Annotated in this window: 103 protein-coding genes, 2 tRNA genes and 2 riboswitches (2 of these 107 only partly in view); of the genes, 46 read left to right on the top strand and 59 right to left on the bottom strand. The window is 63.1% G+C overall.

Annotation, left to right across the window (positions count from 1 at the left end):
- The 8 genes from QMG25_RS01620 to QMG25_RS01585 all read left to right on the top strand — a co-directional run.
- Positions 1-510 carry the final stretch of an ABC transporter ATP-binding protein gene (locus QMG25_RS01620; RefSeq protein ID WP_283456624.1) on the top strand. 1,371 nt of this gene lie to the left of the window's left edge, so only the last 510 of its 1,881 coding nucleotides appear in the window; the start codon falls outside the window, past its left edge; the stop codon is at positions 508-510.
- Positions 511-606: 96 nt separating this feature from the next.
- The gene (locus tag QMG25_RS01615) at positions 607-1,386 is read left to right on the top strand and encodes an SGNH/GDSL hydrolase family protein (protein ID WP_283456621.1); all 780 of its coding nucleotides are present in this window, start codon (positions 607-609) and stop codon (positions 1,384-1,386) included.
- 699 nt (positions 1,387-2,085) lie between these two features.
- On the top strand, positions 2,086-2,322 hold the full coding sequence (gene rpmB, locus QMG25_RS01610; RefSeq protein WP_044574618.1) for a 50S ribosomal protein L28: 237 nt from the start codon (positions 2,086-2,088) through the stop codon (positions 2,320-2,322).
- Positions 2,322-2,489, top strand: coding sequence for a 50S ribosomal protein L33 (gene rpmG, locus QMG25_RS01605; protein WP_044574616.1), 168 nt, complete (start codon positions 2,322-2,324; stop codon positions 2,487-2,489). The genes rpmB and rpmG overlap by 1 nt, the downstream gene beginning before the upstream one ends.
- A 4-nt stretch (positions 2,490-2,493) precedes the next feature.
- Positions 2,494-2,799, top strand: coding sequence for a 30S ribosomal protein S14 (rpsN, locus tag QMG25_RS01600; protein WP_283456612.1), 306 nt, complete (start codon positions 2,494-2,496; stop codon positions 2,797-2,799).
- A 270-nt stretch (positions 2,800-3,069) separates the two neighbouring features.
- A complete protein-coding gene (locus QMG25_RS01595; protein ID WP_283456610.1) occupies positions 3,070-3,351 on the top strand; it encodes an HU family DNA-binding protein in 282 nt (93 codons plus the stop codon).
- Between the two features lie 253 nt (positions 3,352-3,604).
- Entirely contained in the window at positions 3,605-5,842 is a 2,238-nt protein-coding gene (locus tag QMG25_RS01590; protein WP_502866333.1) for a bifunctional copper resistance protein CopD/cytochrome c oxidase assembly protein, read from the top strand.
- Entirely contained in the window at positions 5,842-7,767 is a 1,926-nt protein-coding gene (locus QMG25_RS01585) for an NHL domain-containing thioredoxin family protein (protein WP_283456608.1), read from the top strand. Before QMG25_RS01590 ends, QMG25_RS01585 begins: the two co-directional genes overlap by 1 nt.
- 6 nt (positions 7,768-7,773) lie before the next feature.
- Here QMG25_RS01585 and QMG25_RS01580 read toward each other — a convergent pair whose 3' ends face one another.
- From QMG25_RS01580 to QMG25_RS01570, 3 genes are all read right to left on the bottom strand, one after another.
- Entirely contained in the window at positions 7,774-8,760 is a 987-nt protein-coding gene (locus QMG25_RS01580) for a hypothetical protein (RefSeq protein ID WP_283456606.1), read from the bottom strand.
- Between the two features lie 99 nt (positions 8,761-8,859).
- Positions 8,860-10,443, bottom strand: coding sequence for a helicase HerA-like domain-containing protein (locus QMG25_RS01575; RefSeq protein WP_283456604.1), 1,584 nt, complete (start codon positions 10,441-10,443; stop codon positions 8,860-8,862).
- 19 nt (positions 10,444-10,462) lie between these two features.
- Positions 10,463-11,389, bottom strand: a complete 927-nt coding sequence (locus QMG25_RS01570) for an AEC family transporter (RefSeq protein WP_283456601.1) — start codon at positions 11,387-11,389, stop codon at positions 10,463-10,465.
- A 143-nt stretch (positions 11,390-11,532) separates the two neighbouring features.
- Between QMG25_RS01570 and QMG25_RS01565 the strand changes: the two genes are divergently transcribed.
- Positions 11,533-12,405 carry an NAD-dependent epimerase/dehydratase family protein gene (locus QMG25_RS01565; protein WP_283456599.1) on the top strand — a complete coding sequence of 291 codons (873 nt, stop codon included), beginning with the start codon at positions 11,533-11,535 and terminating at the stop codon, positions 12,403-12,405.
- 72 nt (positions 12,406-12,477) lie between these two features.
- Here QMG25_RS01565 and panD read toward each other — a convergent pair whose 3' ends face one another.
- Together panD and QMG25_RS01555 are read right to left on the bottom strand one after the other, a co-directional pair.
- On the bottom strand, positions 12,478-12,888 hold the full coding sequence (panD, locus tag QMG25_RS01560) for an aspartate 1-decarboxylase (protein ID WP_283456598.1): 411 nt from the start codon (positions 12,886-12,888) through the stop codon (positions 12,478-12,480).
- 48 nt (positions 12,889-12,936) lie between these two features.
- A complete protein-coding gene (locus tag QMG25_RS01555; protein ID WP_283456596.1) occupies positions 12,937-13,812 on the bottom strand; it encodes a LysR substrate-binding domain-containing protein in 876 nt (291 codons plus the stop codon).
- A 129-nt stretch (positions 13,813-13,941) separates the two neighbouring features.
- Here QMG25_RS01555 and QMG25_RS01550 point away from each other — a divergent pair, with 129 nt between their 5' ends.
- Positions 13,942-15,366 (top strand): MFS transporter, encoded by a 1,425-nt coding sequence (locus QMG25_RS01550; protein ID WP_283456594.1) that lies wholly within the window; start codon positions 13,942-13,944, stop codon positions 15,364-15,366.
- Here QMG25_RS01550 and QMG25_RS01545 read toward each other — a convergent pair.
- On the bottom strand, positions 15,251-15,703 hold the full coding sequence (locus QMG25_RS01545) for a very short patch repair endonuclease (protein ID WP_283456592.1): 453 nt from the start codon (positions 15,701-15,703) through the stop codon (positions 15,251-15,253). The two genes, QMG25_RS01550 and QMG25_RS01545, sit on opposite strands and share 116 nt — an antisense overlap.
- Before the next feature lie 137 nt (positions 15,704-15,840).
- Between QMG25_RS01545 and QMG25_RS01540 the strand changes: the two genes are divergently transcribed.
- Positions 15,841-16,890, top strand: a complete 1,050-nt coding sequence (locus QMG25_RS01540; protein ID WP_283456589.1) for a fatty acid desaturase family protein — start codon at positions 15,841-15,843, stop codon at positions 16,888-16,890.
- A gap of 72 nt (positions 16,891-16,962) precedes the next feature.
- On the opposite strand, the gene QMG25_RS01535 is transcribed toward QMG25_RS01540, so the two are convergent.
- From QMG25_RS01535 to QMG25_RS01520, 4 genes are all read right to left on the bottom strand, one after another.
- Positions 16,963-18,126 (bottom strand): N(5)-(carboxyethyl)ornithine synthase, encoded by a 1,164-nt coding sequence (locus tag QMG25_RS01535; RefSeq protein WP_283457353.1) that lies wholly within the window; start codon positions 18,124-18,126, stop codon positions 16,963-16,965.
- Positions 18,127-18,350: 224 nt separating this feature from the next.
- A tRNA-Gly gene (locus tag QMG25_RS01530) sits at positions 18,351-18,421 on the bottom strand.
- A 106-nt stretch (positions 18,422-18,527) separates the two neighbouring features.
- Positions 18,528-19,706, bottom strand: coding sequence for a cation:proton antiporter (locus tag QMG25_RS01525; protein ID WP_283456587.1), 1,179 nt, complete (start codon positions 19,704-19,706; stop codon positions 18,528-18,530).
- A 6-nt stretch (positions 19,707-19,712) separates the two neighbouring features.
- Positions 19,713-20,198 (bottom strand): cation:proton antiporter regulatory subunit, encoded by a 486-nt coding sequence (locus tag QMG25_RS01520; RefSeq protein WP_283456585.1) that lies wholly within the window; start codon positions 20,196-20,198, stop codon positions 19,713-19,715.
- Positions 20,199-20,362: 164 nt separating this feature from the next.
- Between QMG25_RS01520 and dcd the strand changes: the two genes are divergently transcribed.
- The gene (gene dcd, locus QMG25_RS01515; RefSeq protein ID WP_283456583.1) at positions 20,363-20,938 is read left to right on the top strand and encodes a dCTP deaminase; all 576 of its coding nucleotides are present in this window, start codon (positions 20,363-20,365) and stop codon (positions 20,936-20,938) included.
- 148 nt (positions 20,939-21,086) lie between these two features.
- Here dcd and QMG25_RS01510 read toward each other — a convergent pair whose 3' ends face one another.
- Complete coding sequence (locus QMG25_RS01510) at positions 21,087-22,415, bottom strand: MFS transporter (RefSeq protein WP_283456581.1); 1,329 nt, start codon at positions 22,413-22,415, stop codon at positions 21,087-21,089.
- A gap of 181 nt (positions 22,416-22,596) precedes the next feature.
- On the opposite strand from QMG25_RS01510, the gene QMG25_RS01505 reads away from it, so the two are divergent.
- Genes QMG25_RS01505 through mnhG form a run of 6 tightly spaced genes read left to right on the top strand, consistent with a single transcriptional unit; the run spans position 22,597 to position 29,062 of the window.
- A complete protein-coding gene (locus QMG25_RS01505; protein ID WP_283457352.1) occupies positions 22,597-25,572 on the top strand; it encodes a Na+/H+ antiporter subunit A in 2,976 nt (991 codons plus the stop codon).
- Positions 25,569-26,126 carry a Na(+)/H(+) antiporter subunit C gene (locus QMG25_RS01500; RefSeq protein ID WP_283456578.1) on the top strand — a complete coding sequence of 186 codons (558 nt, stop codon included), beginning with the start codon at positions 25,569-25,571 and terminating at the stop codon, positions 26,124-26,126. The genes QMG25_RS01505 and QMG25_RS01500 overlap by 4 nt, the downstream gene beginning before the upstream one ends.
- Complete coding sequence (locus QMG25_RS01495; RefSeq protein WP_283456576.1) at positions 26,123-27,751, top strand: Na+/H+ antiporter subunit D; 1,629 nt, start codon at positions 26,123-26,125, stop codon at positions 27,749-27,751. The genes QMG25_RS01500 and QMG25_RS01495 overlap by 4 nt, the downstream gene beginning before the upstream one ends.
- A complete protein-coding gene (locus QMG25_RS01490) occupies positions 27,748-28,437 on the top strand; it encodes a Na+/H+ antiporter subunit E (RefSeq protein ID WP_502866321.1) in 690 nt (229 codons plus the stop codon). Before QMG25_RS01495 ends, QMG25_RS01490 begins: the two co-directional genes overlap by 4 nt.
- Complete coding sequence (locus tag QMG25_RS01485) at positions 28,434-28,700, top strand: monovalent cation/H+ antiporter complex subunit F (protein ID WP_283456575.1); 267 nt, start codon at positions 28,434-28,436, stop codon at positions 28,698-28,700. The genes QMG25_RS01490 and QMG25_RS01485 overlap by 4 nt, the downstream gene beginning before the upstream one ends.
- Entirely contained in the window at positions 28,697-29,062 is a 366-nt protein-coding gene (gene mnhG, locus QMG25_RS01480) for a monovalent cation/H(+) antiporter subunit G (RefSeq protein ID WP_283456572.1), read from the top strand. Before QMG25_RS01485 ends, mnhG begins: the two co-directional genes overlap by 4 nt.
- Positions 29,063-29,179: 117 nt before the next feature.
- Here mnhG and QMG25_RS01475 read toward each other — a convergent pair whose 3' ends face one another.
- Positions 29,180-29,440 carry a DUF4235 domain-containing protein gene (locus QMG25_RS01475; RefSeq protein ID WP_283456570.1) on the bottom strand — a complete coding sequence of 87 codons (261 nt, stop codon included), beginning with the start codon at positions 29,438-29,440 and terminating at the stop codon, positions 29,180-29,182.
- A 426-nt stretch (positions 29,441-29,866) separates the two neighbouring features.
- On the opposite strand from QMG25_RS01475, the gene QMG25_RS01470 reads away from it, so the two are divergent.
- From QMG25_RS01470 to QMG25_RS01445, 6 genes are all read left to right on the top strand, one after another.
- Positions 29,867-32,956, top strand: a complete 3,090-nt coding sequence (locus QMG25_RS01470; protein ID WP_283456568.1) for a glycoside hydrolase family 84 protein — start codon at positions 29,867-29,869, stop codon at positions 32,954-32,956.
- Between the two features lie 230 nt (positions 32,957-33,186).
- Positions 33,187-33,305, top strand: a riboswitch (TPP riboswitch).
- A 59-nt stretch (positions 33,306-33,364) separates the two neighbouring features.
- Positions 33,365-34,000 carry an ECF transporter S component gene (locus tag QMG25_RS01465; protein WP_502866332.1) on the top strand — a complete coding sequence of 212 codons (636 nt, stop codon included), beginning with the start codon at positions 33,365-33,367 and terminating at the stop codon, positions 33,998-34,000.
- Positions 34,001-34,002: 2 nt separating this feature from the next.
- The gene (locus QMG25_RS01460) at positions 34,003-35,640 is read left to right on the top strand and encodes an ABC transporter ATP-binding protein (protein ID WP_283456564.1); all 1,638 of its coding nucleotides are present in this window, start codon (positions 34,003-34,005) and stop codon (positions 35,638-35,640) included.
- On the top strand, positions 35,637-36,434 hold the full coding sequence (locus QMG25_RS01455) for an energy-coupling factor transporter transmembrane component T family protein (RefSeq protein WP_283456562.1): 798 nt from the start codon (positions 35,637-35,639) through the stop codon (positions 36,432-36,434). Before QMG25_RS01460 ends, QMG25_RS01455 begins: the two co-directional genes overlap by 4 nt.
- A 238-nt stretch (positions 36,435-36,672) precedes the next feature.
- A complete protein-coding gene (locus QMG25_RS01450; protein ID WP_283456560.1) occupies positions 36,673-38,205 on the top strand; it encodes a UDP-N-acetylglucosamine 1-carboxyvinyltransferase in 1,533 nt (510 codons plus the stop codon).
- A gap of 47 nt (positions 38,206-38,252) precedes the next feature.
- Entirely contained in the window at positions 38,253-38,807 is a 555-nt protein-coding gene (locus QMG25_RS01445; protein WP_283456559.1) for a hypothetical protein, read from the top strand.
- Positions 38,808-38,882: 75 nt separating this feature from the next.
- On the opposite strand, the gene QMG25_RS01440 is transcribed toward QMG25_RS01445, so the two are convergent.
- The 3 genes from QMG25_RS01440 to QMG25_RS01430 all read right to left on the bottom strand — a co-directional run bounded on the left by QMG25_RS01440 (position 38,883) and on the right by QMG25_RS01430 (position 40,808).
- Positions 38,883-40,094, bottom strand: a complete 1,212-nt coding sequence (locus QMG25_RS01440) for an O-succinylhomoserine sulfhydrylase (RefSeq protein ID WP_283456557.1) — start codon at positions 40,092-40,094, stop codon at positions 38,883-38,885.
- Between the two features lie 64 nt (positions 40,095-40,158).
- Positions 40,159-40,551 (bottom strand): rhodanese-like domain-containing protein, encoded by a 393-nt coding sequence (locus QMG25_RS01435; protein ID WP_283456555.1) that lies wholly within the window; start codon positions 40,549-40,551, stop codon positions 40,159-40,161.
- Positions 40,548-40,808: a DUF1737 domain-containing protein gene (locus QMG25_RS01430; RefSeq protein ID WP_283456553.1), complete on the bottom strand. Its 261-nt coding sequence runs from the start codon at positions 40,806-40,808 to the stop codon at positions 40,548-40,550. The genes QMG25_RS01435 and QMG25_RS01430 overlap by 4 nt, the downstream gene beginning before the upstream one ends.
- A gap of 89 nt (positions 40,809-40,897) precedes the next feature.
- Positions 40,898-41,018: riboswitch (SAM riboswitch) on the bottom strand.
- A 112-nt stretch (positions 41,019-41,130) separates the two neighbouring features.
- Between QMG25_RS01430 and QMG25_RS01425 the strand changes: the two genes are divergently transcribed.
- Entirely contained in the window at positions 41,131-41,772 is a 642-nt protein-coding gene (locus tag QMG25_RS01425) for a Pr6Pr family membrane protein (protein WP_283456551.1), read from the top strand.
- Here QMG25_RS01425 and QMG25_RS01420 read toward each other — a convergent pair.
- Together QMG25_RS01420 and QMG25_RS01415 are read right to left on the bottom strand one after the other, a co-directional pair.
- Complete coding sequence (locus tag QMG25_RS01420; protein ID WP_283456549.1) at positions 41,744-42,673, bottom strand: aminodeoxychorismate lyase; 930 nt, start codon at positions 42,671-42,673, stop codon at positions 41,744-41,746. The genes QMG25_RS01425 and QMG25_RS01420 overlap by 29 nt on opposite strands.
- Before the next feature lie 28 nt (positions 42,674-42,701).
- A complete protein-coding gene (locus QMG25_RS01415) occupies positions 42,702-43,295 on the bottom strand; it encodes an HdeD family acid-resistance protein (protein WP_283456547.1) in 594 nt (197 codons plus the stop codon).
- Between the two features lie 164 nt (positions 43,296-43,459).
- Between QMG25_RS01415 and cls the strand changes: the two genes are divergently transcribed.
- Entirely contained in the window at positions 43,460-44,938 is a 1,479-nt protein-coding gene (gene cls / locus QMG25_RS01410) for a cardiolipin synthase (protein WP_283456545.1), read from the top strand.
- 114 nt (positions 44,939-45,052) lie between these two features.
- Here cls and pabB read toward each other — a convergent pair whose 3' ends face one another.
- The 4 genes from pabB to QMG25_RS01390 all read right to left on the bottom strand — a co-directional run bounded on the left by pabB (position 45,053) and on the right by QMG25_RS01390 (position 49,092).
- Positions 45,053-47,377 carry an aminodeoxychorismate synthase component I gene (pabB, locus tag QMG25_RS01405; RefSeq protein WP_283456543.1) on the bottom strand — a complete coding sequence of 775 codons (2,325 nt, stop codon included), beginning with the start codon at positions 47,375-47,377 and terminating at the stop codon, positions 45,053-45,055.
- 127 nt (positions 47,378-47,504) lie between these two features.
- Entirely contained in the window at positions 47,505-47,990 is a 486-nt protein-coding gene (locus QMG25_RS01400) for a low molecular weight protein-tyrosine-phosphatase (protein WP_283456541.1), read from the bottom strand.
- 52 nt (positions 47,991-48,042) lie between these two features.
- Positions 48,043-48,663: a LysE family transporter gene (locus tag QMG25_RS01395; RefSeq protein WP_283456539.1), complete on the bottom strand. Its 621-nt coding sequence runs from the start codon at positions 48,661-48,663 to the stop codon at positions 48,043-48,045.
- Between the two features lie 9 nt (positions 48,664-48,672).
- On the bottom strand, positions 48,673-49,092 hold the full coding sequence (locus QMG25_RS01390) for an ArsR/SmtB family transcription factor (protein WP_283456537.1): 420 nt from the start codon (positions 49,090-49,092) through the stop codon (positions 48,673-48,675).
- 136 nt (positions 49,093-49,228) lie between these two features.
- Here QMG25_RS01390 and arsB point away from each other — a divergent pair, with 136 nt between their 5' ends.
- On the top strand, positions 49,229-50,281 hold the full coding sequence (gene arsB, locus QMG25_RS01385) for an ACR3 family arsenite efflux transporter (RefSeq protein ID WP_283457350.1): 1,053 nt from the start codon (positions 49,229-49,231) through the stop codon (positions 50,279-50,281).
- The gene (locus QMG25_RS01380) at positions 50,278-50,685 is read left to right on the top strand and encodes an arsenate reductase ArsC (RefSeq protein WP_283456534.1); all 408 of its coding nucleotides are present in this window, start codon (positions 50,278-50,280) and stop codon (positions 50,683-50,685) included. Before arsB ends, QMG25_RS01380 begins: the two co-directional genes overlap by 4 nt.
- Positions 50,686-50,715: 30 nt before the next feature.
- On the opposite strand, the gene QMG25_RS01375 is transcribed toward QMG25_RS01380, so the two are convergent.
- Together QMG25_RS01375 and QMG25_RS01370 are read right to left on the bottom strand one after the other, a co-directional pair.
- Positions 50,716-51,186: an SRPBCC domain-containing protein gene (locus QMG25_RS01375; RefSeq protein ID WP_283456532.1), complete on the bottom strand. Its 471-nt coding sequence runs from the start codon at positions 51,184-51,186 to the stop codon at positions 50,716-50,718.
- A 56-nt stretch (positions 51,187-51,242) separates the two neighbouring features.
- Complete coding sequence (locus QMG25_RS01370; protein WP_283456530.1) at positions 51,243-52,085, bottom strand: methyltransferase domain-containing protein; 843 nt, start codon at positions 52,083-52,085, stop codon at positions 51,243-51,245.
- Between the two features lie 347 nt (positions 52,086-52,432).
- On the opposite strand from QMG25_RS01370, the gene dnaK reads away from it, so the two are divergent.
- The 4 genes from dnaK to QMG25_RS01350 all read left to right on the top strand — a co-directional run bounded on the left by dnaK (position 52,433) and on the right by QMG25_RS01350 (position 56,535).
- Positions 52,433-54,304 carry a molecular chaperone DnaK gene (dnaK, locus tag QMG25_RS01365; protein ID WP_283456528.1) on the top strand — a complete coding sequence of 624 codons (1,872 nt, stop codon included), beginning with the start codon at positions 52,433-52,435 and terminating at the stop codon, positions 54,302-54,304.
- A gap of 2 nt (positions 54,305-54,306) precedes the next feature.
- Entirely contained in the window at positions 54,307-54,885 is a 579-nt protein-coding gene (locus QMG25_RS01360) for a nucleotide exchange factor GrpE (RefSeq protein ID WP_283456526.1), read from the top strand.
- 121 nt (positions 54,886-55,006) lie between these two features.
- Positions 55,007-56,005, top strand: coding sequence for a DnaJ C-terminal domain-containing protein (locus QMG25_RS01355; RefSeq protein ID WP_283456524.1), 999 nt, complete (start codon positions 55,007-55,009; stop codon positions 56,003-56,005).
- Positions 56,006-56,094: 89 nt separating this feature from the next.
- Positions 56,095-56,535: a heat shock protein transcriptional repressor HspR gene (locus QMG25_RS01350; RefSeq protein WP_283456522.1), complete on the top strand. Its 441-nt coding sequence runs from the start codon at positions 56,095-56,097 to the stop codon at positions 56,533-56,535.
- A gap of 90 nt (positions 56,536-56,625) precedes the next feature.
- On the opposite strand, the gene QMG25_RS01345 is transcribed toward QMG25_RS01350, so the two are convergent.
- The 7 genes from QMG25_RS01345 to trmB all read right to left on the bottom strand — a co-directional run bounded on the left by QMG25_RS01345 (position 56,626) and on the right by trmB (position 69,722).
- Entirely contained in the window at positions 56,626-60,249 is a 3,624-nt protein-coding gene (locus tag QMG25_RS01345; RefSeq protein WP_283456520.1) for a DEAD/DEAH box helicase, read from the bottom strand.
- A 171-nt stretch (positions 60,250-60,420) separates the two neighbouring features.
- Positions 60,421-61,674 (bottom strand): MFS transporter, encoded by a 1,254-nt coding sequence (locus tag QMG25_RS01340; RefSeq protein ID WP_283456518.1) that lies wholly within the window; start codon positions 61,672-61,674, stop codon positions 60,421-60,423.
- A gap of 12 nt (positions 61,675-61,686) precedes the next feature.
- Positions 61,687-62,433, bottom strand: a complete 747-nt coding sequence (gene narI / locus QMG25_RS01335; RefSeq protein WP_283456516.1) for a respiratory nitrate reductase subunit gamma — start codon at positions 62,431-62,433, stop codon at positions 61,687-61,689.
- 3 nt (positions 62,434-62,436) lie between these two features.
- Positions 62,437-63,057 (bottom strand): nitrate reductase molybdenum cofactor assembly chaperone, encoded by a 621-nt coding sequence (narJ, locus tag QMG25_RS01330; RefSeq protein ID WP_283456514.1) that lies wholly within the window; start codon positions 63,055-63,057, stop codon positions 62,437-62,439.
- The gene (narH, locus tag QMG25_RS01325; RefSeq protein WP_283456512.1) at positions 63,054-64,775 is read right to left on the bottom strand and encodes a nitrate reductase subunit beta; all 1,722 of its coding nucleotides are present in this window, start codon (positions 64,773-64,775) and stop codon (positions 63,054-63,056) included. Before narH ends, narJ begins: the two co-directional genes overlap by 4 nt.
- A complete protein-coding gene (locus QMG25_RS01320; RefSeq protein ID WP_283456510.1) occupies positions 64,775-68,488 on the bottom strand; it encodes a nitrate reductase subunit alpha in 3,714 nt (1,237 codons plus the stop codon). The genes narH and QMG25_RS01320 overlap by 1 nt, the downstream gene beginning before the upstream one ends.
- A gap of 253 nt (positions 68,489-68,741) precedes the next feature.
- The gene (gene trmB / locus QMG25_RS01315; protein ID WP_283456508.1) at positions 68,742-69,722 is read right to left on the bottom strand and encodes a tRNA (guanosine(46)-N7)-methyltransferase TrmB; all 981 of its coding nucleotides are present in this window, start codon (positions 69,720-69,722) and stop codon (positions 68,742-68,744) included.
- Between the two features lie 630 nt (positions 69,723-70,352).
- Between trmB and QMG25_RS01310 the strand changes: the two genes are divergently transcribed.
- Complete coding sequence (locus tag QMG25_RS01310; protein WP_283456506.1) at positions 70,353-72,017, top strand: DEAD/DEAH box helicase; 1,665 nt, start codon at positions 70,353-70,355, stop codon at positions 72,015-72,017.
- A gap of 322 nt (positions 72,018-72,339) precedes the next feature.
- Here the strand turns inward: QMG25_RS01310 and QMG25_RS01305 are convergent, their stop codons facing one another.
- The 4 genes from QMG25_RS01305 to QMG25_RS01290 form a co-directional block, all read right to left on the bottom strand.
- A complete protein-coding gene (locus tag QMG25_RS01305; protein ID WP_283456504.1) occupies positions 72,340-73,125 on the bottom strand; it encodes a hypothetical protein in 786 nt (261 codons plus the stop codon).
- Positions 73,126-73,291: 166 nt separating this feature from the next.
- Positions 73,292-73,918, bottom strand: coding sequence for a HutD/Ves family protein (locus tag QMG25_RS01300; RefSeq protein ID WP_283456502.1), 627 nt, complete (start codon positions 73,916-73,918; stop codon positions 73,292-73,294).
- Entirely contained in the window at positions 73,918-74,151 is a 234-nt protein-coding gene (locus tag QMG25_RS01295; protein WP_283456500.1) for a hypothetical protein, read from the bottom strand. Before QMG25_RS01295 ends, QMG25_RS01300 begins: the two co-directional genes overlap by 1 nt.
- A 93-nt stretch (positions 74,152-74,244) precedes the next feature.
- Complete coding sequence (locus tag QMG25_RS01290; RefSeq protein WP_283456498.1) at positions 74,245-74,646, bottom strand: YccF domain-containing protein; 402 nt, start codon at positions 74,644-74,646, stop codon at positions 74,245-74,247.
- Positions 74,647-74,814: 168 nt separating this feature from the next.
- Here QMG25_RS01290 and QMG25_RS01285 point away from each other — a divergent pair, with 168 nt between their 5' ends.
- The gene (locus QMG25_RS01285) at positions 74,815-75,402 is read left to right on the top strand and encodes a hypothetical protein (RefSeq protein ID WP_283456497.1); all 588 of its coding nucleotides are present in this window, start codon (positions 74,815-74,817) and stop codon (positions 75,400-75,402) included.
- Complete coding sequence (locus tag QMG25_RS01280; protein ID WP_283456495.1) at positions 75,399-75,923, top strand: PspA/IM30 family protein; 525 nt, start codon at positions 75,399-75,401, stop codon at positions 75,921-75,923. Before QMG25_RS01285 ends, QMG25_RS01280 begins: the two co-directional genes overlap by 4 nt.
- Positions 75,924-75,961: 38 nt before the next feature.
- Here QMG25_RS01280 and QMG25_RS01275 read toward each other — a convergent pair whose 3' ends face one another.
- From QMG25_RS01275 to QMG25_RS01260, 4 genes are all read right to left on the bottom strand, one after another.
- Positions 75,962-77,674, bottom strand: a complete 1,713-nt coding sequence (locus QMG25_RS01275; RefSeq protein ID WP_283456493.1) for a sialidase family protein — start codon at positions 77,672-77,674, stop codon at positions 75,962-75,964.
- Between the two features lie 90 nt (positions 77,675-77,764).
- Entirely contained in the window at positions 77,765-78,748 is a 984-nt protein-coding gene (locus tag QMG25_RS01270; protein WP_283456491.1) for an aldo/keto reductase, read from the bottom strand.
- A gap of 508 nt (positions 78,749-79,256) precedes the next feature.
- Entirely contained in the window at positions 79,257-79,883 is a 627-nt protein-coding gene (locus QMG25_RS01265; protein ID WP_283456489.1) for a response regulator transcription factor, read from the bottom strand.
- Complete coding sequence (locus QMG25_RS01260; protein WP_283456488.1) at positions 79,880-81,169, bottom strand: sensor histidine kinase; 1,290 nt, start codon at positions 81,167-81,169, stop codon at positions 79,880-79,882. The genes QMG25_RS01265 and QMG25_RS01260 overlap by 4 nt, the downstream gene beginning before the upstream one ends.
- 186 nt (positions 81,170-81,355) lie before the next feature.
- On the opposite strand from QMG25_RS01260, the gene QMG25_RS01255 reads away from it, so the two are divergent.
- A complete protein-coding gene (locus QMG25_RS01255; protein WP_349307098.1) occupies positions 81,356-81,787 on the top strand; it encodes a hypothetical protein in 432 nt (143 codons plus the stop codon).
- 59 nt (positions 81,788-81,846) lie between these two features.
- On the opposite strand, the gene QMG25_RS01250 is transcribed toward QMG25_RS01255, so the two are convergent.
- The 3 genes from QMG25_RS01250 to QMG25_RS01240 are packed head-to-tail and all read right to left on the bottom strand — an operon-like array spanning position 81,847 to position 83,892.
- Positions 81,847-82,506: a pentapeptide repeat-containing protein gene (locus QMG25_RS01250; RefSeq protein ID WP_283456486.1), complete on the bottom strand. Its 660-nt coding sequence runs from the start codon at positions 82,504-82,506 to the stop codon at positions 81,847-81,849.
- 52 nt (positions 82,507-82,558) lie between these two features.
- Complete coding sequence (locus QMG25_RS01245) at positions 82,559-83,002, bottom strand: ASCH domain-containing protein (RefSeq protein WP_283456484.1); 444 nt, start codon at positions 83,000-83,002, stop codon at positions 82,559-82,561.
- Complete coding sequence (locus QMG25_RS01240) at positions 82,999-83,892, bottom strand: DUF4031 domain-containing protein (protein ID WP_283456482.1); 894 nt, start codon at positions 83,890-83,892, stop codon at positions 82,999-83,001. Before QMG25_RS01240 ends, QMG25_RS01245 begins: the two co-directional genes overlap by 4 nt.
- Positions 83,893-84,006: 114 nt before the next feature.
- On the opposite strand from QMG25_RS01240, the gene QMG25_RS01235 reads away from it, so the two are divergent.
- Positions 84,007-84,696, top strand: coding sequence for a ubiquinone/menaquinone biosynthesis methyltransferase (locus tag QMG25_RS01235; protein WP_283456481.1), 690 nt, complete (start codon positions 84,007-84,009; stop codon positions 84,694-84,696).
- A gap of 52 nt (positions 84,697-84,748) precedes the next feature.
- Here QMG25_RS01235 and QMG25_RS01230 read toward each other — a convergent pair whose 3' ends face one another.
- Complete coding sequence (locus QMG25_RS01230) at positions 84,749-85,507, bottom strand: MerR family transcriptional regulator (RefSeq protein WP_283456479.1); 759 nt, start codon at positions 85,505-85,507, stop codon at positions 84,749-84,751.
- A 161-nt stretch (positions 85,508-85,668) separates the two neighbouring features.
- On the opposite strand from QMG25_RS01230, the gene clpB reads away from it, so the two are divergent.
- Positions 85,669-88,284: an ATP-dependent chaperone ClpB gene (gene clpB / locus QMG25_RS01225; protein WP_283456477.1), complete on the top strand. Its 2,616-nt coding sequence runs from the start codon at positions 85,669-85,671 to the stop codon at positions 88,282-88,284.
- Positions 88,285-88,382: 98 nt separating this feature from the next.
- Here the strand turns inward: clpB and QMG25_RS01220 are convergent, their stop codons facing one another.
- Positions 88,383-90,242: a hypothetical protein gene (locus tag QMG25_RS01220; RefSeq protein WP_283456475.1), complete on the bottom strand. Its 1,860-nt coding sequence runs from the start codon at positions 90,240-90,242 to the stop codon at positions 88,383-88,385.
- Between the two features lie 327 nt (positions 90,243-90,569).
- On the opposite strand from QMG25_RS01220, the gene QMG25_RS01215 reads away from it, so the two are divergent.
- Positions 90,570-90,800 (top strand): DUF3073 domain-containing protein, encoded by a 231-nt coding sequence (locus QMG25_RS01215; RefSeq protein ID WP_283456473.1) that lies wholly within the window; start codon positions 90,570-90,572, stop codon positions 90,798-90,800.
- A 348-nt stretch (positions 90,801-91,148) separates the two neighbouring features.
- On the opposite strand, the gene purM is transcribed toward QMG25_RS01215, so the two are convergent.
- From purM to QMG25_RS01180, 7 genes are all read right to left on the bottom strand, one after another.
- Complete coding sequence (gene purM, locus QMG25_RS01210; protein WP_283456471.1) at positions 91,149-92,297, bottom strand: phosphoribosylformylglycinamidine cyclo-ligase; 1,149 nt, start codon at positions 92,295-92,297, stop codon at positions 91,149-91,151.
- A gap of 24 nt (positions 92,298-92,321) precedes the next feature.
- Positions 92,322-93,887: an amidophosphoribosyltransferase gene (gene purF, locus QMG25_RS01205; protein ID WP_283456469.1), complete on the bottom strand. Its 1,566-nt coding sequence runs from the start codon at positions 93,885-93,887 to the stop codon at positions 92,322-92,324.
- A 78-nt stretch (positions 93,888-93,965) separates the two neighbouring features.
- Positions 93,966-94,289: a hypothetical protein gene (locus QMG25_RS01200; RefSeq protein ID WP_283456467.1), complete on the bottom strand. Its 324-nt coding sequence runs from the start codon at positions 94,287-94,289 to the stop codon at positions 93,966-93,968.
- Between the two features lie 54 nt (positions 94,290-94,343).
- Positions 94,344-94,697 (bottom strand): sterol carrier family protein, encoded by a 354-nt coding sequence (locus QMG25_RS01195; RefSeq protein ID WP_283456465.1) that lies wholly within the window; start codon positions 94,695-94,697, stop codon positions 94,344-94,346.
- A gap of 34 nt (positions 94,698-94,731) precedes the next feature.
- Positions 94,732-95,736, bottom strand: a complete 1,005-nt coding sequence (locus QMG25_RS01190) for an asparaginase (protein WP_283456463.1) — start codon at positions 95,734-95,736, stop codon at positions 94,732-94,734.
- Positions 95,737-95,752: 16 nt separating this feature from the next.
- Entirely contained in the window at positions 95,753-96,292 is a 540-nt protein-coding gene (locus QMG25_RS01185) for a hypothetical protein (protein WP_283456461.1), read from the bottom strand.
- A gap of 123 nt (positions 96,293-96,415) precedes the next feature.
- Complete coding sequence (locus tag QMG25_RS01180; RefSeq protein WP_283456460.1) at positions 96,416-98,911, bottom strand: LPXTG cell wall anchor domain-containing protein; 2,496 nt, start codon at positions 98,909-98,911, stop codon at positions 96,416-96,418.
- Between the two features lie 351 nt (positions 98,912-99,262).
- Here QMG25_RS01180 and purD point away from each other — a divergent pair, with 351 nt between their 5' ends.
- The gene (gene purD / locus QMG25_RS01175) at positions 99,263-100,555 is read left to right on the top strand and encodes a phosphoribosylamine--glycine ligase (protein WP_283456455.1); all 1,293 of its coding nucleotides are present in this window, start codon (positions 99,263-99,265) and stop codon (positions 100,553-100,555) included.
- A gap of 14 nt (positions 100,556-100,569) precedes the next feature.
- A complete protein-coding gene (locus QMG25_RS01170) occupies positions 100,570-101,562 on the top strand; it encodes a phosphoribosylaminoimidazolesuccinocarboxamide synthase (protein WP_283456453.1) in 993 nt (330 codons plus the stop codon).
- A 76-nt stretch (positions 101,563-101,638) separates the two neighbouring features.
- Here the strand turns inward: QMG25_RS01170 and QMG25_RS01165 are convergent, their stop codons facing one another.
- The 3 genes from QMG25_RS01165 to QMG25_RS01155 form a co-directional block, all read right to left on the bottom strand.
- On the bottom strand, positions 101,639-102,880 hold the full coding sequence (locus QMG25_RS01165; protein ID WP_283456451.1) for a helix-turn-helix domain-containing protein: 1,242 nt from the start codon (positions 102,878-102,880) through the stop codon (positions 101,639-101,641).
- Between the two features lie 124 nt (positions 102,881-103,004).
- Positions 103,005-105,002, bottom strand: a complete 1,998-nt coding sequence (locus QMG25_RS01160) for a DUF6541 family protein (protein WP_283456449.1) — start codon at positions 105,000-105,002, stop codon at positions 103,005-103,007.
- A 34-nt stretch (positions 105,003-105,036) separates the two neighbouring features.
- Positions 105,037-105,387: a zinc ribbon domain-containing protein YjdM gene (locus tag QMG25_RS01155; RefSeq protein WP_283456446.1), complete on the bottom strand. Its 351-nt coding sequence runs from the start codon at positions 105,385-105,387 to the stop codon at positions 105,037-105,039.
- Between the two features lie 58 nt (positions 105,388-105,445).
- On the opposite strand from QMG25_RS01155, the gene QMG25_RS01150 reads away from it, so the two are divergent.
- Positions 105,446-106,099, top strand: coding sequence for a class I SAM-dependent methyltransferase (locus QMG25_RS01150; RefSeq protein WP_283456445.1), 654 nt, complete (start codon positions 105,446-105,448; stop codon positions 106,097-106,099).
- A gap of 80 nt (positions 106,100-106,179) precedes the next feature.
- Here the strand turns inward: QMG25_RS01150 and QMG25_RS01145 are convergent.
- From QMG25_RS01145 to QMG25_RS01130, 4 genes are all read right to left on the bottom strand, one after another.
- Positions 106,180-106,256, bottom strand: a tRNA-Pro gene (locus tag QMG25_RS01145).
- 114 nt (positions 106,257-106,370) lie between these two features.
- Positions 106,371-106,913, bottom strand: coding sequence for an META domain-containing protein (locus tag QMG25_RS01140; RefSeq protein ID WP_283456443.1), 543 nt, complete (start codon positions 106,911-106,913; stop codon positions 106,371-106,373).
- Between the two features lie 100 nt (positions 106,914-107,013).
- On the bottom strand, positions 107,014-107,964 hold the full coding sequence (locus tag QMG25_RS01135) for a metallophosphoesterase (protein WP_283456441.1): 951 nt from the start codon (positions 107,962-107,964) through the stop codon (positions 107,014-107,016).
- A gap of 12 nt (positions 107,965-107,976) precedes the next feature.
- The gene (locus tag QMG25_RS01130; protein ID WP_283456439.1) at positions 107,977-110,226 is read right to left on the bottom strand and encodes a transglycosylase domain-containing protein; all 2,250 of its coding nucleotides are present in this window, start codon (positions 110,224-110,226) and stop codon (positions 107,977-107,979) included.
- A 36-nt stretch (positions 110,227-110,262) separates the two neighbouring features.
- Here QMG25_RS01130 and sp36 point away from each other — a divergent pair, with 36 nt between their 5' ends.
- The 3 genes from sp36 to QMG25_RS01115 are packed head-to-tail and all read left to right on the top strand — an operon-like array spanning position 110,263 to position 111,834.
- Positions 110,263-110,418: a Sp36 family protein gene (sp36, locus tag QMG25_RS01125; protein ID WP_283456438.1), complete on the top strand. Its 156-nt coding sequence runs from the start codon at positions 110,263-110,265 to the stop codon at positions 110,416-110,418.
- A gap of 2 nt (positions 110,419-110,420) precedes the next feature.
- Positions 110,421-110,906, top strand: coding sequence for a RidA family protein (locus QMG25_RS01120; protein ID WP_283456437.1), 486 nt, complete (start codon positions 110,421-110,423; stop codon positions 110,904-110,906).
- A 13-nt stretch (positions 110,907-110,919) separates the two neighbouring features.
- On the top strand, positions 110,920-111,834 hold the full coding sequence (locus tag QMG25_RS01115) for an NUDIX hydrolase (protein ID WP_283456436.1): 915 nt from the start codon (positions 110,920-110,922) through the stop codon (positions 111,832-111,834).
- A 330-nt stretch (positions 111,835-112,164) separates the two neighbouring features.
- Here QMG25_RS01115 and QMG25_RS01110 read toward each other — a convergent pair whose 3' ends face one another.
- On the bottom strand, positions 112,165-112,842 hold the full coding sequence (locus QMG25_RS01110) for a Crp/Fnr family transcriptional regulator (RefSeq protein ID WP_038465875.1): 678 nt from the start codon (positions 112,840-112,842) through the stop codon (positions 112,165-112,167).
- Positions 112,843-113,095: 253 nt separating this feature from the next.
- Here QMG25_RS01110 and QMG25_RS01105 point away from each other — a divergent pair, with 253 nt between their 5' ends.
- Complete coding sequence (locus tag QMG25_RS01105) at positions 113,096-114,280, top strand: MarP family serine protease (protein ID WP_283456435.1); 1,185 nt, start codon at positions 113,096-113,098, stop codon at positions 114,278-114,280.
- 29 nt (positions 114,281-114,309) lie between these two features.
- Here QMG25_RS01105 and aroQ read toward each other — a convergent pair whose 3' ends face one another.
- On the bottom strand, positions 114,310-114,329 hold the end of the coding sequence (gene aroQ / locus QMG25_RS01100) for a type II 3-dehydroquinate dehydratase (protein WP_283456434.1). Its footprint extends 451 nt past the window's final position; the window shows 20 of its 471 coding nt (coding positions 452-471); its start codon lies beyond the right edge, outside the window; its stop codon occupies positions 114,310-114,312.

The following is a 114,329-nucleotide window of genomic DNA, read 5'->3' as shown; positions in this document are numbered from 1 at the left end:
CAAATTGTGGGCGTCGTGTCCCAAGAGAGCTACCTGGTGCACGCCTCCATCCGCGAAAATCTGCGCTTGGCAGCCCCGGATGCCGACGATGCAACATTGTGGATGGCGCTCGCGTCGGCCCAGATTGCCGACCAAGTGGCCGGACTGCCCGAACGGCTCGACACGCTCGTGGGCGCACGCGGACACCGCTTCTCCGGCGGCGAGCAGCAGCGGCTGGCCATTGCCCGAACCATCTTGCGCAACCCGCGCGTGCTGGTCCTTGATGAGGCCACCTCGGCGCTGGACAACACCACCGAAGCTGCCGTCCAGCTGGCCTTGGACCATCTGGCAGCGGGCCGCACCACGTTGACCATCGCGCACCGGCTCTCCACCGTCGAGGATGCCGAACAGCTGGCTGTGCTCGCCGCAGGGGTGCTGGTGGAAGTTGGGGTGCCGGCGGAACTGCGTGATGCAGGCGGCGCCTATGCGGGATTGATCGCCGCCGGCGAGGAGCTGGAACTGGCCACCTAGACGTCGGGCCATAGGATGGGCGTAGTCAATCCAACATGGCAGCAGCAGCCGTGCCGCCCGCCGCCTGCCCCGAAAGCCTGAAATTGAGGAGCGCCCATGGAATTTTCGGCACGGTACGTGGCAGTGGGGGACTCTTTTACGGAAGGCCTCGGCGACACGGACCCCACGCTACCCAATCAGGTTCGCGGTTGGGCAGACAGGGCCGCCGAGCAGCTGGCGCTGGCACACCCGGACGGCGCGGAGGCGTTCGGCTACGCCAACCTTGCGGTCAGGGGCAAAAAAATGCACCAGATCCTCAACGAACAAATAGATGTCGCAGTGGGCATGAATCCCACGCTTGTCACCATCTATGCAGGCATCAACGACATCCTGCGCCCCAAGGTGGACATCGACGCCATGGTGGCCGGCTACGCCGCGGGCATCGCCAAACTGGCCGGAACCGGAGCCCGCATCCTCATCTTCACCGGCTTCGACGCCAGCACGTCAAAGGTTTTCGCCGCCATTCGCGGACGCACCGCCATCTACAACGAATTGGTGCGCGAAGTGGCCCTGGACCAAGGCGCCGAAATCGTCGACTACTGGCGCTTTCGCGAGTACAACGACTGGCGGCTGTGGGGCATCGACCGCATGCACATGTCCGCCGTCGGCCACATCAACATGGCCAACCGCGTGCTGGGGCAGCTGGACGAAACTGCCCGCATCCCCATGCCCGAGCTGCCACCGGTCATTGCCAAAACCGGCACCGAAACGTTCAGGGACAATGCCGCCTGGACCAAGGAGTACGTGGGCCCGTGGGTGAGCCGACGCTTGCGCGGCGTCTCCTCCGGCGATGCCCTCAGCGCCCGCTGGCCGGTCCTGCGCCCGCTGCGTGGCTAAACCCAAATAGAGTACGACGCCGGACCCCTCGGTCCGCCGTCGTGGAACCTCCCGCTGGGCCCAGGTGCCGTTGCCAGTGCCGAAAGATACGCAGTGATTACCGATGTGCCGGCCAGGGTCGCGTCCGCAATGTCGGATTCAGCTGACACCACGGACGGCAGGAAAGCGCTGAAGCAGACGGACCACGATGACCGTTTCAGGGGGATGGGGGCCGTACCCGACAGCCATGGCAGAACGTGGAGCCGGCACCGGCGGGCAGGGGCCGCAGCTGCGGCAGCCGAACCGTAAGACACAATTTCCGCCGCCACCCTTGGGGGAGTGGCTGGCGGCGTGCTTCAAGGAGGCGCTGATTCGCTGTGGGCAGACAGGCAGGGCACGAAAACACCTTTCATGCCCTGCCTGTCTGTTTAACCACGAACGTGATATGAACCAATTAGGGATAAGTGGCCAACGGGACCTAGACTGGGTAAGCGCTAGGTGGCGCGGAGCGTGTGCAATTGCTCCGGTTTGCGGTGATTATCCTCCCGTCGGCCGGTAGTTAGGGGCTCAAGTTGCGTGCATTCGGGTATTCGCCGGACGGGCACCTTCCTATTCATCATGAAAAATGACGGTGGGGAATCATGCTGTCCAAGGGCGGACGCTGCCTCAGCGCACGGTTTGCACCAGTGAACCGTTTCCATTCATTTTTTAGGAGTGATCATGGCAGCACATTGCCAGGTGACCGGAGCCGAGCCGGGCTTTGGACATAGCATTTCGCACTCGCACCGCCGCAACAAGCGTCGGTTCGATCCGAATATCCAGAAGAAGCGCTACTGGGTACCGTCCTTGCGCCGCAACGTCACGTTGCAGCTTTCCGTCAAGGGCATCAAGACCATCGACGTGCGCGGTATTGACTCCGTCGTCGCCGACATTCTCGCTCGTGGGGTGAAGCTCTAGTGGCAAAAGACAAGGACGTACGTCCGATCATCAAGCTCAAGAGCACGGCAGGAACTGGTTTCACATATGTGACTCGCAAGAACCGTCGTAACACTCCGGACCGTTTGGTCCTGAAAAAGTACGATCCCAAGATCCGTCAGCACGTCGAATTCCGAGAGGAGCGCTAAGACTATGGCTAAGAAGTCCATGATCGCGAAGAACGAGAAGCGCAAGGTCATCGTAGAGCGTTACGCCGAGCAGCGTCTCGCCCTGAAGAAGGCCCTCGTCAACCCGGCCTCCACCGACGAAGAGCGCGAAGCGGCCCGCCTGGGCCTGCAGAAGCTCCCCCGCAATGCATCGCCGGTACGTGTTCGTAACCGCGACGCCATTGACGGCCGTCCCCGTGGCACGCTCCAGAAGTTCGGCATCTCCCGTGTACGCTTCCGCAAGATGGCGCACGCTGGCGAACTGCCCGGCATCAAGAAGTCCAGCTGGTAAATTCCAGTTGCAAATAGGGCGGCGACCTTCGGGTTGCCGCCCTATTTGCTGCCCGTTTGCCGCTCCCGCGGCGACTTTGGCGCCTGTTGCCGGAGTGAAAGTTGTTGGCTGTGAGCGAAATATCCCTGGAATCCAAGGGAATTTGCCGCGAAAATCATCCGAAAAGCCTGAAATTTGCCGGAATCTCGCGGAATAACTGGTAAGTTCGCTAGCAGTGGTTGACACGCAACCGCGTGGAATTGGAAATACTTGACGTCCAGGAGGACAAACATGGCTAAGAATCGTAGCGAACTGGTTGCAGAAGTTGCCGCAAAGGCTGAGACCAGCCAGACGGCAGTAAACGGCGTTTTGGATGCACTCTTCTCCGTCTTCGAGAGCTCCGTTGCAGCCGGCGAAAAGATCACCATCCCGGGCTGGCTCTCCGTTGAGCGCACCGACCGTGCAGCACGCACCGGCCGCAACCCGCAGACCGGCGAGACCATTGAGATCGCAGCAGGACACAGCGTCAAGCTCTCCGCCGGCTCCAAGCTGAAGGCTGCTGTCAAGAAGTAACTACTTCTGTGCACAAGATGAAGACGGCCGGCAGCAGCTGGCCGTCTTCACGCATTTAAGGGGTTGCCGCTTAACGCGTCCCGCTGGTACCGGGGGCGTTCCGCGGGCTCCCGGCAAGGACGCTGGACGGCCATTGGCCGTCGGGACAGTTTCCTGAGAGCTCCCTGATTCGCGCTAATCTCACCGAGTGCAGGACAATGGAGGGGTGCCCCCCGTAAATACTTCCCCCGCAACCCCGCTCCGAGCTGCGCGCATGCCGCGCGGAGGCACTTTTGCCGACGGGATTCGCAGCCGGTGGTGGTGGCTTGGGCTGGTGGCTGCCATGGCCGCCGTCGTGATTTCCCTTGTATACACAGGCGCCACAGCCGTGGAGCAGCTGGCCGATCCGGGGGCTTTCACTCGGTGGGGGCTGCCGCTGGCCACCACCATTCACAACTTGGCCCTGTCCGCAGTGATAGGTGCTTTGCTGTTTGCCGTCGTCATCCTGCCCAAGGACCTGAAGGCGCATCGGCCCCACACCGGCAAAGCGAAAGTGGATTCCGCGAAGCGACACAACGTTCCGGAGCATCCAGCCTTTGCCCGGGCCATGACACTGGCCATGGTGGCCGGCGGGGTATGGACACTCTCGGCGATCGCCGTCCTGGTCCTGACGTACTCCAACATTTCCGGCTTGGCGCTGGCCGGCAGCTCCGAGTACACCAACATGTTGGTGTTCTTTATGACAGAGCTCGCCGTCGGGCAGGCCTGGCTGATGGTCATCATCATCGCCGCCGTCGTCACCACCTTGGTGATCGGCCTGCGCAACGTCAGCGGTCTGGCTGTACCGCTGGTCCTGGCGTTGATTTCCTTTGTTCCGCAGGCCCTTATTGGCCACTCCGCCTCCAGCGCCGACCACATCGGTGCCGTCAATTCACTGTTCCTGCACATCACCGGCGCGTCCCTGTGGGTGGGCGGCATTATTGTTCTCGTGGTGGTTTCCGGTGTCTTGGGCGGCATCACCGCCCAAGTGCTTAAACGCTTTTCCGCCCTGGCCATTTTTGCCTTTGCCGTCGTTGCGGCCTCGGGTGTCATCAATGCGGCTATTCGCATCACGAACTGGCATGACCTTTTCTACTCTTCTTACGGGCAACTCATCCTCGCGAAGAGCGCTGCCACGATCGTGCTGGGCGTTATTGGGTACATGCACCGCGAGTGGATCATTCCACGGTTGTCGGGCGGGGAAAAACACCAGGGTACGAGAAATACCCGCAGCCTTTTGTGGCAGCTGATCTTTGTTGAGCTTTTGATCATGGGCATTGTCAGCGGCATAGCGGTGGGCCTGAGCCGCTCTGCACCTCCGCAGTCGCTTGAACTGGCCCAGGACGCTCTGTCCCCGGCCCAGATTCTCACCGGTTACCCGCTGCCGCCGGAGCTGGAATTTGGGCGCTGGTTCAGCGAATGGCGCATGGACTGGCTGTGGGTGGCGTTTGCGGTCCTCGCCGGCGCGGCCTACATCGCTGGATTGTGGAAGCTGCACAAGCGTGGCGACAAATGGCCCGTGCTGCGCAGTGTTTCCTGGTTCATCGGTCTGCTGTCCATGGTCTACATCACTTCCGGCGGCCCTGCCGTCTATGGTGCGGTGCTGTTCAGCGCCCACATGGTGGAGCACATGGCCTTGATGGCCATTGCCCCGCTGTTCCTGGCGCTTGGCTCCCCCGTCTCGCTGGCGTTGCAGGCTCTCACGCCGCGCAGGGACGGCTCCCGCGGCATCCGCGAGTGGATCCTGGTTCTGGTGCACTCGAAGTACTCCAAAGTGGTTACGCACCCGCTCTTTGCCGCCGCGAACTTCTCCGGCAGCCTGATCCTTTTCTACTACTCCCCGGCCTTCAAGTTCGCCATGGTTTACCATGTGGGGCACGAGCTGATGATCATCCACTTCACCCTTGCCGGCTACATCTTCATCCAAAGCATGATCGGCGCCGACCCGCTCCCCACCCGCGCACCCTACCCGCTGCGCCTGCTGCTGCTGTTGGCGACCATGGCCTTCCACGCCTTCTTTGGCGTTTCGCTCATGATGGCCACAGGACTCCTCTCCGGGGAATACTTTGGCAACATGGGGAGACCATGGGGCGACGGGGCGCTGCTCGACCAGCAGACCGCCGGCGGCATTGCCTGGGGCATCGGGGAAATACCCACGCTGGCCATCGCCATGGGCGTCGCTTATATGTGGTCCAAGTCCGACGCGCGGGAAACGAAGCGCAGCGACAGGGCCGCGGACAGGAATAAGGACGCCGAGCTGGGTGCTTACAATGACATGTTTGCCCAATTGGCGGCGCGCGACGCGACCATGACCGAATCGAGCCGCGGGCCCAACTTGCCGCACCTTCACCATCGCCCGGATCACCCCGCAGGCGACTACAGCACCGGCAGCAGCACCGAAAGCACCACCGAAAACGCCCTCGAAAACAGTGCACCGGGATTCCCGGCCGGCACGCAAGGAGAAAAGCACTAGTGGATTCCGCAACGAAAGCCAGCACTGTCCGCGTCAGGGCATCGGAACTTGTGGGCCGCGGCTGGTTGAACACCGGTGGCGCCGAACTGAACCTTGAAATGCTGCGCGGCAAGATCGTGATCCTGGATTTTTGGACGTTTTGCTGCATCAACTGCCTGCACGTCATTGATGAGCTGCGCCCCCTCGAGGAGAAGTACAAGGACGTCCTTGTCACGGTGGGCGTGCACTCGCCGAAGTTTGAGCATGAAGCCGACCCGGTCGCCTTGGCCGCAGCCGTGGAGCGCTACGACATCCACCACCCCGTCTTGGACGACCCGGAGCTTGTGACGTGGCAGGCGTACTCGGCCCGCGCCTGGCCCACCCTTGTCGTGGTGGACCCCGAGGGTTACATTGTGGCGCACCTTTCAGGCGAAGGGCACGCTGCCGGCCTGGAATCGTTCATTCCCGAGCTTGTTGCCGAGCACGAGGCCAAGGGCACGCTGCACCGCGGCGACGGTCCCTATGTTGCCCCCGAGCCTGTCTCCCGCGACCTGCGCTTCCCCGGAAAGGTGTTGGCGCTGGAGGACGGAAACTTCCTGGTTTCCGACACCGGCCACCACCGTCTCGTCGAGACCGGCCCGGACCTGACCGCGGTGGTCCGCACCATCGGCTCCGGCGCCAAGGGCCACGCCGACGGCTCCGCCGCCACGGCACAGTTCAACGAGCCGCAGGGACTGGCCCTGCTCCCGGGGGCGCTGGCCGCGGCAGTCGGGTACGACGTCGTCGTGGCCGACTCGGTCAACCACCGCCTGCGCGGCATCACGCTGGCCACCGGCGAAGTGCGCACGGTGGCCGGCAACGGCGTGCAGCGCCTGCTGGATGCCGGTCCCGCCCGGGTCAGCGACGACGGCTCCAGCACTACCGAGGCGAACCTCGGCACCGCGCCCCTTGACGTTGCCTTGTCCTCGCCGTGGGACGTGGCCTATTCCTCCACCTTGAACGCCATTGTCATTGCCATGGCGGGAACCCACCAGATCTTCAGCTTCGACCCCGCCAGTGGCGCTGTCGCCATCGTGGCCGGCAACGGCTTGGAAGGACTGCTTGACGGGCCGGCCGAGCAGGCGTGGTTCGCCCAGCCCTCGGGCATTACCGAGGACGCCAAGGGCAGCATTTGGGTGGCGGACTCGGAAACTTCGGCCCTGCGCGTGCTGACGTTTGCCGACGACGGGGCCGTGGCCGTGGAAACCATCATTGGCGAGGGCCTCTTTGACTTTGGCTTCCGCGACGGCGAAGCTGCCCAGGCCAGGCTGCAGCACCCGCTCGGCGTCGCAGTGCTGCCGGACGGATCCGTGGCCGTGGCCGACACCTACAACGGGGCAGTGCGCCGCTACGATCCGGCCACGAAAACCGTCAGCACGCTGGCTCGCGGCTTGGCCGAGCCCAGCGATGTGCTGTTGGATGGAAGCGGTGACGTGCCGCTGCTCATTGTGGTTGAGGCGAACAAGCACCAACTCATCCGCCTGCCGCTGCCCAAGAATGCGCTGCAGGTTGATGAGGGCGCGGCGCAGACCCATCGCCCGAAGACCCCAGTTGCCCCGGGAGAGCTGGCACTGACCGTGCGCTTCTCGGCTCCCACCGGGCAAAAGCTCGATGACAGGTGGGGGGATCCCACCCAGCTGAAGGTCTCCTCGACCCCGCCGGAGCTGCTGCTCAGCGGCGAGGGAACCTCGGTGGGGCTGTCACGGACGCTGGTGTTGAATGCCGACGTGCCCGACGGCGTGCTGCACTTCACTGCCCGGGCGGCGGCCTGCGACGGTCCCGAGGATGCCAATGGGGAGATCCCGGACCATGCAGCGTGCCACCTGTACCAGCAGGACTGGGGCATCCCCGTGCTCCTGCAGGCCGACGGCGCCTCCGAGCTTGCGCTGGACCTGCGCGGCCTGTAGCCGAGGCTAGTAGTCCACCACGGGGGTCACGCCAACTGTGGTTCCGTCGACGGACAGCTTCGCTGAGAAGTCGAAGGTGTTGGCCTTCTTGAATTCCGAGACAAGCCCTGTGAAGAGGTCCTGTTCCTTGTAGGAAACCTGAGCCTTGACGGTCAGTGGTGCCATGATCCAGGTCCCTCCATAAGGGGAGATGGTGATGGCAGGGTACTCCGCAATGGACCAAGCCACGGGTGAGAGCACCCGGTTGCCGGTCTCGGCGCTCATGGGGCATCCGGTGGGCAGCAGGACCGCCTGCTTGGCGCAGGCATCCAAGTATTTTCGAATGGTCCCGTCCACTTGGGACAGGAGGTCGCTGGTGGGCCCCGTCGCCAGTGCCACCGCCGGTGCGGACTGTCCCGGGCCTTCCACGGTCCGGGAGACGGGAGGAGCGGCAAACAGATCCGAACGGTATTCGAATTCATAGTTCCCGGGGTAAAAAACGGCAAAGGAATTCTTGCCGGCGGGCATGTTGGCATTTGCGCCGTTGATGCTTGCTTGATTGGCATTGACAACGGAGACATCGATGACGGGCAGCGTGGTGGGCACCATCTCCCAGCTGTCAAAGAAGATCCAGTGCTTTGGACCCTTTTCCAAGATGAATTGGCTGCTGAACGCCGTTTCGCCAACGGTGTAGCTGACGTCCACGCTTTCCTTGCCGTCCGGGACCGCAACGGCGTCGGCGATGCTGAGGTTCTTCAGCGCTTTTTGGGACTGTGCCAGCGACTCCCCGTCAAGGGCCGCGGCGTTGGCGCCGGGAACCTTGGCGTTCAGCAGGCCCATGGCCTTGGCGCCGTTGCCGTCCTTGAGCGCGGCCATGTAGGTCGCGACCGTTCTCTCCGGACCAAAACTCGTGGTGTTGACGATGGCAATGGTCACGATGGAAGCTGCCAAGGCAAGCATCAGGACCAGCAGCCACGTGGTGGCAATTTTACTCAGCGGGGTCCCATTCTTCACGCCGTCCACTGTACCGTCAACGGGCGCAGGGGATTGAATCAGGGTCTCCTCCGCAGGACTTGCAAGATCCGCATTCTCGGCATGCTCGTGCTGACAGGGCTAGCGGCGGCGTTTTCGCGGGGCAGTGCCAAACATGTCCCGCATGAGGTTCCGGCCCAGCGAGCTGCCCATGGACCGGACCATGCTTTTCAGTCCGCCGCCCAGCGCCCCGCCCAAGGCGCCGAGGACCGCGGTGGCCATGCCGCCGTCGACCGCGGAGCCGGGTAAATCCGCCGGCGGGGGAGGGGGCAGCGGAGAACTGGCCGCCGGACCGGTGCTCGGGGCAGGCGCGGCAGGGGCTTGCAACTTTTCGTACGCGGAGACGGGGTCCACGGCGGTGCCATAGGTGGGCAGCAGGGCGGACGCCGCAATGACCGCCTTCACGGCGTCTTCCGTGCTGGGCCCCATGATCGAGCCTGGGGCGCGCATGCGTGTCAGGACCACGGGCGTCGGGGCGCCGTTTTCGTTCATGACGGTGACAACGGCCTCGCCGATGCCGGCGCTTGTGAGCACCTCGGCCAAGTCGTAGTCGTTGAGAGGGAAGGTTGAAACGGTGGCCTTGAGTGCCTTGGCATCCTCAGGGGTGAAGGCGCGCAGGGCGTGCTGGACGCGGTTGGCCAGCTGTGCCAGGACATCGGAGGGCACGTCCTTGGGGGTCTGGGTGACAAAGAAAATCCCCACGCCCTTGGAACGGATGAGCCGCACGGTCGCGGTGATGGCGTTCAGGAAGGCCTTGCTGGCACCGTTGAACAGCAGGTGGGCCTCGTCAAAGAAGAACACCAGTTTTGGCTTGTCGGCGTCGCCCACCTCGGGCAGTTCCCTGAACAGGTCGGCGAGCATCCACATGAGGAAGGTGGAAAACAGCAGCGGCTTGTCCTGGATGCTGGGCAGTTCCAGGCAGGAGATGACGCCGCGGCCGTCGGGGGCCGTGCGCAGCAGCTCTGCCGTGTCGAATTCCGGCATGCCAAAGAAATCGCTCATGCCTTGGGCGTCGAGGGTGATCAGGCTGCGTAAAATGACGCCGGCGGTGGCCTTGGACAGTCCGCCCAGCTCCTTGAGGTCCTCCTTGCCCTCGTCTGAAATGAGGAATTGGATGACGGCGCGCAGGTCCAACAGGTCATACAGTTCCAGGCCCTTGGTGTCGGCATAGTGGAACACCAATTGCAGGCTGGATTCCTGCGTCTCGTTCAAGTCCAGCACGCGGGCCAACAGGATCGGGCCGAAGGAGGTGATGGTGGCCCTGACGGGGATGCCGTTGCCGTTGCCGCCCAGCGCCAGGAACTCGACGGGGAACGCCTTTGACTCCCATTGCTGGCCCAGCGCCTCGGTGCGGGCCGTGAGCTTCTCGCTGCCGGTTGCCGCGGTGGCCAGGCCGGTGAGGTCGCCCTTGATGTCGGCCATGAACACGGGCACGCCGGCGGTGGAGAGCTGTTCGGCGAGCATGTGCAGCGTGACGGTTTTGCCCGTGCCGGTGGCACCGGCCACGAGTCCGTGCCGGTTCATCATGGCCAAGGGCAGGGCGACTTGGGCTTCGGGGCGGATTTCCCCCTCCACCATGGCCGCACCGAGTGCAATGGTGGAGCCGCTGAATGTGTAGCCGGCCTGAAACTCTGCGATCAACTCTGCGGGGGTCTTGGTAGCCATGGCAACAGCGTACCGCGCGTCACCCCAGGAGGAAGGCAATAACGAACATTGCCGGGATGGCCAGCACGGTTGTTGCCAGCACGGTGTCCTTGGCCACCGTGACACCCACCCGGTAGCGCTGGGCTGCCACGAACACGTTCTGGGCCGTGGGCAGGGCGGCGGCAACGACGACGGCGAACAGTGCGGCCCCGCCCATGCCGAGAACAAAGTGGCCCAACAAGAAGGCGACGAGCGGGTGGAGGACAAGCTTGAATCCCGTGGCCAGCAAAATGTCGCTGCGCCGTCCGTCAGCTCCCGAGAGCGGTTTGCTGGTGCCCAGCGACATTCCAAACGCGATCAGGATGGCCGGGATGGCCGCCCCGGCAATGAGGTGCAGGGGTTCGGCCAGGAGCGCGGGCAGCTGCCACCGCGTGGCGGCGAGAACAAGGCCCACCGCGGTGCCCAAAATCATGGGGTTGGTCATGATTTGCAGCAGGATGCGTCCGGGGGTGGGGCGGTGGCCGCTCGTGAGGCTGTCAAGGAGCATCAGATAGATGGGGGTGTAAAACGCCAATTGAAAAACCAGCACGGGGGCAATCAAGGCCGCATCGCCCAACACGTAGGCCGCAATGGGAATGCCCAGGTTTGCCGCGTTGGCTGTTGAAGAGGACATGGCGGACAACACCGCTTCGCTGAGCGAACGGTTCAGCACGAATTTCACCAGCAGGAAGAAGCTGCCGCCGGTGACGACGGCACTGACCGCAGCGACAAGGAGCGGCTCGGCCAGAACGGTTCGCAGCTCAGCTTTGGCCAGAGTTTCCAGCAATAGGGCGGGGCTGGCCACAAAGAAGGAGAGCCGGCTGAGCACCATGGGGGCGTTGTCGCCCAGCACGTTCTTCCTGCCGACAAACCAGCCCACCAAAATAATGAGCCACACCACGCTGAAGCCTTCAAGCACCGCTAGCATGGCACCACGCGGAGGAAGCCGTGGCGGGAGGGGCTCTTTTTAGGCGACACCCCACCAGCCTAAGCTGGGAAAGCGCCGCGCCTGTGCATTCAGCTTGCGCATTCACTTATTGCATTGACCCACCATGAAGGAGCGTACTCACCATGACCGAGCCCCGTATCAGGACTGTTGCCGTCACCGGAGCCCACGGCAAGGCGGGGCGGGCGGCGGTGGCGGAGTTCCTGGCCCACGGCTACGACGTCCTGGCGTGCGACCTTGCCGGGCCCGTGGGCCGCAACTCGGACCTTGGCACCCCCACCATGCGCGTGGACCTGACCGACTACGGGCAGGCACTGCAAGCGCTCGCCGGGGCGGACGCCGTGGTGCACATGGCCAACATCCCGGAGCCGGGCATGTTCCCGCCGGCCGAAACGCTCAACCGCAACACCGCCATGAACCACAACGTTTTTCTGGCAGCGCAGGCGCTGGGGCTGGCCCGCGTGGTGTGGGCGTCCAGCGAGACCACGCTGGGCCTGCCGTTTGCGGCCGACGGCGGAACCTTGCGTTATGCGCCGGTCGACGAGGAGCATTTCCCCCACCCTTCCTCAACGTACGCGTTGTCCAAGGTGTTGGGGGAGGCTGCCGCGGCCCAGTTTGCGGCGTGGAGCGGAATCCCGTTTGTGGGGTTGCGGCTGACCAACATCTTCACAGAGGCCGAGTACGCGAAGGTGCCCGAATTTTGGGCCGAGCCCATGTCCCGGGCATGGAACCTGTGGGGCTACGTTGATTCCCGCGACGTCGGCGCGGCGTGCCGAAACGCCGTGGAGGCGCTCAGCACGGGCAGTGAGAACCTGATCATCGCGGCCGCAGACACCATCATGGACACGCCGTCGCCGGAGCTGCTGGCGAAGCATTTCCCGGAACTGGAGCTGCGCAGGACCGTGCGCGGGCACGAGACGCTGCTGTCGATCGATGCGGCACGCAGGGTCATCGGCTACGAGCCGTCCCACTCGTGGAGGGACAGCGTGGCCCGGTGAAAAGGGTGGCTGGCGAAAGTGGCAGGTGAAGTGTGGCTGGCTGGCGGAGGTGCCGGCTAAGGGACGCGCAGTTTAAAGGGCGAAAGCCGGGCGCAGCAGGCCCTCGGTCACGGCCTCGGCCGGGTCGGCGCCCAGATGCACTATCGCATTGCCGGCGTCGACATGAACCACTCTGGGCGCAAAGTCCAAGGCCTCGGCCGTGGTCATTTGGGCGTAGGTCATCAAAATGACAAGGTCGCCAACATTCACCAGGTGGGCGGCAGCGCCGTTGATGCCGATGACACCCGAGCCGCGAACGCCCGCAATAGTGTAGGTTTCCAGCCGGGAGCCGTTGGTGATATCCACAATGGACACCATCTCGCCGGGCAGAATGTCGGCAGCATCGAGCAGGTCCGCATCAACTGTTACGGAGCCCACGTAGTGCAAATCGGCGTGGGTGACGGTGGCGCGATGGATTTTGGACTTGAATATTGTTCGCATCATAACGGGACAAGTCTACCGTGCACGGCCCCAAGCTGGCTGTGAGCTGGGTTACCGCCTGCCTACCGGGGTGAGTTTGCGGCCCATGATGGCCTGGGTCAGGGCGTCCACAACCTCGATGTTGGCCAGCGGATTGCGGATCAGCGTGAAGTCCACATCGCCCACCGGCGGCAGGTCAAAGCGCCGCGTAATAATCTTCAAGTCTTCCGGAACCAGCGACGTTGGCATGACGGCAATCCCGATCCCTGCCCGCAGCGCTGCAAGAACGCCGCTGATTTGTTTCGTGGTGCAGGTGACGCGCCACGTGCGTCCGGCATCCTCCAGCGCGTCAAGGGCCAGTTTGCGGCTCAGGCTCGGCGCTGGATAGACAATCACGGGCACCGGGGCGCCGGGTTCCAGCACCGTCTGCTCCAAGCCCACCCAGGCGAAGGTGTCCTGCTTGACCACCTCGCCCTCCTGGGCGCCCGACACCCACTTCACAAACACCAGATCCAGTGCACCTGCCTTGAGTCGGCGGTGGAGCTGGTCGCTCTGGCTGACTGTCAGCTCAAGGTTGATCTGCGGGTACAGCTGGCGGAATTCACGCAGAATCCGCGGCAGGCCCGTGATGGCCAAGTCGTCGGCCGTGCCAAAGCGCAGCCGGCCACGCATTGCGGCACCGGAGAAGTACCGGGTGGCCACGTCGTTGGCGGCCAGGATGGCGCGGGCAAAACCGGCCATGGCATCCCCGTTGTCCGTCAAACGCACGTCACGGGTGTCGCGGGTGACAAGCACCCGACCGGCCGCATGCTCCAGCTTGCGCACATGCTGGCTGACGGTGGGCTGGCTGACGCCCAGCCGCTCGGCGGCCCGGGTGAAATTGCGTGTTTCAGCCAGGGCAAGGAAGCTCTTGAGCTGGATGGGGTCAAAAACCGGGGCGTCGGACACCGCTGGGCTCCTTGTCACTATTACGATCCTCAATAGTATTTATAGGCATCATACTCTTTCGGCATAGATCACCACAGTTTAGGGTTGAAGAGGTACACCCATTCACCCCCAAGTTCCAGGACCAAAGTTTTGACGCCCCCACCAGCACATCAGAATGCTGCCCTGACCGCCCCCATCAATCTAGTGACAACACGCCCGCCGTGGAGTCAAACATTTTCCTCGCTGAAGATCCGGAACTACCGCATCTTCGCCTCCGCCAACCTCCTGGCCGTTATCGCCATCTGGATGCAGCGGGTGGCCCAGGACTGGATGGTGCTTGAACTCTCAGGTTCCGTCACCGCCGTCGGAATTACCGTCTTTATGCAGTTTGCACCCTCCCTGCTGCTGATGCCGCTGGGCGGAATTCTGGCCGACAGGTATTCCAAGCGGCTGATTCTCATGATCACCCAAGGTGCCGCCGGTGTGCTGGCTGCCCTCCTGGCCGTCCTGGCGCTGACGGGGCACCTCGAGGTGTGGCACATCTACATCATTGCTTTCGTGCTGGGCCTGGTGGTGGTGGCCGACCAGCCCGCCCGCCAAGTCTTTGTCAATGAACTGGTGGGACCGGCGCAGCTACGCAATGCCATCAGCCTGAATTCCTCCATCTTCCAAATGGGCGGCATGATCGGCCCGGCCGTCAGCGGCGTGCTGATCAGCGCCGTTGGCGGCGGGTGGGCCTTTGCCGGCAACGCCCTGGCATGCACCATCACGGTGATTTCGCTGTGCCTGATTCGCAGCGGCGAATTGGTGAAAATGCCGCCGGTGAAACGCGCCAAGGGACAACTCATGGAAGGCGTCCGCTACGCACTGCGCAAGCCCACCATCTTCTGGCCGGCCGTCATGGCCGCCGTCTTCGCGGTGTTTGGCCTGAGCATGCCGGTGTTGATGGCCGCCTATGCCAATAACGTGTTCGACGCCGGTGCCAGCGGCTACGGACTGCTCAACACCCTCCTTGCACTTGGCGCACTGGGCGGGGCGTTGGCTTCCACCCGCGTCGCAAGACTGCGCCTGCGCGGGGTCATGGCGGCGGCCGGTTCCTATGGGGTGGTGCTGATCATCGCCTCACTGGCACCGAACATGGTCACCTTTGGCGCGGTGATGGTGGTGGCCGGATTCGCTTCGCTGCTGTTCCTCACCAGCGCCAACCAGCTGGTGCAAATGTCCACCAACGTCATGATTCGTGGACGTGTCATGAGCCTGTACATCATGGTTCTCATTGGCGGCCAGGCGCTGGGCGGCCCACTCATGGGCTCATTGGCCGAGAACTGGGGCGTGCAGTGGGCCACCGTGGTGGCCGGCGGCATGCCGGCCCTTGCCGCAGTGGTGATTGGACTGGTGTTGGCCAAGCGCGGCCAGCTGACGATGCGGTTGAATTTGCGCAGCGTCCGCAGCCCTGTCTTCATTGTGCCGAAGGATGGCCCCGCCGTTTCGCTCCACCCGGCGGAGGACCCAGAAAGTGTTGAAGTGAAGTCGCCACTGAGCCCAGCTCCCGCAGCTCGCATTCCCACACTGTGAACGTGCTCCAGCCGAGATCGGCCAACCCGGCCAGTGCCTGGCCATCCCGTTCGATCGTCCGCTGCCGCTTGGCCTGCCAAAACTCGGCGTTCGTCGTCGGGTTGTGGCTGCCATTGGGGCAGTTGTGGGAGTGCCAGAAGCAGCCGTTCACAAAAATGGCAAGATGCCGACCGCGGAAGATGAGATCGGGCGTGCCGGGCAGGTCCGCTGCGTGCAGGCGGTACCTGTAGCCCTCCGCAAACAGCAGCCGCCGAACAAGCATTTCCGGTTTCGTGTCCTTGCTGCGGATGCGTGACATGAGCCGATGTCGCTGTTCGGTGGTCAGTGAATCAACCATGTGCCCATGCTACGCGCGGCGAGCTGTTGCTGCGGATGCAGGTTCAGGGTCTTTTTGCCGAGTCCGGGAGTAGAATGAATGGACTAAATTGTCCTTGCCGGCTTGGGGGTCGACGCTGACCGGACCCACTGGTGAACATGATGCAAAAGCTCGGCAATCCCATCGTTGAAAGCTATGCCACGCTGCTGAAAACTGCACGCTCCGCCGGACTGATGCGCCGCCGTCGAACGTTCTATGCGTTGGTGTTTGCCGTTCTATTGCTGCTCCTCGGGGCTGCCGCCACTGGTTTTGTGCTGTTGGGCCAAACGTGGTTTCAGCTGCTGATCGCCGCTGTCCTGGGTTTGTTGTTTACCCAGTTCGCGTTCCTCGCCCACGAAGCCGCCCACCATCAAGTGTTTGCTTCGGGCTGGGCCAACGACTGGACGGCGAGGATACTGGGGCCGCTGCTGGTGGGCATGAGCTACGCCATGTGGGTCAAAAAGCATACGGCCCACCACCAAAACCCCAACGTGAAGGACAAGGACCCGGACATCCACACGGGGATCGTGGCGTTCCATGAGGAAGGCGCCGCCACGAAGCGCGGATTTGCCGCAGCCATTACGCGCCACCAAGGCACGCTGTTGTTCCCGTTGATCCTGTTTCTGGGCTTCAGCCTGATTCTCGACTCGGCCAAAACCTTGTTTGGCCACCGCGGGGTTCGGTACAGGTACGTGGAGATTGGACTGCTGGTCATGCGTTTTGGCGTGTACCTGACAGTGCTGTTCCTGCTGCTCCCTTGGGGCATGGCACTGGCATTTGTGGGAGTGCAGATGGGAGTTTTCGGTTTCTACATGGGTGCTTCATTTGCGCCGAACCACAAGGGCATGCCTGTTCTTGAATCCGGCAGCAGGGTGGATTTCCTCACCCGTCAAGTCGTGACAAGCCGCAATATCCGCGGCGGGTTTTTCATGGACACGCTCATGGGTGGTTTGAACCACCAGGTGGAGCACCACCTGTTCCCCGACATGGCACGGCCCGAGCTCCGCCGGGCCAACGCCCTTGTTCGCCGCAGCTGTGAACGCAACGGGATCGCGTTCACCGAGACGGGGCTCATCCAGTCCTACGCCATTGTGGTGAGCTACTTGAACAGGGTGGGCCTGTCGGCCGTGGACCCGTTTGAATGTCCGCTGGTGCGCAGCTATCGGTGATGCCACGTGGTGCGCCGTGGTTGTGGCCCCCCCGGGGGGGGGGGGGCCCCCCACCACGGTGCATCAGGCGTTTTAGACCTCGCCCAGCGGCAGGTGCGGGTAGCTTTCCTGGCGCTGCTGGAACTCGAGGATTGCAGGGTTGACGATGACGCCGTCGGATATTTCAATGGCGCGAGCGATGGTCTCATGCTCGGCCCACGCCTCACGGCCGGTCAGCACAGGCTCGATGAACGGCATCAAGGCCTCGCTGATTTCCCAGGTTGCGGAGTTCCACAGGTAGCTGGGGCTGTGGTCCACGGCATAGTAGTTGACGTTGTTTCCCACCGTGAACATGGGCTCGACGAAGGTGGTGTTGCGGGCCCAGCTGAAGCCCATTCCCTCGTCGCAGGAAACGTCGACGATCAGGCTGCCGGGGCGGAACGCGTCAAGGTCGGCTTCGGCGAGGTAAGTCATGGGCGCGTTGGGATCCTGCAGAGTGCAGTTCACCACGATGTCCGCCTCGGCCAGGAAACCGGCCAGCGGGACGTCGCCGTCGTCGAGCATGACAAATCCGGTGTGCGGAGGAGCAGGATCGAAATCGAATTGCACCATTTCGACGTAGTGAATTGGAGATGCAACGGCAGCCACGTTGCGGCTTGTCAGAACCTGCACGTCGCCGATGCCCAGGGCCTTCAAGGCGGTGACCGCCCCGCGGGCGGTGGCGCCAAAACCAATAACCACCGCCGTCAAGCGGCGCCCGTAGTCCCCCGTTCTACCAGTCAGCGCCATCGAGTGCAGGACCGAGGAGTAGCCGGCAAGTTCATTGTTCATGTGGAATACGTGCAGCGAATACCAGCCGTCGGACGTCCAATGGTTCATGGCCTCAAAGGCGATCAACGTCAGCTTCTTGTCAATGGCGAGCTGGGTGATGGCCCGGTCCTGGACGCAGTGCGGCCAGCCCCACAGGATTTGCCCGTCCTTCAGCTCTGCAAGATCTTCGGCCTGCGGCTTGGGCAAAAGCACGACGTCGGCCTGCGCTATGACCTGCTCTCGGGAGGCCACCGCGCCCACCAGGGTGGCCAGCACGTCGTCGGACATGCCAAAACGGGTCCCATATCCGGCTTCAACCACCATCCGGGCGCGGATTTCGGGTTCAATCCGGGAAAAGTGCTCGGGGTGGATGGGGGCCCGGCGCTCATCGGGCTTGCGGGATGCCCCCAAGACGCCGAGTCGCAGCGTCGGTGCTGCCCCGCTCATTTCCGGGGTTGATGCTTCTTGCTGTGGTGATGTGTGTTCCATGTCAGCTCCCTCATGTGGGGACCCAATGCCCCACTTTGGCTGACCTTACACGCCTTGGCGGGGTTGGCGGCAATGCTTTGCGTCTAAAGGCTGGCATTTAAAAAGCCGCCTTTAAAAGGCTGTTGCCCCCGGGGAAATTCCGGAGGCAACAGCCTTGGTCCGCATGGAGCAGATACTTACAGAGCGGGCGACGGGAATCGAACCCGCGTATCGAGCTTGGGAAGCTAGCGCTCTACCATTGAGCTACGCCCGCATTGAAACATCGGCAGTCCTGTACTGGCTTGCTGCGTTTGTTCCGTATCGAGTCTAGCCCGTGCAAGGGTGTGCTCGGGACCAGTGACACGCCCACTGCACACCCGCTACAAGATTGGTTCCGGCTTCTTCCCGCTGAACAGCGCCATGAACGGTTCCACGACGCGGGCGGCGATGGGCCCGCCGACCGCCATGATGAGGACGTAGGTGGTGGCCAGTGCGGCCAGCTCCACCGGGACTGCGCCGGACGCCACGGCCAGCCCGGCAATGACAATGGAGAATTCTCCGCGGGCAATCAAGGCAACCCCGGCGCGGGCACGTCCTGGAATGCCTATCCCTTGTTGTTGCGCCGCCCACCAGCCTGTAGCCACCTTTGTCAGCGCCGTAACGATGGCCAACAGCAGTGCCACAACCAACACCGGCGGGATGGTTCGGGGGTCGGTGTTGAGGCCGAAAAGCACGAAGAACATGGCGGCAAACAAGTCGCGCAAGGGTTCCAGCACGCGGGCCGCGTTCTCTGCGGTGCCGCCGGAAATGGCTATGCCGAGCAGGAACGCACCCACAGCGGCAGAGACCTGCATCGCCGAGGCAACGCCGGCCACCAGCAGTGCGGCACCGAGCAATTTCAACAAAAATGATTCACGGTCCGGGCTGTCCAGGACGCTGGAAACCATGTGCCCGTAACGCAGGGCACCCAGCAGGACCATGGTGACCACGGCCAGCGAAATGCCCACGGCGGTGAAGCCACCCAGCAACGACACCCCGGACAGGACGGCTGTCAGGATGGGCAAGTACGCGGCCATCGCGAGGTCCTCAATGACCAAAATGGCCAAAACGACAGGTGTCTCGCGGTTGCCGAGTCGGCCGAGGTCGCCAAGAACCTTGGCGATAATACCGGAGGAGGAGCTGTAGGTGATCCCTGCCATGACGAGGGCACCCACAGGACCCCAGCCTAGGATCAAGGCCACGGCAACACCCGGCAGCATGTTCAACACCAGGTCCAGCACCCCGGCCATCCACGATTGCTTCAGCCCTGTGACAAGCTCCGTGGCCGAATATTCCAAACCAAGCATAAGCAGCAGCAGGATGACGCCAATTTCACTGGCAATGTGGGCAAAACCGTCAATACCGGCGAGATTGACGAATCCCCCTTCACCAAAGGCCAGACCACCCAGCAGGTAGAGCGGAACCGGTGACATGCCGATGCGACCCGCCAGACGACCCAAAAACCCGAGCCCGAAAAAGACTATTCCGAGCTGGATGATGGTGAGCGTCGTCGGATCCATCCGGTTCTACAATCGTGACTGCAAAATGCGTGCTGCTTCAGCCAAGCCGTCGTCGGTGCCGACTATGACCACCATGTCGCCGGCGCGCAGGATTTCGCTGGGACGCGGCGAGCCCACCACGTCACCGTCACGCAGCAACGCCACAATGGAGGCGCCGGTGAGTGTACGCATCTGGGTGTCGCCCAAGGGGCGGCCGGAGTAGGCGCTGCCAGGGCGGACCATGATTTGGTGCGTACTGACGCCGGAGACATCTTCTTGTTCGGTGCTGAGCTGGGAAATGAGCTGGGCGGAGCCCAGCAGCTGGCCCAGCGCGGCTGCTTCCTCGGCGCTGAGCGGTATGGATGCGGCACAGGCATCCGGATCATCCACGCGGGAGAGGATCAGCTCGGTATGGCCGTCACGGTGGGTCACGACCCCTACGCGTCGTCCGGTGGCGAGGCGCAGTTCCCTGCGCACCCCGATGCCCGGAAGAGGGGTCTCATCAATATTCATGGTTACAACCTTAGTGCGCAATGGCTGGATTGCGCTTTGTTCCGGCGCTTTGGCACAACGTTCGGGTCGACAAAAATAGTCCGGTCCGGAGCGGCTGCCCCCGCACATGCCCTCCGGGGCGTACTTTCTGCAGTTCCGGGCCGCAAATGCGCTAGTTTTAATGGGTGCTGATCTCTGACCGCGACATACGTGCCGAAATTGACGCCAAGCGCATTGTCTTGGACCCCTACGACCCTGCCATGGTGCAGCCATCAAGCGTCGATGTGCGCATTGACAGGTACTTCCGGCTCTTCGACAACCACCGCTATGCCCACATCGACCCGGCGGAGGAACAGCCTGAGCTGACCCGCATGATCGAAGTGGATCCCGATGAGCCCTTTATTCTGCACCCGAGCGAATTTGCATTGGCTTCGACCTACGAAACCGTCACGCTGCCCGACAACGTCGCCGCCCGATTGGAGGGCAAATCCTCCCTGGGACGGCTTGGGCTGGTCACGCACTCCACGGCTGGTTTCATCGACCCGGGATTCTCCGGCCACATCACCTTGGAGCTGTCCAACGCGGCAACCCTGCCCATCAAGCTGTGGCCCGGAATGAAGATTGGCCAGCTGTGCTTCTTCCAGCTGACCTCGCCTGCCGAAAATCCTTACGGGACCGGCCCGCACCAGAATCGCTACCAAGGCCAGCGCGGCCCCACTGCGTCGCGATCCTTCCTGAACTTCCACCGCACCCGGATCTAATCGCGACGATTCAAGCACGACGATTCAAGCACGACGGCGGCCGGCGCCCTGCCGGCGGGACGTCACCGACCGCCGTCGTGCCCGGCCGTTCCCATCTGCTCACAAGCTCGCAGCTGGTGCCTCGAGAGCGCTGGCCCACCTGCCTATTTCAGCTGGCCGCCGCGTGCAGCATTGGTTTCTTGACAGGCAGCAGCAGGGCCAGGCCAAGCACCAGCACCACGACGATTCCCAAAATGCCCCAACGCTGGCTGCCGAACACGGTGATGAACAAGGTGAACAGGGCCGGGGCCAGGAATGACACGGCCCTGCCGGTGGTGGCGTAGAGGCCGAACAGTTCACCTTCCTGCCCTTCCGGTGCCAGGCGGCCAATGAATGTGCGGGCCGATGACTGCGCCGGGCCGACGAACAGGGTCAGCAGCAGCCCAAAAATCCAGAACGCCGTCTTCCCTTCCAGGAAGAACAAGGCAGTGGCGCTGATGATCAGACCGCACAGCGACGTGACAATGACGGCTTTGGGGCCGACTTTGTCGTCAAAGAACCCCGCTGAAAGCGCTCCGATGGCCGCCACCACATTGCCGGCGATCGCAAAGATCAGCACGTCCCCGGACTTGAAGCCAAAGGATCCCACGGCGATGATCGCGCCGAACGTGAAGATGGCGGCCAGGCCGTCACGGAACACGGCACTGGCAATAAGGAAAAACAGGGTGTGGCGGGAGGTGTGGAACAGCCTGACGATGGTGTGCCACAGCTCCAGGTAGGCCTGGAAGAAGCCGACCTTGGGCATGTTCAGATTGCGTGGAGCTTCGGGAATGGCAAACATGACAGGAATGGCGAAGATGATGATCCACAGTGCAGAGAACACAGCCACGGCCCGGTAGGTCATGCCGTCGGCACTGGTGATGCCAAAGATGCCCACATCGGGCTTGACCAAGGCAAAGTACACAAACAACAGCGCCACAATCCCGCCCAAGTACCCGGCCGCCCAGCCAAACCCGCTGATCTTGCCAATGGTGGACTTGGTGGAAATTTGCAGCAGCATGGCGTTGTAGTTCACGCCGGCGATTTCAAAGAACACATGCCCGGCCGCGATGAGCAGGGCGCCGAGCAGCAGATACGACTCGTGGGGCTGGACAAAAAAGCAGGCGCCGGTCAGCAGCGCCACGATGAGGGTGTTGATGCCCAGCCACAGCTTGCGCCGCCCACTGTGATCCGTGCGCTGCCCAGTGACTGGAGCAAACAACGCGATCGCCAGGCCACCAAAGGCGGTGGTTGCCCCGAGCACTGCGGATGCCCTGTCCGGGCCGCCAAAGGCATCACCTGTTAGATACAGCGCCGTGAAGATGAAGGTGGTCATGACGGCGTTGAAGGCCGCGCCGCCCCAGTCCCATAGCGCCCAAGCGACGATCTGCCGCTTGGTTCCGGGTGTCCTGGGCTTCGCTGCGGCGGGGAAGGCCGCAGCTGGAGGGGGGTTCGTCATACGCCACATGCTATCGGGCGCACTGTTCGAGGTTGGGCAGACGGCCCAACATTAAGCGCGTGCGGCTGCGCCGGGGCACATCGGCCAGTTCCACAACCACGGCTTGATAGAGTTGAGGGGGGCGCCTGCCACCTTTCCCCTTGATTCGCTCATCTCCAGCCCGAAACATGTGGAGCCTCCAGTGCTGTTTGTCCTCTGCGCACACTTCCTTGTGGCTATTTTTGCGCCCATTTTATTTGCCCAATGGGGCCGGTCGGCTTTCTATTTCCTTGCGGCAGTCCCTGGAATCAGTTTTATCTGGCTCATTGCACAATACAAAAGTGTGTATTCTGACACCCTTCCAAGCCCCACGTTGGACATTGACTGGGTCCCTGTTCTGGATCTCCACCTTTCCTTCAGGATGGACCAGCTGTCGTGGCTGCTGTGCCTGCTGGTGCTGGGGGTCGGGGCGCTGGTGCTGGCCTATTGCGCAAGATATTTCAAGAGCAACGACGGCGGGTTGAACGGGTTTGGCGCCCAGCTGCTGGCTTTTGCCGGGGCCATGTTCGGACTCGTCACCGCAGACAACCTGATCCTGCTCTTTGTTTTTTGGGAATTGACAACAGTTCTCTCGTATTTGTTGATCGGCTATGCCCGCACCCGCATTGCAGCCAGGCGTGCAGCCCTGCAGGCGCTGATTGTGACAACTTTTGGCGGCCTCGCCATGCTGGTGGGCTTGATCATGCTGGGCGAAAGCGCCGGCACTTACAGCCTTTCCGCCATCATGGCGAAGGCCCCGGAGCTGGTGGCCGCAACTGGCAGTGCCCAGACAATGCTGGACATTGGGATTGCCTTGATTTTGGTGGGAGCAGTCACGAAGTCGGCGCTCTTGCCCTTCCACTTCTGGCTGCCCGGGGCCATGGCAGCGCCCACCCCCGTCAGCGCCTATTTGCACGCGGCCGCCATGGTCAAGGCAGGTATTTACCTTATTGCCCGCCTGGCACCCGGATTTTCAGAGACAGGCTATTGGCAGCTCATGATCGTGGTGCTGGGACTGGGCACCATGCTGCTGGGCGGTTGGCGGGCCTTGCGCCAACACGACCTGAAACTCATCCTGGCCTATGGAACCGTCAGCCAGCTCGGGTTCATGGCCTTGGTTGTTGGGCTGGGCGGCCGGGAGGCGGCCATGGCCGGCATTGCCCTGGTCCTTGCCCACGGCCTGTTCAAGGCGTCCTTGTTCCTTGTGGTGGGCATCATCGACCATCAAAGCGGCACCCGTGACATCCGCCAACTGTCCGGGGTCTTCTCCTCCGCCCCGAAGTTGGGTGTTGTGGCCCTCATCGGGGTCGCGTCCATGGCCGGGTTGCCTCCCATGGCGGGATTCATCGCCAAGGAAGGCGTGTTCCAGGCCTTCATCGCCTCTGCCGCCCACGGCCCGGCCGGCCCCGCCGTTGGCTGGACGGTCCTGGCGGGCATGGTGGTTGGCTCGGTGCTGACGTTTGCCTACAGTGCCCGTTTCTTCTGGGGCGGGTTTGCCAAAAAGTCCAAGGGCATGGCCACCGTGTTCAAACCCGTTGGCTGGTTGTTCCTGGCCGCACCGGCGCTGCTTGCACTGTTGACACTGCTGTATGGACTCTTCCCGCGGGTCGTTGAAAAGTGGATCAAGCACTACAGTGATCAGTTCCCTGCCTACGACCCCGCCGGGCTGCAGCTGGCTCTCTGGCACGGCTTCACGCCGGCCCTGGGGCTAAGTGCGATTGTGGTGGCTGCCGGTATTGGCTTGTTCCTGCTGCGCAACAAGTTTGAGGCTGTGCAAAGGAAGATTCCGGTTGTGATTGATTTTGAACGCGCCTACCGGCAGGCCATTGTGGTGTTGGACAGGGTGGCCATTTGGGTTACCGGCCACACTCAGCGCGGTTCCTTGTTCTTTTACCTTGTTGTCATTTTGGGTACGGCCATTGCCTCCGTGCTCGCTGTGCTGCTTTTCACTGAACAACAATGGCCCGCGGAAATTTACCTCCTTGATGTGCAGTCCCCGTTCCAAGTGATTGCCGGCGTCGTGATTGTTATTGGTGCCATAGCTGCCGCGAGAGCCACCAAGCGTTTCACGGCCGTGCTGCTGGTCTCCGTCACAGGCTATGGTCTGGCCATGATCTTCGCCCTCCAGGGTGCGCCGGATCTGGCCTTGACCCAAATGCTCGTCGAAACCATCATCCTGGTGGCCTTCGTGTTGGGCATGCGTTCACTGCCGCGCAGCATGCTCCAGCGGCGGGCAGGCAGCCACCGTGCGCTGCGTGCGGCCTTGGGCGTCTCGTTTGGGGCCACCATGGTAGTGGTGGCAGTTGTTGCCATGGGAGCGCGCATCCACGAACCTGTCAGCCTGAGCATGCCGAAACTGGCATATGAGGACGGCGGCGGCCTCAACGTTGTCAATGTGACGCTTGTGGACATTCGTGCTTGGGACACATTTGGCGAAATTTCCGTTCTCGCGATCGCCGCCACCGGCGTGGCCAGCATGATCTTCGTGCGTGGCCGCGGACGGCGCCTGCCCCGGGCGGAGACTGTGGAAACGGGCAGCATTGGCAAGCTCCCTTCGGCGACTTTTGAGGCGACAATTCACTTGGCCAAGCGTTTTGCCGCCTCGCCTGCAAACCCTTGGCTGGTGGCTGGGCGCACCCTGGCACCGGAGCGGCGATCGATCATTATCGAGGTGGTCACCAGGCTGCTCTTCCACAGCATGATTGTCATCTCCATCTACCTCCTGCTCGCAGGCCACAATGACACCGGCGGTGGCTTTGCCGGCGGACTGGTGGCGGGGCTGGCGCTGACCATCAGATACCTGGCCGGGGGGCGTTTCGAGCTGGCAGAAGCTACCCGGATCTCCGCGGGCATGTTGTTGGGCCTGGGCTTGGCCATGGCTGCCCTGACGGCCCTCGTGCCTCTGTTCTTCGGCGGAGTGATCTTCCAAAGCGCCATCCTGTCCTTTGAGCTGCCCATCTTCGGGCAAGTGAAGTTTGTGACCTCCACACTCTTTGACATTGGCGTGTACTTGGTGGTGGTGGGCTTGGTGATGGATGTGCTGCGCAGCTTGGGCTCCGAGATTGACCAGCATGAAGAGGACGGTTTGGGTGGCATCGAGTTAATCGAGGACGACGAACCGATGGAGGTTGGTCGATGAGCGTGAACCTGACGCTACTCTTTGTCATGGGGGTGCTCTATGCCGTGGGAATTTACCTGCTCCTTGAACGCAGCCTCACCCGTGTCCTGTTTGGCCTGATGCTGTTGGCCAATGGCACCAACCTGCTTCTGCTGACAACCGGTGGTTACGCCGGGCTGGCCCCCATCTTCGACAAAGACATACCTGCTGCCACATACAACGATCCCTTGCCGCAAGCTTTCATACTGACCTCCATTGTGATCTCTTTCGCCGTCACGGCCTTCATGATCAGCCTGATATACCGTGCTTGGCTGCTCAGCCGGGCGGACCACATCCAAGTGGACAGGGAAGACCTTCGTGTCGCCAAACGGGATTTGTACGACGACGAGGAAGATTCCGAGATTGCCATTGAGGTCTCGGACTTCCATGAAAACGTTCAGCCGCTGGGGAAACGCGAGACCATTCCGGGGATCGGCAGTAGAAGGCTCCCGCGGGTGCAGGGCAAGGCAAGCAACGGGAACGCTGGCAAGAGGAGAGACGGACAAGCTGTGACGCCCGGGAAGGAGCACGAATGAACGTCGCCCACTTGGCCCCGCTCGCCGTCGTCCTGCCGTTCCTGGGTGCGGCGCTGGCCTTCGTGTTGATCAAGCGTCCGCGCGCCCAGCGCCGGGTCAGCCTGGGCACCCTCACCATCACGCTTGGCCTCGAGGCGTGGATCCTTGCCAGTGTTTGGACCTCCGGGCCCGTCGCGGTCAAGCTTGGCGGCTGGGAACCGCCGTTTGGCATTGTCATGGTGGTGGACCAGTTCTCCTCGTTGCTGCTGGTGATCTCCTCGGCCGTGAGCCTCGCCGTCCTCGCCTACGCCACCGGACAAGGTGCCGCGGACGGCGAAGAGGGTGGACCGGTTTCGATTTTCCACCCCACATACTTGATCCTGGTGGCAGGGGTGTCCAATGCCTTCCTGGCAGGGGACCTTTTCAATTTGTATGTGGGTTTTGAGATCCTGCTGACGGCCAGCTATGTCTTGATGACGCTGGGTGGAACGGGTTCGCGCGTCCGCGCAGGCATCACCTATGTGGTGGTGAGCGTGGTGTCTTCGCTGCTTTTCCTTATCGCGATAGCCATGATTTACGGCGCCACGGGGACTGTCACGTTGGCCGACTTGGCCGTAAAACTTGGTGAACTTGACCCCGGCACACAGGATCTTTTGCACGTGATGCTGCTGGTGGCCTTTGGGATCAAGGCGGCCGTCTTTCCGCTGTCCTTCTGGCTGCCCGACTCCTACCCCACCGCACCGGCACCCGTGACGGCAGTGTTTGCCGGGCTCCTGACAAAGGTCGGCGTCTATGCCATCATTCGCACGGAAACGTTGTTGTTTCCCTCGGACCGTTTCAACACCGTGCTGCTTGTGGTGGCCCTGCTGACCATGATTGTGGGCATTCTCGGCGCGGTGGCCCAGACCGACATCAAGCGCATGCTCTCCTTCACCTTGGTGAGCCACATCGGGTACATGATTTTCGGCGTCGCACTTGCTTCGGTGCTTGGCTTGGCGGCGACCATCTTTTACGTCATCCACCACATCACCATCCAAACGAGCCTCTTCATGGTGACCGGACTGGTCGAACGCCGCGGAGGCACCTCCTCGATCGCGCGCTTGGGCGGGCTGGCGAAACTGTCCCCCGTCCTGGCCGTGCTGTACTTCATCCCGGCCATGAACCTGGCCGGGATCCCACCGTTCTCCGGGTTCTTGGGCAAGTTGGGATTGTTGCAGGCCGGGGTGGCCGACGGTTCTGCGATGGCGTATGTGCTGGTGGTGGGAGCCGTGGCGGCAAGCCTGCTGACCTTGTTGGTCGTGGCGCGGGTGTGGAACCGCGTGTTTTGGCGCAGCACGTTCGACGCCGAGGATCCAGACCCGGTGCTGCTGGCCACTGCACCGGATGCCTCGGGTATACCGAGCATGCGCGCGCTGCGCACCAGCAAGCATGTGGATGCCACGGAGGGTCGTTTCTCGGGTGACAATGAGATCCATATCTTGCCAAGAATGATGTTGTATTCAACTGCGGGGCTTGTAGTGCTGGGCTTGGCCATGACGGTGTTTGCCGGGCCGCTCTTTGAGCTGAGCCAGGATGCGGCGGCCAGCATGCTTGACCGCACGCCATACATCGAAGCGGTCCTTGGCGAAGGGGCGGCGACGCCATGAACCGGGCGGTGAACAAGAAGGCAGTGGAGACCAAGCACCCGCTGAAGGCCATGCAAAAGCTTCCCCTGCTCATTTGGCTGGTCCTCGTATGGGGCGCCCTGTGGCGGGATTTTAGCGCCGGAAACCTGCTCTTTGGTGCGCTGATTGCCGTCGCCGTGGCGCAGGCGTTTTACCTTCCGCCCGTTGAGCTCAGCGGGCGCTTCAGCTTGCTGCGTGCACTGGCATTCTTGCTGTGGTTCATCAAGCAGGTCACAGTTGCCAGTTTCCAGGTGTTGTACTGGGCCCTTGCCAAGGGGCCGCGGATCCGCAACGCCGTCATTGCAGTGCCGCTGCGCAGTCCGTCCGATTTGCTCATGACAGCTGTTGGGCACGTGCTTTCCCTTATTCCCGGATCCCTTGTGGTGGAGGTGGACAGGGGTGCTGCAACCTTGTATGTCCATGCCATGAACGCGCCCACGCCGGAGAGCGTGGCCGTGGTGCGGCGGGGGATTCAGGACATTGAAGCCAGACTGATCCAAGTCATGGGCACCAAGGGGGAGCTGGCTGCAGTGCAGGCGGAACAGACAGGGTCGCCCGTGCGCACCTATGCGCAGTCAGTCTTCGAATCATTGCCCGAGCCTGCTGCCGGGCCTGAGCCTGACGCCGGCGCGCCCGGTCACACCGAGGCGGGGGAGAAGCAGCCATGAACATAGTAGTCATAGCGGTTGCCGTGATGCTCTCACTGGCAGCCTTGGGCACCATTTACCGCATCGCCAAGGGACCCTCGCTCCTTGACCGCGTCATTGCCGCCGACGTTTTGCTGGCCATTTTTGGGGCTGGACTGGCCACGGAGATGGCCCTCAATGAGCACACGGGCAACTTGGCGCTGCTGGTGGTGCTGAGCGTCATTGGCTTTGTTGGCTCCGTCACCGTTGCCCGCTTCGTTGCGCACAAAAGGGAGGAAGGATGAACACGCTGATCGATGTGCTGACGGGAGTCTGCTTGGTGGTGGGCGCCTTGATGAGCTTGGCGGCAGCCATTGGAATATTACGCTTCCCGGACTTGATGAGCCGCATGCACGCAGCCACGAAGCCCCAAGTTCTGGGCCTGCTCCTCATGCTTGTGGCCATGGGCCTGCAACTGCGTGCATGGGCTTTGGTGCCGCTGCTGCTGGTGGCGTGGATGTTTCAGCTGCTCACAGTGCCGGTCTCCGCCCACATGGTGGGCCGGGCCGGGTACCGCACCAAGCACCGCCGCCCCGAAATGCTCAGCGTTGACGAGCTCGACGAAGTCGTAGCGGCGGTCGTCGAAGACGAGTCCACGAACTCCTGAGTCGCCTGGAGAAATTACCGCGCGAGATGCCAGTTGTGGCGCCCTAACCTGCGTTTTGGGCACCACAACTGGCATCTCGCGGCGGTCTGCAGCCGTAGCGGTTGGTGCACCGTGCGTTTAGACCTCTTCGGGGTGCTTGTTGAAGCGCGCGATGGCTTTTTGCGTGGTGCGCCCCACCAAGGTCTGAATGATGGCGGCAACGATCGAAGAAACCAAGGCAAACGTCAGGGCCGAACGGAGGCTGTTCTCCAAGTCCGCCCCGTCCTTCGGGGGCTCGTTTCCCGTGCTCTTTTCCCAGACCGTGTCCACGAGCTTGCTGGCGACGAATCCTGCGCCCAGGCTCACTCCGGTTGCAAGCAATTTGAAGACGATGTTCATAGGGACTCCTCAGTGGTTGGCGGGCCCGTCGGGGCAAAAAACCTTAGGGTCAGCCTAGCTGTTCCCGCTCGGCCTGCAAGCATTTCCGCCCTGGGAACACGCCCGACGCCGGATTGTCTGGAGAAGGGTTCGTGGTGGCTTCGTTGGTGACATTCCTCCTGCGGAAGAGAAGGGCACAAACGCATTCCTGAAGGGGAGGACTGCATTCAGGCGCCCGCCGGGATTGCCGCCCAGGGTCTCTACCCCCTCAGCCCCGTGGAATTGGGAACTTCAACCCGGCAAGGCGTGCGAAATAAAAGCGATGTCCACAGTTATTCCTTGACGTGATCTGTCCCACATCAGTAGAGTTCGACAAGTCGGCGCAAAAATGTGATCCATATCATCGCGAGGATTTCCGCCTACTTGCACAATACTGAGGGGAAAAGTGTGAACCGTACTTTCAAGCACGTTGCCACCGGGGCGCTGGCCTTGGCGATCATGACCGGAGGAGGAATGGCGGCACTGTCGCCAGGATCCCTGCCGAGCGCCCAAGCGGAGACAACGCCGGCGGAGATCCTGCCCACGCCCCAGGAATCAAGCGACACGGGAGTTGCGGTGCCGCTGACCGGCAACGTAACGGTTTCCGTCGGTGCCGCCACGGATCCTGCGGCCAAGAACCTGCTGGACCAAGTCATTGGCAAGGCCGGCGGAACCGCCACGTTCGTGGACGGCGCCGCCGCCGCGGATGCCACTGTGGTCATGGGCACCACGGCCGGGAATGCCGCACTGCCTGCCGCGCTCACTGCCGTAGGCGCCACGAGCGCCGACGCCTTGGCAGCAGACGGCTACGTGATTGCCACGGGCAGCATCGAAGGAAAGCCCAAACTTGTCCTCAATGGCAAGGACGCCACGGGCACTTTCTATGCGGTGCAGAGCTTGAGTCAGGTGGTGGCCGACGGTGCAGCCCCGGCCATGCAGGTCAAGGACTGGCCGTTGATGTCCATCCGCGGCGCCATCGAAGGTTTCTATGGCATTCCGTGGTCGCACCAGGCGCGCCTGGACCAGCTTGATTTCTACGGCGAACACAAAATGAACACCTACATTTACACGCCCAAGGACGACAATTACCTCCGTTCAAAGTGGCGTGATCTTTACCCGGCAGCGGAATTGGCAAATCTGAAGGAACTGGTCGACGAGGCCAATGCCAACCACGTGAACTTCACCTTTGCCCTGTCCCCAGGCAACGATGTTTGCTACTCGGACGACGGCGACTTCGCCGCAACCGTGGCCAAGTTTGACCAGCTGCGCAACATTGGGGTCAGCAGCTTCTACATTGCCTTGGATGACATCAACCCGCAGTTGAATTGTGCTGCCGACAAGGCCAAGTTCACCAGTGCCGGTTTCCGCAAGCTGGCCGACGGGCAGGCCTTCTACCTGAACCGCATTGTCAATGACTACGTCAAGGTCCACAATCTGCAGCCGCTGCAGACAGTGCCGACCAACTACGCCGGCTCCGGCCCCGACCCGTACAAGGACCAATTTGGTCTGATGACGGATGAGTCCATCCTGATCCAGTGGACAGGCGAGGGCGTTTTCTCGGACGCCATCACCGAGGACTCAGTGATCCGGGCCGTGGACACCTACAACGCCGAGCACTTCTACATCTGGGACAATCTGCCGGTCAACGACGGCCAACGCGGACGACTGTTCCTGAACCCGCTGGAAGGTCGCGACCCCAACCTGTACAAACACATCGACGGCATCACCTCCAACCCGATGATCGAGGCCTATGCCTCCATGATCGCCTTGGCTGGTTTTGGCGACTACTCGTGGAACAGTCCGGCCTACGATGCGGCAACCACGCAGTCAGCCATCATTACCGAGCTTGCCGGCAACGATGCAGCCATCCGCAAGTCACTTGTTACTTTCGTAGACCTGAACCAGAGCTGGAAGCCCTACCGCCCAAGCTCGCAGACTGCTCCTGCCCTGAGCGCAGACGTCGCTGCCTTCTGGACCGCCCTTGACGCTGACGACGCTGCAGGAATGCAGCCGTTGAAGGACCGGCTGGCCATCATCAAGGCAGGCCCGGCAACTCTTGAAAACATGGCCATGGCAGGCTTCTACGACGATTCCAAGCCGTGGATTGACGCCGCCGCCCACTGGGCCACCGCCATGGAAGAACAAATTTCCATGCTGGAGGCCATCAAGGCCGGCAATGGCGTTCTCGCCACCGACACGGCCCTGGAAGCCGCAACGGAGATGGCTTTGGCCAAGCGCGCCACTGTTTCCGATGTTGGACCGAACAACGTCGGCACCGTCCCCAATGTCATTGTTCCCTCCGTCGGCGACGGCGTTTTTGAAATCTTCACAACAGCGGCACAGGAGCGCTACAACACGTGGCTGAACCTGACTCCTGTGGCATCGGCCAACAGCTACACGGCCACCGCGTCCTCGTCCCTGCCCACCTACCAGGACAACAACGTCGAACGGATGGTCGACGGCGATGACAGCACCCTTTGGTGGTCAAGCGCCCCACCCGTGGTCGGCTCCACCGTCACCATTGACTTGGGTGAGGTGAAGGAGGTGGGCAAGGTTTTGATCCAGCAGTCCGACTCCGACACCAACACCGGTGATATGTTCTACAACGCGCGCATTGAATATTCAGCTGACAATGCAACGTGGACTCCCGCCGGAACATTTGAGAGCAAGCCACGCATCGAGCAGAGCTTCGACACACCCGTCAGCGCCCGCTATATCCGCATGGTTGCAACTGCCCCGAACCCTGGTGGCCAGTGGGTGAAGGTCCGTGGGTTCCAAGCCTTCGATGCGAGCAAGAAGTTGAGCACGGACCTTGCAGGCGCGAACGGCACAGGCGCTGCAAGTGCTTTCGACGCCAACATTGACACGGCATTTGAATCAGCCGATGTGCCCGTTGCGGGTTCGCATCTGACACACACCCTTGATGCGCCGGAGGCCATGAAGTCGGTGGCCGTTGTTGGCCACATCAACGGCGACCTGCAAGTGAAGGTCGACGGCGAATGGGTCACCCTGGGTGCCCTGGATCCGGAGGTGAGCTTCCAGGAAGCAGTCCTGACCCAGGCGGGGATCTCCGGTGTGCGCATCTTGTTCACGCCCGGAACCGTGGCGAACCCGGCTGCCAAGCCTGTCGTCTACGAATTGGGCCTGCGCGCCACCGGGCCCGTTGGCGACGGGCCGTACATTGGTGAAGCAGTTGAGCCGACCCCGACAAGCACGGCAACCGCCACGGGTGCCCCGACGCCGACAAGCACGGCAACCGCCACGGGTGCCCCGACGCCGACAGCAACCGGGACGTCCAGCGCAACACCCATTGACACTGGCGCACCGACTGCGACGGCAACAAAAGCCCCCACCAGCGGGACCGGTACGCCAAGCGACAACACTGGCGACGATCTGGCCCATACAGGGTTCGCCATGGGATCAGCGGGTGGAATCGCCTTGGTGCTTCTGCTCGGGGGACTGCTGTTGGCCCGTCGCCGCAAGCCCGCCCGGCACTAACCGGCACGGGTAGGCACTCGGCACGACCGGAGCCTGGGCGCTGCGGGAACTCCTTCACGGGGTTCCCGCAGCGCCCTTGGTTCATCCAGTCGCCGCCAGGGCGCAACGCAACATGGCAATCCCGGGCAGCGAATTGGACTTGCCCGCAGGGCGCCAACGCGGCTAAGTTACTGATTGTGAGTGCGGGTATTACCGCCAGGCCTTGGTCGGGGGTAAACTGATACCGCAATTCAACACGACAGGGGAGCGTCCACCCGACTTGGGTGAGAGCGCTGAGAGTGCGGTTTAACCGCAGACCCTCGAACCTGCTCCGGCTAGTACCGGCGAAGGGAGTCGAGCTTCTCTTCGGCTGCGCGGAAATACCGCGGCAGCCGCCCCTCCTGAAAAGGAGGAAACATGAGCAAGTCAATGGCGGGCGAAAACACCGCTGCCAACCATCAATCACCGCGCAATCAAGCCACACCCAAAAGTAGCTGGCGGGTGGTGGACATCGTGGTGGTGTCCGTTCTCGGCGTTGCCGTGGGCGTCATTTTCTGGCTTTGGTCCGCTGGCTACGGTTTTATCGCCGCCTTCACGGTCGCCTTCCCGCCCGTCGCTGCCCTGTATGGCGGCGGCTGGCTGATCGCCGGCGTGCTGGGCGGCCTGGTGATCCGCAAGCCCGGCGCAGCACTTTATTGCGAGCTGATTGCCGCAACTGTCGAGGGGTTTTTGGGCACGCACTTTGGCTTCACCGTGCTGCTTTCCGGCTTGGTGCAGGGGCTGGGTGCCGAGCTGGTCTTTGCGGCCTTCCGTTACCGCAAGTTCACCCTGCCGGTGGCCTTGCTGGCTGGCGCCTTCTCCGGTTTGGCGCTGGGCTTGAATGACAGCCTTGTCTACAACGTCGCGTGGGCACTGCAGTGGAAACTCGTTTACATTGTGCTGGCCATGGTCTCCGGTGCCGTCATCGCCGGGCTGGTTTCATGGCTCGCCGTGCGCGGCCTGGCACGGACAGGGGCGCTTGCCAACCTGGCCTCGCGCCGTGCCGCCACCGAACGAGCGGTCTAGCCATGGCAACCGCGCAAAACCGGTGCTCCCCGGTGCGGATACAAGCGAAGGGCTGGGGGTGGCAGCATTCAGGCCGGCGCAACCGTGCCGTGCAAGGGCTTGACCTGGTGGTTGAGCCCGGGGAACGGGTGCTGTTGTTGGGTCCCTCCGGAGCCGGAAAATCCACGCTTCTGCACGCCTTGGCCGGTGTCCTGGGTGCCGATGAGGACGCCAGCGAGAGCGGCGACCTGCTCGTTGACGGCAGGCCGGTGGCGGAATCACGCGGCCGTGCCGGACTCATGCAGCAGGACCCCGACGCCCAGGTGGTGCTCTCACGCATTGGCGACGACGTTGCTTTCGGAGCGGAGAACTTGGCGGTTCCCCGGGAGGAAATCTGGCGCCGGGTGCCGGAGGCCCTTGAAGCCGTGGGCCTGAACTTGCCTCTTGACCATTCCAGCTCGACCCTGTCGGGCGGGCAGAAACAACGTCTCGGCCTGGCCGGCATCCTGGCCATGCGCCCCGGCCTGCTGCTGCTGGATGAGCCCACCGCCAACCTCGACCCGGCCGGCGTGGTGGAGGTCCGCGACGCGGTGCGCCGCACCCTTGATGAAACCGGAGCCACGCTGGTCGTTGTGGAACACCGCGTCTCGGTGTGGCTGGAAGTGGTGGACAGGATCGTGGTGCTGGCCCCCGCTGCTCTGGGAGAGCCCGGCGGCGTGCTGTTCGACGGCCCACCTGCCACCGTGCTGGCACAGAGCCGGGAGTTGCTGGCGGCCGCCGGGATCTGGATCCCCGGCCATATCCCCGCAGTGCGGCCGCGCACCCCTGCTATCCCCAAGGTGGGGACAGCGGGGCCGGGGAAGCTCGACGCCGGAGCGCAGCTCTTGCTCGAAGCGCAAGCCCTTGCCGTCTCCCGCACGAAGGGACGGCGACGGCACCCGGTGGTTCCGGCCGCCGTCGTGCCCGATGTGCACATCAACGCTGGCCAGGCGCTGAGCGTGACAGGTCCCAACGGGTCGGGAAAATCGACGCTGGCACTGACGCTGGCCGGACTGCTGGCCCCTGTGGGCGGGCTGTTGGAGGCGACCCCGGCGTTGGCCCGCGGGGGGTCAACTTCGCCGCTGAAGTGGCGCGGCCGCGAGCTGATCAGCCGGATTGGCACGGTGTTCCAGGAACCTGAACACCAATTTGTGGCGGGCACGGTGCGCGATGAGCTGCTTTTTGCCCCGCGACTGCTGGGCCAGGGCGAGGACTCCGTGGAGGACTTGTTGGTGCGACTGCGGCTGGAACATCTGGCGCAGGCAAACCCGTTTACCCTCTCCGGAGGTGAAAAGCGGAGGTTGTCGGTGGCCACTGTGCTGGCTGCGAGTCCGCAGGTGCTGATCCTGGACGAGCCCACGTTTGGCCAAGACGCCAATACGTGGGCGGAGCTCGCATCCTTGCTCACGGAGCTTTTGGACGCCGGCACGGCCGTCGTTTCGGTGACACACGACGCTGCCTTCAACGCTGTTTTGGGAGGGGACCGGCTTGTGCTCGGCGGCACCTCGCACCCCGTCGGGCTTGGAGACCATGACGTCTCCGCGCGGATCTCGGGCTCGCAGGGGGCACCGCTGGCGGACGCGGCGAAGACGTCGACAAACGGAGGGGCGGTGCGGCGATGAGCGTTGACATCATGGCCGCCCCGCGCTCCCGCGCCTGGCTGGCCCGCACAAATCCATTGGCCAAGCTGGGCGCCGGCATGGCCATCACGATCGTGCTCCTGACAAGCGTCGACTGGGTGTCGTCAACGGTGGCCTTGGTGCTTGAATGCGCCTTGCTGCCGCTGGCCGGGCTCAGCGTGCGGATGCTTTTGCTGCGCGGCTGGCCGATCCTCATGGCAGCCGTCGTGGGAGGTTACGGCACGGCCTTGTTGGCGCCCAAAACCGGGGAGATGTTGCTCTCGCTGGGTCCAGTGACGTTTACCAGCGGGTCACTTGAGGCCGGTGTTGCGATTGCCTTGCGCGGGCTGGCCATCGCCCTTCCCGCCATCATCGTCTTGGCCTCCACCGACCCCACCGACCTGGCCGATGCCCTTGCGCAAAAGCTGCGGCTGCCACACCGCTTTGTGCTCGGGGCGCTGGCTGCCATGCGTCTGGTGGGACTGCTCGTCGCCGAATGGCAGACGTTGGGCATGGCACGCCGCGCCCGCGGAGTGGGCGCGGAACCTGGACTGTTCCGCGGGCTGAGGGCCCAACTGGGCCAGGCCATGGCACTGCTCGTGCAAGCCGTGCGCCGCGCCTCGAGGCTGGCCGTCACCATGGAGGCCAAGGGCTTTGGGGCCGGCCCGCGCACCTGGGCCCGGGAATCGAGGTTCGCCCCGCACGACGCGTGGGTGGTTGCCGGAGGATTGGTGATCGCAGCCGTGTCGGTGGTGTCCGCCGTCGTGCTCGGCAGCTGGAACCCGATATTCGGCTAAGGCTGTTCGGCCACAGACGCTTGGGTTTGCTGTTTGGTCAAGCCGAGGGCGAAATGTTCGGCGTGGTTCGTTTTGCACTGCCGGGGCCGGGGTAGCGTTGGGGTGGACCCGCCCTCGGCAGTGCTGGCGGAGTGCCGTTTATCGCATGGGGCGGTTAATTCGCTTCAATTTCGGTACAAATTGTCCAAAAGATCACATTATTCCAGAAGAATATGCGTCCTGTGATATAAAAGTCCTTATGACACAAGTGGCTGCAGAATCCGTTGGCGTATTGGTGCGCGATGCACGCAATGAAAAGGGCTGGACCCAAGGCGAATTGGCAACCCAGTTGGGCACAAGCCAAAGCGCGGTCGCCAGGATGGAACAGGGCAAGCAAAACCTCAGCCTGAAAATGATCCAACGCATGGAGGCCTTGCTGGAAGCACATCTTTTCAATGTGGGTGCCGTCTCAAAGAACGCCGTCACCCACCTGCGCGTCCACGGCGGCCGACAACTCTCCGGCAGCGTCGACGTCAACACCAGCAAGAACGCCGGAGTGGCACTTTTGTGCGCCAGCCTGCTGAACCGCGGCACCACCACTTTGCGCCGCTTGGCCCGCATCGAAGAGGTCAACCGCATTGTTGAACTGCTGACATCCATTGGTGTCGAGTGCAGCTGGCTGGAAGACAATGACCTGCAGATCCGCCGCCCGGCCGTGCTGGACTTGGCAGCCATGGACATCGCCGCAGCCAAGCGCACCCGCAGCGTCATCATGCTGCTGGGCCCACTGCTGGACGAGGTAAATACCTACCGCATCCCCTATGCCGGCGGCTGCGACCTCGGCACCCGTACAGTGGAACCGCACATGCAGGCCCTGCGGGAGTTTGGGCTGAACGTCAATGCCCACGACGGTTTCTATCAGGTGCACAACCCTGTCAGCGACACGCTGGACAGGACGTTTGTGCTGACCGAGCGCGGTGACACCGTCACGGAAAACGCCATCATGGCCGCCGCGCACCGCGAAGGCACCACCGTGATCCGCAACGCCAGCCCCAACTACATGGTGCAGGACCTGTGCTTTTACCTGCAGGGTCTGGGCGTCGGCGTGGAGGGCGTCGGCTCAACCACGTTGACCATCACCGGGAAGTCCCGGATCGACGTGGACATTGAATACGCGCCTTCCGAAGACCCCATCGAGGCCATGAGCCTCATCACTGCCGGCATTGTGACAAAATCCGAGGTCACGGTGCGCCGGGTGCCCATCGAGTTCATGGAGATTGAGCTCAAGGTCCTGGAACAGATGGGCCTGCGCTACCTCAAATCCGCCGAGTACACAGCCCGCAATGGAAAAACCCGCCTCGTGGACATCACCACGCTGCCGTCCGAGCTCAAGGCTCCACAGGACAAAATCCATCCCATGCCCTTCCCGGGGTTGAACATTGACAACCTGCCGTTCTTCGCCGTCATAGCCTCCTGCGCCGAGGGCACCACGCTGATCCACGACTGGGTGTACGAGAACCGCGCCGTCTACCTGACGGAGCTGAACCGTCTTGGCGGCAGCGTCCGCCTGCTGGATCCGCACCGCATCGACATCACCGGCCCCGCCGCATGGCGCGCGGCGGAAATTGGCTGCCCGCCTGCGCTGCGCCCCGCCGCCTGCATCCTGCTGGCCATGCTTGCCGCCAAGGGCACGTCCGAGCTGCGCAACATCTATGTCATCGAACGCGGCTACGAGGATTTGGCCGAGCGGCTGAACACCGTAGGGGCAGAGATCGAGTACTTCCAGGACTAGCAGCGCCGCCACACATGGTGATCGGCAGACCTGGACGGAGGAACGGCTTGAATTATTTGCGATTCACCTTTGACAAGCTGCTGTGGTTTATAGCTCTCGTAATCTTCATTCCCCTGTGGAATGTCGGCAACTCGGTCATCCACTGGATCTTGTCCTGGGTCCCCGGCCTGCTTTGGGCCACGGGGTTTAAAACCGACGTGCCGTTGCTGTCCATCCCGCTGTACGTGGTGCTCGTTGCCGCATGCTCCTTCGCGGCCGTCGTCATGAATCTGGAATTTTTGCGTTTCTATGCCGCGCTCAGCACCGAAGGGGACGGAAAGCCGCCACGGCGCAGGGATCTGCGCAAGTGGGTGTGGCCGGTTGCGGGGGTGTTCACCCTGCTGGTGGTGGGGCACGGCTTCCTCTTCATGGACCGGCTCAACGCCGTCACGTTTGGTGCATTCGTGGCTAGCGGCGTGCTGCTGCTGGTCACTTTTGCCATTACAGTGACGTTCCACGCCAAGGACTTTCATCGGCGAAAGACGGCACATTTCCAGAGTGCCTGCGTGGCCGGCGGGCTCGCGGCAGGCTGCATTGGCGGCGCTTGGTGGGTTCTAGCCTGACCGGGTTCTCACCCGACAATGACCTGAAACTCCGGGGCAGCATTGTCGATCGGCAGCATCGGGCCCCGGGGAGGCTCAGATCGCGGCCAGGGCCCGCGCCAAGTCCGCGCGCAGGTCTCCCACGTCCTCCAAGCCCACGGACAGGCGCAGGAAGCCGTCGGCCAGGCCGATGGCTGCACGGCCTTCCGGGCCCATGGCGCGGTGCGTGGTGGTGGCCGGGTGGGTGATGAGGGACTTTGCATCGCCGAGGTTGTTGGAGATGTCAATAATCTCCAGCGCATTGAGCAGCTTGAAGGCGGCATCCTTGGTGGTGCCGCCGGCCGGTTTGGCCAGTTCGAAGGTCAGCACGGTGCCGCCGGCCTTCATCTGCTTTTTGGCCAGCTCATGCTGCGGGTGGGACGGCAGGTGCGGGTACAGCACGCGGCTGATCTGCGGCTGTGCCTCCAAGAACTCGCCGAGAGCCAGTGCGTTGTTGCAGGAATGGCTCACGCGCAGGCTCATGGTTTCCAGCCCCTTTGTCAGCACCCAGGCGTTGAAGGCTGACAAGGCCGGCCCGGTGTGGCGCATGAGGTTCTTGACGGGGCCGTCGATGAACTCCTTGGTGCCCAGGATGGCGCCTCCCAGCACGCGGCCCTGACCGTCAATGTGCTTGGTGCCGGAATACACAATGATGTCCGCGCCAAAGTCGCCGCAGCGCTGCAACAGCGGGGTGGCAAAGACGTTGTCGGCCACCACTTGGGCGCCCGCAGCATGGGCCAAGTCGCACACGGCCTGCACATCAATGATTTCCTGCATGGGGTTGGAAGGGGACTCAAAAAAGACAGCCGTGGTGGGAACCGAGAGCGCCTCGCGCCACTGCGCAATATCGGGGCCGTCCACAAACACCGTCTCCACGCCCCAACGCGGCAGCAGTTCGTTCAGGATTACAAAGCACGAACCAAACAGTGAACGTGAGGCCACAACTCTGTCGCCGGCACCCAACAGGGCGCCGAGGGCGGTGAAGACCGCGGACATCCCTGAAGCCGTGGCAAAGCATGCTTCCTTGCCTTCGAGCAGGCGCAACCGCTCTTGGAAGGTGGCCACCGACGGGTTTCCATAGCGGGAGTATACAAACCTGTCGACTTCTCCGGTAAACGCCTGCTCGGCAGCCTCGGCCGATTCAAAGACAAATCCGGAGTTCAGGTAGATGGCTTCCGAGGTTTCCGCGAAGTGGCTGCGGTCAAGACCGCCGCGCACGGCCTGCGTGTCCTCGGCCCATGTGGCCGCGTGCTCGTTAAAGTTGCTCAATTGCGTATCCTTGGCTTTCGCTGGGGGCTTGCGCCGGGGTGGCGGGTGCGGGGCGGGTGCGTGGCTAGTGCCAGGGCAGCTGGCTGTTTCTCCAGCCGTTCACAACCCTGTCGCCATAGCGGTCGGGCACACCTTCGAAGCCCTCCAGCACGTTGTAGGCCGTGTAGCCTGCGGCTGTTGCTGCCTCTGCGGCTGCGATGGAGCGGGCGCCGGAACGGCACAAAACCACGAGGGGCTTGTTGGTGGGCACTGCAGCCTGCAGGTCGGCCAGGAACTGCGGGTTGTTGGTACCGCTGCCCAAGTTCCACTGGATGAAGACAGGCTCGACGTCGAGAGTGGAGACGTCGGGGACGCCAATGTGGTCCCACTCGCCCTCGGTGCGCACGTCCACCAGGACAGCTCCGGCAGCAATCTGTTCCCAAGCTGCGGTGGGGGAAAGGTCTCCTGCGTAGTTCATGCGATGCCCTCTCCGGCGAACTCCAGGTCGGCGTCCAGGTCGTCCACGGCCGTGGCCACGGCTGCGTCGCTGGTGGCCACTGCCTGCGGGAGGATGACGGCCTGTGCGCAGATGACGGTGGCGCCGTTGAAGGTCACGGCAGGTGCGCCGTGCAGCACATACCCTTCGGCGAGTGCTGTGGAAATACGCTCACAAAATGAGCGGTCGTCGGGGCCGGTGATCAGCCGGTAGGCCAAGGGGGATTCGTCCGCGGACATGGGTACTCCTCGTTGCAAGTCGCTGTTGGTTGCAAGCGGGAGCTGGTGGCGGTGCCCAAGAGTCGGCACTCGAAGCCCACCGCAAAAAATGTTCACGCTTGCATTGCCCAGCCATTGATAGCCGGGTTTGCCGAGTATTCACCTGAGGCACCCCGCCGGAAAGAGGGTTGCCGTCCAGCAAGTCAGGGCTTGGCGCTGGAACTCATTACTCCTTTTGAAACTAACACATCCAACCGTGGCGGGACCCATCGCCGGGCCTGTATGGCGCAACATGACGGGCGTCCGCCTATCCGGTCGCAGCGTGCGCTGGCATGATGTACCCATGACATTCCGCCGCGCATTTGCCGCCGTACGGTTCGCCTTTGGAGCGGCAACGCTCACGGCCGTTGCCATCCAGCTGGGCATTCACGTTGGCCACGGCTTCAGCGTGCTGAACTTCTTCAGCTACTTCACAAACCTGTCCAACATTTTTGCCGCCGTCGTACTCGTGGTGGAAGCCGTGCTGACATGGCGCGGGAAGGACACCGGCCCGCTCTGGGATTTGCTGCGCTGCATTTCAGTGGTGTGCATGGCCCTGGTGGGACTGGTGTTTAGTGCGTTGTTGCGCGATGTTGACTTGGGTTCGCTGTTGCCTTGGATCAACACGTGGCTGCACTATGTCATGCCGGTCGTCGTGGTGGCAGACTGGTTCATCCAGCCGCCGCGCCACCACATCGCGCTGAAACGGGTGGGCATTGCTGTGGCATTTCCGCTGGTCTACCTGGCATACTCGCTCATCCGCGGGGCAGCCATCAACTGGTATGCCTACCCGTTCCTGAACCCGGCCGACGGCGGCTACGGAGCAGTGCTTGTGACCTGCCTCGTCATTGCGGTGGGCTTTGTCCTGGTGACCCTGTTGCTCATGGTGCTGGGAAACAAAATGCGTGGGGGGACGGCTACAACGCCTGTGCCAGCAGCGAGCTGAGCTCCTTGGTGAGCTGTGCCCGGACCTCCGGGATGCCAACGCCCTGTCCGTCGATCGTGTTGACGGGGGCCAGCAGGCGGAGGCTGGAAATGAGCCAGACAGCGTCGGCATCCTGCAGATCCGCCGGGGTGACCGGACCGTAGCCCAACTCCCACCCGGCCGCCTTGGCTGCTGCGAAGAGCGCGCCCTGCGTGGTGCCGGGCAGAATCCCGGTGTCCAAGTGCGGGGTGATGAGCCGCTTGACGGGGACACCGGAGTCGTCCGAAACATGCGCCAACAGCACCGACGACGTCGCACCCTCCAACACCAGGGAGTCGGCGCTGGTGAAGATCACGTCATCCGCGCCCAAGCTGCGGGCATGGCGCAGTGCTGCCATATTTATGGCGTAGGAGAGGGTTTTTGCCCCCAGCAGCAGCCACGGGGCCCGGGCTGCCACTTGGCTGTCATAGCCGCGGTCGAGTAAAACTACATCGAGGCCCTTGGCCCGCTGCTGTGCCAAGGCTGGCGAGATGGCCGAAACCTGCACCCATGCAGTGGCTGCATTGGCCCCTTCCGGCCCGCGGGTGGCAATGAGCCTCACGACAGCCTGTTCTTCGGCAGCCTGGTTTTCCGCGGTTTGGCTCTTTGCGCCGACGCCTGCCGAGTAGGCAGTGAGTGCGGTCGCCATGGCTGCGTGCCAAGCCTCTTCGGGCGGTATCTGCAAATCCATGATGCGGGCGGAGTCGGCCAGCCGGGCAAGGTGCGCTTGGACTTTGCGCGGCACGTCGTTGACAGCCAGCATGGACTCAAAAATTCCGTCCCCCCGCGTGACACCCTGGTCCGTGGCCAGAATGGCGGGGGACGAGGCGTCGACCAGACGGCCTGCGGGGTGGACGGGATCCAGGAACACCAAAACTGTCATGCTCTAGAGCTTAGCTGGCTTGCAAAACTTACTTGCCAAAGGTGAAAGCCCGAACCAGGCCAACTATGCCCAAGAGAATGAGCATGATGGCGGTCACCAGCAGCAGCCACTGCGCCGTCCATACGGGGACCACCAAAACGACGATGCCTGCCAGGACACTGAGTACCCCGAACACAATGGCCCAGGTGCGGGTGGACGCCTTTCCTGCTTCAGCGATGGCGATGATGCCTTCAATGATCCAGCCCATACCGATAAAGATGACGGTGAAAATCAACAGCGCTTCCCCGGTGGCGGCGGCATTGCGCAGCGTGATGACTCCCGCCACCAGAATCAACAGACCCAAGAACACGTCAAGGATACGCAAGCCCGCGGAGAGGCCGTGGCTGAAGACGCCCAACCCCACCCTGACTGCGCCTGCGATAAGGAAATTAATACCAAGGAAAACAGCCACCACGGCGAGTGTTTTTGTTGGCCACAGCAACAGGACAATACCCAAAATCAATGCTGCCGCACCACTAATGGCGAATGCCACACGCAATCCCTTAATGGCCTTGCCGGCAAGTTTTTGGGGATCAAGGGCAAAAATATCGGCTGTGAATTCGGGGTTTTCGGTGCTGCTCATGACGAGTTTTCCTTCCGTGGGGTGAGCTGAAAGTCAAGCTCATCCTAGACCGAGCGACGTGCGCTTTTGCGGAGGCTCCATGGAAGCAGCAATTACGCATAGAATATTCTCACCTGCAATGGCGAAATGTCTGAGATTTAGGACTTTTATTAGGGGAGGCTTGCGTGTTTTGGACGGCATTCAGCCTGCCAATTGGAAGTGCCTGGCTCTCGGTGTTCCTCTTGTTGGCGGACCTTGCCATTCGAATAGTGGTTCTTGGTGTCATCCCTGGCAACCGACGCCCCACCACAGCCATGGCGTGGCTTTTGTGCATTTTCTTCCTGCCTTATGTTGGCCTGCTTTTATTTCTTATGTTTGGCAATTTTCGGCTTTCAAGAAGACGGCGGGAGGCGCAGGACGCGGTCAACCTGCGCATTCTTGAAGGCACCAGGGACGTTGCTGCCCTGGTGCCGGTGTACAACGGTCCCGCCTGGGTGAAATCCGCCATCGAACTGAACCAAAACTTGGGCTATTTTCCGGCTTTGGGAGGCAACTCGGTTCAGCTGATTGAGGGCTATCGGGAATCGCTGGATGCCATGGCCGATGAAGTTGGCCGGGCCACCAACTTCGTGAATGCCGAGTTTTACATCATGAGCTCGGATGACTACACCGACCGGCTGTTCACCGAACTGGAGGCGGCCGCCGAGCGCGGGGTGCGGGTTCGGGTGCTCTTTGACCATATTGGGTCATTGCGGGTGGCTGGGTTCCGGAAGATGATCCGCCGGCTCAACGCAAGCCAGATCGAGTGGCGGCGCATGCTGCCCCTGCTGCCCGTCAAAGGCCAGTGGCGCAGGCCCGACCTGCGCAACCACCGCAAGATTCTTGTGGTTGATGGAAGGGTCGGCTTCACTGGTTCCCAGAACATCATTGAGCCTTCCTACCGCAAAAAACGGAACCACAAGGTAGGGCGTCAATGGGTTGAATTGATGTCCCGTTTGGAGGGCCCCATCGTGGGTACCTTGAACGTCATGTTTGCCACTGATTGGTCCGCGGAGACGGAAGAATCCCTTGAATCACAGTTGGCAACGTACCACTGGGACTCCTTCGCCAGTGGTCCGCTGTGCCAGGTGGTGCCCAGCGGCCCCGGGTTCATCACCGAAAACAACCTGCGCTTGTTCAACACCCTGTTGTACTCGGCGGAGGAATGCATCACCATCTCCAGCCCCTATTTCGTCCCCGACGACTCACTGCTCTACGCGATCACCACTGCTGCCCAACGCGGGGTTGTTGTGGAGCTTTTCGTTTCAGAGGTGGGAGACCAGTTCCTTGTTCACCACGCCCAGCGCTCATATTACGAAGCGTTGCTGAGGGCCGGGGTCCGGATCTACTTGTATCCCAAGCCGTTGGTCCTGCATGCCAAGCACTTCACGGTGGATTCCGATGTGGCCGTGATTGGCTCTTCCAACATGGACATGCGCAGTTTTTCGCTCAACCTTGAAGTCACCGTCATGATGATCGATCCCGATGTGGTGCGGCAAATGCACGCCGTGGAGGACCACTACCGTTCCATTTCACGTGAACTGCACTTGGACGAGTGGGTCAAACGGCCCATGCTGGCCCGCTATGTAGACAATGTGGCACGCCTGACAGCCACGTTGCAATAGTGCCGTTGGCGCAAATACGCAGCTTTGGCGCTCAAAAGGGCAGTGAATACGCCCCATAAGCACTCAACGTACGAACGTGCGGGGAATGTGCGGGTGTGCAGTGGGATGTGGGCGTCAAAGGGGAAAATCGGCCCCAAGGGTGGACAGGACGCCGTAGGCCTTGGCTTGGATCTCCTGCCATTCGGCTTCGTCGTCGGAATCGGCCGTGATGGCTCCGCCGATTCCCAGCGACAGCTGCGTGCCGCCGTCGTGGGTGTCTTGGAGAACCAGCGTGCGGATCACCACCGACAAATCCATGGCGGCATTGAGTGAAAAATAGCCGATGGCACCCGAGTAGATGCCGCGGGGCCCGGCCTCGAGAGTGTCGAGAATGGCCATGGTGCTTATTTTCGGCGCGCCCGTCATGGATCCGGCCGGGAAAGCTGCGGCGACGGCTTGGGCGCGCGAGCTGCCCGGCGCCAGTTGCGCTTCGATGGTGCTGACCATCTGGTGCACTGTGGTGTAGCTTTCGATGGCGCACAGCCGGGGGACCGTCAACGATTCGGGCAGGGCGAAACGGGAGAGGTCGTTGCGCAACAGATCCACGATCATGATGTTCTCGGCACGGTCCTTCAGCGACGTGGCAAGATCCCGCTTGAGCGCAGCGTCTGCTTCCGAGTTGGCGTCGCGGCGGCGGGTGCCCTTGATGGGTTCGGCCCGCATGAGACCCTCCGGGGCGATGCACAGGAAACGTTCGGGCGACGTGCTGCAAACACTCGTCGAATCGAGCTTCATGAACGCCGCAAACGGTGCAGGGCTGCGCTTCCGCAGCGCCTGGTAGGCCGCCCACGCGTCCACCTTCGCGGCAGTGCGCGCTTCCAATTGGGTTGTCAGGCAGACTTCGTAGGTGTTGCCGTCGTGGATCTGCTCTTGCGCCGCGGCGATCATCGCCTTGTAGCGCTGTTGACCGTCACGGGCGGTGAAGCGGGGAGCGGGAGTGCCGGCCGGCGGCAGGATTGGCTGGCTGGCTGGCGGCAGGGCTGACTGGCAGGTGGCAGGAGCTGTGGTCCGGGTGGAAGCGGTTTGTGCGCCAGCATGTTTCGCGGCGTGAAAGGCAGCCGTGACCCTGGCCAGGAATTCTTCTGCTTCGACAGTTGAGGCGGGAAGGTGGGCGCTTGTCAGGGACAGGACGTAGAGACAGTTTTCCTGGTGGTCGAGCACCACCGCCAAGCCGGCAAAGAGCAGTGCGGCAGCTGGCAGCGGAGCCGGGGTCAGTGCCGGTGCAGGTGCGAAAAGTGTCGGCGCGGACGGTGCAAGTGCGGACAGTGTAGGCGCAGGCAGTGGCGCGGCGGGAGGGGCTGCGCCGCCCACGATACCGGATGCGGGCACCGAGCTTGCCTCACGGGCGGCGCCGCCCGTTTCGGCCTTGAGCTCGTAGCCCAAATAACCCAGCCAGCCGAGGGTGAAATCGCCGGGATAATGCTCAGGGGCACGCACGGCCTTGCGGCCCCACACCGAATCCAGCCAACTGAAAAATGGGCCGCCGATGCGTGTTGTCACCTGCCCGGCCGAAACAGTTGTCACAGCCGACTCATGCCGGGCCAGCTGGCCGAAACTGCCGGAGGGATCGGCCATGATGGAAAATCGTGCCCGGCCGGCGGCGATTGGTGCCGTTCCCGGGGCAGTCCTTGCGGTTTCTTCCGTTATGGAGCTGTCCAGCCACACGGCATTGTCGGCAGCGCCGTACAAGGCATGAAAAAGTTGTGCGGCATCAGGCAGCCCGGCAATGCGGTCGGCAGAAAACTCCAAGCCGCGGCGCCGTGCCAGCTCCGGGCCCAGCACGTGTTCGAGGGCAGGGAGCTGGGTGAGTGCGTCGAGAATTGAATTCGGGGCCTGCGCCACGCCATGGGTGCCGTCCACAACAATGTCTGCCCAGGCGGCTCCGGTGGCGTCTTCTCCGAGGCCACCGCCCAGGCTGTTTTTGCCTGCCTTGCCATCCTTGCCTGCTTTGCTTTCCCCGCCGAGCAGGCGTTCTTCCTGCTCCGCCCAGGCGTCCCAAAAAGGTGCATAGGTCTCGCCGTCGCGCTCAAGGGCGCGTTGCTTGCGGGCCTGCCGGGGGGCATCGACCCAAATCACGGCGTCGAGGTAGTCGATGGCACGGCCGTGTGAGGACCCAACTCCTTCCACGAGCACCACTGGGGCAACAGCGGTGGTGCGGGAGGCGCCGTCGTTCCTGGCTTCCCAATCCCATGCGGTCCAGGTGGCAGGCAGGCCTTGGTGCAGGGGTTCCAGAACGGATCCGATGTACCGCTCCACGCCGCCTGCCAGTCCGTCCCAGCCCGGGTAAATGTCTTCAAGGTGGAAGAGCGAAACCGTGCGATGGCGGCGGAGCAGGGCCGCCAGTTCCACGGCTACAGTGGTTTTTCCGGCGCCGGAACGGCCGTCGACGGCGATGATCACCGGGCGTTGGGTGGGGCCACTGCTCCGAGGGTCCCGCTGTGAGCTTGCGAGCGGTGGGAGGTGCTGGGTGGGGCCACTGCTCCGAGGGTCCCGCTGTGAGCTTGCGAGCGGTGGGAGGTGCTGGGGACTAGCCACGCGCGTGCGCCAGGATGCCGGGAATGGCCGCGGAGATCAAGTCCCAGCTGACATCGAAGTCCTTCGCACTCCCGAACCAGGGGTCGTAAATGCCTTGCTGCCGTGGCTGGGCAAGGGCCACCTCGGGGTCGAAGGAGCGCAGCATGCGTACCTTGTCGGCTGCTTCGGCGTTGGGGGCGAGGGCCCGGAGGGCGTCGAAGTGGTCGGTGTCCAGGGCCAGGATCAGTTCCCGTTGACCAAACCACGCCGGGTTGAATTTACGTGCCGCATGCTCCGAGGTGGCAATGCCGTGTCGCGCCAGAACGGCCTTGGCTCGCGGGTCAATCGGGTTCCCGGTCTCCCAAGCCGACGTTCCGGCAGAGTCGACAACCATGTCCAGCCCGGCCTCCGCGGCCGCATCCGCCAGCATGAACTCGGCCATGGGGGAGCGGCAAATATTGCCGGTGCAGACGGTAATGATCCGGTAGGGGGTGGTCATTGAACCAGTCTATCGGCGCCGCCGACGGCTCCGTGCGGGACGGCTGCTGCAGCTACACGAGGGCCAACAAGATGCCAACGCCAATGAACAGCGCGCCAAAGACCCTGTTGAGCATCAGTTGCCCGCGCTCGCTGGTGGTCAGGCGCTTGAGCTGCTTGGCACCGGCGGCAAAAATGAACCACATGACGACGACGTCAATGAAGACCACGGTGGCGGTCAGGATGAGGTACTGGGGCAGCAACGGATCCTGCGGGCGGATGAACTGCGGCATGAATGCCAAAAAGAAGACAATCGCCTTGGGGTTGAGCAGGTTGACCCAGAGCCCGCGGCGGAACATCGAGAAGCCGGACTCGACGGAGGTGGGTGCGTTGCCGCCGTCGTTCTTCTCCGCCTTGGCCAGCAGCTTCCTGACGCCCAGGTACACCAGATAAGCGGCACCGATGTAGCGGATCATGGCGAACAGGAACGGTGAGCTGGAGACCAGGATACCCACCCCGGCTGCCACGATGACCACGTGGATAACAAGGGCCAGCTGTTGGCCCAGGATGCCCCAAAAGGAGCGGCGGAAACCCGAAGCAAGGGCGTTGGACATGGTGTTGATGGCGCCTGCGCCCGGGGTCAGGCTGATCATGGCGCCGGCGCCGGCAAGGGCCAGCCAAAGGGAAAATTGCACCAGCCAAGCCTACAGCGCGAGAATGCTCTGCGAAGCAGCCTCCAAAGCGCCGGGAACCAACGAGTAGTACGCCCAGGTGCCACGCTTTTCGCGGGTGAGGAGCCCGGCATCCACAAGGATTTTCAGGTGGTGGGAAACGGTGGGCTGGCCCAACCCCAGCGGCCCGGTGAGCTCGCAGACGCAGGCCTCGGCGCGGCTTCCCGAATTGACGACCCCGGACTCGACGGTGCCGGACTTGTTAGCACCGGACTTGACGATGGAGAGTAGACGCAGGCGGTTGGGGTCGGCCAGGGCCTTGAGCAAGCTGGCCTTCGCCTGGGCATCAACGGCACTGAGCGCGTTCCTGGCGGTTGGCTCGCAGCCGGTGGGCTCGGGGCCCGGCCCAGCCTCCGGATGGGTGCTCGGTTCAAGCGACGACGTAATGTCCATGTACCCATTATGTCTTGTATTGACAGTTGTCGATGTATCGGTCAATACTTTCTATCGATGGATGTCGATCGATGACTGTTGTGCCTTGAGGAGTAGCGTGAGCACGAAAAGCAGCACCATAGCTGCGGCCGGGAACATGGCCGCAGCCCGAAAGCTGTCCACCTTGGACAGATACCTTGCGCTCTGGATCATCGCGGCAATGGCCGGGGGACTGTTGCTGGGCAAGTTCATACCGGGCCTGAACGCAGCCCTCGACACAGTGAAGATCGGCTCCATTTCACTGCCGATAGCGGTTGGTTTGTTGGTCATGATGTATCCGGTACTGGCCAAGGTGCGTTACAGCGAGACGTCCCGCGTGGTCGCGGACCGGAAACTGTTGATCACGTCCTTGGTGCTGAACTGGCTGCTGGCGCCGGCCTTCATGTTCGCGCTCGCATGGATATTCCTCCCGGACCTGCCCGAATACAGGACAGGACTGATTATTGTGGGCCTGGCCCGCTGCATCGCCATGGTCATGATTTGGAACGACCTTGCCTGTGGCGACCGCGAAGCCGCTGCCGTGCTGGTTCTGCTCAACTCCGTCTTCCAGGTGGTAGCTTTTGGCGCCCTCGGCTGGTTCTACCTTCAGGTGCTGCCTGGATGGCTGGGGCTTCCCACCACCACGGCAGACTTTTCCTTCTGGGCCGTCACGGTCTCGGTGCTGGTGTTCTTGGGCATCCCGCTGCTGGCTGGCTTTCTGACCCGGACCTTGGGGGAAAAGGCCAAAGGGCGCCAATGGTACGAAGACACGTTCCTGCCCAAACTGGGACCGTGGGCCCTCTACGGACTGCTGTTCACGATCGTGCTGCTCTTCGCACTGCAAGGGGACACCATCACGTCCCGGCCGCTCGACGTTGCCCGGATCGCCCTTCCGCTGCTGGTGTATTTCACAGTTGTGTTCGCTGCGGGAATGCTGATCGGGCGTTTTCTGGGGCTTGGCTATGCCAAAACCACCACCCTGGCATTTACCGCGTCGGGGAACAATTTTGAACTGGCCATCGCCGTGGCGATTGGCACCTACGGCGTGACAAGCGGGCAGGCGCTTGCCGGCGTGGTGGGTCCGCTGATTGAAGTTCCCGTCCTCGTTGCCCTGGTCTATGCGGCACTGTGGGCACGTAAACGCTACTTCACCAATAAGGAATCGCCATGACTGTGCAAAAACCCTCCGTCCTGTTCGTGTGTGTGCACAATGCCGGACGCTCCCAAATGGCGGCCGCCTACCTGGCCGAGCTGGCCGGCGGGGCCATCGACGTCCGCTCGGCCGGCTCGGCCCCGGCGCCGTCGGTAAACCCGGCCGCGGTGGCGGCAATGGCCGAGGAAGGCATCGACATCTCCGCGGAGGCCCCGAACATCCTCACCACGCAGGCGGTGCAGGAGTCCGACGTCGTCATCACCATGGGCTGCGGCGACAGCTGCCCCGTCTTTGCCGGCAAGCGCTACGAAGACTGGGCGCTTGAGGACCCGGCTGGCCAGGGTGTGGACGCCGTCCGGCCCATCCGTGACGACATCAAGGCACGGGTCCTGGCCCTGATCGCGGAGCTGCTGCCCGCCTGAAGGAAAGTTGGCGCGGGGGCCGGGGATGCACTAGCTCCCGGCGAGGCCCGATCCGGTTTCCAGTACGGACTTCAGCCCGCTGAGCACCATCATCCAACCGACTCCTGCAACGTTGGCGGCGGTTCCGGGCGAATTTTCGAGTTGGTCGTGGGTGAGAGTCACCAGAGCGAACCCTCCGTCCTGCGGCTCGATCTCCCACGAGACCCGGCTTGATGGTTCATCAACGAGGTCCGGGTCGTAGAGGGAGCGCCATCCTGTGACGAGCCGCCGCGGCCGTTTGGATTCGACCACGCTCTCATCGGCCCACAGGGATGCGCCGTCCGGGGAGTGGTAGCGGAAGGGAGCCCCGACTTCGCCCGTGGTCTCAACCCGAGATCCGAAGAAGTAGAGCTCGGAGTATTCGGGTTTGGTGACAGCGTCCCAGATCGCCTCAGGTGCCGCCTTGATGAAGATCTGATACAACTGCGCAGTGGTCGGCTCGGGTGCCGCGGTGGTGTTCATGGGATTCCTCCAGTGGTGGGTTCGGGGTGGCTGTGACTTCAGATGGGCAGCGGAAACTAAGCCAGGGCGATGATCTCCGCGTTCGGCATCACAAACCAGCCGTCCTGCGCAGCGCCCCAGGCGCGCCACCCCTCGGCGATGTGCGCGAGCTGCGCCTCGTCCGCCAAGCCGTACGTTAACGCCTGTTCGGCAAGCGAGGACTTCTCCACGCGGTCGGCCCAGTCGGCGGAAAGCCAGCGGCACTGTTCGGGCGTTGCATACAGCCAGTTGCTGCTGGACGGCGTGACATTGGTGAATCCTGCCGCCCGCGCCCAGTGCAGCAGGCGCCGCCCGGCGTCAGGTTCGGCGTGGTTGTGCCTGGCCACCAGCTGGTAGAGGTCCATCCACTCATCCAGTTCAGGCTGTGCCGGGTACCAGGACATGCCGTGGAAGTCGGCCTCGCGCAGGGCCACGATGCCGCCGGGCTTTGCCACGCGGCGCAGTTCCTTCAGGGCCGCGACAGGGTCGCTCAGGTGTTGCAGGACCTGATGGGCGTGGACCACGTCAAAGCTGCCATCGGGGAAGTCCAGCCGGTAAATGTCCCCCACGGCAAAACTGAGGTTGTTCAGGTGCTGTTTCCCTGCCAGCCGGCGCGCAGCCGCAACAACGTCCGGCGACCGGTCCAGGCCCAGCACCCTGCCGGGAGCCACCAGCCGGGCGAAATCGGCGGTGATGGTGCCCGGCCCGGAACCCACGTCCAGGATGTGTTGCCCGGGTTGCAGATGCGGAACCAGATGGCCTGCGGAATTCCCTGCCGTCCGCGCCGCGTGTGAGCGCAATACACTTTCCTGGTGTCCGTGCGTGTAGACATCTGCGTGTTGCACGCTGGAATGCTGCGATGGGGGCGTTTGCTCGCTCATGGAAAGCAGCGTACGCCAGCGGCAGTGCCACGACCAGAGCCAATCAAATTCTGGACGGAGGCAGGAAAAGTTGTAGTGGCGCACCGTTGTCCGCCAACCTTGCGCCATTCCTGTTCCTGCGCATCGTTACCAGACAACGGAACGCGGCTGCAGTACGAAAGCCGACCGTCCGGCGTCGCACTTGTTCGCCCAAAGTGAAAGTTGAGCCAACTACGCTCAACTCCATTTGACATGAAGGCGAGGCTGAGTAAAGTTGAGTGCAGAACGCTCAACACCGCTGGTTGGGCGACCCGCCGCCACCGTTGGCGGACTTGTTCACTCAGCGGTCCATGAAAGGAACCACACTTATGTCACGTGCCGTAGGTATTGACCTCGGAACCACCAACTCAGTTGTCTCCGTCCTTGAAGGTGGCGAGCCCACCGTCATCGCCAACGCCGAGGGTGGCCGCACCACCCCTTCGGTTGTTGCCTTCTCCAAGACCGGCGAAGTCCTGGTTGGCGAGATCGCCAAGCGCCAGGCCGTCAACAACATCGACCGCACCATCGCCTCCGTCAAGCGCCACATGGGCACCGACTGGAGCATCGGGATCGACGAGAAGAAGTACACGGCGCAGGAAATCTCCGCCCGCATCCTGATGAAGCTCAAGAACGACGCCGAAGCGTACCTGGGCGAGAAGGTCACCGATGCAGTTGTCACCGTCCCGGCCTACTTCAACGACGCCGAGCGCCAGGCCACGAAGGAAGCCGGTGAAATTGCCGGCCTGAACGTGCTGCGCATTGTCAACGAGCCCACGGCTGCAGCTCTCGCCTACGGCCTGGACAAGGGCAAGGAAGACGAGCTCATCCTCGTCTTCGACCTCGGTGGCGGAACGTTCGACGTTTCCCTGCTGGAAGTTGGCAAGGACGAAGACGACTTCTCCACCATCCAGGTTCGCGCCACCTACGGCGACAACCGCCTCGGCGGCGACGACTGGGACCAGCGCATCGTTGAGTACCTGCTGAACCAGCTCAAGGTCAAGGGCATCGACCTGTCCAAGGACAAGATCGCCCTGCAGCGCCTGAAGGAATCAGCCGAGCAGGCCAAGAAGGAACTCTCCTCGGCCACCAGCACCAACATCTCCCTGCAGTACCTCTCCGTCACCCCCGACGGTCCGGTGCACTTGGACGAGCAGCTGACCCGCGCCAAGCTCCAGGACCTGACCAAGGACCTGCTCGAGCGCACCAAGAAGCCGTTCAACGACGTCATCAAGGAAGCCGGCATCAAGGTTTCCGACATTGACCACATCGTGCTCGTCGGCGGCTCCACCCGCATGCCCGCCGTCGTCGACCTGGTCAAGGAATTGGCTGGCGGCAAGGAGCCCAACAAGGGCGTCAACCCGGATGAAGTTGTGGCCGTCGGTGCCGCACTGCAGGCCGGTGTCCTGAAGGGCGAGCGCAAGGACGTGCTGCTCATCGACGTCACCCCGCTGTCCCTGGGCATCGAAACCAAGGGCGGAGTGATGACCAACCTGATCGAGCGGAACACGGCCATCCCCACCAAGCGTTCCGAGACCTTCACCACCGCTGATGACAACCAGCCCTCGGTAGCTATCCAGGTCTTCCAGGGCGAGCGCCAGTTCACCCGCGACAACAAGCCGCTGGGCACGTTCGAGCTGACCGGCATCGCGCCGGCTCCGCGAGGCGTCCCGCAGGTTGAGGTCACCTTCGACATCGACGCCAACGGCATCGTGCACGTGTCCGCCAAGGACAAGGGCACCGGCGTCGAGCAGTCAATGACCATCACGGGCGGCTCCTCGCTGTCCAAGGAAGACATTGAGCGCATGGTCCAGGAAGCTGAGGAGCACGCAGCCGAGGACAAGGAGCGTCGCGAGGCAGCCGACCTGCGCAACTCCGCGGAGCAGCTGCAGTATTCGGTGGACAAGGTCCTGGCCGACAACGATGACAAGCTGGCTGACGATGTCAAGAACCCGGTGAAGGACGACCTCACCGCGCTCAAGACCGCTCTCGCCGGCGACGACGACGCAGCCGTGAAGACCGCGTTTGAAAAGCTGCAGGCATCACAGTCCACCTTGGGCGAGGCCATCTACGCCGCAGCCCAGGCTGAGGGTGCAACGGCCGACGCCGGAGAGCCTTCCGAAGGTGCCGCCCCTGAAGGTGACGCCGAAGAGGACATCGTCGACGCCGAGGTCATCGACGAAGACGCAGACGAGAAGAAGTAGCAATGGCTGAGTCTGTGAATCCCGAAGATAGAGAGCCGGTGGATCCGGTGGAAGAGACCAAGGGAGAGCCGGTGGTCGAGCCTGAAGGTGACGCACTGTCCCAGGCGGAGGACATTCTCAACGACGTTGAGATCCCCGCCGAGGAATCCGTCGCCCAAGGCGGCGGAGACCAGGCAGCGGAGTTGAAGAACGACCTTCTCCGCCTGCAGGCCGAGTACGTCAACTACCGCAAGCGCGTAGAGCGCGACCGGGCAGTTGCCGGGCAGATGGCTGTTATCGGCGTGCTGAACTCAATACTTCCGGTGATCGACGATATAGATGCGGCACGTGCCCACGGCGACCTCACCGACGGCCCGTTCGCGGCCATCGCGAACAAGCTGGAAGCAGCATTGACAACGTATGGACTGGAAAAGATTAACACCACCGGTGTTGCTTTTGACCCGACCGTTCACGAGGCGCTCATCCAGCAGCCCTCGGCCGAAGTCGAAATCGACACGGTCAGTCAGGTGCTGCGCAACGGCTACAAGTCCGGCGAACGCATCCTGCGCGCCGCACAGGTAATCGTGGCAGTGCCCGAATAGCAGAACCCCGGTGGTCGAGCGTCCGGCGGTCGAGTTTGTCGAGACCTAGCAGTATCGACGAGCTCCACCGCCAGGCACTCGACCACCAGCATTACTCCACAACTCTTGGAAAGGAGGCGTCTTGGCAAGTCAGGACTGGGTAGACAAGGACTTCTACAAAATTCTCGGTGTGGCCAAAGATGCGTCGGATGCCGACATTAAAAAGGCATACCGGAAATTGGCTCGCAAGTACCACCCGGATACCAACTCCGGGGATCCCAAAGCGGAAAAGACTTTCAAGAACGTCTCCGAAGCGTATTCCGTGCTCTCAAGCAAGGAAGACCGCGAGCAGTACGACGCCATCCGGGCCATGGGCGGCGGCGCCCGCTTCAGCGCAGGCGGCTCCGGCGGACACAATGGCGGCGGCGGCTTCGAAGACGTCTTTGGCGACATCTTCGGTGGCGGCCGCAGCGCACCCCGCAGCAATCCAGGATATGGCGGTTCGGGTCTCCCACCCGAGTTTGCCGACCTGTTTGGCGGGGGCGGGTTTGGTGGAGGCGGCGGTGGCGGGTTCGGCGGCTACCAGCCACCTGCAACCAAGGGTGCCGACCGAACGGCCAGCACCACCATCTCCTTCGCCGGGTCGATCAACGGCACGAAGATCGCCTTGCGTGAACCCAACGGTGAAGTCATCGACGTACGCATCCCTGCGGGGATCAAGGACGGCCAAAAGGTGCGTGTCAAGGGCAAAGGCCAGTCAGGTGCTGCCGGTGCCGGTGACTTGATGGTCAGCGTCCACGTCAAGCCGCACGACTTTTTCGTCCGGGACGGCAACAACATTCGAATTCACGTCCCCGTGACCTTCGCCGAGGCCGCCTTGGGTGCCGACATCAGCGTTCCCACGTTGACTGGGGACATGGTGCGGGTCCGCGTACCTGCCGGGACACCGTCCGGGCGGACGCTCCGGGTCAAGGGTGCGGGTGTCAAAACGTCCAAGAGCGAAGGCGACCTGCTCGTCACCATAGACGTGACGGTTCCGCAGAAACTCAGCAAGGAAGCAGAAGAAGCCGTCCGCGCCTTTGCCGCGGCTACCGCCGAGAGCGATCCCCGTGCTTCGTTGAAGAACAAGGCCAAACTGTAATCCCCAAGCGCTCCCAACCCTCGCAAGCTCGGGTCGGGGCCCCCGCGCTTGTGGGCCCACCAAGCGCTCCGCCTAGAAAGGAGATCACCATGCAGATTGATCCATACTCACCCATCTTTGTGATCTCCGTGGCGGCCGAGCTGGCGGAGATGCACCCGCAAACACTGCGGCAATATGACAGGTTGGGCATCGTGAAGCCCAGCCGCGCCCCCGGCCGGGCGCGGCGCTATTCCCAACACGACGTCGACATGTTGCGTGAAGTTCAGCGACTGTCCCACGAGGGTGTGTCGCTGGAGGGGATCCGGCGCATTATGGAGCTTGAGAACCAGGTGGATGCCCTGCGTGCCAAGGTGCTGGAACTCAGCGATGCCCTCGAAGCCGCATCGAGCGAAGTGGCATCGCGCCCGCCACGGGCCAACAGCCGCGTGTTCGCCGCAGGCCTCACCGGCGGGGACATCGTGGCATTGACCAGGGGCAAGCGTCCACGTCCGCGCAGCCAAGCCGTCGTGATCTGGCGCCCCCAGCGGTAGCGACACAGCTATGGTGATCCGCTCCCGGTATTTTCGGGAGCGGATCACCATAGCTGTGTCGTGGATGCTTTCAGGTGCGCAGACTCCTGCCTAGTCGCGGAAGAGGCCGGCCAAGTCCGTGGCCGTCAATGCGCCGCCGGCCAGCGAATCCCCGCTCATCACATCTGAGAAAAGCTGCGACTTCTTGGCCTTCAACGCCATGACCTTTTCCTCGATGGTGTCCTTGGCAACCAGCCGGTACACCATCACGTTCTTCTTCTGCCCAATGCGGTGCGTGCGGTCCACGGCCTGCGCCTCGGACGCGGGGTTCCACCACGGGTCAAGAATGAACACGTAGTCGGCCTCGGTCAGGTTCAAGCCAAAACCGCCGGCCTTGAGACTGATCAGGAACAACGGTGCCGTGCCGGTCTTGAAATCATCCACGACGGCGGCCCTGTTCCGGGTGCCACCGTCCAGATACGTGAAGTCGATGCCTTCGGCGACAAGCCTGTCCCTGACCTTGCCCAGGAAGCCGGTGAACTGGCTGAAGATCAAGGCGCGGTGCCCCTCCTTGACCACATCTTCCAGCTGTTCGAACAACACATCCAACTTCGAGGAGCGGACACCAGTCTGTCCCTCGTCGACAAGTGTCACGTCGAGACTGAGCTGGCGCAGCAGGGTCAAGGACTGGAAGATGGTGAAGCGGTTCTTGTTCACGTCCTCGAGCAGCCCCAAAATTTTGGCCCGTTCGCGTTGCAAGTGTGTCTGGTAGATCTTGTGATGGCGCGGATTCAGCTCCACGTCCAGGATCTGTTCCTGTTTGGCCGGCAAATCGGCGATGACGGCTTCCTTGGTGCGGCGCAGCATGAGCGGCTTGACCCGGGCACGGAGCTTGACCAGCAGCTCGGCGTCCGCGTTCTTCTCAATGGGGCGCTGATAAAACTCGGCAAAGCGCTTGGGGCTGGGGAACAGCCCGGGTGCCACGATGGAGAGCAGGGCCCACAGTTCCATGAGGTTGTTTTCCATGGGCGTGCCCGTCACGGCCAGCTTGAACGGGGCCTTGATCTTGCGCGCGCACTGGTAAGCCTTGGACTGGTGGTTTTTGACGAACTGCGCCTCGTCCAGGATCAACCCCGCGAAGGGGTGCATGGCGTACTCGGCAAAATCAATGCGGAACAGGGCGTAGGACGTGATGACGATGTCTGCCCCCGCGAAAAACGTGGCGGAGTCCAAGCCGCTCTTGGCAAAGGTCTCGCCAACAGTGACAGCCTGCAAGCCGGGTGCAAACTTTGCACTTTCACTGGCCCAGTTGCCCACCACGGAGGTGGGAGCCACCACCAGGAATGGCCGGCGCGCCGAGCCTTGGCCCGTCCCCGTCCCCGTCCCCGAGCCCGTCCCCGTCCCCGTCCCCGAGCCCGTCCCCGTCCCCGTCCCCGTCCCCGTCCCCGAGCCCGACCCGGAAACGATTGCGGTGGACGCGGCCGGGGTGGACTCAGCCGCGTTGGACTCAGCCGGGTTGGCAGCGAGTGCTGCGGACTCGGCCTCGGCGCCGGCCTTGACCTGGCACATCAGCGCCAGGGCCTGGACGGTCTTGCCCAAGCCCATGTCATCCGCCAACACGCCGCCAAGGCCGTAAGTGTACAAAAAGTGCAGCCAGTTGAAGCCGTCAAGCTGGTATGGGCGCAGAGTCGCGTTCAAGGTTTCCGGGGCGGGCAATGCCTCGGGAGGCCCGCCGTCGAGCAGCCCCGAGACGGCCTTTCGCCAGGCCTGCGCCTGTTCGTCAACAATGCCCAGCTGGGCCAGCTCGTCCCACAAGCCAGCTTGGAAACGGCTGATTCTCAGCTCGCCGTCCTTGTTGTCATTGAGGCTGCGCGCTTCTTCGATCAATTCACGCAGCTGATGGAGCTCGGGGCGGTCCAGGGAAAAGTGCGCGCCGCTGGGCAGCAGCATGCGCGACTGCCCGGCCGCCAGTGCGGAAAACACTGCGGCGAAGGAGACGTATTGGCCTTCCAGCGTGATCACAATGCCCAGGTCAAACCAGTCGCGCTCATCAGTGGCCTTCGTGGAGATCGTCACCACTGGCGCCTCGGTGACCTCGCGGTAGCTGGCGATGTCACCGGTGGTTTCCACTGTGACACCGGGCAGCGTCGACAACCTGGGCAGCACGGTTTCGGTCAACGTCAGCGTGTCCAGATCGGTCAGCTGGACCGACGCGGCCAGCGACGGTTCGCCCCACGCATGGTTGGCGGCCACGCCCATGGCGGTAATGTCCTCCCACGGCTGGCCCACGCTCTCCACCAGCCGTGCCTCTGCGCCAGTGTCGCGGACGGCGTTCTCGCCCAGCTCCGGCCACAGCGGCAGCGAGGTTGTTCGGGTGCCCACCGGATAGTGCCACTCCCAATGCAGACGCACCGTGTGGTCGGTTCCGTACGCCGCCAGAAGGGACAACGTGGGCTCCACATAGGCGGGCAGCTCCACCGAGTGGTCGGCGGAAACCACCGGTGCGGACTGCTTGAGCTGGGGATAAAACTGGGTCAGGAACTTCTCCCTGGCCTGCTCCGGGATCTGGACGGTCTCCCCGCGCAGGGCGAAATCAAGCAGTTGGGGCGAAGCGTCCGCAGCCAGGGGTGCCACGGTGATGTTTCCACGCACGACGGCGTTGCGGCCCGGGGCGGTATTCCCGCCTTGGCTGCCTGGCTCGGTTTCGTCGCTGAAAAACAGACCGCTGGCGGGGTCGCCCAGCTTGCCGACGATCCCGGCCTTGACGGGGGCGCCTTCCACCTCAATGAGCGGCCCCACCTCGAGTCCGCCGGAGTCGGCTTGGGTGACATCGAATTGCAGGGTTGCCTCACGCCCGGCAACGCGCACAGGTTCCCCGCTGCCTGCGTGGACAAGGGCTATCCCGCTCTTGTGTGCGCCGGAGAGCAACTGCCACAGGTTGCGTCCGGCAAAGTTGTTCAGTGTCAGCCAAGCACCGGCATTTCCATGCACATACTGCCGGGGGCTGTGCGAGGAAAGGAATTCACTGAGCCATTCCAGCTGCTTGGGGTCATGTTCCCCGCCATAGCTCAGGTAGCCCAGGGTGGCCCAACTGACGCCGGACTTGACCCACTTCCCGCGCGTGCCCATCACCACCGGGCGAACGTTCAGGACGGGTTCCGAAGGAACTGTGTTGCCGCGGCCGCGGTAGGAAAAACGAGGCGGGGGCACATGAAGTTCAAATTGCAGTCCCAGTGCGGGTGCGTCCCGGCTGGGGGTGGAAGCGGCTGGCGGAAGCAGGGCTGACAGCGCTGCTTCCCAAGATTCGGCGGGTGTTTCAGTGTCTCCAGCGACCGGAATTACGGGGGCGGATTTGCTGTCCTTGGCCTTGGCCAACAGTGTCTCAAGGAACGTAGGTTCCCTCGGCTGTTCTTCCGGAACAAAGAAGTCCGTAAACGACGCATCGTTTTCTGCAGCGGCAATCAAAGCCACCACGTGCTTGCAGTTTTGCCGTATGGGACAGTGGCAGATTCCCACGCGGCAGGCAATGACGCCGTCGTGCTCGCGCACGAGTTTCGCGGTTGTCTTGTAGGCCTGTGTGCCCTGCACGATGCCGGACAGCAGGCCGGTGTCGGGCTCCAGCACGATGTCGCTGACACGATTCTGGTCTGCGTAGGCGCGGCCGGCGGCAATGGAATTATCGGTGAATCCGGCGATTCGCGTCAGCAAACGGGAAGCAGCGGAGGAGTGCGTCACGAAACTTTTCCACCTGTCGGTTGGGGATGGCTCGGAACTGCGAACCACATCTATCAATCTTACGCAGGATTGAGGACGCATGTTTACCCAGAGACAAGACAGGCCGCCACAAGACAGGCCGCCACAAGACAGGCCGCCCCCTACTCGCTGACAGCGGGCAGGGGGCAGAGGCTAGGTTTTGGCCGCTGAAGGATCCTTGGAAGGATCCTTGGCTGGGGTCCTGACGAAGAACAGTGTGAAGAGCAGCGCCACAATGGATGTAATGACAAGCAACGAGAGCCCAATGGCGTACTTGTAGTTCGCAGCGTCAGGGTTGTACGTCAGGCCCATAACAAGCGGTGGGAAGTAACCGCCCAGACCGCCGGCGGCACTGACAATGCCTCCGATGGTTCCCATCCTGCCCTCCGGGGAGAGTTTGCCCACCCACGCAAACACGCCACCGGTGCCCAGGCCAAGTGCTGCGGCCAAGCCAATGAATATGGGGCCCGCCTCAACGTCGGCTGCCGGTTCAAGCGCCACAACGAAGCCCAAAATGGCCACGCCCACCAAGGAAGCCAGCACCACGGGCTTGGAACCAATTTTATCTGCCAATACGCCGCCAACGGGGCGGGCGAGGACTGCCGCCAAGGCAAAGCCGGCCGTTCGGGCACCGGCCGAGCTCGGGTCAAACTCGTAGACGTCGCGCAGGTAGGTGGGCAGATACGTCGCGAACGAAACAAAGCCGCCAAAGACCACTGCATACAGGAAGCATAATTTCCACGTGACAGCCAGCTTTGAGGCCTCAATGAGCTCGGGCATGACGGGAGTTTTGCTGGGCTTCCAGTCGGGTGAATTCTTCATGAAGAACCAGACAAGGGCCGCCATGACGGCCAGCAGCGCGGCAATGAGGAGGTGTGTGGGCACGTAGCCAATGGACTGCACTAAGCGCGGGTTCAGGAAGGCGGCCAAGGCGGTTCCGCCCATGCCGGCACCAAAGACACCGGTGGCAAAGCCGCGCCTGGACGGTGGGTACCAGGCGCTGACAAAGGGAATACCGACGGCAAACACAGTGCCCGCCACACCGAGCAGGAAGCCGCCAATGAGAACAATCGCGAAGGAGTTCAGCGACCCGCCCAGCGCCACGAGCAGCACTGTGGGGATGGTGGCCAACAAAACAAAGGTGAACAGTGCCCGTCCACCATATTTGTCCGTCATGGCGCCCACCACAATGCGGCCCAGCGAACCCACAAAGATGGGCATTGCCACCAAAATACCCATGGTCCCCGAGGACAGTTCCATGTTTTTGGCGTAGTACGTGCTCAGAGTTGCAATGGCGTTCCAAGCCCAGAAGGCAACCACCGAGGCTGCCGTGGCCAGGATCAGGTTCATGGCCTGGCCCTGGAGGGCTTGTTGGGGAGGCGCGCTTGCCGTTGCGTTTCGTGCCATGGTCGCTCCTGATTAGCGGTGTCGGGTGTCGCTGTCGCGGGTACCCACATCTGACCAGCCGTGCTGGTTGGCCACGGTGGGGCCCTTGTCCCGCGAGCGGTACACGATGTAAGGGCGGAACAAGTAGTGCAGGGGGGCTGTGAAAGCGTGGACAAGGCGAGTGAAAGGCCACACCATAAACAGCAGCATGCCCACAATCGTGTGCATGTGGAACGACAGCGGTGCCGCCGCCATGGAGGCCACATCCGGCTGGAAGATGAACAGTGAGCGGAACCACGGGGAGACTGTTTCCCGGTAGGTGACGCCGTGTTCGTCAAAGAACACGCTGGCAAGCGTTGTCCACAGGCCGAACACAATGGCTGCCACCAGCACCACATACATGAGTTTGTCGTTCTTGGTGGTGGCCATGAAAACGGGTCCCGTCTTGCGACGGCGGTAGATCAACAAGACGATTCCGCCGAGCGTGCCAACCCCTGCAATCGTGCCGACGAACAAGGCGTTGAAGTGGTAGAGGTCTTCGCTCATCCCCACAGCCTCAGTCCACGACTTGGGAATCACCAAGCCAAAGAAGTGCCCGGCGATGACTGCCAACAGCCCAAAGTGAAAGACGGGGGAGCCAATGCGCAGCAACTTTGACTCGTAGAGCTGGGAGGAACGGGTGGTCCAGCCGAACTGGTCGTACTTGTAGCGCCAGAGGGATCCCCCCACCAGAATGACAACCATGACGTACGGCAGCACACCCCACAAAAAGATGTCCATTTCTCATGCCCCTCTCATGGGCAGCAGTCGCGGGTCGTAAGGGTCAAGGCCGACCGATTCGGTGGGCGGACCGAAACCTGCCATCCGCATGACGGCTTGTTCATCTGCCGGGGACACCCCGGGCAGGGTGCTGCAAACAGCCTGCACGATCTCCGTGTGGGCCAAGTTGTCCCGCAGCAGCCCGAACTTGATCAGCTCAAGGCTGGGCCTGTACTGCTGCAACAATTCCTTGCCTGTGGCGAGGTCGACGGTGGCTGCGTACTCCAGCACCATGGGCAGGAAGTCAGGCAGTTCCCCGCGAGTATTGACGAGTGTGTCGGAGCCGCGGTACACCTTTTTGAAAGCGCCCAGGACCTCGCCGCGGCGGCGGGTGTCTCCGTCGGTCCAGTAGGACAGGTGCAGGGCATGGCGTTTGCCGAGATCGAATTCTGCGACGTACTGGCTCTGCAGCGCCATGAGTTCCTTGTTTTCCAGGGAATCAAGGACGACGGCGAACGGGGCCAGCGCTCCGGGGAACTCGCCGAGGGCCGCCCGCATGAGTGGCACCCGTTCAAGGAGCTGTTCATCCGGGTAGGACAGGCACCACGCCGCCGCCAGGAAGGTGATCTGGTCCTTGCGGCTCATGAACCCCCACCGCCTTCCAGCGCATCCTCGCGGTCATCCTCGCGCGGTGGTTCGGTGGGGTGATGTTGCGGGAACAGGCCGGCCGGTGCGCCGTTGCCGTCCCAGTTGAGCAGGTTCACCCGGCCGCGCAGTGTTTCAGCCCCCGCCACCGAGTCGGAGGTTTGGCGGTCCTTGAGTGCATTGAAGGTTTCCACGGCAACAGGGGTGGGGCGTCCGCTTGCTTCCCCGAACGGGGAGTCTCCCATGGCGCCCATGCCCGGACCGCCGTCGAAGTCCAGGGAGCAACCCATCTCCTCGAGGTCATGTGCCTGTTCGGCGTGCGCCTTGGGAATCACGTAGCGCTCGTCGTACTTGGCGATGGCCATGAGCCGGTACATCTCATACATGGTTTCCCCGTCCATGCCCACCGAGGCGGGAATGGACTCGTCGGGATCGTTGCCCAGCGAGATGCCGCGCATGTAAGCCCGCATGGCGGCGAGCTTCCGCAGCACTTCGGTGACAAGTTCGGTGTCCCCGGCCGTGAACAGCTCCGCCAGGTACTCCACCGGGATGCGCAAGGAATCGATGGCGCCGAACAGCACCCCCGAATCCTCCGCGTCGTGGCCCTGTTCGCGCAGCAGGTCAACGACGGGCGACAGCGGCGGAATGTACCAAACCATGGGCATGGTCCGGTATTCCGGGTGCAGCGGAAGAGCTAGCTTGTACACCTTTGTCAGGGCATACACCGGCGATTTCTGGGCCGCGTCGATCCAGTCCTCCTGGATGCCCTGTTCGCGGGCCGCTGCAATGACGGCCGGGTCGTTGGGGTCCAGCAGCACATCCATCTGTGCCTGGTACAGGTGCTGCGGGTCGGTGACGGAGGCAGCTGCGGTGACGGCATCGGCGTCGTACAGGAAAAGCCCCAAGTACCGCAGCCGGCCAACGCAGGTTTCCGAGCACACGGTGGGCAGGCCCACTTCAATGCGCGGGTAGCAGAACGTGCACTTCTCGGCCTTGCCGGTCTTGTGGTTGAAGTAGATCTTCTTGTACGGGCAACCCGTCATGCACTGGCGCCAGCCGCGGCACTGGTCCTGATCGACCAGAACAATGCCGTCCTCCACCCGCTTGTAAATGGCGCCGGAAGGGCACGAGGCCATGCAGGAGGGGTTCAGGCAGTGCTCGCAAATGCGCGGCAGGTAGAACATGAACGTCTGCTCGAACTCAAACTTGATCTTGTCCTCGGACTCGCGGCGCACCTTCTCCACGATCGGGTCCAAATGGCCCATTTCCTCGGTGCCGCCCAGGTCGTCGTCCCAGTTGGCGCTCCACGTGATCTTCGTGTCCTTGCCGGTGATGAGGGATTTGGGCCTGGCCACCGGAAAGTCATCACCCAGGGGCGCGTCAACAAGGGTCTTGTAGTCGTAGGTCCAGGGCTCGTAGTAGTCCTTGAGCTCGGGCTGGAGGGGACTGGCGAAGAGACCGAACAGCTTCTTCACACGCCCGCCGGCCTTGAGCTTGAGGCGGCCGCGCTTGTTCAGCTCCCAGCCGCCTTTCCATTTTTCCTGGTCCTCGTAGCGACGCGGGTATCCCTGCCCGGGGCGGGTCTCAACATTGTTGAACCAGACGTATTCCACCCCTGCCCGGTTGGTCCATGCCTGCTTGCACGTGACGGAACACGTGTGACAGCCAATGCACTTGTCCAGATTCATGACCATGCCCATTTGAGCCATTACACGCATTAGTACTGCACCTCCTGGGAACGACGGCGGATAGTGGAAACGTTGTCTCGCTGGTTTCCGGTGGGGCCAAGGTAGTTGAACGCGTAGGTCAGCTGACCATAGGCGCCAATCAGGTGAGACGGCTTGACCAGCAACCGGGTCAAAGAGTTGTGGATGCCACCGCGGCGGCCGGTGGCCTCGGACTTGGGCACATCGATGGTGCGCTCTTGCGCGTGGTAGACGTACACCACACCTTCCGGCATGCGGTGGCTGACCACGGCGCGGGCCACGAACACGCCGTTCATGTTCACGGCCTCCACCCAATCGTTGTCCTTGACCTTGATGGATTTGGCGTCTTGCGGGCTCATCCACACGGTGGGGCCACCACGGGAGAGCGAGAGCATGAGCAGGTTGTCCTGGTATTCGGAGTGGATGGACCACTTGGAGTGCGGGGTCAGGTAGCGCACCACCACCTCCTTCTCCCCGTTGGGGCCGAACTTCGGTTCCCCAAACAGCCGCTGCATATCCAGCGGCGGACGGTAGATCGGCAAGGCCTCGCCAATGTCGATGATCCAGTCGTGGTCCAGAAAGAAATGCATGCGACCGGTCAGCGTGTGGAAAGGCTTGAGCCGCTCAATGTTCTGGGTGAACGGTGAATAGCGCCGCCCTCCCGTTTCCGAACCGGACCATTCCGGGGAGGTGATCACCGGCACCGGCCCGGCCTGGGTCATGGCGAAGGAAATATGTTTTTCTTCGCTGCCCTCGGCCAGGTCCGCCAGTTTCACACCAGTGCGCTTCTCCAATTCCTTGAAGCCACTGACGGCCAGCTGGCCGTTGCAGGTGCCGGAGAATGTCAGGATGGCCTCGGCCATTTTCGCGTCAGTGTCGATGGCCGGGCGCCCGTGCGCGTAACCGCCCATCATGACGCCGTTCGCCTTGGCCAGATGGTTGAGCGCCTTGTCCAGCTTGTAGTTGACGTCCTTGACGGTGAAGCCGAGCTTGTCGGCCAGGGGCCCGACGGCGGCCAGCTTGTGGGCGATGGCCGTGTAGTCGCGCTCCACAATGGTGAAGTTGGGCATGTTCTGCCCCGGCACGCCGTCGATGCCGTCTTCGCGCCAGTCGCGGACCACGCCGCCGGGCTGGGCGATCTGGCCCACGGTGTCGTGGATCATCGGCACGGTCACCAGGTCCTTGCGGGTGCCCAGATGCACTGCCGCCTGGCGGGAGAATTCCTCAGCCAGCAGGTGGAACATCTCAAAGTCGGTCTTGGTTTCCCATGGCGGGTCGATGGCCGGGGTGAATGCGTGCACAAACGGGTGCATGTCGGTGGAGGAGAGGTCGTGCTTCTCGTACCAGGTGGCCGCGGGGAATACGACGTCGGACAGCAGGGTGGTGCTTGTCATCCGGAAGTCCGCGGACATCAGGAAGTCAAGCTTTCCTTCCGGGCCTTTCTCGTGCCACTTGACGGTCTTTGGCTTCAATGAGGACTCGCTGTCCTGGCCCATCACATTGTTGTGCGTGCCCAGCAGGTTGCGCAGGAAGTACTCGTTGCCCTTGGCTGAGGAGCCGAACAGGTTTGAGCGCCACAGGATCAAGGTTCGCGGCCAGTTCTCCGGGGCGTCAATGTCCTCGATGGCGAGGTCCAGATTGCGGCTCTTCAGCGACTGTGCAACCCACGTTTTTTCATCCGGAGCCTCGCCGGCGGCAACGGCCGCCTCCGCCTGATCGGCGACGTCCAATGGGTTTTTGTCAAAGAACGGGTAGAACGGCATCCAGCCCAGCCGGGCGGACTGTGCCAGGGCGTCGGCCGTATGCATGCCGTCCAGCGCGCCCGTGGACAGGGGCGACTTCAGTGCATCCGCCGAGTACCCGTCCTGGCGCCACTGGTCCGTGTGCATGTACCAATAGCCGGTGCCGATCATGGTCCGCGGCGGGCGAGACCAGTCGAGGGCGTTGGCAAGAGACACCCAGCCGGTGAGCGGGCGCGTCTTTTCCTGGCCCACATAATGGGCCCAGCCGCCGCCGTTGCGACCCATGCATCCGGTCAGCATGACAAGGGCCAAAATGGCGCGGTAGGTGGTGTCGCCGTGGAACCACTGGCAGATGCCGGCACCCATGATGATCATGGAGCGGCCCTTGGACTGTTCTGCGTTGCGGGCAAATTCGCGGGCAATGCGGATGCACGCCTGGGCAGGAACGGAGGTGATCTCCTCCTGCCAGGCGGGGGTGTACGGGGTGCTGGTGTCGTTGTAGTCCTTGGCCCAGTCGCCGGGAAGACCTGCGCGGCCCACGCCGTATTGGGCCAGCATGAGGTCGTACACGGTGGTGACAAGGTGTTCGCCCACCATTGTGGTGGGGACTCCGCGGCGCAGCACGGTGCCTGCCCCGCCCGGATCCTCAAAGCACGGCAGCAGGATTTCCGCGGACTCGGTGGAGACTTCATCCAGGCTCAAGGCCGGTTCGATGCCCGTCAGGTCAAGGTTCCACTTGCCCTCCCCGGTCTTGGAATAGCGGTGTCCCAGCGTTCCGTTGGGGATGATGGCCTGCCCGGAGACCTTGTCAAAGAGCATCGTTTTGAAGGCTGCGTCTTCTTCGTTCTCGTTGCCGGGGACGAAGGCGGCGGTGAGGAATTTCCCGGCGTTGTACGTCCCGTCGTCGTTCTTCTCCAAACGCACCAGGAAGGGAAGGTCGGTGAACTGGCGCACGTAGCTCTGGAAGAATGGGACCTGCCGGTCCACGAAGAATTCCTTGAGCGTCACGTGACCCATGCCCATGGCGAGAGCGGCGTCGGTGCCAGCCTGGGCCGGGAGCCATTCGTCGGCGAACTTGGTGTTGTCCGCGTAGTCGGGGCTGATGGCGATGACCTTCGTGCCGCGGTAGCGGACCTCAGTCATCCAGTGCGCATCTGGGGTGCGGGTGACGGGGACGTTGGAGCCCCACATCATCAGGTAGGTGGCATCCCACCAGTCGCCGGACTCGGGGACGTCCGTCTGGTCGCCGAAGACCTGCGGGCTGGCCACGGGAAGGTCCGCGTACCAGTCGTAGAAGGACGTCATGACGCCGCCCACGAGCTGGACAAAACGGGTGCCGATGGTGTGGCTGACCATGGACATGGCCGGGATCGGGGAGAAGCCGGAGCAGCGGTCGGGGCCGTACGTCTTAATGGTGTTCACGTGAGCCGCGGAAGCGATTTCCAGCGCCTCGGCCCACGAGGTGCGGACCAGGCCGCCCTTGCCGCGGGCGTTCTGGTAGCGGCGGCGCTTCTCCGGATCGCCTGCCACCTCGGCGAAAGCCAGGACGGGATCCTTGAGGCGGGACTTTGCCTCGCGGTACAGGTCCACGAGCACACCGCGGGCGTAAGGGAAGCGAACCCTTGTGGGGGAGTAGGTGTACCAGGAAAATGCGGCGCCGCGGGGGCAGCCGCGGGGCTCGTATTCGGGGCTGTCGGGACCCACCGAGGGGTAGTCGGTTTGCTGCGACTCCCAGGTGATGATGCCGTCCTTCACATAGACCTTCCACGAGCACGAGCCCGTGCAGTTCACGCCGTGGGTTGAACGCACCACCTTGTCGTGGCTCCACCGGTCGCGATAGAAAATATCGCCCGCCCGGCCACCCTCGCGGAAAACCGCACGGGAATCATCGGTCTCGTCCCATTTCGTAAAGAAACGGCCAAGCTTCAACATGGCGTCCGACGCCGGTCCATCGACCCCTGCGACAAAAGGTTCAGCACTCATGGCCCCACCCTATGGGGAGTTCAAGGCCAATTCTAGGGCCGTTCGATTAGTCAACAGATCGCTGCCGTAATTCGACTCTATTTGTTGCCTAGAATATGCGACTTTTGTGTTTGAGGGTCGAAAACCCATTCAAATATTACTTTTAATCCAGCTATTTTTACGCAGCCATTGCGGTGTTGCCGGGTTTGTGCTAATACAAAACACGCAGGGTCCCCGGACGGGCCCTGCGCGCTTGTTGTGTCAGCCAGCTGTGTCAGTTGCGACGGAAGCCCAGATCGAAGATGACGCGCCCGGCCTTGTGCGCCTTGTTCTCAAAGCTGGTCAGGATGCGACCGTCAAAACGCGGGGCCCAGCCGCCCACCACGTCGGTCTCATCGCTTTGTTCGCAATCCACCCCGCTGCGCCGCGCCGCGGTGAGGGGGCTGGCCGCGCCCGTGCGCTCGCCGTCGTGCACGTTGGTGAAGTCGGCTGAGGCGGTGCCCACTTCGAGCATCTGCTCGGCGTAGGCGGACCAGTCGGTTGCCAGGCGCCAGATGCCACCGGGGGCGAGGACGCGGGCCACGAGCGGGGCGAAGGCGTCCTTGACCATGCGGCGCTTGTTGTGTTTTGTCTTATGCCAAGGGTCGGGGAAGAAGACCCAAACTTCGCTCACGGAACCTCCCGGCAGCATGGAGTTCAGAACCTCGGGTGCGTTGGCTTGGACCACGCGGACGTTGCGGATCTTGTTGGCGACGAGCTTCTGGATGGTCTGGGCCAGGCCGGGGGTGTAGACCTCTACGGCAAGGAAGTCCTTGTCCGGATTTTCCATGGCGGCATGGACAATGGCATCGCCCAGGCCGGAGCCGATTTCGACGACGAGCGGGGCCGTGCGGCCAAATTCCTCTGCAGCGTCAAAGACGTACTCCGGATGGACGGACGTGTCGGCAATGTGGCGGGGGATGTCCACGGCCAGGTAGGCGGAGTGGTCATCCCAAGCTTTCTGGCGCTTGCCCTGCAGACGGGTGCCACGGCGCACAAACGACACTGTCTGCCTGCGGTACGTGCCCTCGGCAGCCTGGGTTCCCGGAGTGACGGGCCGGGACGAGCCGTCCTGGGTGCGCGGCGCCTTTTCCGCTGAGCTCTGCTCGTGTGCGCTCTGCTCTGGCTCGTGTCCCTCCAACTGGCTGTGGTGCGGCTGGGCAGTGTCGGCAGCAGTTGCGGGGGATTCGGGGCCGGAGGCTTGGATATCATTCATCCCTTTAAGGGTACCGGGGATTTCCGGGCCGCCCTGGTTTTAGAATTTCAGGCTCCGGACTGCCGGCGGTCCCCCGCGGATGCACGATTGCCTCGGCCTCGGTTCATATTGCAGCTGATGCAGGTGCTGGAGGGCCGCCTCAGTCCGTATTGCAGCTGATGCAGGTGCTGGAGGGCCGCCTCAGTCCGTATTGCAGCTGATGCGGGTGCTGGACAGTCGCCTCGGTTCATATGGCAGCAAATGCGGGTGCCGACGCGAGTAACCCGCATTTGCTGCCATATGAAGGGGATTGGGTCTGAAAAGTCGTGGATAAGTCGCATCAGCTGCAGTATGAACCTGCGGCTGGATGTGCCGGCACGCTGGCCGTGGAGCCCCGCGGCGTTGTGGCACGGCGGCACAAAACGTGATTTGCGGCACTAAGGTGAGGCTCCGGCGTCGTGCCGCTGCTAGTATGGGAATACTTAATGTGCGTATCGCGCATTCTGCGTCGATGAACGCATGCATCTTGTCCCGCAACGAATTTGCTTCAAAGCATCCCGCGGTTGACTCGCTCTGGCATTGAATCGGCGAACCCGCGGTCAAAACTGCCCGTGGGACGTTGAACCGCCTTACGAAAGATTCTCTCTTTACATGACAACTTTTGCTGCCCTTGGTGCGCCCAAGGAAATCGTTGCTTCACTCGCCGCTCAGGGCATTGAGGAAGCATTCCCCATTCAGGTCAAGACCTTGCCGGACACGCTGGCAGGCCGGGACGTGTTGGGCCGCGGCCGCACCGGCTCCGGCAAGACCATTGCCTTCGCCATCCCGCTCGTGGCCCGCTTGGCCGAGCGCGAAGCTCCGTACTTCCGCAAGCCCGGCCGCCCCATGGGCCTGGTCCTCGCCCCGACCCGTGAGCTGGCCACCCAGCTGAACAACACCATCGAGCCCCTCGCCAAGGCCATGGGCTTGAACACCACAGTCATTTACGGCGGCGTGTCACAGGCTCGCCAGGAAAAGGCCCTGCGCGCCGGCGTCGACATTGTCATCGCCTGCCCGGGCCGCCTGGAAGACCTCATGAAGCAGCGCATCGTGTCGCTGGAAAGCGTTGAGATCACCGTCCTGGACGAGGCCGACCACATGGCTGACCTCGGCTTCCTGCCGGTTGTGAAGCGTCTGCTGGACACCACTCCCACGCAGGGCCAGCGCATGCTGTTCTCCGCAACGTTGGATAACGGCGTGGACAAGATCGTCCAGCGTTACCTCTCCAACCAGCTCACCCACTCGGTCGACGAGCCCACAGCCGCGGTTTCCACCATGGAACACCACGTCCTAGTGGTCAACGACCAGACCGTGAAGAAGCAGGTCATTGTTGAGCTGGCATCGGGCGAGGGCCGCCGGATCCTGTTCATGCGCACCAAACACCACGCCCGCAAGCTGGCCAAGACCTTGACCGACGCCGGCATCCCCGCCGTCGACCTGCACGGAAACCTCTCCCAGAACGCCCGCGACAGGAACCTGGCCGAGTTCTCCACCGGAGGCGTCCGCGTCTTGGTCGCCACCGACGTTGCCGCCCGCGGCGTGCACGTTGACGACATTGAACTGGTCATCCACGTCGACCCGCCCACAGAGCACAAGGCCTACCTGCACCGTTCAGGCCGCACCGCCCGTGCCGGATCCGACGGCGTCGTCGTCACCTTGACGCTGCCCGAGCAGCAGAGCGACGTGAAGAAGCTCATGCGAGCGGCCGGCGTGGACGTGAACTTTGAGCGCGTCACGTCCAGCTCACCGGTGGTTGCCAACTTGGTGGGCGACGTTGCCGACAAGATTGATCCACGCACCCGTGCCGCATTGCTCGCGGCCAAGGCACCTGCCCAGGGTGGCGGAGCGTCAACTGGCGCCAATGCCCAGCGCAAGCGTGCACGCACCGGCGCAGCCCCCACGGCCGGAGGTCGCGGCGGACGCGGCGGACGCGGTCGCGTCTCCGCCGATGCCGGCGAGCGTTCAGGTACCGGCCGTCCGGCAAGCTCCGGTCGCCCTGCACGTTCCGGCGAGGGCCGTCCAGCCCGCTCCGGTGAAGGCCGCCCGGCACGCGAGAACGATGTGGCCCGCGGCAAGCGCGCCCCCCATGCCGGCGGCTCACGTGAAGGTGCTCGCGAGGGAGCTCGCAGCGGCGCCAGCGTGGCCTGGTCCTCGAACACCGGTGGCACCTCCGGCGGAAGCTACAACGCCAACGGTGGGGGCCAGTCCCGTCCGGGCCGCTCCAGCGGACCCCGCCGTGCCACGGCACCTGCATCGAACCAGCGCCGCACCCGCTAACCCGGGTCTGATCCGTTAGGCAGCGCCAAACAAGCAGCCCGCAGCACGCGCAGAATCGTTGAACTTGACGATCCTGCGCATGCTGCGGGCTTTTTGCTGCCAAATCCGCGACTATCGTTGCCGAATCCGTGCCCGGCGCTGCTGAACCGCGCCGGGTACTGCCGAAGCCGCGTCTTGGCCGCGGCACTCGCCGTCTCGAGGCCGCGTCTTGGCCGCCTGCCCGCGACTACCCCGCGACCCCGCGGCTGCCCAACGGCGGTTTCGCTGGCCGGACGCGGTCGTGCGGGGCAGCGGCGGGCTCGCGGCGGTACGCTGCGCGTATTCAGTCCGAAGTGGTGGGTGTTGGCGGTGTCAGGCCGGCGAATGGTTCCAGGGCCTTCGCCAAGGCGGCTCGATCGGCACGCGGCACCGTGGTGACGCCGTAACTGATGGAAATGGAGCGCGGCGGGAGTTTGGACTCTTCGTAGTCCTTGGCGGCCGCTCCCGTGGGGTCCCGGGCGACATCGACTATGTAGACGGAGAGCCATTGCATGCCTGAATGGGCCGTGCCGTCCCACCACCAGAGCTTTTGTGGGTCGGCCGTGCCGTACTCTTCCAGCAGATCCTTCTGCCACTCAGGATCATTCTTGAAAGTGTCGCCATGATGGGTGACCTGCACCGCACCCAGTCCGTGTGCGCGGGTGATGCGGCTGATGATGGCCATGATCCTTTCCCACTCCGCAGTGCCGGCCGGTACAGTGTTGCTGTTCCAGCCAACAGAGTTCCAGGTGGTGGTCATGGCTTCGCCGCCGTAGCCGTTGCCCGAGGACGGGTACCAGCCCTGCTCGCCGCGTGCGTTCCACTCGAGATTGAATTCTCTGCCCAACGCTGTCTTGATCTCGGAGAGAATAGCAGCAGAGATTTCCTCGCTATCCTCCTTCACCGGAGCGGTCAGCACCTCATCGGGCGTCCTATAGGCGTGGAGCGGATAGTCCCGCCAATTCACGGTTACTTCCTGGCCCGAGGCGTTGGTATAGGTGCTGGTTGGTGCGGCAGCGCAGGCGCTGACACTGGCCAGTGCAGCCGCCACCGCAAACCCCGCCAGCGCCGTGCGAATCCTGTTCTTCATGCTGAAACCCTTCCCCCGAAACAGCCAGTTTAGGGGGATGGATGGCAAGGAGGCCTCAGGCCAGGGGATGAAAACCCGCCGCATTCGCGCCAGACTTCAGGCCGACGCCGGAAAGCTCGACGCCGGAAAGCTCGACGCCGGAAAACTCCGGCCCGCGGCGGGGAAGCTAGGAAGCTGCGTCGACGCTCAGCACGGCAAGGAAGCCGCGTCCGGAAATTTCGGGCGCTGCGTCGGCGCCGACGACGGTGTCGAACTTTCCCAGCGACTCGACGACGGGCGGCACGGCGGCGGCTCCGGAGTCGTCGGTGGAATCCAGCGTTGTGACGACGGGGTCAACGTCGGCGGGCTCGACGGCCGCTGGGGAAACCGTGGCCGAACCTTGCAGCAGCACGGCGAACTGGTCGGCAAAAACGGGATGGGGCCGCTTTTTCGAGAGCTCGATGATGGCGGCGTAGCCCTTGAAAGCACCGCGCCGGGTCATCAGGTTCAGGTCCTTCAGGGCGCCGGTGGGCAAGGTGGCGGAGGTCTCGGAGTCGCCGGAAAAGCGGAAGGGTCGGTACTTTTCCAAGGCTTGCTCAACACCGTCGACAGTCAGGGCAATGAGCTCGCCCTCGACCACTGTGATGATCCTGTCAATGCCGGGCAGCGGTGAAAACGGGCCGGCCTTGGCCACGTCGGCCAGGCTTAACCGCCAATCCCAGCTGGCGGCGTCGTCGGGGCCAGCCGCAATTTGCCGCGTGGCCCCGCCCGCCCAAGGCATGGCCTTCAGGGAGGCGTAGCGGATGATCTGCACTATTTTTCGTCCACATTCTTCACGCTGTACACGTGCAGGCGCTTGGGATCGGAAGGACGACGGCGGACCTTGCGTTTGTAGTACGACCAGCCGCCCGTGATGGCCAGGGACACGGCAAAGGCCAGCACAATCTTGATGGGCAGGTTGAAGCGGGTAAACGTGAGCACCAGGATCATGGCGGCGAAGCTGGCGAAGCTGACAAGGATGTCCAGCCAGTCGGTCTTATTGCGCATGGCACCAGCTTACGCGGAATTGCCCTGGACAGGGCGTTGGGCGTTGCCGCCGGGCAGCTCCCGCCCCGGACCGGGCAGGCGGATTGCCCCGGGTCAACGGTAGATTTTCACGAACGGCTGGTTGGTGGGGACGATTTCCTTTCCGAGGGGCATGAGCGAAATGGGGATCATCTTCAGGTTGGCGATGGCCAACGGGATGCCAATGATGGTGATGGCCATGGCAAAAGCCGTGGTGACGTGGGCAATGACAATCCAAATTCCGGCCACCAGCAGCCAGATGACATTGCCCAGGGTGCTGGCGATGCCTGTGCCGCCGGGTTTGTCCACCACTGTCCTGCCAAAGGGCCACAGCGCGTAGTTGGCAATGCGGAAGGAGGCGATGCCCCACGGAATCGTCACAATGAGCAGGCAGCAAACAATGCCAGCCAGGCAATAGCCCAACGCGAGCCAGAAACCGCCCAACACCAGCCAAATGACATTCAAAATGGTCTTCATCGTTCCATTCTGCCCTGCCGCACCCACAATTGCCTCAACGGAAACCCGGTGAAAACCCTGAATCCGCTCCAGCAAGCAGAGCGTGCCCACACCCGGGACAGCCACCGGTGCTACGCTAATTTTGACCAGTAGTCAGCGCAGCTCAAAGGCAAGGAAACCGACGATTCCATGGACTTCGGCACCGTCTTCTTGATCCTCATGCTGGTGATCATCGCCATTGTTGTTGGCGTGGCCATCACCGTGGGGGTGTTGGTTTCACGCGGGGTGGTGAGCCTTGTGAAGATTTCCAAGCCCAAATACGAATCCGCCAAGCGCAGTGCCTTGAAGGTTCGGGCGGACTCCACCACAGGGCCCATGGGGGAGATCCTCAAGCAGCGTGTGGAGCTGGCGGACTCGCTGCAAGCCACCCGCCGTTCCCTCGACGCGGCACAGGGCACCCGCCAGTACACCGGCAATTTGGAGTCGATCTTCAACACCCTCCAGCAGACCGGAACGCTCATGGAGCACCAGCTTTTGGTGGCTCAGCAGGAGCCCGACCCAGCTGTCCAGTCGCTGTACGCGAAAACCCTCGGTGTGCAGGTGGAACAGATTACGCAAACCGCCAAGGGGCTGCGCAACGCCCTGGCCAGTGCCGCCGCGCCAGCGGGCGACGTTGATTTGAAGGACCTCACCCGCACCCTTGAGATCGAGGCAGCCATGCTGAAGAAATGGTCCAAGACGTACACCGATCTCGGCACCGACCAGCCAGGCCCATGAGCTTTTTCGCCCGGATTGCCGCTGCTTTCAAGCCGCGCAAGTCCAAGCAGCAAAACAAGGACGACGCCGGGGCCTCCTCCCGCGACCAGCTCACTTTGGGTGAAGCCCAGCTCAAGCAGCAGGCCGCCGTGCAAAAGATGCGCCGCGGCGTGGCCGATGTTTCGGTCAGCCGGCAGCGGCTGGATCTGCAGGCTGAAGATTTGCAGCACGCGTTGGACGCCTTGGCGGAGCAAGCGGAAAAGTCACAGGCCACAGGGGACGGCGCCGCCGCCCAAACTGCCTTGGGGCGCCATCACATCATGGGCGAGCAGATGGTGGACCTGGTGGCGCAACGCGACGCCCTCGCAGAACAGGAAAGCATGCTTGTCGCCGCCTTGGCCCAACTGCAGGCGAGAGTCTCGGGGTTCAATGTCACTGCCGAAACACTCAAGGCCGCCCACACTGCCGCCGGTGCCGACCACGCCATTGGCAAAGCGCTTGAGGACTTCGACGACGCCCACAAGAGGCCTGGACCTGATTGAGTGCAACGGCAAGCATCATGTCGGAGCGGCCAGCAGGGTCAGCCTGCCGTGCTGCTGGCCCCCGACGTTCCGATATCCCCTGAGGCAACGTCAAAGGTGAAGGCCCGGCGGGCGCAGGCTGAGCTGGAACCAGTATCAACGCCCACGGTGAACACCAGCGTCAACGACGTGGCCGCCACATCCGTTTCAGTCATCGTGTAGGTGGCCGCAAAACCCCGGACCGCACCGGCATCCAGCGGCTCCCAGTCAACAATGGTTTCCCCGGCAGCTGCACCTCCGGCCGACGCGCCGCCAAACGCAGGTCCGCGTTTGAAAGGCACACCACCATCCACCAGATGGCCAAGGCGCACGGCAACGGAAAGTGCAGCGCCGTCCGCAAAGTCTTCCACGCGGCCGCTGAACGCCAGCACGTCCCCTGCCTTGTAGCCAGGAACCACGGAGCCGTAATTCACGTCCTGCGACTCGCGGTTGGAGAGGACTTGCGGCATATCCGCAGAATAGTCCTGCCCCACTTCCTTCCACGTGGCGGGATCCCAGTCCCCATCGGTCTGGGCCAGCACAAAGCTCTCGCCGACGCTCTCCCAGACGGCGGGCCGGCCGGGCGTGATGGAACGCAACACCACGCTCAAGCCGACTGCGCCCGCCATGGAGGTGTCGGCGTCGTGCGTCAGGGCAGCGGCGGGGGAAGCCAGCAACTCCTCTGGCTCCACAGTGGTGAACACGATTTCCTGGTAGCCCTGGCGCTCGTACAACACCCCGATGCGGCCGCTGGGCAGGCGGGTGGCGGTGGAATACTGCGAACTTCCCGCACACAGCACGACGGCGAAAGGCCACGTTGCCCCGTCGTCCTGCGACAGCTTCAACAGGGTGTTCCGGCGCAACAGGGAGTCGTGGTTGTGGGTGGCGATAAGCCAGTGTTCGGTCTCCGGGCTCGCCAGCGAGGTTACGTTGGGCAGGCCGTCAAAGCGCGCCACCGAGCCGTTGTCGCTGGGATCGGGCAGCTCGGGATGGGGCTGGGCGGGGGAGTAGGACTGGCCGCCGTCGCTGGAGACCGCCGTGAGCCTGAAAGGGGTGGCGCGCGAGTGCATGAGCAGGCTGCCGTCTGTGCGGGCGACCACCTTGTTTTCATTGCCCCCGGCGATCAGTTCACCCAGCGTCCACGTGTCGCCGTGGTCGTCGCTGTACGCGCTGGCGGACAAGATCTCGCCGTGGAACAAGACCACAAACTGCTGCACCAGACGACCGGTGAACGCGCCGGTGTGGATTTGGATACCCGCGCCGGCGGCGGCAAACAGGCCTGTCATGCCGTCGCGCTTGAGCATGCCGGTGAGGCGGCGATGTTCCCAGGTGGCGCCGTCGTCGTCGGAAAAACTCAGGTCCGCGTGCTGGATGGCGTCCTCGTCCTCCAGCCCCGCAACAGCTTCAAAGAAGCCCGCGTGCGTGCCTGCCGCATGGAACATAAAAATGCGACCGGTCGCCGTGTCGACGAGCAGGCTGGGGTCGCCGTAACCGTCGAGCCCGCTGCCTGTCCGCACCGCCTGCTGGGGGCCCCACGTGTGCCCGTTGTCGGTGCTTCGGCGGATGAGCAGGTCGATGGGGCTGGGCAGGTCGTCCAGATTGGGGCGGCCGTCATAGGCGGCGAGGATGGTGCCCCGTGTGGACACGGCCAAGGCGGGGATGCGGTACTGGCGGTGTCCGGCAACGCCGCGGCGCGCAAGAACATGCTCACAAGAGGTAGGACGTAGGTTCACGTATCAAGTCTAGGCGAGAGGGTCCGGGGATGGAACCCATCCCCGGACCCACGGACGCCTGCCTGCCAGGCTGGACTGCTTGCTGGGGGGTTACTTGTAGACGGACTTCAGGCCGGCTTCGTCGTAGCGGGTGCCTGCGATGCTGCCGGCAGGGGCTGCGGCTTCCAAGGCGGCAAAGTCCTCCGCAGTGAGCACGACGTCCGCTGCGGCCACGTTTTCCTCCAGGTACTTGCGGCGCTTGGTGCCGGGGATGGGCACAACGTCCTGCGCCACGACCCAAGCCAGGGCCAGCTGCGCGGCCGTGACGCCCTTTGCAGTGGCAAGTGCGGTGATCTGCTCCACCATGGACAGGTTTGTGGCCATGTTTTCCTGCGTGAAGCGCGGCATTCCCCGGCGCCAGTCGTCGGCGGCGAGGTCGTCCTCGCTGGTGATGCCGCCAGTCAAAAGGCCCCTGCCCAGCGGCGAGTAGGCAACGTAGCCAATGCCAAGTTCCCGAACCGTCTCGAGCACGCCGTTGCTCTCCGGGTCCCGCTCAAAAATGGAGTATTCGGTTTGCAGTGCCGAGATCGGGTGGGCGGCGTGCGCGCGGCGGATGGTCTCCGGGGCAGCCTCGGACAGGCCAAGATAGCGGACCTTGCCTTCCGCGACGAACTCGGCCATGGCGCCCACCGTCTCTTCAATCGGGATGTTGGGATCCACACGGTGTAGGTAGTAGAGGTCCACATAATCCGTATTGAGGTGGCGCAAAGACCGTTCCAGAGCCTTGCGGGCATAGGCGGGGCTGCCGTTGACGGGGCTGCGGGAGCCGTCGTCGGCAACTTCGCTGCCAAACTTGGTGGCCAGGGCGTACTCGCCGCGGCGATGCCCAATGGCCTGACCGATGAGCTGTTCGTTGAGGAACGGCCCGTAGACTTCGGCCGTATCGATCAAGGTGACGCCCAGGTCAAGGGCCCGGTTGAGCGTGGCCGTCGACTCGACGTCGTCGCGCTCGCCGTAAAATGCGCTCATGCCCATGGCGCCCAGTCCCTCGACAGAGACCTCAAGCCCCTGACTGCCCAATTTCGTTGTTTTCATGGTGTTACACGCCTTCCCTTGAATGTGTCTCCCCGGATGCTCTCCAGGCGGGTGCTGCCTTCAAAAATGCTGCCGTACTTTGGGCTGCGGGGCAAGGGTATCCGGGGGCAAGCGGCTTTATGGTGCGCTCAATTCTCGTCCAACGTGATCCTGAGGCTGGAGGAATAGGCCCCGCCGGGCGCCTCCGCTGGCGCGTCGGCGACGGGCTGGGTGCCCGCACAGGCCACACGCGTGTGGCACGGAAAGCAAACCCGTCCTGGTCGGCGGACTCCCACTGGAACTCGACCTGCTGTCCCGGCAACAGCGTCCTGTGGCCGACGATGGCCACGTCGGCAAAATGCGCCCAGCAGCCGCCAGGGGTCGGCTCGCTGTCGATGACTCCCCAGCCGTCTTCGTCGTTCCATGAGCGCACGGTTCCCTGGCTTGCCATCCCTGTGCCCGACATCCGGTGGTCTGCCATGTCGCCAGCGTACGGCACTGATATCGGCTCCGCCACGGTCGGCAGCGATCAAATCCAGCCTTGCTGCCACGCTTTCTCGGCTGCGTCGTGCCGGGAGGCGGCGTTGAGCTTCATGATGGCCGAGGACAGGTAGTTGCGCACGGTGCCGGGGGACAGGTGCAGCCGTTCGGCAATTTGTGCCACGCTGGTGGTCGACCGGCTGAAGCGCAGGGCATCCAGCTCCCTGTCGGTTAGCGGGCAGCGTTCCGCCGTCAATGCCGCTGCTGCGATCTCGGGGTCGATGTAACGTTTGCCGGCCGCCACATCCCGGATCACATGAGCCAGGTCTTCCGCGGGGGTCGACTTCGGCACAAAGCCGGAAACCCGCGATGCCAAGGCACGCCGAAGCACCCCGGGACGGGCATGGCGGGTGACGATGATGACCCGGGTGTCCACGGTGGACAGGATGCGCACAGCCGCCTCCAGCCCGTCCGCCCGCGGCATCTCCAGATCCAGCAGGCAAATGTCCGGCTCGCAGGCCAAGGCAAGCTCGGCCGCCGTCTCGCCGTTGTCCGCGCTGGCCACCACCTCAATGTCCGGCTCCAGGCCCAAGAGCGCCTCGAGTGCGCCCCGGATCAGATGTTCGTCGTCGGCAATCAACAGCCGAATGCGCCCGGGTCCCTGTGGTTCATTCACGCAATTGTTCCTTTGCCGGGGACCCACACAAGAAATTCAAAGCAGTCGTTATCCGTGGTTGTTGTCAGGGTTCCGCCCAGCGCCCCGACGCGCTCCCGCAGGCCGGCGAGGCCTGAGCCGGGAGTCCGCGTCGAGGGGGCTTGGCTCGCCACCCCGTTGTTGCTGATGGACAGGGTGAAGCCGTGCTCGGCATCGGCCAGTGCGATGGAGACCCGGGTGGCGTTGCTGTGGCGGAGGATGTTGGTGGTGGCTTCCCGAACGGCCATGGCCAATGTCTGGCGGGCGGCAGCGGTGCCGGGCAGGCTCCCCGCCGCCAGCTCGCACCGGGCGCCGGCGGCCGTCAGCACCTCGCAGGCATTTTCCAGCTCGTTGTCCAAGGCAATCTCGCGGTACCCGGACACCAGTGAGCGGGTCTCTTCCATGGCCTGCTTGGCGATCAGCCGCGCCTGGTGGATATTTTCCCGCGCAGCGTCGACGTTGACGGTCAACAGCCGTTCGGCCAGCTCGGACTTGAGCGCAATGACTTGCAGATGGTGCCCCTGGATATCGTGCAGGTCAGCGGCAAAACGCAGCCTTTCCTGAGCCACGGCAAGCTCCCCGGCCATTTGGCGATGCCTGTCCAGCTCCACCACCACCCGCCACCACCACAGGCTGCTCAACAGCACAAACGGCATGAAGATGGCGTAGGCGAAGAGCATCCAAGTGCCGGGGTCGGGCGGGAAGCCGGAAGCCTGCCCATTCAAGACGAAGCCGGCCGCCGGTTGCAGCAGTGAAATAGCGAGCCCGGCCGCCAAGGCCAACCACCGCTGCCGTTGGGGCAGCAGGCAAGCCAGCAAACAAGCTGCCAACCAGAGGGGCAGCGCTGTCAGCATGGCATCGGCGGGCGTCAGCAGGCCCAGCAGCCAGACCCCTGCCGACGGGACCAGCAGGGCAATGGTCCAGGCAGGGCCGGGAAGTCCGCCGCCCAGCCCTGCCCGCAGAAACCAGCAGTAGCGGATCTGCGTGGCCACAGCGCAAACCAGGGCGGCAAGCAGGAACCCGGTGACGACGTCGTGCTTGAGCGAAAAATCCTGCAGGACCCCGGCGACCAACGTGGCGTCGAGCGCCAACAGGATAAAAACGATGGAACCCAGCGTGTAGGCCCAGGTGGTGTTCACGCTGCGGCCGGGAACCTGTGACGCCGGAGCCTGCCTGGCGGAGGCCTGCGTGGCGGGGTGCGGCGAGCCGGTCTGGCTGCCGTCGTCCAGCTCGAGCAAAGCTGCAGGGGTGGTGGCGGAAGTGGGCATGCTGCTCAGTCTAAAGCAATGACATTTGTCATGGTCCCGCCGTGGAAAAGCGCTGGTGGAAGGGTGACAGCAACGCACTACAGCCACCCGGACGGCGGCGACAGAATTGAATCAACAACGTTTCCGCACCATGAAAGTAGTCACGATGATTGAATCAATGCAGGCGTTCACGGCTTCCCTTCCCCCATGCTGCAGTGGGTCGGGGTGCTGCTGGTGGGAGCCATTCCGTTTGTGGAGTCCTACTTTGGTTCCGTGGTGGGCGTGCTGGGCGGGCTGAACCCGGCGGTGGCCATTGCCGCGGCCGTGGCGGGGAACATTGTCTCCATGCTGATAGTGGTGCTCAGTGCGCACGGGGTGCGGGCCAAGATTGCTGCGGGGAAGGCGCCCAAGGAATCGACCCCCCGCCGGCAAAAGCTGCGCGCCGCGTTCGACAAATACGGCGTGGCCGGGGTCAGCTTGATGGGCCAGACCATCCTGCCCAGCCAGATCACCTCCGCCGCCATGGTTTCCTTCGGTGCCCAGAAGAACGCCGTTATCCTCTGGCAGGTCATTTCCATCATCATTTGGGGCACGGTGTTCGGCGTGCTGGCCAGTGTTGGCGTCTCGCTCGCCGGCTGAGCGGTGCGCTGACGGCGAGGCGCCCGACGGGACGATGGGGGCGTTCCCGGCGACGGGCTCTAAGCCAGGGTGATGCCCAAATGTGCTGCCAGGGTCGGGGCCAAGAGGCTGAGCTGGTAGTCGTCCATGACGGTCCCGGCCATTGATCCCACGCCGTTGAGAGTGCGGAAATCAGTGCTGCGGATGTCAAAGTCCTGCAACGTTGCCTGCAGGAGGTCAAGGGTTCCGATCCGGCAGTTCTTCAGGGACAACCGGGTGACCGTGGCGCCGCCCAGATCCAGTTCGTCAATGATGCAGTCGCTGATTTGCAGGTCGGTGATTTTTGCGGAGCGCAGGTTCAAAAAATCCAGTTTTCCGCCATCAATGCGCACATTGGTCCAAGCACTGTCGTACAGCTCCGCCGATCCCCACCGCGGTGCAGTGATTTGAACATCCCGCCAGCTGCTCCGCGACGCCTTCAGTACCGGGGCGAAACTGTCGGCGAGGATGACGTCACGGAACCGCACGCCACGCATTTGGGCGTTGTGGAACGTGGCGCGGTGCAACTCGCATTCCAGAAAGTCCGTGGAGGTGAGGTCTGCGCCGGCGAAGTCCGTTCCGTCAAAGAGCTGGCCGTCGTGGCTGTCCCCGGAACTGAAGAATCGGTCTTCGTTGGGTTCGAGGCCCTTGAGTGTGACGGGGGAGAGGCGGGGTGCGCGGGGAGCGGGTTTTGAAGCCATGCCACCACAGTATCCGTCTGCGCAGATGGGAGGATTCTGCTACCCACCCGGCTCAGGAAAGCCGGGAGACCAGCTTGAAACGTTGCAGCACCAGCACGGTGTCGTCATCCACCGTGAAGTCAGGGTCGCCCATGGCATTGCGCATCTCGGCGGAGTGCCAAAAGTGTTCATGTCCCTCCCGCCACTGTGCCACGGTGGTGTCGCCCTCTCCTTCGTCGATGACGTGCTGCAGGTCGACGTCCGCCAGCCGGGCATGGCGAACCTCCGTGGTTTCAATGACGGCAACCCCTTTGCCGTCCGAATCAACTACCACCTCCCTTTGGCCAATGACGGGCAGCTCCTCCTGCTCAATCTCATATTCAATGAGTGTGGTGGTGGTGGACGTCTTGGACCCGTCGAGGATCGCCGCCACCAGTTGATCGCGCAGCGGCCCGGGGAATGCGAACTCTGCAATGGCCATGGACGGCATGCCGGGCAGGGAAATGAAGTCAGTCACGGGGAAAGCCTGCTTTCGTTGTTTTGGTTCAGTTGTACCAATTCTTGAGTGAGATTCAACCGCGCCTGGCTGGCCCACAATTCGCGGCCCCTCTGTGTGTGAAACAGTGGCTCCAGTGCCAACAATCGGCGCACGACGACGGCCCTTCCCTTGGCGAAATCGTTCGCCGACACGTGGGCATAGTCCTGGCGGACGCCCGAAACGTAGCGGAAGTATGCGTCGGGCGGTCCACCCAGCACAGCTAGGTCGGCGTCGCACAGGAGGTGCCCGGCCTCGTCTGCCGTGGCAGGGGAATGCGTGGCGGTCAGGCGGACAAGACGGGCGATCTCGGCGGCTTCACCCGGCGAAACTACGCCTTCAAGACTCAACTGTGCCAAGACTGCCGAGTCTTCCTCGTCAGTGGCGGTGCCGCGGTACACGGCGTCGTGAAACCATGCGGCCAGCGCCACGGGCCGTGGCACGTTGCGGTGGGCAAGCTGATCCAGGGCCTCCAACACTGCCAGCAGGTGGGTGGCGGAATGGTAGTGCCGGTGCGGTTCGTTCCAGCAGGCCAGCAGCTCCGTTCCCAGCTCGACGTGGTGGGGCATGAGCGCATTCCAGCGCATTTCCAGAACCGATCCCACGGACTTGATGCGGTACTTGGCCCTGATTCGCAGGCCTGAGGTGATCAGGGTGCGGGCCAGCTCCTTGCCGGAGAGCGGCGCTGCCCCCGCCGCGACCAGTTTTTTGTAGAGTCGTTGCGGGACGTCGTAGTGGTCAAGGTCGAATGCTCGTTTGGAGATGCCGTTGGCTGCGGCAAAGTCGTGGAGCTCGGAGACGGAGGTGTCCGAAATCAGGTGCGAGAACACCGTGCCGTGCGCCGGCCAATAGGGCGGATCGATGAAGATCATGGCCCCAGTTTAGGCCGGTGTGGCCGGGGAGCCGGCTGCTCGGCGGATAGGGTCCCGGCGGTGCGGCCCGCATAGACTCGTTTCAGTCCAGCAAACCAAGTGAAGGCCGGCGCAATGCGAAACGAAGACTCTACTGTCCAGGCCACTTTCAACGGCATCGCCCGGCGCTATGACTTGATGAACCGTCTCATGACATTGGGCTCCCACAAGCGCTGGTGCCGGGAGTTGGCGCAATGTGCCACCTCCGGCGGAGGCGATAACTTTCTGGACCTGGCCACGGGGACCGGTGTCATCGCCAGGGCCGTCCGCGAACAGAGCCCGGAGAGCGCCATCATCGGGGCGGACTTCTCCGCGGCCATGCTCGCGATGGCCCGCAGCATCGAGGGCAATGCGGGCATTGACTGGCAATTCGCCGACGCCCACGAGCTGCCCTTCGACGACGGCGCCTTCGACGCCGTCACGCACGGCTACCTGCTGCGCAACGTCAGCGACTTGGACCAGGTCCTTGCCGAACAGTTCCGCGTCCTCAAGCCCGGCGGCGTCGTCGCAGCGATTGAGACATCTCCGCCTTCCGGCCTTCTGGGCCCGTTGGTGCGGCTGGGCATGCGGGTGGTGGTGCCGACGCTCGGGACGCTCATCGGACGGGATCGGGGCGCCTACAAGTACCTCGTCGAGTCCACCCTCGGCTTCATGGGGCCCGAAGCGCTGAGGCGCCGTTTTGAGCGGGCCGGTTTCACCGACGTCCACGTCAAGGCCAAACTCCTGGGCACGAACATGATTTGGACTGCGCGCAAGCCCGGCTGAGCGGGTCAGCTCGAAGGTCGCCTGCCTTGGCCGGAGCTGGCGCCGGCCCCGCCTAAAGTTCCCGTTCCACATGGATGGCCAGCGCGTCGCGGACAAAGCCGGCGCCTTTCGCCCCGCCGTAATTTGCGGCGAACCGGGCATCGGCCACATACATTTCTGCCACACCCAGCACGTAGCCGCGAACATCCCCGTCGGGCTTGGCCGCAGGTGTTCCCGGGATGGATGCCAGCCACTGAACGTGGCGCCTGGCCAAGCCCTGCGCCGCTGCAGAATCAGGGGCTGCGCCACTGGCGCATGCTGCAATCCATGCACCGTTCAAGGTTGCAACGTTTTCTTTCCACAGCGACTTCCCTGCGGAGTCCTTCCCGCGCCAATAGGCATCGCTGTCGGCGTAGGCTTCCTTGCCCCAACGATCTTCCACCTCCTCCCGGTACTGCGTGTGGTCAAAGCCGTCGAACATGTTCCCAGTCATGGTTTCCTCTCCTTTTGAAACGGTTTCAATGGTCCTTTCGACGGCTGCTATCTGCCGCCCGAGCCGTTCCTGTTCCGCCCGCAGCAAGCTGACGTGGCTTAGCAATGCCCGTGCCGGGGTACTCTGATGCGTCAGAACTTCGGCAATGGCAGGCAGGCCCAGCCCCAGTTCCCGCAGCAATAAAATGCGTTGCAGCCGCACCAGGGCCGCGTGGTCGTAGTGGCGGTAGCCGTTGCCGGCAATCCGGGTGGGCGGCAGGAGTCCGATCGCGTCGTAGTGACGCAGGGTGCGGCTGGTGGTGCCCGTCAGGGTGGCGACTTCTTGGATTGAAAGGTCCATAAACTTCAGCGTAGGGGTTGACGTTGCGTCAAGGTCAAGGGGAATTTTTGCCAGCGATGGAATCGCGGGAATAAACCCTCCCAAAGTAAACTTGAGCGTAGTAGACTCAACTTTATAGAAGTGACCAAGCAGCGCACGCTGCTCGACCGAAAGGACCCCTCTTGGACGCCAAATTCACCACAAAGAGCCAGGAGGCTCTTTCCGCCGCCGCCATGAACGCCTCGACCGCCGGCAACCCCACGGTGGAGCCGGCCCACCTGCTCAAGGCACTCATGGACCAGCGCCAGGGCGTGGCCGTCGCGCTCCTGAAGGCTGCTGGCGTCGACCCCGACGAGGTCAGTGTCGGCGCCAGCACCGCCATTCGCAACCTCCCGTCGTCGTCCGGGACCTCCGTGGCGCAAGCCCAGCTCAGCCGCAACACCCTGGTGGTGGTGGCGGCAGCCCAGCAGCTGGCCGAGCGCATGGGGGACAGCTACGTCTCCACCGAACACCTGCTGCTGGGGTTGGCGGACGACGCCGGAGCTACAGGGGGTGCCCTGCGCACGGCTGGTGCCACGAAGGCTGCGCTTGATGCCGCGCTGCCTTCCGTGCGCGGCGACGGCAAGGTCAGCAACCCGGATCCGGAAAACACGTTCCAGGCGCTGGAGAAGTTCGGCGTGGACATGACGGCCGTGGCACGTTCGGGCAAGCTTGACCCCGTGATTGGCCGAGACGCGGAAATTCGCCGGGTGGTGCAGGTTTTGAGCCGTCGGACGAAGAACAACCCTGTGCTCATTGGTGATCCCGGGGTCGGGAAGACGGCTGTTGTTGAAGGCCTTGCCCAGCGCATGGTGGCCGGCGACGTGCCTGAATCGCTGCGCGGAAAGTCCTTGATCAGCCTTGACCTCTCGGCCATGGTGGCCGGTGCAAAGTACCGCGGCGAGTTTGAGGAGCGGCTCAAGGCGGTGCTGGAGGAAATCAAGGCCTCCGACGGACAAATAGTCACGTTCATCGACGAAATTCACACTGTGGTCGGCGCCGGCGCTTCCGAGGGTTCCATGGATGCCGGCAACATGCTCAAGCCCATGCTGGCCCGCGGCGAACTGCGCCTGATCGGTGCCACCACCCTCGATGAGTACCGCGAGAACATTGAAAAGGACCCGGCGCTGGAGCGCCGCTTCCAGCAGGTTTATGTGGGCGAGCCCAGCGTTGACGACACCATCGGCATTTTGCGCGGCCTGAAGGAACGCTACGAGGCGCATCACAAGGTGGCCATCGCCGACTCTGCCCTGGTCGCAGCGGCCACGCTGTCAAACCGCTATATCAGCGGTCGACAGCTGCCCGACAAGGCCATCGACCTGATGGACGAGGCGGCATCCCGACTGCGCATGGAAATTGACTCCGCCCCGGAAGAGATCGACCAGCTGCGCCGCTCGGTGGACCGGCTGACCATGGAGGAACTTGCGCTCAGCGGCGAGACGGATGCCGCCTCGATTGAAAGGCTCGATGCCTTGCGCGCCGACATGGCCGACAAGAAGGAGGAACTCGCAGGGTTGAACGCGCGCTGGGAAGCTGAAAAGGCGGGCCTGAACCGCGTGGGCGACCTCAAGGCCAAGCTCGATGAGTTGCGCTCGGTGGCGGACAAGGCCCAGCGCGACGGCGACTTGGAACGGGCGTCCCGAGTTCTCTATGGTGAGATGCCCGCCGTCCAGCGTGAACTCGACGCTGCCGCCGCAGAAGAAGAATCTGCCGACAAGCTTGATCTAATGGTTGCCGAAGAGGTCACGGCCGATGACATCGCGGAGGTTATTTCAGCTTGGACCGGTATTCCTGCCGGGCGCATGCTGCAGGGTGAAAGTGCGAAGCTGCTGCAGATGGAGCAGGTGATCGGTTCCCGGTTGATCGGCCAGAGCAAGGCCGTGACTGCCGTGTCCGACGCCGTCCGCCGCGCCCGTGCCGGCATCAGCGACCCGAACCGCCCCACCGGCTCGTTCCTGTTCCTGGGCCCCACCGGCGTGGGCAAGACGGAGCTGGCGAAGGCGCTTGCCGATTTTCTTTTCGACGACGAGCGGGCCATGATCCGCATCGACATGAGCGAGTACTCGGAGAAGCACTCCGTATCCCGGCTGGTGGGCGCCCCTCCCGGATATGTCGGTTACGACGAGGGTGGGCAGCTGACCGAGGCCGTGCGCCGTCGTCCGTATTCGGTGGTGCTGCTGGACGAGGTGGAGAAAGCCCACCCGGAAGTCTTTGACGTCCTGTTGCAGGTGTTCGACGACGGCCGGCTCACGGACGGGCAGGGCCGCACGGTGGACTTCCGAAACGTCATCGTGGTGCTGACTTCCAACCTGGGCTCACAGTTCCTGGTCAACCCAAACCTGGCCGACGAAGACAAGCACAAGGCGGTCATGGCCGTCGTGGAGTCGTCCTTCAAGCCTGAATTCCTCAACCGCCTCGATGAGATCGTCATGTTTGACGCGCTCAGCATCGAAGAGCTCTCGCGGATTGTTGAACTGCAGGTGCAGGCGCTGGCCGCCCGCCTGTACGAGCGCCGGCTGAGCCTTGAGGTGAGCGATGCCGCAAAGGCGTGGCTGGCGATGACCGGTTACGACCCGGCATACGGTGCACGTCCGTTGCGCAGGCTGGTGCAGCGGCAGATCGGCGACCGGCTGGCAAGGGAGATCCTGGCCGGTGCCATTGTCGATGGCGACACCGTCGTGGTGGACACGGCGGAGGACTTTGACGAGCTGGACCTGGATGCAGCCAGCGGATCGGGCTTGACCGTCAGCCGCAAGTAGCCGCACCGGCGCCTCGAACCCATCGCCGGTGGTTGGCTTGCCGAGACCAAGATCTGGACAAGCTCACCCACCGGCAACCTCGAGCACCCGGGTTTTTGCTACTTGATGATTGATGATTCCAAGAGGTTTCCGTCTCGGGTGTCCGACACCATGCAATCAACCCGACGGTCGTCATTGGTATTCCAGCTTGCTTCGGAGGGGTAAGCCGTGGATTGCTTCAATGTCTTGATGCCGGAGGCATCGGAAGTGAATTCCACGCTGTCGCAAACCTTGACGGCCCGGGCTTTGAGCGCTTCGGCTCCGGGGAATTTCTCGTCCTCGCCGTAGTAGTAGACGCCGACCAATTCGGCGTTGTGCGGGCTGTTGCAAAACACGACGTCGGCGTCAGTGGAAACGTCCTTGAAATCGCGCAGACAGTCCCCTTCAAGCCACTTCAACGGCGACACGGCGGGCAAGATGACGTCTGCATCGGGGTCCGCTGCATCAACACCGGGACTGGCAGGCGTGCTCTGCGGGTCCGCGAGCTGTGAGGTTTCCACCGATACTGGGGACGCCACCTTCGCAATGCCGGAAGAGAACAAGCTGACCAGCAGCCACACAAACAGGGCGATCAGCCCCAACCCGACCACAACGACGCCGAGCACAATGAAAAGCTTCTTCTTGTTGCTGCCGGAGGATGAGCCGGGGCCTTGCGGTCCGCCGGGGCCTTGCGGTCCGCCGGGGCCGCCGTAGCCGGGGCCTTGCGGTCCGCCGGGGCCTTGCGGTCCGCCGGGGTATCCCGGAACAGGGGGAACTCCGGGCGCTCCTGCTTGCGGCATTCCACCGTAGGGCTGTGGCCCCGGCTGGGGCTGCGCTCCGTAGGGAGGCTGCCCGGCTGCAGGTGCCTGTTGGTCCTGCGGAGATCCGAATTCCGACGGCGCACCCGCATCCGGGGGGCCGCCAGCTGCAGAGCCGCTTGCAGCGGCGGCTGAACGGGCGGCAGCTTCTTCTTCGCCGCGGGCAAGTTGCGATGGGGACTGCCAGGCATTGGCTTTGGGTTGCCACGGAGTGCCGGATTGCTGCCAAGGGGTTTCCGGGCGGCGCCAACCATGACCGTCGTCAATGCCTGCGCCAATATGCGGTGCGGGGGCATTGTGTGCTGCTGCGGCGCCTGCGCCAGCGGCTGCAGCCGTGCCAGCTTCAGTCCCGGACGGACCGGTGGTCTCTGCCGGGTCGGTTGAGTCAGCTGCTGCGGGCGATGCGGACTGCGGCGCAGGCATCGCGGGCGGCTGGGCAGGGAACTGCGGCTGGGCAGGGAACTGCGGCTGGGCTTCCTGCGGCAGCGGCGCAACGGGTGTTGCGGGCTGTTCCGGCGTTTCCACTGGGCCTCCGGGCGTGGGTTCTGGTTCGCTTTGCCGCACGGGAGCCGCCTGCTGCACGGGGTTGGCCTGCACGGGGTTGGCCTGCTCGGGCGAGGTTGCCGGCTCGTTTTGATGCCCCTGCCCAGCTTGCTTCGACCATGGGTTGCTGGCGATCGGAGGCTTCGAGAAGTCCGTGCGCAGAACTGTCGAGGCTGAATCCCAGTCAACATTATCCTCGGCCGAAGAATCAGGGTCCGACTCAGACCCGGTCGATGCTGCAGACTCGGGTTCGGCAACCGCCGGTGCGGGAATTGCAGGTGCCTGGAAGTCGGGGCTCTTGAAGTCCGGGGCGGGAATTTCGTGGCCCATGGGAGTGGAGAGGCCCTGAGCGGCCAGCTTGGCCTCTTGTCCAACACGGGCAGCCTCGGCCTCAGCTGCTTCAAGATCAACGCGCTCGGCTACATCGTCACTGATTGCCGCAGCACCGAGTTCCGGCTCGGCAAACTCGTAGTCCACGCCTGCGACGGAGGGATCCGGATTGTTCGCGGACGGCTCACCGGACACTGATTGAGCGCTTTCGTTGTCGGCCTGCTCGTTGGCCTTGCTGCTCTCGTTCATGGGGGCTTACCTTCCGTGCTGCGCCTTGCCTGGCGCAAAAACTTGTTCCTGTGGTGAGGACAACGATGTGCTGACAGCCACTCTGTGGATGCTGGAAACACGCCGCCTCATGGAATAAATGCTCTGCTCATACGTGACTCTACCGAATAAAGCGCAGGGAGAGGCTGAATATTTGTGTTTGGCTATGGGCAGAACACCCCATGGTGGGACGCGACCGGGGCAGAACTAATGTAATCTAGGAGTACGACAAACTGACCGAATATTCCGGAGCCTCGCTCTTAGCCCGAGCGACCACCTCCGGTCCAAGTGTAAAAAGGGGGTCACGCCATGGGGCGCGGCCGTCAAAAGGCGAAAGCAACCAAGCAGGCTCGGGACATTAAGTACTACTCCCCGAACACTGATTATTCAGCTCTGCAAAAAGAGCTCGGTGCGACTACTCGGCGAGCCCCGAGCCATCACAGTGAGATTCCTGCAGAGCCGGACTATTCGGCATATGAAGACAAGTATGCGGATCAGTTTGAGGACGACGACGACGTGGACACCCGCCGCATTGGCTAGGGACGATTAGACACCAAACGCAACAAACCCTGCATGACGCACAGCCAAAAAGCTGTCGCGGCGTGTGGGGATTTTGTTGTTCCCCACGCCCTCCCCAAGGTTGGCTCGCGGGCGAGCCGCCCTTGGGGCCCCTCGGGCGCGTGGGCCCAGCCCTCGCCGGTGTGGGCCCACCACGCCCTCCCCGAGGGGCCCAGCCGCCGGCTCCCACGCCCGTCTAGGCTAAAATGCCGCAGTTTGACGGAAATGCCATGGAACAAACCCTGGCATTTCCGTCAAACTGCGGCATCTGTCAGCTCAGACAGCGGCGGCCCCCACCCGGAAGGTGGGGGCCGCCGTCGAACGTGAAAATTAGGAAGCGTAGTTGCCCACCAGGCGGACTGCGCCGCCGTCAACGCCCTTGGCGCCTTGGGTGTAGTCAGCGCCGGTTTTGTCGGAATCCGCGGACTCCCTGGTGACAGTGCCCATGACCCATGACGGCAAGCCGCGGGCGTTCAGGCGATCAACTGCGGCGTCAGCGGCGTCAGCAGAGACCACCGCCACCATGCCAACACCAAGGTTCAAGGTGCGCTCCAGATCAGCCAGCGGCACGTTGCCCAACTGCGAGACCAAGTTGAAGATGGCCGGCAGGCTCCACGTGGAGCGGTCGACCGTGCCGATGAGGCCCTGAGGCAGCACGCGTGCCAGATTGGCGGCCAAGCCACCGCCGGTGATGTGGCTGAATCCGTGCACGGCTTTTTCCTGCGTGACAGGAAGATAGCGGGTCAGGTCCAGGCAATCCGCAGCGTAGACGCGGGTGGGTTCCAGCAGCTCCTCGCCCAAAGTGCGGCCAAGTTCCGACACCTGCCGGTCAAGGGCCCATCCTGCATGGTTGATGACGCGGCGGACCAGCGAGTAGCCGTTGGAGTGCAGGCCCGAGGACGCCATCGCGATGATGACATCGCCTTCCCGCACGCGTTCGGGACCCAGCAACAAATCAGCCTCGACGACACCCGTGCAGGCACCTGCGACGTCGTACTCGTCGGGAGCCAGCAGGCCGGGGTGCTCGGCGGTCTCGCCACCGACCAACGCGGTGCCGGCCACCTTGCAAGCGCCGGCGATGCCGCGGACAATGTCTGCCACGCGCTGCGGGACAACTTTGCCGGTGGCGATGTAGTCGGTCATGAACAAAGGCTCGGCGCCAACCACCACAATGTCGTCAACCACCATGCCGACCAGGTCGTAACCAATGGTGTCGTGGATGTCCATGGCCTGGGCGATGGCCACCTTGGTGCCCACACCGTCGGTGGAGGTTGCCAGGTACGGCTTTTTGTAGGTCAGCAGCTTGGAGACGTCGTACAGGCCGGCGAATCCGCCAAAACCGCCCACCACGTTCGCCCCGTGCGTGGCCTTGACGGCTTCCTTCATCAGCTCAACGGCGAGGTCGCCTGCTTCGGTGTCAACACCGGCGCTGGCGTAGGTAATAGCCGGTGCGGGGGAATCATGGGAGGCGTTGGGCATGGCGTCTCTTTTCGTGGGAAAGTTTCAAGAACCGTTGGGGGCGGTGCGGTCTTGGTCGGTCAGGAGCTTTTCCATTTCCGCGTCGGGGCCCGGGTCGCAACCGGTGGAGGGTGTGGCGTTGCCGGCAGCGGTGCGCTCTAGCAGGTTCTTGCCCAAACGGTCGCCGGTGGGGAGCTCGATGGGGTACGTGCCGGTGAAGCAGGCCGTGCAGAGGCGTTCGCGAGGCTGCAGGGTAGCGTCGATCATGCCGTCTTCGGAAATGTACGCCAGCGAGTCGGCGCCGATGGATGTTCCAATCTCCTCTATGGCAGCGCCGTTGGCTATCAGTTCGGCGCGGGAGGCGAAGTCGATCCCGTAGAAACATGGCCAGCGCACGGGTGGCGAGGAGATCTTCACATGAACTTCCGCGGCCCCGGCCTCCTTGAGCATGCGGACCACTGCACGCTGCGTGTTGCCGCGGACGATGGAGTCGTCGACCACAATGATGCGCTTGCCGCGAATCACGGACTCCAGGGCGTTCAGCTTCAACTTGATGCCCAACTTGCGCAGGGTCTCGCTGGGCTGGATGAATGTGCGGCCAACGTAGGCGTTCTTGACAAAGCCGTGGGCAAAGGGGATGCCGGACTGTTCGGCATAGCCGATGGCTGCCGGAGTGCCGGACTCCGGAACTGGAATGACAAGATCCGCGTCGGCATGGTTTTCGCGGGCCAGCTGGCGGCCCATTTCCACGCGGGACTCGTACACGGAGCGGCCGGCGATGGTGGCATCCGGGCGGGCCAAGTATACGTACTCGAAGACGCAGCCGGCCGGGGTGGCCGGGGCGAAGCGCTGGGAGCGGACGCCGTCTTCATCGATGGCGATGAACTCGCCGGGTTCGATTTCGCGAATCGTGCTGGCACCGATGGTGTTCAGGGCGGCACCTTCGGAGGCAACAACCCAGCCGCTGTCCAGCCGGCCCAGCACCAGCGGGCGGACGCCGTGCGGGTCGCGGGCCGCGTACAGGGTGTGTTCGTCCATGAAGACGAAAGAGAAGGCCCCGTGGATTTTGGGCAGCAGCTCCATGGCTGTGTCTTCCAGGGTCTTGCCCTCTTCGCCCTTGAGCAGGGTGGTGACAAGGGCGGTGTCGGTGGTGTTGCCCTGGGCCATTTCGCCGGCGGTGGGAACGCCGTAGCGCTCCAGGACCAGCTCGTGCAGTTCAGCGGAGTTGGTGAGGTTGCCGTTGTGCGCAAGCGCGACGGCGCCGTTGCCCGTTGCGCCGAGGGTGGGCTGGGCATTGGACCAGTTGTTGGCGCCCGTGGTGGAGTACCGGCAGTGGCCGACGGCGATGTGCCCGGTCAGGGTGTTCAGCGTGGGTTCGTCAAAAACCTGGGATACGAGGCCCATGTCCTTGTACACACTGATCCGCGTGCCGTCGCTTGTTGCGATGCCGGCGGACTCCTGTCCGCGGTGCTGCAACGAATACAGCCCGTAATAGGTTAGTTTTGCAACCTCTTCACCGGGTGCCCAGATGCCCAGCACGCCACAAGCGTCCTGAGGTCCCTTTTCGCCGGGTAAAAGATCATGGGATAGTTTTCCGTCTCCGCGTGCCACGTTGAAATTGTCTCACGTAATGGCAGCGGCGCTAACCGATTGTGACCTGCGTTATGCTCCCGATCGTGCGATGGGACGCTAAGCGGTTTCGGCCGCAGCGTTGCGATCGTCGTCGGGCAGCGCTTCTGCAACCAGGGTTTTGCTGCGGCGCCTTCCCCGATGGTCCAGCACCAGTGCCACGATGGCGCCGAGCCCGGCCCCCGGCAGCATCAGCAAGACCGTAAACAAGCCAAAGACGCTGGAAGCTTCAAATCCCTCGGTGGGCGGGAGCATGTAAGTGAAAATAGCGGCCGTGGCCACTCCTGCCAACGCGCCTGCAATCAGGAACGGGACGTATTTTGGGGCCCGGCGCACCTGCAGTTGGCGGGGCTCTCCGGGGGTGGTTTCAGGCTGGGAAGTCATGCCACTAGGGTACCTGCCCAACCTTGGAGCCAGTCCGGGAACGCGGCGGGTTCGCTAAAAGGGGAGTTCGGCGGACAGCTCTGCACGCAAACCGGAGGCAGCCACCAAACCGCGGTCGACGGCGTCGGACCAGCTGGTGCCGCCGGTCACCAGCGCGAGCCAGGTTTCGGCGTCGCACTCCACCACATTGGGCGGGGTGCCCCGGGTGTGCCGCGGGCCGGCCACGCACTGGGTGACACCAAAGGGCGGGACGCGCACCTCCACCGAGTTCCCGGGGGCGCGTGCGGCGAGCTCTTCCAGCGAGAAGCGCACGGCCATGGCAGTGACCGGACGGGTGCGATCCCCGGAGCGCCAGGCTGCCAGGGCAGCGTGGCCTTCGGCAATGTCAATGCGTCGTCTGGCGACCATGGGAGTCTCCTGGCTGGCTGGCGGGTGTGGGCGGCTAGTCCAGCAGGGAGCTGACGGCCTGGCCGAGCCGCAGGCTGCCGGCGGGGGAGTTGCCGCCCATGACAGGGGGAACCACTTTTCCGAGCACCCCCGCAACGGCGGGAATGTCCACGGCGCCGGACACGGCCAGCAGGGTCAGCCCCACCAACGTGGCAGCGCGGCCGTTGCCGTCGAGGATCTTCACGGCCACGCTGGCACCCGTGGGGGTGGACATGGCAAGGACGCCTTCGGCACCCATTTTGGCCAGGATGCCAAGATCCTCCATGACCACCGTGTTGGGCAAACCGTGGCCCTCGACGGCCCAAGGATAGTCCAGCATTGACGTGGCAACGGTGGCTGCACGGGCGTTGGCGTGCTTGTCCGACGGGGCCTTCGCCAGGGTCGAAAAAGCCCTGGCCAGGCCGGTCAGGCTGACGGCCATGACGGGTGCACCGCAGCCGTCAACGCCTGTGTGTCGCACTGTTTCGCCCGTGTATTCCTCCAGCACGGTGCGCACTGCCCGCTGCATGGGATGGTTGGGCTCCAGATAGCCGGAGAGGTCCCAGCCGTTTTCCACGCACGCCCACAGGAAGGCCGCGTGCTTTCCTGAACAGTTCATGGCCAGCTTGGATTTCTCACGTTCGGTGCGCACCATCCAGGCGCGGGCCGTGGAATCGCCGGGCCAAGCCGCCGGGCAGCCGAGGTGTTTTTCCTCCAAGCCCGCCGCTTTGAGCATGCCTGACACCACGTCCATGTGTTCGATGGAACCGCGATGGCTGCCGGCGGCGATGGCCACTTGGACCCCTCGAAGCGGGACGCCCGACTGCATGGAGGCCAACGCCTGGAACGGCTTGGTGGCCGACCGCGGATAAATGGGGGCCGTGACATCGCCCAGTTCGGTGACAACCGAGCCGTCGCCGGCCACGACGACGGCGGATCCGATGTGCACGGACTCGACGAATCCGCTGCGTTCCAGGACGGCGAGCTCAACGGCGTCGTGCGCCCTGAAAGTATGAATCATGGTGTCATCTTAGCGACTACAACGGTGTTGCCAGGCCGGTGGACGCCTTGATGACAAGGGGCACCGCCCCTGCCGGCTTGTCCGTGGCTGCGGCCTTGGCGACGGCGTCGAGTTCCTCGGGGGCCACAAAGATTGTCAGGGTGCCCGTGCGCCCGTCGGGAATGATCTTGTGGATGGCGGCGCCTTGGGCGTCCGGAAGGCTGGCCTGCCAGGCCGAAACTGCCTGCAGGGCCGTCTCCAGGGCGGCGGCGCCGATGGTGACAATTTTGGGGATGGCCCCCGCGTCCGTCACGACGGCCGCCGCCGCCTCGGTGGTGACGGCAACATGGAGTTTGTCATCTTCAATCCAGGAGTCCGAGTAGGCCTCGCCGAGTTTTGCGCGCAGGCTGTCGTTGAGCTGGAGCAAAGTGTTGGCATCTGCAGTGCTGGAGGAAGTGCTGGAAGAAACGGACGACGGCGGTGCGCTGGGGTCCTGTTGGGGGGCGCATGCGCTCATGCCGACGGCTCCTGTCATGGTGGTGGCGAGGACAAGTGCTGCCACGGCTTTGTTGTTCATGGTGCCTCCCGTTCTTGCGGTAAAGAGCTTGCGGTGGAAAAGAAGTAGGCCCCATTCACTGGTGAACGGGACCCACTCCTTAGGGTGTTGCGATGATGAAACTACAGCTTAGTGCAGGCGCTGTTAGTTCGTTGACTTGCGGCGGCGGAACAGCAGGAATGCGGCTCCACCCAAGAGCAGGATGCCGCCAGCTGCGCCGAGCACCAGCAGTGAGCTGGATGCGCCGGTGTTGGCCAGGTCGTTGTCGGATGGGGCCGTTGTGGGCGCCGGTGCCGTTGGCGGGGCCTGTGTGGGCTCCTGCGTGGGCGCCTGGGTTGCCGGCGGGGCCGGGGCGGCCAGCACCGAGAAGTCCGAGGAGGCCGTCAGTGACTGAACGTCGCCGACGGTCTGCACGGCAGTGACGGTGTAGTCGCCGGTGCCAAGCTTGGCATCCAGCTTTACGCTCCACTTGCCGCCATCAACTGCGGCGTCGTGCTTCTTGCCGTCGATTGTCACTGAGACAGCCGCGCCTTCAATGTTGCTGCCCGAGACTACAGACGGGCCCTGGTCGAAGGCGAACTCCTGACCGTTGGAGGGCGAGGTGATGGCCGGGGCTGCCGGAACCACGTTGAACTTGTTGGTGGCCGTCTTGGAGTCGTTCCAGTCCTTCAGTGTCTGCTTGGCCGTGATGGTGTGGTTGCCAACTTCCAGGGCGGTGGACACTTCGAAGGACCAGGTGCCGTCCTTAGCGACGTCGACTGAGCCTTCGACATCGCCAGTCAGCTCAATGGTTGCGCCGGCCTTGCCGGTGCCCGTGATGGAAGTGACGGGGGCAGCTACTGTGCCGTCCTGCGCAGGTGCCGTGATGGCCGGGACGGCCAGGGTCTGCTTGATGACCTCAATCGAGCCTGTGGTGGTTTCCGAGGTGCTGAAGCCATTCTTGGCCTGGGCCTTGACTGCAAAGGTGCCGAACGCGTTGGGTGCCTTCGCGGTCCATGTGCCGTCGGCGCCAACGGTTGCTTCGGTAGTGGTTCCGTCAATCGTGATGGAGACTGTGGTGCCTGCGGGGGCGCCGGCAACAGTGCCCTTCACGTCGGTCGAGCGGAAGACCTGCCCGGTTGTGGTGATCTTGGGGGCGTTGAGGAAGATCTTGACGGAGTAGCCGTCGGTGTGCTTCAAGGCGTCAGTGAGTGACACGCCATAGGTGAGTCCGCCACCGCCAGCGCTGATCATGCCTACTGCAAGTGTGCCGGCAATGATGGACCCGCCGGAATCACCCTCGGCGGCATTGAGATCCGTGGAAGTAAAGCCTCGAACGGCGCGAACGTCTTTCGGGTCTTCGCCGGGCTTGGGATTTTTGGGGTCCTTGGGATAGTTTTTGCCACCGACAAGGAAGGCTCCAACTTCAGAGACTGTGCCGCAGGACCAGCCAGTTGTGCGGCCGGACTTGCAGATGGAGGTTCCAAGGATCGCATCGGAAACGCCCGCCACCTGGGGACCCGAGTCCTGCAGGGAGGCGGGGGTGGTCCAGTCGGTGACCTTGGGCAGCTGGGTCAGCTCCGTATTGATGCCGTCAATGACGGAGACGTCCGTGCCGATATTGCCAGGGTTTTGCGAAAAAGGATCGATCGCCGGTGAATTGCCGGGGCCGCCAAATTGTGAAAAGCCGAGGAGTCCCAACAGCACCGTTCCTTCGGCTTCTGTGCTGGGACCGCCTGTGACTGCTGTGTCCTTGAGAGGATTGGTCAGTCCGGCCACAGGCAGTGACCCGTCATTCGAGCAGTGACCTGCCGAAATAACGGCAGGGTCGCCTTCTTTGTTGAAACCGTTCCAGCCGATGCTGCACAATTCACCTTTGCCTGTTGCGGGGTCAAGCGCGATGTAGCCCTGGCCGTTGACAACGTCGCCTGCCAAAGCACCGGCCGGTCCTTGTGCAGGCTCAACCACCACGTTGCCGTACTTGGCGGCAAAGTCGTCAGTGGAGGGTTTGGCTGCCTGTGTGAATGATCGCTGCGTCGCCATGGGGCTGGTGGTTGCTGCATCACCGGTGCGGATGACGAACTCGCCATTGCCATTGACCATGATGGACTGCAGCGCCGTGGCACCAAATTCGCCCACGTAGTCGGCGAACAAAGCGTCGACACTTGCGGCATCGATCTTGGCGAAGGACGGCGCGGCAGTGGGGTCGGAGACCGCCACCTTGGCGTCTCCTGCCGCGGCCTTGGCAACATCCGCTACGGACGTCTTGACCTTGATGGTGTCGCCGTCAACTAAGACCACGGCGGCAGGGTCGGCCTTGGCGAGCTTGGTCTGCACTTCAGCGGCCTTGGTGGCCAAGACGCCCTGGGCGTTGAATTCCTCAACGCTCATCCCCAAGTCGCGTTCCACTGCGGCGGCGAGGCCTGCAGGCAGTGAAGCGTCCGTGGACGTGGCAGCCGCGGTGGCAGCAGGCTCCGGGTTTGTGGTGGCAGCCGGCGTAGGGCTTGAAGTCGCGGCGGCCGTGGAGCTCGCGGTGGCGATCGGCTCGGACGTGGGTGCTGCGGAGGCGGTGCCGGCGGCAAAAGTGCCGCCAATCAAAACCGCAGCTGCGGCGCAGGCCGCGCTTCCGCGCATGGCAAAGGTGCGCTTGGATGCTTGCATGTAATGGTTCCCCTATGAAGTGATGAAAAGTGCAGTGGCGCTGTGCTGCAGTGATGAACTGCGCAGGCGCCATGGGCGCCGAAGATTGCCGCAACTCAGGGCAGGCAACCCCCGCATAAAGCTATCAAGTGGATTAACGGACTGCAATTGTACAGGGGCGTGTAGCGACACAATGGGTGCTGTTTCCCCGTGTTTGCACGGATGGGAGGGGTGCCCATTGACGTTTTCAGGCATCCATGCATGGATTATTTTCGGACCGAAACGGCACCTGCTGGGAGGATTTCGGCAGCAAGTGGCTGCCTTCAATCGTCGTTATGCTGCCGTCGGCCTGTTGCCCAGTACCCTTGAGGGGTGAAGGTTCTAGTGATTGGCCCAGGAGGCCGCGAACACGCCATTGTCCGCTCGTTGCTTAGCGACCCCAACGTCAGTGAGGTGCACGCGGCCCCCGGCAATGCCGGAATCGCGGCCATCGTGCCCACTCACGAGGTCAACGCCAGTGATCCGGCTGCCGTTTCCGCGTTGGCGTTGAAGCTTGAAAGCGACCTGGTTGTTGTGGGACCGGAGGCCCCGTTGGCTGCCGGCGTGGCCGACGCCGTGCGCGCCGCGGGCATCCCGGTCTTTGGCCCCAGCAGGGAAGCCGCCCAGCTGGAAGCCTCGAAGGCGTTTGCCAAGACCGTCATGGCGGAGGCCGAAGTGCCCACGGCCATGGCCAAGGTTGCTGTTAACGGCAAGGAAGCGGCGGACGCCTTGGACGCCTTTGGCGCCCCCTACGTTGTCAAGGACGACGGACTGGCCGCCGGCAAGGGCGTTGTCGTCACCAACGACCGCGCCGAAGCCCTGGCCCATGCCGAATCCTGCTTTACGGTGGGCGGCACCGTGGTCATCGAGGAGTTCCTCGACGGTCCCGAGGTGTCCCTCTTTGTGCTCGCCGACGGCCGCACCGTGGTCCCGCTTGCCCCCGCCCAGGACTTCAAGCGCATTTTCGACGGCGACGAAGGCCCCAACACCGGCGGCATGGGTGCGTACTCGCCGCTCGAGTGGGCGCCCGCGGACTTGGTCCAGGAAGTCATCGACCGGGTGGCCCAGCCGACCATCGACGCCATGGCACACCGAGGCACCCCCTTTACCGGCGTTTTGTACTGCGGACTGGCCCTGACCAGCCGCGGCACGCGCGTCATTGAATTCAATGCCCGCTTTGGCGACCCGGAAACCCAAGCCGTCCTGGCCCGCCTGAAGACCCCCCTCGGCGGCGTCCTCATGGCGGCTGCCAAGGGCCAGCTTGATGAAATCGAGGACCTGCGCTGGTCGCCCGAGACCGCCGTCGCCGTCGTGCTTGCCAGCGAAAACTACCCCGGGACCCCGCGCACAGGCGACAGGATCCGAGGGTTGAAGAAGGCGAACAGGCTCGACGGCGTGCACGTGCTGCACGCGGGCACGGGCGCCGACGCCGCGGGAAACACCGTCAGTGCAGGCGGTCGCGTGCTCGCTGTGGTGGGACTGGGTGTTGACCTGGAAGAAGCGCGCGAACGGGCCTACTCGGGCATAGAGCAAATTTCGCTTGAAGGCGGACAGTACCGCAAGGACATTGCGGCCAAGGCTGCACGTGGAGAAATCACCGTGGCGAACACCGCCGCACAGGCATAAGGACAAGCCCACCCATGAATTCTGCAATCCCCGCAGCACCCGCCCTGCCCGGCTGGACGCACATCTACTCGGGCAAGGTCCGGGATCTGTACATCCCCAGCCCCTCCCAGAGCTCGCAAGCTCGCTCCGGGGCGCCCGGGGCTGAGGGCCCTGACAAGACCGTCGGGGGCCCAACACTCGAGACGCCTTTTGGCGGCCGCGACGACGTGGTCCTGGTGGTTGCCAGCGACCGCATCAGCGCCTTCGACCACGTTCTTGCCACCGAGATCCCCGACAAGGGCCGCATCCTGACAGGGCTGAGCTTGTGGTGGTTTGAGCAGCTGCACGTGCCCAACCACCTGGTGGCCACCACTGTGGAAGACGGGGTGCCTGCCGACGTGGCAGGACGTGCCATGGTGTGCAAGAAGCTTGAGATGTTCCCCATCGAATGCATCTCCCGCGGCTACCTCACCGGCACCGGCTTGCTTGAGTACAGGGCCTCGCAAACCGTGTGCAGCTTGCCGCTGCCAGCTGGCTTGAGCGACGGTTCACGCTTGGAGGAAGCCATCTTCACTCCTTCGGCGAAGGCTGAGGTGGGCGAACACGACGAGAACATCAGCTACGAAACCATGGTCGAAACCGTTGGCGCAGGGGCTGCTTCGGCACTGCGCAACCTGACGTTGGAGATTTACTCCAGGGCCGAGGAAATTGCCCGGGACCGTGGCATAGTTTTGGCTGACACGAAAGTGGAGTTTGGCACGGATCCGACTACCGGCATCATCACCCTGGGCGATGAAGTTCTGACTCCCGACTCTTCGCGCTTTTGGGACGCCCAGCTGTGGGAACCCGGCAAGGCACAGCCCAGCTTTGACAAGCAGTTCGTACGGGACTGGCTGGCCAGCCCGGAATCCGGCTGGGACAAATCCTCCGACACTCCGCCGCCGGCACTGCCGGCCGAGATCGTGGAACGCACCCGTGCCCGCTATGTGGAAGCCTTTGAGCGGTTGACGGGCGCCACCTTCGTCTGATTGGGACGGGAACAGACAGCGGGGTCGGGCAACGCGGTCGAAAAGTGGGGTCCGGCAACGTGGCCAGACAGCGAGGTCAGGCGTCGCTGGTCTGGATGCCCGCCAAGTGCTCCTTGGCCACGTCCACCCTGTCAGTGGCACCTGCCTGGATGTAGCTGTCGAGGGCCTGCTGATAGGCGTCGAGCGCTTCAGCCGGGTGCTCGGCGGCTTGCAACGCCGTGCCGAGCAGCAAGGCATTGTCACCGGCAATGTGCGGAGCAAGCTCATCTTTTTGTGCTTGAATGCTGGCAAGGAGGTCCAGCGCCTCGGTCAGTTCGCCGTTGAGGTAGTGCCAGCGGGCGCGCAGCATCGACACTTCCAAGGTTTCGGCCAAAGTCGCACCCACCACGGAGTGCGCCAGTTCGCTGCGCTCGATGGCCTGCAGCGTGGCAGGTTCCACCACGCCCGCCATGAGTCGGACCCACGCGGTGGCCTTGTTGAACTGGGCCCAGCGGGAAAGGTCTGTGGCCGGGGAGAGCAACCGGCTGGCCTGTGCATGGTGTTCAAGGCCCGTGCGAATGTCGTGGCGGATGAACGCGACATTGCCAATGACCCAATGGATTTCCCCGGCCATCTGCGGAGACGTTTCGTCGGTAACGGCACCTGCCAGCACCAGGGCGTGTTCCCACGCTTCGTCAAGGTGCCCGGCTTCAGTGAGGGCGCCGATAAGGGTTTGCAGCGCCAGAAGGTAGGCGCCGAATTCTTCGGGGCTGTCCCCCGACCCTATTTCCACGGCCCGGGTTGCGTGCGAAATGGCTTGTTGCAGGCACCCCTGGGCCAGTGTGGCAGCTCCCATGACCTGCTGGGCCCGCAGTGCCAGTGCATCGTTGTCAGTGGTCAGCGGGTGATCCAGCAGCGTCTTCAAAACGGCAACCGCTTCGCCGTTGTCCCCATGGCGCATCAGCGAATTGGCGGCCAGGAACGTCATGTTCCACCATGTCACTGTATCCTTGCTGGCCGAGGCAAACTCTGCGGCGGACTTGGCGTTGGCCGCTGCCCCAAGGTAGTCGCGGGTGTCCCAGCTTTGCCGTGCACACAAGGACAGGCGCAGGCATTCGCTTTCCTCGGGGGAGGCGCTGTGTGCCCATTCGGCGACGGAGGACGGTGCCAGCTGGAGCTGGCTTGCCAGCTGCCGGATGATGTCCGTGGTGGGTTCCCGGTGCGCATTTTCCAGCAGCGATATGTAGCTGGCGGAATAGAATTCACCGCCCAGTTCTCCCTGGGTCAAGCTCCGGGACAAACGCTCTTGTTTTAGTCGGTCACCAAAACTGCTGCCCACGCTTGTGCTCCTTGCATGTTTGTCAATGAGCCGGCGGCTCATTTCTAAAGGGGTGAAAGAATTTACCCCTGCTCAAAACATAACAGAAATTGTCATATGACATCCTGCCTTCATGCTCAAATGGTCACGGAACCCGAACTCCGCCGCACTGCGATAGCTTGTACAGGCGCGCATGGCCCTCGCTGGCAACGAGCGTGAACGCATTCGAATCAGGCGCCAATGTTACTCCAGGGTACAGGGAACGTGGATTGTCGAACGCCGGGATGTAACCGGTGCCAAAGTCAAGCAGGTACGTCACGCCCTCCCGTTTTGCCGCCGCGCACACCTCTTGGTCGCTGCCGATCCGATTGAGCCAAAAACGCAGCGTGCGCAGATCGGGGGTCAAATCCGACTGCGAACTATAGGGAAACAGCATGGTTCGGTCCGCCAGGGCCATGGCAAGCGCCGAACCGTTGTACGGGTTGTTGGCGATGACGTCCTCGGTGGTGGTGTAGTCGGGCAGCCGGTGGATCAACGCCAGCTCCTGCGCGTCCACCTGCGCGAGTTCGTCGGGCTTGGCCGGGACGTTGTACATGATGCCCACCTGCCCCTTCATCTGCCACAGCCCCGGGTTGCTGAAGGCAAGCACGACGACGAGAGCGGCTGCCGCTGTCAGCTTTCCCTTGCCCGACCACCTGGCAGGGCGGGCGAAGGTTGCCGGGAAGCGCGCTTGGAGCCAGTCGACGAGGCACACAAGGCCCAGCGCCGCCAGCGGCACGGCCAGCAGCGGCATGAGCGCGGCAATGCGTTCGGGGTTGTCCCACCAGGGCGCCATGGCGATGTTTGCCGGAGGGAAATCGGTGCCGGCCGCCAGCGGGTAGGTGAAGGACAGGAGAATAAGGGAGGCCGGCAACCACCGCAGCCCAGACCGGCGGAATCCTGCCCGCACTCCCACCAGGACAAGGAACGTCAGGGCAAGTGCAGGAAACCAGATAGGTGCCGGGGCGTGGGTGAAATTGCGCAGCAGGGCCAGCGGAAAGGAAAGAATCGCCGGGCTGGTGTAGTTGAACAGGCTGCGGATTTGCGGCAAAGCCAACAAAGCACCGGCAACGGCCGCCAGGATGAAGACCAGCAGGCCCACGCGGTTCCAGCCATGGCGGCGGGAACGCCGAAACCCTGTGCGCAGCCACGCGTGCAGCAGATAGACAAGCAGGGGCGTCACAACCAAAAGAACGCTGAACACGGCGTTGGGCTGTGCCATGACGGCTCCCGGCAGGAACACCACCACCATTGCCAAGGCCAACGCCGGCTTCATCCCGGAGTGCGCGGAGGGCCGGATAATCAGCAGCACCAGGCCGATCCCCACCGGGACAAGGGCGTTGGAGAGTGAGTTGGGGTAGGCGGATCCGTACTGCAGCAACAGCCACGGGAAGGCCGGGAAGGCTGCTGCGAGGGCGGCTGCGCACACCAGCAGCAGCGGACGGTTGCCGAACAGGACGCGGGTGAGGAAGACGCAGCTCAGCGGCCACACCACCCCGGCCACTGCCAACCAGATAAGGTTTGTCGCTGCCGGAATGCTGATGCCGGTAAGTATGACCAACAAACTGCTCAGCCCATGCCAGGCACCGGGATAAAAAGCGGATTTGATGGTGGGCAGGATGAAACCGGAGATGGCAAAGGAAGAAGCATTGGAGGTTTGCACTGCATACGCGGTGGCATTCAAGTGAAACACCGAGTCGTAGCCCTGGGTGAACTGTTCAGGGTTAGCGGCAACCAAGACGAGCAACGTCGTGGTGATTGCCAAAGCCGTCACCACGCCCAGGGCGGCAGCGCCAATGCCGGCCGGGGACTTTTCCCCCGGTGCAGGGATCGCGGCTCCGAGGCCGGGGATGAAACGCCGGGCTGCCCAGGCTGCCGCTGCAGCGATGCCGGTTCCCAACAGCACCACGGGGATGTTCCAGGGCAAGTGGATCAACGGCGCCACCACGGCACTGACGGCAAGCACGGAAACGGAAACGGCCGGGGCAAGGCAAAAAGCCATCAGCCCGCGCACGCGCAGGGCTGCGAGCACGGCGGCACCGGGCAGGGCCAAGATCAACAACGCCACGGCGAAGGCCGGCAGCGCTTCAAACCAAGAACTCACCCAAACATTCCCATCAGAAGTCGCTTAGACCCGATCAAACCTTTTTGACGACGCTGGACTTGAGCTTCATGGGACCAAAGCCGTCCACCTTGGCGTCAATATCGTGGCCGTTGACGGCGTCGATCAAGCGGATGTTGCGGACCTTGGTTCCGATCTTCAGGTCCCGGGGGCTGCCCTTGACCTTCATGGTCTTCACCATGCCGACAGTGTCGCCATTGGCCAGGACATTGCCCACAGCGTCCTTCACAGTGGTTTCCTGCTCCACCTCGGCGGCCTCCTGCCCAGGGGACCATTCGTGGGCGCATTCGGGACACACCAGCAGCTCTCCCAGCTCGTAGCTGTATTCACAAGCGCAGGCCGGGCAAGGAGGAATTGTGTCACTCATGCGCCCTATCTTAGCCGTTGCGGCTCCTTGCCGGCTGGCGGGGCATAGGATCAGCAGCATGGCCGGTGGCGAGGGCGAGGTGCAATACCGCAGCAATGTGCTGCGCGGTCCCGCCAATGCCCTGGGTCTTGCCATGGTCGGTGGACCCTTGGAACGGTTGCTTGCCGAACGCAAGCGACGCGTCTTTGCCGACCTGCCTAAAACCGTGCTGGAGATCGGGCCGGGCATCGGCGCCAATTTCAGGTACATGGCGGCCGGGACAAAGGTGCTGGCCGTTGAGCCGAATCCGGCCATGCATGCCCGGCTGGAAGCCGCCGCACGAAAACACGGTGTTCAGCTGGAGCTGCACACCGCCATGGCCGAATCGCTGGACATGCCGAACGACTCCGTGCCGATGGTGATTTCAAGCCTTGTGCTGTGCACAGTGCAGAACCCGTCCGGGGCGGTGGCGGAGATTCTGCGGGTTCTTCAGGCAGGCGGACGGTATGCGTTTGTGGAGCACGTGGCGGCGGCCCCCTGCAGCCGGCTGCGCCGCTTGCAGCACGCGGTGCGCCGGCCCTGGGCGTACTTCTTTGAAGGGTGTTCCTGCGAACGCGAGCTGGCGTCCGTCGTCGGGAGCGCAGGTTTTACCGCCGTCGAGCTTGTTGAGTACGAGGCAGGACCCAGGTGGCTGCCAGTGCACACTCAAATCGCCGGAGTTGCGGTGAAGTAGCCGTTCCGCCCCACCCCAACAGAAGAGCTGCCGAGAATGAGAAAAGCAGCGACATCCGATTGGATACCGCTGCTTTCATATGGTCGGGGTGACAGGATTTGAACCTGCGGCCTCGTCGTCCCGAACGACGCGCGCTACCAAGCTGCGCCACACCCCGATCCGCAACCCTTCGAAGACCCGTGAAGATCTCGAAAAGCAACCACTAAAGACTAGCTGACGATGACCTTGAACGCGAAATCGGCAAGTGGCGCCGGAGAAAATACAGCGAAAATCAGGCCGCTGCGGGATTGAACGTGACGGTGCTGTTTTCGCCGCTGAGAACCAAGTAATCCTTGTTCAAGGTGTAGTCCAGCGGCGTTGAGAAGAACGCGGTTACCCAGGCCTCGAAGTCGCTTTGCGGGCTCTGGCAGGCCATCAACGTCACGGCCATGTTGGGGTCGACAAACTGCTTGTCCGTGACCTTGACAGCGCTCATGTGCATGTTGCAAGGCGTCCGGGAGGAGAAGGACAGCGCTCCTTCACGCACCATTGTTGCCAGCGTAAAAGGTTCGGTTCCGAGCCAAACCAATTCACCGGTGGCATCGCTGCCGCTGACGGAGGCCAGGTGAAGGCAGCCAAAGTCCGTCTCCGTGGCCGGGATGCCGCCTGCCACCGGCGTGCACTCAGCTGCGGTGGAGGGGAGCGATGGGTTTGCGATGACCGGAGTGGTGGTTGTGGGAGCATCGACGGCGGATGTGCTGGCGGGTGTGGTGCTGCAGGCATTGGCGAACAGAACTGCCATGGTTGCTCCCATGAGCACCAGGGGCTTCTTCATCGAAAAATCGTCCCCAACTTCTCTGTCAGCAACTTGTGGCGGTACGCACGTTTGTGTTGTCAAGTGCCTTCTTGTGACAGGCGCCCCATGGCTGGTCTGGCTATGGCTTGGCTGTCAAGGTCAAAACTACTGCTTCCGGACGACAGGCGAAGCGGAAGGGCGCAGTGCGTGCCGTGCCGATGCCTGCCGAGACGTTGACCGGCGTCGAACGCCCCTTGGCATCCCAGTCATGGAGGCCGCGGGCGCGCCACGTGGGGAGATCGCAATTGCTGACCAGGGCGCCGTAGCCGGGCAGGCAGACCTGGCCGCCGTGGGTGTGGCCGGCCAGGATGAGGTCGGCGCCGTCGGCGGTGAAGTGGTCAAGAACCCGCTGGTAGGGGGCATGGGCTACAGCTATTTTGACGTGCGGGGCGCTGTCCTGGGTGGATGATCCGCGCGGCCAGCCGGCGTAGCGCTCCCGGTTGAGGTGGGGGTCGTCAACGCCGCTGAAATCAAAGCGGATGCCCTTGAGCGGGATCGATTGGGCACGGTTGCTCAGGTTGACCCAGCCGCCCAGCCCAAAGCCGGTGTGCAGGGCCTCCGTGTCCAACGGAATCGGATGGTGCCTGCCTCCGGTTGGAAGCGTGGACGGCCCGGCAAAGTACGCGAAGGGATTCTTGAAGCTGGGCGCAAAGTAGTCGTTGGAGCCAGGCACGAAGACGCCCGGGAAGTCCATGAGCGGGCCCAAGGCGTCAAGCAGCGGGGCAATGGCGTTCGGGTGGCTGAGGTTGTCTCCCGTATTGACCACCAGATCCGGTTGCAGCGAGGCCAGCTCCCGCAGCCACATGGTCTTCTTGCGTTGCCCCGGGGACAGGTGGATGTCGGAAAGGTGCAGCACGGTAAACGGTGCCGCACCGGTCGGGAGAATGGCCAGCGACTCTTCCCTGATCTCGAACCAATTGCGTTCGATCAAGGCGCCGTAGGCCACTGCTCCGGCGCCGGCGGCGGCCACAAGCCCCGCCGCCGCGGCAAGGGTTGAAAGACGGGACGGGACTGTGTGCGTGCGTGACATGGGCGCTGCGTCCTAATCTTTCTTCTTGTCGTTCTTGTCGTTGTTGTCGTTGTTGTCGTTGCCCTTGTCACCGTTGTCGGATTTTTCCGGTTTGTCCGTCTTGGGCGCGGCAACCACAGGCGGGTTGACCATGCTTTCCGGCGGCGGGGTAAAACCGCCGACGTCGTAGGCACCGGCAACCTGGTTCATGTAGCCCTGCCACGTCTTTCCGGCATAGGTGGCGCCGTCCACGTAGGGAATGCGCTGCCCGCCAATGAGGAGCTCGTTGGAGGACCTTCCGCCGAGATCGGGGTTGCCCACCCAGGAGGCTGTTGCCAATCCCTTGGTGAAGCCCACCGTCCACGTCTGTTCGGAATTGTTGGTCGTTCCAGTCTTGGCACCGGCAGTGTACTTCACCGGAATCTGGTAGCCGGAACCGCGAATGAGCACTTCCTGCAGGACCGAGGTGACGCCCGCGGCAACCTCAGGCTTTATGGTTTGTTTGCAATTGGCGTTGGGGACGGGGAACTTGTCGCCCTTGACGTTCGTGATGGAGGCCATGGCGACGGGGTCGCAGTGGATGCCACCGGCGGAAAAGGTGGCAAATGCGTTGGCCATGGTCATGGGGGCCACGGAGCCGGCACCCAACAGGTTGCTCAACGAGGACATGTTGTACGGCTGCTTCGGGTCTTTTCCATTGTGAACGCCGGCGGCCGTCATCATCTTTTGGATATTGCAGAAGTCCAGCTTTGCCGCAGTGCCAAAGGTGATCGTGTTGATGGAGTTGTACAGGCCTTCGCGGGCAGTCATCGGGCGGTAGTAGGCGCCCGCATCGCCGTCCGCGTTTTGCAGGTCTTTGTCGGCGGCAGGATCTGAGGAGTCATATGCCCCCGCGACCGAGCCGCACGAGTTTTTCCACGGGAATCCGAAGGGGTATCGCCGGACTGAGCCGTCCACAATCTCGTTGATTTTGTGGCCGGAGTTCAGCCATTCCGCGAACGTGAAGGGTTTCATCGTTGAACCGGTGGCGAATCCGCCGGCGCCTCCGAGTTCGTTGCCCTTGGCATCGAACATGTCGACGTTGAAGTTGTAGGTGTTGGCCCACTGGCCTTCCGGCGGTGACAGCTTTGTGTTCTGGGCCATGGCAAGGATCTTGCCGGTTCCGGGCTGGACGGTGACTAGGGATTGGCCGACCTTGTCCGGGTTGTTTTCCATCGGGATGACGTTGTGGATCTGGGACTGGGCGGCGTCCTGCAGCTTCGGGTCCAGTGTGGTGGTGATGGTCAAGCCACCCTGCTGGAGCAGTTTGAGGCGGTCCTCGGAGGTCTTGCCGTAGGCGGGGTCGTTGAGGATCAAGTTGGAGACGTACTCGCAGAAGTACTCGGCACGCACCGCACTGGTGCAGCCGTTGCGGTTTGCCTGGACTTTCAGGCCGAGGCCCGTCTTGACGGCGTCTGCGTGTTCTTTTTTATCGATCATGCCTTGGTCCAGCATGTGGTCAAGAACCAAGTTGCGGCGCGCCAGCGCATTTTCCGGGTTGGCCACCGGATCGTACACGGTGGGGCTGTTCACAACTCCGGCCAGCAGTGCGGCCTGGGTCAGGGTCAAGTCCTTGGCATGGGTGCTGAAGTAAAAGTCGGAGGCTGATTCAATGCCGAAGTTGCCGTTGGCGTACAGTACCCAGTTCAAGTAGCCCTGCAGGATCTCGTCCTTGGAGTACTGCTTCTCGATGGCGATGGCAAGTTTGATTTCTCGCACCTTCTCGCCAATGCCCTTGTCGGAGCCGAGCTTGATCTTGTCATATTCGCCATTGGCAGCATAGGTCTGAATGATGACGTTGTTCACGTACTGCTGGGTAATGGTGGAAGCGCCCTGGCGACCGCCGCCCTGGACCATGGCAGCAATGGCGCGCATGAGTCCTCGTGTGTCGATGCCGCCGTGCTCGTAGTAGCGGGAGTCTTCCACGGCAATGATGGCGTTGCGCATGTTCTCGGAGATGTCCTCCAGTGGAACTTCGGTGCGCTTTTGGTCGTAGAACGTGGCCAACACTGAGCCGTCGGCAGCAAGAATTCGCGATGACTGGGCAGGGGTGCCGACATTCATCTCATCCGGAAGGTCGTCAAAGAGCGAGATGGAGGAGGTTGCCGTGGTTCCGGCCAGGGCCGCTGCCGGGACCATTAGACCTGCCACCAAGACACCGCAAACGCTGCTGATGCCCAGGAATGCGACCAATTTGCCCAGAGTTGTGGCTGTATCGAAAATAGGGTGTTTTTTTGCTGCCATTTTCCCAGTTTACCGGCAGGGGATACGCTTTGATGCATGACCAAATGGGAGTACTCTACGATTCCGCTTATTATCCACGCCACGAAGGCAATTCTTGACCAGTGGGGTGACGAGGGCTGGGAGCTGGTCCAGGTCGTCCCCGGACCGGATGGAAACGGTCTTGTTGCCTATCTCAAACGAGAGAAGGCCTAACCGTGAATGCCACGCCAAATCAAGGAACGTCACGCATTGAAGCGCGCCTCGCCGAGCTTGGGCTGAGCCTTCCACCCGTGGCCGCACCGGTGGCCGCCTACGTGCCCGCCGTCATCTCGGGCAACCATGTTTACACCTCGGGGCAGCTGCCTTTCATTGATGGCAAACTCACAGCTACAGGCAAAGTTGGTGCGGGCGTGTCCGCTGAGGACGCAAAATTGATGGCGGCTACCGCTGCCATCAATGCCCTCGCCGCAGTCAAGAGCGTCATTGGCGACCTCGACCGTGTTATCGGCATTGTCAAAGTTGTGGGTTTCGTCTCGTCGGACCCGTCCTTTACCGGCCAGCCGGGTGTCATCAACGGGGCCTCCGAGCTGCTGGGCGAAGTGTTTGGCGTGGCAGGCGTCCACGCACGCTCCGCCGTCGGGGTTTCCGTTTTGCCCTTGGATTCACCCGTCGAGGTTGAGCTGATTGCCCAATTCCAATAGCAATCCCGCAAGCATGCGCCCTTCCGCGGTGCGCCGCTTCCCGCTGAGCGCTGCGCACCGGGGAGCGGCGCAGGCTTGGGTGGAGTTTGGTGAACGCACGCCCAGCAAGCCGCGACAGGCCTCCTCGGTGGTGTTGTTGAAGGACAGCCCCAGTGGTTTGCAAACTTTTATGACTTACCGCCCGGGTGGTTCGCCGCTGGGCACTTTCGCCTTCCCCGGCGGCACCGTTGAACCCGCGGACGACGACGTCACCGACTGGGTTGGCCCCTCTCCCGTTGCCTGGGCTAAAAGTTTGGGTACGGACGACATCGGCTTGGCCAAGCGCCACGTCGTGGCAGCGATCCGTGAAATGTTCGAGGAAACCGGCGTCCTGTTGGCCGGGCCCGACGCCTCCTCCCTAGTGGAGGGCATCTCCGGGCAGGAATGGATGCGGGCACGGGAATCCATCGCCACCCAGGAATCGACCTTTACCGCCATGCTCGAACGTTACGGGCTGGCGCTGCGAACAGACCTGCTGAAGCCGCTGAGCCACTGGACCAGCCCGGATTTTGCGCACCGACGCTTTGACGTCCGCTATTTTGCCTCCGCCAGGCCGGTCAATCAGGAACCCTCGCTGCTGAGAAGCAAGGGCGTGTGGGGGCGCTGGGCCAGCGCGGCGGATATTTTGGCTGAACGGTCCAGCTCCGCCTTGGGCGATGAGATTGGCCAGCCCGACAGCGTCGGATTGGAAGTGGAAGAACTGGTGGTTCCGGGGGTGCAGATCATCCTGGAAAAGATCGCGGCCGCCCGTGGCTGCATCGCCTACTTGAATCACAAGCGGCCCACCTATGAATATCGTCCGCAGCTTGTTGTTGATGCCGACGGCCAGTTCAGCCTCGAAGTGCAGACCGCTCCGGTGTCAGAGGGCGGCCCCTGCCGGGAACGCTGACCCACCCATCGACGCTCCTGCACGTCCGGGGTGGTTTCTACTGACGCTCCTGCACGTCCGGGGCGTTTTTCAGGCACGCTTTCCCGACCAGCCTGACGTAGAGGGAGCACGGCAGAAGGCTCAGCAGTGCAGGAGCGTCCCGACTTTTACCCCGGAAAGTGCAGGAGCGTCCCGACTTTTACCCCGGAAAGTGCAGGAGCGTCCCGGCTTTTACCCCGGAAAGTGCAGGAGCGTCCCGGCTTTTACCCCGGAAAGTGCAGGAGCGTCTGGAAGGGGGACGACTGCGGCCCGGCACCTTTTCGGTGACCGGGCCGTTTCTTGCACTGGGGCTTAGCGGGAGCGCTGGCGCAAACGGTTGACATCAAGGATGACAACCGCGCGGGCTTCCAGTCGAAGCCAGCCGCGCTGGACAAACTCGGCCAGGGCCTTGTTGACGGTCTCGCGTGAAGCGCCGACCAGCTGGGCCAATTCTTCCTGGGTCAGCTCGTGGGCCACCAGGATCCCGTCCGTGGCAGGGCGGCCGAAGCGGTCGGCCAGGTCAAGGATGGCCTTGGCAACGCGGCCGGGGACATCGGAGAACACAAGATCGGAGAGGTTGTCGTTGGTGCGGCGCAGGCGGCGAGCCAGGGCCTGCAGCAGCTGCATGGACACCTCGGGGCGGTTGCGCAGCAGCGCGTTCAAGGACTCGTTCTTCAGCCCGGCCAGGCGGGTTTCGGAAACCGCGGTGGCGGTGGTGCTGCGCGGAGCCGGATCAAAGAGTGCCATTTCACCAAACAGCTCGCCGGGGCCGAGAATGGCCACCAATGATTCACGCCCGTCCGAGGAGGTGCGGCCCAGCTTCACCTTGCCGGAGACAATGAAGTAGAGCTGGTCGCCCTGGTCGCCTTCACGGAAAACCGAAGCGCCGCGGGAAAGATCAACTTCTGCCAATTCGTCGGTCAAGAGGCGGAACGCCTCGTCGTCGAGCGTGGCAAAAAGTGGTGCCCGGCGTAGTACCTCGATGTCCATGAAAACTCCTTGCAGTATGTAGCTAATAATATGTAGCTAATAAGTTGTGGCCTGATACTGATTGTTTCAGAAGTTTCACGCTTTTGTGACCAATTTGGCATTCCAGCGCTCCGTTGCCAGCAAATTGGCAGATTAGCTACGGGAAAAGTCCAGACTTTGCACTGCCTTCCCCGGTATTATGTGGATCTGGGCCACATCTTGTGCGCCGGAATGACAATGACGGGCCAGTGCCCGGGAGGAGCGTCGCGCAAGAGTGTTTGGTTACTCCTGGCTTGATGCCCTGTTGATCCTGTGGCTGCTGTGGCAGCTGATTTATGGCCTGAAGGCCGGACTAGTGGTGGGCTTGGGCGGACTGGCAGGTTTTGTCGCGGGTGCCGTGGCAGCCTTCTTTGCCGCTCCCTTTGTCAGTCAATTCGCTCCAAGCCCCGGCTGGCGGACAGCCATGGTGATTGGTGCAACGCTCCTGCTCATTGCCTTGGGGTATGCCGTGGGCATGCGGTTGGGACGTGCCTTGGGTCGTGGTGTGAAGTCGGATTCAATCCGCGCCGTGAACCGTGTTTTGGGCGGCGCACTGCACGTGGTGGTGGGTGCGCTGGTCATTTCGATACTGGCCTTTGGGGTTTCCAACCTCGGCATCCCCGCCGTCTCCAAACAACTCACCGATTCGCGGGTGGTTTCCGCCATCGACACCTGGACGCCCGACCCCGTGAAGTCGGCAGTGGCCCAAATCCGCTCGCTTGTCCTGGATGAAGGCATCCCGGCGCTGCTAGGCCCCTCTGGCCCCAACGTTGAAGTTGCCGCCCCGAACGCCGACACCAACACCGCAGCATGGAACACCGCAGCACAATCCGTCATGAAGATTTCAGGCACAGCGTTCCAGTGCGGCCAAAACCAGACGGGCACGGGGTTCGTGGTTTCCCCCGGGCGCGTGCTCACCAACGCCCACGTGGTGGCGGGTGTTTCCATGCCCGTGGTGCAAACCCAAACGCAGGGTGCCCTGCCGGCCCGGGTGGTGTATTTCAACCCCGTCCACGACCTGGCCATCCTCGCCGTCGATTCCTTGGAGGCAGCCCCACTGCCCACCGCAGGCACGGTGCCGGGAAACACGGCGACGGCGTTTGCCGGCTATCCATTGGGCGGACCCTTGCAGGTGCGCCCATCCACGGTGCTGTCCTCCGGACCCTTGTTGGTCCCGGACATCACCGGCGGTGCCAAGAACGTGCTAGATGTTTATCAACTGGCCGGCAACGTCCAGTCGGGGAACTCGGGCGGACCGCTGCTCGATCAGGCCGGACGCGTGGTGGGAGTGATATTTGCCAAGGCCACAACCACCAGCAACGTGGGCTTCGCACTCACCATGGAAGAAGCCGGTCCAGTGATCGCCGCAGCGCCAAAGCTCAGCAGTGCCGTGGAGTCCGGCACCTGCAAGGTGGGTTGAGGCAAGGCGGGCGGAGACCTGCCCCGCGACTATGCCTGCGTCTGTGCCA

The sequence above is a fragment of the Arthrobacter sp. H35-D1 genome, assembly GCF_030063185.1.
GTDB lineage: Bacteria > Actinomycetota > Actinomycetes > Actinomycetales > Micrococcaceae > Specibacter.
The sequence above is the reverse complement of the archived record's forward strand: the minus strand, read 5'-3'. Positions and strand labels throughout refer to the sequence as shown.

Bases quoted from the DNA above. Each gene is read 5' to 3' on its own strand.
- QMG25_RS01615 (WP_283456621.1), top strand. From the start codon at position 607: ATGGAATTTTCGGCACGGTACGTGGCAGTGGGGGACTCTTTTACGGAA.
- rpmB (WP_044574618.1), top strand. From the start codon at position 2,086: ATGGCAGCACATTGCCAGGTGACCGGAGCCGAGCCGGGCTTTGGACAT.
- rpsN (WP_283456612.1), top strand. From the start codon at position 2,494: ATGGCTAAGAAGTCCATGATCGCGAAGAACGAGAAGCGCAAGGTCATC.
- QMG25_RS01595 (WP_283456610.1), top strand. From the start codon at position 3,070: ATGGCTAAGAATCGTAGCGAACTGGTTGCAGAAGTTGCCGCAAAGGCT.
- QMG25_RS01590 (WP_502866333.1), top strand. From the start codon at position 3,605: ATGCCGCGCGGAGGCACTTTTGCCGACGGGATTCGCAGCCGGTGGTGG.
- QMG25_RS01575 (WP_283456604.1), bottom strand. From the start codon at position 10,443: ATGGCTACCAAGACCCCCGCAGAGTTGATCGCAGAGTTTCAGGCCGGC.
- QMG25_RS01570 (WP_283456601.1), bottom strand. From the start codon at position 11,389: ATGCTAGCGGTGCTTGAAGGCTTCAGCGTGGTGTGGCTCATTATTTTG.
- QMG25_RS01565 (WP_283456599.1), top strand. From the start codon at position 11,533: ATGACCGAGCCCCGTATCAGGACTGTTGCCGTCACCGGAGCCCACGGC.
- panD (WP_283456598.1), bottom strand. From the start codon at position 12,888: ATGATGCGAACAATATTCAAGTCCAAAATCCATCGCGCCACCGTCACC.
- QMG25_RS01545 (WP_283456592.1), bottom strand. From the start codon at position 15,703: ATGGTTGATTCACTGACCACCGAACAGCGACATCGGCTCATGTCACGC.
- QMG25_RS01540 (WP_283456589.1), top strand. From the start codon at position 15,841: ATGATGCAAAAGCTCGGCAATCCCATCGTTGAAAGCTATGCCACGCTG.
- QMG25_RS01535 (WP_283457353.1), bottom strand. From the start codon at position 18,126: ATGAGCGGGGCAGCACCGACGCTGCGACTCGGCGTCTTGGGGGCATCC.
- QMG25_RS01525 (WP_283456587.1), bottom strand. From the start codon at position 19,706: ATGGATCCGACGACGCTCACCATCATCCAGCTCGGAATAGTCTTTTTC.
- QMG25_RS01520 (WP_283456585.1), bottom strand. From the start codon at position 20,198: ATGAATATTGATGAGACCCCTCTTCCGGGCATCGGGGTGCGCAGGGAA.
- QMG25_RS01510 (WP_283456581.1), bottom strand. From the start codon at position 22,415: ATGACGAACCCCCCTCCAGCTGCGGCCTTCCCCGCCGCAGCGAAGCCC.
- QMG25_RS01500 (WP_283456578.1), top strand. From the start codon at position 25,569: ATGAGCGTGAACCTGACGCTACTCTTTGTCATGGGGGTGCTCTATGCC.
- QMG25_RS01495 (WP_283456576.1), top strand. From the start codon at position 26,123: ATGAACGTCGCCCACTTGGCCCCGCTCGCCGTCGTCCTGCCGTTCCTG.
- QMG25_RS01490 (WP_502866321.1), top strand. From the start codon at position 27,748: ATGAACCGGGCGGTGAACAAGAAGGCAGTGGAGACCAAGCACCCGCTG.
- QMG25_RS01485 (WP_283456575.1), top strand. From the start codon at position 28,434: ATGAACATAGTAGTCATAGCGGTTGCCGTGATGCTCTCACTGGCAGCC.
- mnhG (WP_283456572.1), top strand. From the start codon at position 28,697: ATGAACACGCTGATCGATGTGCTGACGGGAGTCTGCTTGGTGGTGGGC.
- QMG25_RS01475 (WP_283456570.1), bottom strand. From the start codon at position 29,440: ATGAACATCGTCTTCAAATTGCTTGCAACCGGAGTGAGCCTGGGCGCA.
- QMG25_RS01465 (WP_502866332.1), top strand. From the start codon at position 33,365: ATGGCGGGCGAAAACACCGCTGCCAACCATCAATCACCGCGCAATCAA.
- QMG25_RS01460 (WP_283456564.1), top strand. From the start codon at position 34,003: ATGGCAACCGCGCAAAACCGGTGCTCCCCGGTGCGGATACAAGCGAAG.
- QMG25_RS01455 (WP_283456562.1), top strand. From the start codon at position 35,637: ATGAGCGTTGACATCATGGCCGCCCCGCGCTCCCGCGCCTGGCTGGCC.
- QMG25_RS01450 (WP_283456560.1), top strand. From the start codon at position 36,673: ATGACACAAGTGGCTGCAGAATCCGTTGGCGTATTGGTGCGCGATGCA.
- QMG25_RS01435 (WP_283456555.1), bottom strand. From the start codon at position 40,551: ATGAACTACGCAGGAGACCTTTCCCCCACCGCAGCTTGGGAACAGATT.
- QMG25_RS01430 (WP_283456553.1), bottom strand. From the start codon at position 40,808: ATGTCCGCGGACGAATCCCCCTTGGCCTACCGGCTGATCACCGGCCCC.
- QMG25_RS01425 (WP_283456551.1), top strand. From the start codon at position 41,131: ATGACATTCCGCCGCGCATTTGCCGCCGTACGGTTCGCCTTTGGAGCG.
- QMG25_RS01420 (WP_283456549.1), bottom strand. From the start codon at position 42,673: ATGACAGTTTTGGTGTTCCTGGATCCCGTCCACCCCGCAGGCCGTCTG.
- QMG25_RS01415 (WP_283456547.1), bottom strand. From the start codon at position 43,295: ATGAGCAGCACCGAAAACCCCGAATTCACAGCCGATATTTTTGCCCTT.
- QMG25_RS01400 (WP_283456541.1), bottom strand. From the start codon at position 47,990: ATGACCACCCCCTACCGGATCATTACCGTCTGCACCGGCAATATTTGC.
- QMG25_RS01390 (WP_283456537.1), bottom strand. From the start codon at position 49,092: ATGGACATTACGTCGTCGCTTGAACCGAGCACCCATCCGGAGGCTGGG.
- arsB (WP_283457350.1), top strand. From the start codon at position 49,229: ATGGCCGCAGCCCGAAAGCTGTCCACCTTGGACAGATACCTTGCGCTC.
- QMG25_RS01380 (WP_283456534.1), top strand. From the start codon at position 50,278: ATGACTGTGCAAAAACCCTCCGTCCTGTTCGTGTGTGTGCACAATGCC.
- QMG25_RS01375 (WP_283456532.1), bottom strand. From the start codon at position 51,186: ATGAACACCACCGCGGCACCCGAGCCGACCACTGCGCAGTTGTATCAG.
- QMG25_RS01370 (WP_283456530.1), bottom strand. From the start codon at position 52,085: ATGAGCGAGCAAACGCCCCCATCGCAGCATTCCAGCGTGCAACACGCA.
- dnaK (WP_283456528.1), top strand. From the start codon at position 52,433: ATGTCACGTGCCGTAGGTATTGACCTCGGAACCACCAACTCAGTTGTC.
- QMG25_RS01360 (WP_283456526.1), top strand. From the start codon at position 54,307: ATGGCTGAGTCTGTGAATCCCGAAGATAGAGAGCCGGTGGATCCGGTG.
- QMG25_RS01350 (WP_283456522.1), top strand. From the start codon at position 56,095: ATGCAGATTGATCCATACTCACCCATCTTTGTGATCTCCGTGGCGGCC.
- QMG25_RS01340 (WP_283456518.1), bottom strand. From the start codon at position 61,674: ATGGCACGAAACGCAACGGCAAGCGCGCCTCCCCAACAAGCCCTCCAG.
- narI (WP_283456516.1), bottom strand. From the start codon at position 62,433: ATGGACATCTTTTTGTGGGGTGTGCTGCCGTACGTCATGGTTGTCATT.
- narJ (WP_283456514.1), bottom strand. From the start codon at position 63,057: ATGAGCCGCAAGGACCAGATCACCTTCCTGGCGGCGGCGTGGTGCCTG.
- narH (WP_283456512.1), bottom strand. From the start codon at position 64,775: ATGCGTGTAATGGCTCAAATGGGCATGGTCATGAATCTGGACAAGTGC.
- QMG25_RS01320 (WP_283456510.1), bottom strand. From the start codon at position 68,488: ATGAGTGCTGAACCTTTTGTCGCAGGGGTCGATGGACCGGCGTCGGAC.
- trmB (WP_283456508.1), bottom strand. From the start codon at position 69,722: ATGAATGATATCCAAGCCTCCGGCCCCGAATCCCCCGCAACTGCTGCC.
- QMG25_RS01310 (WP_283456506.1), top strand. From the start codon at position 70,353: ATGACAACTTTTGCTGCCCTTGGTGCGCCCAAGGAAATCGTTGCTTCA.
- QMG25_RS01305 (WP_283456504.1), bottom strand. From the start codon at position 73,125: ATGAAGAACAGGATTCGCACGGCGCTGGCGGGGTTTGCGGTGGCGGCT.
- QMG25_RS01295 (WP_283456500.1), bottom strand. From the start codon at position 74,151: ATGCGCAATAAGACCGACTGGCTGGACATCCTTGTCAGCTTCGCCAGC.
- QMG25_RS01290 (WP_283456498.1), bottom strand. From the start codon at position 74,646: ATGAAGACCATTTTGAATGTCATTTGGCTGGTGTTGGGCGGTTTCTGG.
- QMG25_RS01285 (WP_283456497.1), top strand. From the start codon at position 74,815: ATGGACTTCGGCACCGTCTTCTTGATCCTCATGCTGGTGATCATCGCC.
- QMG25_RS01280 (WP_283456495.1), top strand. From the start codon at position 75,399: ATGAGCTTTTTCGCCCGGATTGCCGCTGCTTTCAAGCCGCGCAAGTCC.
- QMG25_RS01270 (WP_283456491.1), bottom strand. From the start codon at position 78,748: ATGAAAACAACGAAATTGGGCAGTCAGGGGCTTGAGGTCTCTGTCGAG.
- QMG25_RS01260 (WP_283456488.1), bottom strand. From the start codon at position 81,169: ATGCCCACTTCCGCCACCACCCCTGCAGCTTTGCTCGAGCTGGACGAC.
- QMG25_RS01255 (WP_349307098.1), top strand. From the start codon at position 81,356: ATGCTGCAGTGGGTCGGGGTGCTGCTGGTGGGAGCCATTCCGTTTGTG.
- QMG25_RS01250 (WP_283456486.1), bottom strand. From the start codon at position 82,506: ATGGCTTCAAAACCCGCTCCCCGCGCACCCCGCCTCTCCCCCGTCACA.
- QMG25_RS01240 (WP_283456482.1), bottom strand. From the start codon at position 83,892: ATGATCTTCATCGATCCGCCCTATTGGCCGGCGCACGGCACGGTGTTC.
- QMG25_RS01235 (WP_283456481.1), top strand. From the start codon at position 84,007: ATGCGAAACGAAGACTCTACTGTCCAGGCCACTTTCAACGGCATCGCC.
- QMG25_RS01230 (WP_283456479.1), bottom strand. From the start codon at position 85,507: ATGGACCTTTCAATCCAAGAAGTCGCCACCCTGACGGGCACCACCAGC.
- QMG25_RS01220 (WP_283456475.1), bottom strand. From the start codon at position 90,242: ATGAACGAGAGCAGCAAGGCCAACGAGCAGGCCGACAACGAAAGCGCT.
- QMG25_RS01215 (WP_283456473.1), top strand. From the start codon at position 90,570: ATGGGGCGCGGCCGTCAAAAGGCGAAAGCAACCAAGCAGGCTCGGGAC.
- purM (WP_283456471.1), bottom strand. From the start codon at position 92,297: ATGCCCAACGCCTCCCATGATTCCCCCGCACCGGCTATTACCTACGCC.
- QMG25_RS01200 (WP_283456467.1), bottom strand. From the start codon at position 94,289: ATGACTTCCCAGCCTGAAACCACCCCCGGAGAGCCCCGCCAACTGCAG.
- QMG25_RS01195 (WP_283456465.1), bottom strand. From the start codon at position 94,697: ATGGTCGCCAGACGACGCATTGACATTGCCGAAGGCCACGCTGCCCTG.
- QMG25_RS01190 (WP_283456463.1), bottom strand. From the start codon at position 95,736: ATGATTCATACTTTCAGGGCGCACGACGCCGTTGAGCTCGCCGTCCTG.
- QMG25_RS01185 (WP_283456461.1), bottom strand. From the start codon at position 96,292: ATGAACAACAAAGCCGTGGCAGCACTTGTCCTCGCCACCACCATGACA.
- QMG25_RS01180 (WP_283456460.1), bottom strand. From the start codon at position 98,911: ATGCAAGCATCCAAGCGCACCTTTGCCATGCGCGGAAGCGCGGCCTGC.
- QMG25_RS01170 (WP_283456453.1), top strand. From the start codon at position 100,570: ATGAATTCTGCAATCCCCGCAGCACCCGCCCTGCCCGGCTGGACGCAC.
- QMG25_RS01155 (WP_283456446.1), bottom strand. From the start codon at position 105,387: ATGAGTGACACAATTCCTCCTTGCCCGGCCTGCGCTTGTGAATACAGC.
- QMG25_RS01150 (WP_283456445.1), top strand. From the start codon at position 105,446: ATGGCCGGTGGCGAGGGCGAGGTGCAATACCGCAGCAATGTGCTGCGC.
- QMG25_RS01140 (WP_283456443.1), bottom strand. From the start codon at position 106,913: ATGAAGAAGCCCCTGGTGCTCATGGGAGCAACCATGGCAGTTCTGTTC.
- QMG25_RS01135 (WP_283456441.1), bottom strand. From the start codon at position 107,964: ATGTCACGCACGCACACAGTCCCGTCCCGTCTTTCAACCCTTGCCGCG.
- QMG25_RS01130 (WP_283456439.1), bottom strand. From the start codon at position 110,226: ATGGCAGCAAAAAAACACCCTATTTTCGATACAGCCACAACTCTGGGC.
- sp36 (WP_283456438.1), top strand. From the start codon at position 110,263: ATGACCAAATGGGAGTACTCTACGATTCCGCTTATTATCCACGCCACG.
- QMG25_RS01115 (WP_283456436.1), top strand. From the start codon at position 110,920: ATGCGCCCTTCCGCGGTGCGCCGCTTCCCGCTGAGCGCTGCGCACCGG.
- QMG25_RS01110 (WP_038465875.1), bottom strand. From the start codon at position 112,842: ATGGACATCGAGGTACTACGCCGGGCACCACTTTTTGCCACGCTCGAC.